At 72.0% G+C, this 85,139-nt stretch carries 86 protein-coding genes, 1 pseudogene and 1 riboswitch; of the genes and pseudogenes, 40 read left to right on the top strand and 47 right to left on the bottom strand.

Features of this window, described 5'->3' with window-relative positions; all coding sequences use genetic code 11:
• The first annotated feature begins 188 nt into the window (after window positions 1-188).
• Window positions 189-734: a TetR/AcrR family transcriptional regulator gene (locus tag IE136_RS19210; RefSeq protein WP_158989734.1), complete on the top strand. Its 546-nt coding sequence runs from the start codon at window positions 189-191 to the stop codon at window positions 732-734.
• 26 nt (window positions 735-760) lie between these two features.
• Here IE136_RS19210 and IE136_RS19205 read toward each other — a convergent pair whose 3' ends face one another.
• Both IE136_RS19205 and IE136_RS19200 read right to left on the bottom strand, forming a co-directional pair.
• Window positions 761-1,696: a DeoR/GlpR family DNA-binding transcription regulator gene (locus IE136_RS19205; protein ID WP_229818961.1), complete on the bottom strand. Its 936-nt coding sequence runs from the start codon at window positions 1,694-1,696 to the stop codon at window positions 761-763.
• 202 nt (window positions 1,697-1,898) lie between these two features.
• Entirely contained in the window at window positions 1,899-3,338 is a 1,440-nt protein-coding gene (locus IE136_RS19200) for an NAD(P)H-quinone dehydrogenase (protein ID WP_158994625.1), read from the bottom strand.
• A gap of 194 nt (window positions 3,339-3,532) precedes the next feature.
• Between IE136_RS19200 and IE136_RS19195 the strand changes: the two genes are divergently transcribed.
• The 4 genes from IE136_RS19195 to IE136_RS19180 all read left to right on the top strand — a co-directional run bounded on the left by IE136_RS19195 (window position 3,533) and on the right by IE136_RS19180 (window position 8,211).
• The gene (locus IE136_RS19195; RefSeq protein WP_158989730.1) at window positions 3,533-3,970 is read left to right on the top strand and encodes a gamma-glutamylcyclotransferase family protein; all 438 of its coding nucleotides are present in this window, start codon (window positions 3,533-3,535) and stop codon (window positions 3,968-3,970) included.
• Window positions 3,971-4,230: 260 nt separating this feature from the next.
• Window positions 4,231-5,034 carry a purine-nucleoside phosphorylase gene (locus IE136_RS19190; RefSeq protein WP_158989729.1) on the top strand — a complete coding sequence of 268 codons (804 nt, stop codon included), beginning with the start codon at window positions 4,231-4,233 and terminating at the stop codon, window positions 5,032-5,034.
• A gap of 119 nt (window positions 5,035-5,153) precedes the next feature.
• Window positions 5,154-6,803 carry a phospho-sugar mutase gene (locus IE136_RS19185; protein ID WP_158989728.1) on the top strand — a complete coding sequence of 550 codons (1,650 nt, stop codon included), beginning with the start codon at window positions 5,154-5,156 and terminating at the stop codon, window positions 6,801-6,803.
• Between the two features lie 193 nt (window positions 6,804-6,996).
• The gene (locus IE136_RS19180) at window positions 6,997-8,211 is read left to right on the top strand and encodes a putative hexosyltransferase (protein WP_189600924.1); all 1,215 of its coding nucleotides are present in this window, start codon (window positions 6,997-6,999) and stop codon (window positions 8,209-8,211) included.
• Between the two features lie 16 nt (window positions 8,212-8,227).
• Here the strand turns inward: IE136_RS19180 and IE136_RS19175 are convergent, their stop codons facing one another.
• On the bottom strand, window positions 8,228-8,860 hold the full coding sequence (locus IE136_RS19175; RefSeq protein ID WP_158989726.1) for a PH domain-containing protein: 633 nt from the start codon (window positions 8,858-8,860) through the stop codon (window positions 8,228-8,230).
• A gap of 291 nt (window positions 8,861-9,151) precedes the next feature.
• Between IE136_RS19175 and deoC the strand changes: the two genes are divergently transcribed.
• The 3 genes from deoC to IE136_RS19160 are packed head-to-tail and all read left to right on the top strand — an operon-like array spanning window position 9,152 to window position 12,436.
• Entirely contained in the window at window positions 9,152-10,111 is a 960-nt protein-coding gene (gene deoC / locus IE136_RS19170; protein WP_158989725.1) for a deoxyribose-phosphate aldolase, read from the top strand.
• Between the two features lie 5 nt (window positions 10,112-10,116).
• Window positions 10,117-11,553, top strand: coding sequence for an aldehyde dehydrogenase family protein (locus IE136_RS19165; protein WP_158989724.1), 1,437 nt, complete (start codon window positions 10,117-10,119; stop codon window positions 11,551-11,553).
• A complete protein-coding gene (locus IE136_RS19160) occupies window positions 11,546-12,436 on the top strand; it encodes an aldehyde dehydrogenase family protein (RefSeq protein WP_158989723.1) in 891 nt (296 codons plus the stop codon). The genes IE136_RS19165 and IE136_RS19160 overlap by 8 nt, the downstream gene beginning before the upstream one ends.
• A 78-nt stretch (window positions 12,437-12,514) precedes the next feature.
• Here the strand turns inward: IE136_RS19160 and IE136_RS19155 are convergent, their stop codons facing one another.
• Complete coding sequence (locus IE136_RS19155; protein WP_158989722.1) at window positions 12,515-12,910, bottom strand: hypothetical protein; 396 nt, start codon at window positions 12,908-12,910, stop codon at window positions 12,515-12,517.
• 120 nt (window positions 12,911-13,030) lie between these two features.
• Here IE136_RS19155 and IE136_RS19150 point away from each other — a divergent pair, with 120 nt between their 5' ends.
• Window positions 13,031-13,660: a uridine kinase family protein gene (locus IE136_RS19150; RefSeq protein WP_158989720.1), complete on the top strand. Its 630-nt coding sequence runs from the start codon at window positions 13,031-13,033 to the stop codon at window positions 13,658-13,660.
• A 142-nt stretch (window positions 13,661-13,802) separates the two neighbouring features.
• Here the strand turns inward: IE136_RS19150 and IE136_RS19145 are convergent, their stop codons facing one another.
• Window positions 13,803-14,525, bottom strand: coding sequence for a SigE family RNA polymerase sigma factor (locus IE136_RS19145; RefSeq protein ID WP_158989718.1), 723 nt, complete (start codon window positions 14,523-14,525; stop codon window positions 13,803-13,805).
• Between the two features lie 160 nt (window positions 14,526-14,685).
• Between IE136_RS19145 and afsQ1 the strand changes: the two genes are divergently transcribed.
• From afsQ1 to IE136_RS19120, 5 genes are all read left to right on the top strand, one after another.
• Window positions 14,686-15,363, top strand: coding sequence for a two-component system response regulator AfsQ1 (gene afsQ1, locus IE136_RS19140; protein WP_189600923.1), 678 nt, complete (start codon window positions 14,686-14,688; stop codon window positions 15,361-15,363).
• Window positions 15,364-15,371: 8 nt separating this feature from the next.
• Window positions 15,372-16,892, top strand: a complete 1,521-nt coding sequence (locus tag IE136_RS19135) for an ATP-binding protein (RefSeq protein WP_229818960.1) — start codon at window positions 15,372-15,374, stop codon at window positions 16,890-16,892.
• 23 nt (window positions 16,893-16,915) lie between these two features.
• Window positions 16,916-17,509, top strand: coding sequence for a hypothetical protein (locus IE136_RS19130; RefSeq protein WP_158994623.1), 594 nt, complete (start codon window positions 16,916-16,918; stop codon window positions 17,507-17,509).
• A gap of 59 nt (window positions 17,510-17,568) precedes the next feature.
• Window positions 17,569-18,150 carry a VanZ family protein gene (locus IE136_RS19125; protein ID WP_189600922.1) on the top strand — a complete coding sequence of 194 codons (582 nt, stop codon included), beginning with the start codon at window positions 17,569-17,571 and terminating at the stop codon, window positions 18,148-18,150.
• 92 nt (window positions 18,151-18,242) lie between these two features.
• Entirely contained in the window at window positions 18,243-18,443 is a 201-nt protein-coding gene (locus IE136_RS19120) for a PspC domain-containing protein (RefSeq protein ID WP_158989711.1), read from the top strand.
• Window positions 18,444-18,528: 85 nt separating this feature from the next.
• On the opposite strand, the gene IE136_RS19115 is transcribed toward IE136_RS19120, so the two are convergent.
• Window positions 18,529-18,882: a hypothetical protein gene (locus IE136_RS19115; RefSeq protein ID WP_158989710.1), complete on the bottom strand. Its 354-nt coding sequence runs from the start codon at window positions 18,880-18,882 to the stop codon at window positions 18,529-18,531.
• A gap of 166 nt (window positions 18,883-19,048) precedes the next feature.
• Complete coding sequence (locus IE136_RS19110) at window positions 19,049-20,203, bottom strand: adenosine deaminase (RefSeq protein WP_189600921.1); 1,155 nt, start codon at window positions 20,201-20,203, stop codon at window positions 19,049-19,051.
• A gap of 115 nt (window positions 20,204-20,318) precedes the next feature.
• Here IE136_RS19110 and IE136_RS19105 point away from each other — a divergent pair, with 115 nt between their 5' ends.
• Window positions 20,319-21,095 carry an alpha/beta hydrolase gene (locus tag IE136_RS19105; RefSeq protein WP_158989708.1) on the top strand — a complete coding sequence of 259 codons (777 nt, stop codon included), beginning with the start codon at window positions 20,319-20,321 and terminating at the stop codon, window positions 21,093-21,095.
• A 100-nt stretch (window positions 21,096-21,195) separates the two neighbouring features.
• Here the strand turns inward: IE136_RS19105 and IE136_RS19100 are convergent, their stop codons facing one another.
• A complete protein-coding gene (locus tag IE136_RS19100) occupies window positions 21,196-22,149 on the bottom strand; it encodes a LysR family transcriptional regulator (protein WP_158989706.1) in 954 nt (317 codons plus the stop codon).
• A 62-nt stretch (window positions 22,150-22,211) separates the two neighbouring features.
• Between IE136_RS19100 and IE136_RS19095 the strand changes: the two genes are divergently transcribed.
• The 3 genes from IE136_RS19095 to IE136_RS19085 all read left to right on the top strand — a co-directional run bounded on the left by IE136_RS19095 (window position 22,212) and on the right by IE136_RS19085 (window position 25,314).
• On the top strand, window positions 22,212-23,486 hold the full coding sequence (locus IE136_RS19095; RefSeq protein WP_189600920.1) for an MFS transporter: 1,275 nt from the start codon (window positions 22,212-22,214) through the stop codon (window positions 23,484-23,486).
• A 127-nt stretch (window positions 23,487-23,613) separates the two neighbouring features.
• Entirely contained in the window at window positions 23,614-24,261 is a 648-nt protein-coding gene (locus IE136_RS19090) for a L,D-transpeptidase family protein (protein ID WP_189600940.1), read from the top strand.
• An 81-nt stretch (window positions 24,262-24,342) separates the two neighbouring features.
• Window positions 24,343-25,314 carry a sigma-70 family RNA polymerase sigma factor gene (locus tag IE136_RS19085; RefSeq protein WP_158989700.1) on the top strand — a complete coding sequence of 324 codons (972 nt, stop codon included), beginning with the start codon at window positions 24,343-24,345 and terminating at the stop codon, window positions 25,312-25,314.
• A gap of 19 nt (window positions 25,315-25,333) precedes the next feature.
• Here IE136_RS19085 and IE136_RS19080 read toward each other — a convergent pair whose 3' ends face one another.
• A complete protein-coding gene (locus tag IE136_RS19080) occupies window positions 25,334-25,603 on the bottom strand; it encodes an STAS domain-containing protein (protein ID WP_158989698.1) in 270 nt (89 codons plus the stop codon).
• Window positions 25,604-25,657: 54 nt separating this feature from the next.
• Between IE136_RS19080 and IE136_RS19075 the strand changes: the two genes are divergently transcribed.
• Complete coding sequence (locus tag IE136_RS19075) at window positions 25,658-26,317, top strand: HAD family hydrolase (protein WP_189600919.1); 660 nt, start codon at window positions 25,658-25,660, stop codon at window positions 26,315-26,317.
• A 204-nt stretch (window positions 26,318-26,521) separates the two neighbouring features.
• Here the strand turns inward: IE136_RS19075 and IE136_RS19070 are convergent, their stop codons facing one another.
• The 11 genes from IE136_RS19070 to IE136_RS19020 form a co-directional block, all read right to left on the bottom strand.
• Window positions 26,522-27,799 (bottom strand): thymidine phosphorylase, encoded by a 1,278-nt coding sequence (locus tag IE136_RS19070; protein ID WP_158989696.1) that lies wholly within the window; start codon window positions 27,797-27,799, stop codon window positions 26,522-26,524.
• Between the two features lie 80 nt (window positions 27,800-27,879).
• Window positions 27,880-28,284, bottom strand: a complete 405-nt coding sequence (locus IE136_RS19065) for a cytidine deaminase (protein ID WP_158989694.1) — start codon at window positions 28,282-28,284, stop codon at window positions 27,880-27,882.
• Window positions 28,281-29,573: an ABC transporter permease gene (locus tag IE136_RS19060; protein ID WP_158989692.1), complete on the bottom strand. Its 1,293-nt coding sequence runs from the start codon at window positions 29,571-29,573 to the stop codon at window positions 28,281-28,283. The genes IE136_RS19065 and IE136_RS19060 overlap by 4 nt, the downstream gene beginning before the upstream one ends.
• Window positions 29,570-30,682, bottom strand: coding sequence for an ABC transporter permease (locus IE136_RS19055; protein WP_158989690.1), 1,113 nt, complete (start codon window positions 30,680-30,682; stop codon window positions 29,570-29,572). Before IE136_RS19055 ends, IE136_RS19060 begins: the two co-directional genes overlap by 4 nt.
• Window positions 30,679-32,286, bottom strand: coding sequence for an ABC transporter ATP-binding protein (locus IE136_RS19050; protein WP_158994617.1), 1,608 nt, complete (start codon window positions 32,284-32,286; stop codon window positions 30,679-30,681). The genes IE136_RS19055 and IE136_RS19050 overlap by 4 nt, the downstream gene beginning before the upstream one ends.
• Window positions 32,287-32,485: 199 nt before the next feature.
• The gene (locus IE136_RS19045) at window positions 32,486-33,526 is read right to left on the bottom strand and encodes a BMP family lipoprotein (protein ID WP_158989688.1); all 1,041 of its coding nucleotides are present in this window, start codon (window positions 33,524-33,526) and stop codon (window positions 32,486-32,488) included.
• Between the two features lie 194 nt (window positions 33,527-33,720).
• Window positions 33,721-34,941 (bottom strand): amidohydrolase, encoded by a 1,221-nt coding sequence (locus IE136_RS19040; RefSeq protein ID WP_158989686.1) that lies wholly within the window; start codon window positions 34,939-34,941, stop codon window positions 33,721-33,723.
• Window positions 34,942-35,057: 116 nt separating this feature from the next.
• Window positions 35,058-36,290: a hypothetical protein gene (locus IE136_RS19035; RefSeq protein WP_189600918.1), complete on the bottom strand. Its 1,233-nt coding sequence runs from the start codon at window positions 36,288-36,290 to the stop codon at window positions 35,058-35,060.
• Window positions 36,287-37,180: an N-acetylneuraminate synthase family protein gene (locus tag IE136_RS19030; RefSeq protein ID WP_158989684.1), complete on the bottom strand. Its 894-nt coding sequence runs from the start codon at window positions 37,178-37,180 to the stop codon at window positions 36,287-36,289. The genes IE136_RS19035 and IE136_RS19030 overlap by 4 nt, the downstream gene beginning before the upstream one ends.
• A 14-nt stretch (window positions 37,181-37,194) precedes the next feature.
• Window positions 37,195-38,418, bottom strand: coding sequence for an acylneuraminate cytidylyltransferase (locus IE136_RS19025; RefSeq protein WP_158989682.1), 1,224 nt, complete (start codon window positions 38,416-38,418; stop codon window positions 37,195-37,197).
• A complete protein-coding gene (locus IE136_RS19020) occupies window positions 38,418-39,713 on the bottom strand; it encodes a DUF6716 putative glycosyltransferase (protein ID WP_158989680.1) in 1,296 nt (431 codons plus the stop codon). The genes IE136_RS19025 and IE136_RS19020 overlap by 1 nt, the downstream gene beginning before the upstream one ends.
• A gap of 187 nt (window positions 39,714-39,900) precedes the next feature.
• Here IE136_RS19020 and IE136_RS19015 point away from each other — a divergent pair, with 187 nt between their 5' ends.
• Together IE136_RS19015 and IE136_RS19010 are read left to right on the top strand one after the other, a co-directional pair.
• The gene (locus tag IE136_RS19015) at window positions 39,901-40,911 is read left to right on the top strand and encodes a glycosyltransferase family 2 protein (RefSeq protein WP_189600917.1); all 1,011 of its coding nucleotides are present in this window, start codon (window positions 39,901-39,903) and stop codon (window positions 40,909-40,911) included.
• Complete coding sequence (locus tag IE136_RS19010) at window positions 40,908-42,236, top strand: alpha-2,8-polysialyltransferase family protein (RefSeq protein WP_158989676.1); 1,329 nt, start codon at window positions 40,908-40,910, stop codon at window positions 42,234-42,236. The genes IE136_RS19015 and IE136_RS19010 overlap by 4 nt, the downstream gene beginning before the upstream one ends.
• 401 nt (window positions 42,237-42,637) lie before the next feature.
• On the opposite strand, the gene IE136_RS19005 is transcribed toward IE136_RS19010, so the two are convergent.
• From IE136_RS19005 to IE136_RS18995, 3 genes are all read right to left on the bottom strand, one after another.
• On the bottom strand, window positions 42,638-43,459 hold the full coding sequence (locus tag IE136_RS19005) for a MerR family transcriptional regulator (protein WP_158989674.1): 822 nt from the start codon (window positions 43,457-43,459) through the stop codon (window positions 42,638-42,640).
• A 51-nt stretch (window positions 43,460-43,510) separates the two neighbouring features.
• The gene (gene leuE, locus IE136_RS19000) at window positions 43,511-44,167 is read right to left on the bottom strand and encodes a leucine efflux protein LeuE (RefSeq protein ID WP_189600916.1); all 657 of its coding nucleotides are present in this window, start codon (window positions 44,165-44,167) and stop codon (window positions 43,511-43,513) included.
• Window positions 44,168-44,240: 73 nt separating this feature from the next.
• Entirely contained in the window at window positions 44,241-45,821 is a 1,581-nt protein-coding gene (locus IE136_RS18995; RefSeq protein ID WP_158989670.1) for an acyl-CoA mutase large subunit family protein, read from the bottom strand.
• A 217-nt stretch (window positions 45,822-46,038) separates the two neighbouring features.
• Between IE136_RS18995 and IE136_RS18990 the strand changes: the two genes are divergently transcribed.
• The gene (locus tag IE136_RS18990) at window positions 46,039-46,902 is read left to right on the top strand and encodes a L,D-transpeptidase family protein (protein ID WP_158989668.1); all 864 of its coding nucleotides are present in this window, start codon (window positions 46,039-46,041) and stop codon (window positions 46,900-46,902) included.
• A gap of 164 nt (window positions 46,903-47,066) precedes the next feature.
• Here the strand turns inward: IE136_RS18990 and IE136_RS18985 are convergent, their stop codons facing one another.
• From IE136_RS18985 to IE136_RS18960, 6 genes are all read right to left on the bottom strand, one after another.
• Window positions 47,067-48,224 (bottom strand): hypothetical protein, encoded by a 1,158-nt coding sequence (locus IE136_RS18985; protein ID WP_189600915.1) that lies wholly within the window; start codon window positions 48,222-48,224, stop codon window positions 47,067-47,069.
• Entirely contained in the window at window positions 48,224-48,889 is a 666-nt protein-coding gene (locus IE136_RS18980) for an RNA polymerase sigma factor (RefSeq protein ID WP_158994615.1), read from the bottom strand. The genes IE136_RS18985 and IE136_RS18980 overlap by 1 nt, the downstream gene beginning before the upstream one ends.
• Window positions 48,890-49,175: 286 nt before the next feature.
• Window positions 49,176-49,412, bottom strand: a complete 237-nt coding sequence (locus IE136_RS18975) for a hypothetical protein (RefSeq protein WP_189600941.1) — start codon at window positions 49,410-49,412, stop codon at window positions 49,176-49,178.
• The gene (locus IE136_RS18970; RefSeq protein ID WP_158989662.1) at window positions 49,409-49,990 is read right to left on the bottom strand and encodes an RNA polymerase sigma factor; all 582 of its coding nucleotides are present in this window, start codon (window positions 49,988-49,990) and stop codon (window positions 49,409-49,411) included. Before IE136_RS18970 ends, IE136_RS18975 begins: the two co-directional genes overlap by 4 nt.
• Before the next feature lie 122 nt (window positions 49,991-50,112).
• Complete coding sequence (locus IE136_RS18965) at window positions 50,113-50,508, bottom strand: hypothetical protein (RefSeq protein ID WP_189600914.1); 396 nt, start codon at window positions 50,506-50,508, stop codon at window positions 50,113-50,115.
• A gap of 104 nt (window positions 50,509-50,612) precedes the next feature.
• The gene (locus tag IE136_RS18960) at window positions 50,613-51,287 is read right to left on the bottom strand and encodes a DinB family protein (protein ID WP_189600913.1); all 675 of its coding nucleotides are present in this window, start codon (window positions 51,285-51,287) and stop codon (window positions 50,613-50,615) included.
• Between the two features lie 76 nt (window positions 51,288-51,363).
• On the opposite strand from IE136_RS18960, the gene IE136_RS18955 reads away from it, so the two are divergent.
• The gene (locus IE136_RS18955; RefSeq protein WP_189600912.1) at window positions 51,364-52,104 is read left to right on the top strand and encodes a Clp protease N-terminal domain-containing protein; all 741 of its coding nucleotides are present in this window, start codon (window positions 51,364-51,366) and stop codon (window positions 52,102-52,104) included.
• A gap of 114 nt (window positions 52,105-52,218) precedes the next feature.
• On the opposite strand, the gene IE136_RS18950 is transcribed toward IE136_RS18955, so the two are convergent.
• From IE136_RS18950 to IE136_RS18940, 3 genes are all read right to left on the bottom strand, one after another.
• Window positions 52,219-52,761 carry a hypothetical protein gene (locus IE136_RS18950; RefSeq protein WP_158989656.1) on the bottom strand — a complete coding sequence of 181 codons (543 nt, stop codon included), beginning with the start codon at window positions 52,759-52,761 and terminating at the stop codon, window positions 52,219-52,221.
• A gap of 62 nt (window positions 52,762-52,823) precedes the next feature.
• Window positions 52,824-53,471: a DUF4328 domain-containing protein gene (locus IE136_RS18945; RefSeq protein ID WP_189600911.1), complete on the bottom strand. Its 648-nt coding sequence runs from the start codon at window positions 53,469-53,471 to the stop codon at window positions 52,824-52,826.
• 94 nt (window positions 53,472-53,565) lie between these two features.
• Complete coding sequence (locus tag IE136_RS18940) at window positions 53,566-55,179, bottom strand: beta-N-acetylhexosaminidase (RefSeq protein WP_189600910.1); 1,614 nt, start codon at window positions 55,177-55,179, stop codon at window positions 53,566-53,568.
• Window positions 55,180-55,468: 289 nt separating this feature from the next.
• Between IE136_RS18940 and IE136_RS18935 the strand changes: the two genes are divergently transcribed.
• From IE136_RS18935 to IE136_RS18910, 6 genes are all read left to right on the top strand, one after another.
• Entirely contained in the window at window positions 55,469-55,918 is a 450-nt protein-coding gene (locus IE136_RS18935; protein WP_158989650.1) for a 2-oxo-4-hydroxy-4-carboxy-5-ureidoimidazoline decarboxylase, read from the top strand.
• A 192-nt stretch (window positions 55,919-56,110) separates the two neighbouring features.
• A complete protein-coding gene (gene sdhC, locus IE136_RS18930; protein WP_158989648.1) occupies window positions 56,111-56,491 on the top strand; it encodes a succinate dehydrogenase, cytochrome b556 subunit in 381 nt (126 codons plus the stop codon).
• Window positions 56,492-56,499: 8 nt separating this feature from the next.
• The gene (locus IE136_RS18925) at window positions 56,500-56,976 is read left to right on the top strand and encodes a succinate dehydrogenase hydrophobic membrane anchor subunit (RefSeq protein ID WP_158989646.1); all 477 of its coding nucleotides are present in this window, start codon (window positions 56,500-56,502) and stop codon (window positions 56,974-56,976) included.
• A gap of 25 nt (window positions 56,977-57,001) precedes the next feature.
• Window positions 57,002-58,756 carry a succinate dehydrogenase flavoprotein subunit gene (gene sdhA / locus IE136_RS18920; RefSeq protein ID WP_158989644.1) on the top strand — a complete coding sequence of 585 codons (1,755 nt, stop codon included), beginning with the start codon at window positions 57,002-57,004 and terminating at the stop codon, window positions 58,754-58,756.
• Window positions 58,756-59,514 (top strand): succinate dehydrogenase iron-sulfur subunit, encoded by a 759-nt coding sequence (locus IE136_RS18915; RefSeq protein WP_158989642.1) that lies wholly within the window; start codon window positions 58,756-58,758, stop codon window positions 59,512-59,514. The genes sdhA and IE136_RS18915 overlap by 1 nt, the downstream gene beginning before the upstream one ends.
• An 81-nt stretch (window positions 59,515-59,595) precedes the next feature.
• Complete coding sequence (locus IE136_RS18910; RefSeq protein ID WP_158989640.1) at window positions 59,596-60,114, top strand: hypothetical protein; 519 nt, start codon at window positions 59,596-59,598, stop codon at window positions 60,112-60,114.
• Window positions 60,115-60,158: 44 nt separating this feature from the next.
• Here the strand turns inward: IE136_RS18910 and IE136_RS18905 are convergent, their stop codons facing one another.
• Entirely contained in the window at window positions 60,159-60,698 is a 540-nt protein-coding gene (locus IE136_RS18905) for a MarR family winged helix-turn-helix transcriptional regulator (RefSeq protein WP_158989638.1), read from the bottom strand.
• A gap of 86 nt (window positions 60,699-60,784) precedes the next feature.
• On the opposite strand from IE136_RS18905, the gene IE136_RS18900 reads away from it, so the two are divergent.
• A complete protein-coding gene (locus IE136_RS18900; RefSeq protein WP_189600909.1) occupies window positions 60,785-62,008 on the top strand; it encodes an MFS transporter in 1,224 nt (407 codons plus the stop codon).
• 7 nt (window positions 62,009-62,015) lie between these two features.
• On the opposite strand, the gene IE136_RS18895 is transcribed toward IE136_RS18900, so the two are convergent.
• On the bottom strand, window positions 62,016-62,801 hold the full coding sequence (locus IE136_RS18895; protein WP_158989636.1) for an alpha/beta fold hydrolase: 786 nt from the start codon (window positions 62,799-62,801) through the stop codon (window positions 62,016-62,018).
• Between the two features lie 122 nt (window positions 62,802-62,923).
• On the opposite strand from IE136_RS18895, the gene IE136_RS18890 reads away from it, so the two are divergent.
• From IE136_RS18890 to IE136_RS18880, 3 genes are read left to right on the top strand one after another with little or no spacing between them, the layout of a single operon-like run.
• Window positions 62,924-63,367 (top strand): hypothetical protein, encoded by a 444-nt coding sequence (locus IE136_RS18890; protein WP_158989634.1) that lies wholly within the window; start codon window positions 62,924-62,926, stop codon window positions 63,365-63,367.
• A 7-nt stretch (window positions 63,368-63,374) separates the two neighbouring features.
• The gene (locus IE136_RS18885) at window positions 63,375-63,806 is read left to right on the top strand and encodes a thiol-disulfide oxidoreductase DCC family protein (RefSeq protein ID WP_158989632.1); all 432 of its coding nucleotides are present in this window, start codon (window positions 63,375-63,377) and stop codon (window positions 63,804-63,806) included.
• Between the two features lie 20 nt (window positions 63,807-63,826).
• On the top strand, window positions 63,827-64,645 hold the full coding sequence (locus tag IE136_RS18880; RefSeq protein ID WP_158994611.1) for a TetR/AcrR family transcriptional regulator: 819 nt from the start codon (window positions 63,827-63,829) through the stop codon (window positions 64,643-64,645).
• Window positions 64,646-64,651: 6 nt separating this feature from the next.
• On the opposite strand, the gene IE136_RS18875 is transcribed toward IE136_RS18880, so the two are convergent.
• From IE136_RS18875 to IE136_RS18865, 3 genes are all read right to left on the bottom strand, one after another.
• Window positions 64,652-66,208 (bottom strand): ABC transporter substrate-binding protein, encoded by a 1,557-nt coding sequence (locus IE136_RS18875; protein WP_189600908.1) that lies wholly within the window; start codon window positions 66,206-66,208, stop codon window positions 64,652-64,654.
• Window positions 66,209-66,369: 161 nt separating this feature from the next.
• The gene (locus tag IE136_RS18870) at window positions 66,370-67,986 is read right to left on the bottom strand and encodes a metallophosphoesterase (RefSeq protein WP_189600939.1); all 1,617 of its coding nucleotides are present in this window, start codon (window positions 67,984-67,986) and stop codon (window positions 66,370-66,372) included.
• A gap of 12 nt (window positions 67,987-67,998) precedes the next feature.
• Window positions 67,999-68,250 carry an SCO4848 family membrane protein gene (locus IE136_RS18865; RefSeq protein WP_158989626.1) on the bottom strand — a complete coding sequence of 84 codons (252 nt, stop codon included), beginning with the start codon at window positions 68,248-68,250 and terminating at the stop codon, window positions 67,999-68,001.
• A gap of 109 nt (window positions 68,251-68,359) precedes the next feature.
• On the opposite strand from IE136_RS18865, the gene IE136_RS18860 reads away from it, so the two are divergent.
• The gene (locus IE136_RS18860; protein WP_229818945.1) at window positions 68,360-69,613 is read left to right on the top strand and encodes a D-alanyl-D-alanine carboxypeptidase family protein; all 1,254 of its coding nucleotides are present in this window, start codon (window positions 68,360-68,362) and stop codon (window positions 69,611-69,613) included.
• Here IE136_RS18860 and IE136_RS18855 read toward each other — a convergent pair.
• From IE136_RS18855 to IE136_RS18845, 3 genes are all read right to left on the bottom strand, one after another.
• On the bottom strand, window positions 69,543-70,466 hold the full coding sequence (locus IE136_RS18855; RefSeq protein ID WP_189600907.1) for a YihY/virulence factor BrkB family protein: 924 nt from the start codon (window positions 70,464-70,466) through the stop codon (window positions 69,543-69,545). The two genes, IE136_RS18860 and IE136_RS18855, sit on opposite strands and share 71 nt — an antisense overlap.
• A 102-nt stretch (window positions 70,467-70,568) precedes the next feature.
• Complete coding sequence (locus IE136_RS18850) at window positions 70,569-71,537, bottom strand: decaprenyl-phosphate phosphoribosyltransferase (protein ID WP_158989620.1); 969 nt, start codon at window positions 71,535-71,537, stop codon at window positions 70,569-70,571.
• Window positions 71,534-72,106 (bottom strand): phosphatase PAP2 family protein, encoded by a 573-nt coding sequence (locus IE136_RS18845; protein WP_158994609.1) that lies wholly within the window; start codon window positions 72,104-72,106, stop codon window positions 71,534-71,536. Before IE136_RS18845 ends, IE136_RS18850 begins: the two co-directional genes overlap by 4 nt.
• A 158-nt stretch (window positions 72,107-72,264) precedes the next feature.
• On the opposite strand from IE136_RS18845, the gene dprE1 reads away from it, so the two are divergent.
• Both dprE1 and dprE2 read left to right on the top strand, forming a co-directional pair.
• A complete protein-coding gene (dprE1, locus tag IE136_RS18840; RefSeq protein ID WP_158989618.1) occupies window positions 72,265-73,644 on the top strand; it encodes a decaprenylphosphoryl-beta-D-ribose oxidase in 1,380 nt (459 codons plus the stop codon).
• A gap of 14 nt (window positions 73,645-73,658) precedes the next feature.
• Window positions 73,659-74,417, top strand: a complete 759-nt coding sequence (gene dprE2 / locus IE136_RS18835) for a decaprenylphospho-beta-D-erythro-pentofuranosid-2-ulose 2-reductase (protein WP_189600906.1) — start codon at window positions 73,659-73,661, stop codon at window positions 74,415-74,417.
• A 33-nt stretch (window positions 74,418-74,450) separates the two neighbouring features.
• Here the strand turns inward: dprE2 and IE136_RS18830 are convergent, their stop codons facing one another.
• Window positions 74,451-75,041 carry a 2'-5' RNA ligase family protein gene (locus IE136_RS18830; RefSeq protein WP_158989614.1) on the bottom strand — a complete coding sequence of 197 codons (591 nt, stop codon included), beginning with the start codon at window positions 75,039-75,041 and terminating at the stop codon, window positions 74,451-74,453.
• A 105-nt stretch (window positions 75,042-75,146) separates the two neighbouring features.
• Window positions 75,147-76,157 (bottom strand): tryptophan--tRNA ligase, encoded by a 1,011-nt coding sequence (gene trpS / locus IE136_RS18825; RefSeq protein ID WP_189600938.1) that lies wholly within the window; start codon window positions 76,155-76,157, stop codon window positions 75,147-75,149.
• A gap of 113 nt (window positions 76,158-76,270) precedes the next feature.
• Here trpS and IE136_RS35800 point away from each other — a divergent pair.
• Window positions 76,271-76,533: pseudogene (locus IE136_RS35800) on the top strand (siderophore-interacting protein); the annotation flags it as partial.
• Between the two features lie 459 nt (window positions 76,534-76,992).
• A complete protein-coding gene (locus IE136_RS18820; protein WP_189600905.1) occupies window positions 76,993-77,145 on the top strand; it encodes a hypothetical protein in 153 nt (50 codons plus the stop codon).
• Window positions 77,146-77,220: 75 nt separating this feature from the next.
• Here the strand turns inward: IE136_RS18820 and glyA are convergent, their stop codons facing one another.
• Window positions 77,221-78,483, bottom strand: coding sequence for a serine hydroxymethyltransferase (gene glyA, locus IE136_RS18815; protein ID WP_189600904.1), 1,263 nt, complete (start codon window positions 78,481-78,483; stop codon window positions 77,221-77,223).
• 77 nt (window positions 78,484-78,560) lie between these two features.
• Window positions 78,561-78,650: riboswitch (ZMP/ZTP riboswitch) on the bottom strand.
• 107 nt (window positions 78,651-78,757) lie between these two features.
• Here glyA and rocD point away from each other — a divergent pair.
• Window positions 78,758-79,963 (top strand): ornithine--oxo-acid transaminase, encoded by a 1,206-nt coding sequence (gene rocD, locus IE136_RS18810; RefSeq protein WP_158989610.1) that lies wholly within the window; start codon window positions 78,758-78,760, stop codon window positions 79,961-79,963.
• 101 nt (window positions 79,964-80,064) lie between these two features.
• Here the strand turns inward: rocD and IE136_RS18805 are convergent, their stop codons facing one another.
• The 3 genes from IE136_RS18805 to pdxR all read right to left on the bottom strand — a co-directional run bounded on the left by IE136_RS18805 (window position 80,065) and on the right by pdxR (window position 83,066).
• Window positions 80,065-81,249, bottom strand: coding sequence for a glutathionylspermidine synthase family protein (locus IE136_RS18805; protein WP_189600903.1), 1,185 nt, complete (start codon window positions 81,247-81,249; stop codon window positions 80,065-80,067).
• 9 nt (window positions 81,250-81,258) lie between these two features.
• Window positions 81,259-81,531 (bottom strand): hypothetical protein, encoded by a 273-nt coding sequence (locus IE136_RS18800; RefSeq protein WP_158989606.1) that lies wholly within the window; start codon window positions 81,529-81,531, stop codon window positions 81,259-81,261.
• A gap of 122 nt (window positions 81,532-81,653) precedes the next feature.
• Entirely contained in the window at window positions 81,654-83,066 is a 1,413-nt protein-coding gene (gene pdxR / locus IE136_RS18795) for a MocR-like pyridoxine biosynthesis transcription factor PdxR (protein ID WP_158989604.1), read from the bottom strand.
• A 47-nt stretch (window positions 83,067-83,113) separates the two neighbouring features.
• Here pdxR and IE136_RS18790 point away from each other — a divergent pair, with 47 nt between their 5' ends.
• The gene (locus tag IE136_RS18790) at window positions 83,114-83,644 is read left to right on the top strand and encodes a carboxymuconolactone decarboxylase family protein (protein WP_189600902.1); all 531 of its coding nucleotides are present in this window, start codon (window positions 83,114-83,116) and stop codon (window positions 83,642-83,644) included.
• Window positions 83,645-83,917: 273 nt separating this feature from the next.
• Here the strand turns inward: IE136_RS18790 and IE136_RS18785 are convergent, their stop codons facing one another.
• Window positions 83,918-84,907: a malate dehydrogenase gene (locus tag IE136_RS18785; RefSeq protein ID WP_158989600.1), complete on the bottom strand. Its 990-nt coding sequence runs from the start codon at window positions 84,905-84,907 to the stop codon at window positions 83,918-83,920.
• Window positions 84,908-85,139: the final 232 nt, after the last annotated feature.

Raw genomic sequence — 85,139 nt, 5'->3', positions numbered from 1 at the left:
ACAACCCCTCAACGCCCACCGCTCCGGCACCATCAAGGGCCTCACCGCCGAAATCGGCGCCTCCATCACCTCCGGCGCCCCCATCTGCGAGATCAAGGACTGATCAACGGTCCGCAGGTACGGTACGAAGGGCCCGCAGGCACACACCGCCTGCGGGCCCTTCGCCGACAGGAACGGGAGTGGGTCCCATGCGCGCCGACGCGCGCCGCAACCATGAGCGGCTGCTGAGCGAGGCACGTGCCGCGTTCGCCGAGCACGGCACGGACACCTCCCTGGAGGACGTCGCCCGTCGTGCGGGAGTCGGCATCGGGACGCTCTATCGGCACTTCCCGAGCCGGGACGCGCTGATGAGCGCGGTCTTCCAGGAGGCGCTGGCCGCCCTCCTCCAGCGCTCCCGTGACCTCGCGGTGGCCCCTGACCCGTGCCGGGCGCTCGTCGAGTGGCTGCGCGCACTGATCAGCCACGCGAGTGAGTACCGCGGCCTCGCGCACGCGCTCATGTCGGCCTCACTGGACGAGAGTTCTGCGATGGCCCGGTGCAGCGTTCCGTTGCGCGCGGCCGGCGAGATCCTGCTGTCCCGGGCCCAGGAAGCCGGAGTGGTCCGTACGGACGTGTCGATCCGGGACCTGATGCAGCTCACCAACGCGATCGCACTGGCCGCCGAACAGTCCCCGCAGGACGCGGACTTGGCGGACCGGCTGCTCTCCCTGACCCTGAAGGGCCTCAGAACGTGAGGTCGTCGGCCCTTCGCGGTTCCCCGTCAGCGTCGCCGCAAGTCGGCGACGCGCGCGGTCCGCTCCGGAGGGAGGACGTCACCGGCCAGAGAGGCCGGGCCTCCCCGGAACTGACCGGCGCCCGGATGCCTGGCCGCCCGCTGCCCCGGGAGCGGGACGTCACGGCGGGCCCTGCCGCCCGGGGGGACCGCGTCACCGCCCGCGCCCGTACCCACGCCCGTCCCGGCCACCGCGATCTGGACACCCTGGTCGGCCAGCGCCTGGAGCTCCGTCGCGGCCCGGTCGTCGTGCGCCGGGGGCTCGTCGGTGACCAGCCGGGTGATCACGTCCGTGGGCACCGTCTGGAACATGGTGTCCGTGCCGAGCTTGGTGTGGTCGGCCAGGACCACGACCTCCGCCGCCGCCTGCACCAGCGCCCGGTCCACGCTCGCCGAGAGCATGTTGGACGTGGACAGACCACGCTCGGCGGTGAGACCGCTGCCCGACAGGAAGGCGCGGGAGACCCGCAACCCCTGGAGGGACTGCTCGGCCCCGCTGCCCACCAGCGCGTAGTTCGAGCCGCGCAGCGTGCCGCCGGTCATGACGACCTCGACCCGGTTGGCGTGGGCGAGCGCCTGGGCGACGAGCAGGGAGTTGGTGACCACGGTGAGGCCGGGCACGCGGGCGAGCCGGCGGGCCAGCTCCTGCGTGGTGGTCCCGGCGCCGACGACGATGGCCTCGCCCTCTTCGACGAGGCCGGCGGCGACGTCGGCGATGGCGGTCTTCTCGGCGGTCGCGAGATGGGATTTCTGCGGAAAGCCGGACTCTCGCGTGAACCCGCCCGGCAGTACCGCACCGCCGTGCCGGCGGTCGAGGAGTCCTTCTGCCTCCAGTGCCCGCACGTCTCGCCGTACGGTCACTTCTGAGGTCTGGACGACGCGGGCGAGCTCACGGAGCGACACGGCCCCGTTGGCGCGCACCATTTCGAGGATCAACTGACGACGTTCTGCAGCGAACACGAAACTGACAGTAACCTGACCGGCCGACGCTTTTCAGCACTCTGACCCGAATTGCAGAAGATGCGCACGGACGGGGCCTCCAAGTGGTATGGGAGGCCCCGCCGTTGTTCGCTCTATGCCCCTGGTTGCCAGGGGTTGTCCGGATCTTCCCAGGCCGGAGGCCGGGTCAGCCCTCGCCCGCGGCCTTTCGGGTGTGCAACTGCCGTGCCACTTCGGCGATCGAGCCCGACAGGGAGGGGTACACGGTGAAAGCGTTTGCGATCTGTTCGACCGTCAGATTGTTGTCGACCGCGATCGAGATCGGGTGAATCAGCTCGCTCGCCTTCGGCGCGACGACACAGCCGCCGACCACGATCCCCGTGCCGGGGCGGCAGAAGATCTTGACGAAGCCGTCCCGGATGCCCTGCATCTTCGCGCGGGGGTTGCGCAGCAGGGGCAGCTTGACCACCCGGGCGTCGATCTTGCCCGCGTCCACGTCGGCCTGGGTGTAGCCGACGGTGGCGATCTCCGGGTCCGTGAAGACGTTCGAGGAGACCGTCTTCAGGTTCAGCGGGGCGACGGCGTCGCCGAGGAAGTGGTACATCGCGATCCGGCCCTGCATCGCCGCCACCGAGGCCAGCGCGAAGACGCCGGTGACGTCACCGGCCGCGTAGACGCCGGGGGCGGAGGTCCGGGAGACCCGGTCGGTCCAGATGTGGCCCGAGTCCTTCAGCCGGACCCCGGCCTCCTCCAGGCCCATGCCGGCGGAGTTCGGGATCGCGCCGACCGCCATCAGGCAGTGGGTGCCGGAGATGACCCGGCCGTCGGCCAGGGTGACCTCGACGCGGTCGCCGACGCGTTTGGCGGACTCGGCACGGGAGCGGGCCATGACGTTCATACCGCGGCGGCGGAAGACGTCCTCCAGGACGGCGGCGGCGTCCGGGTCCTCGCCGGGGAGCACGCGGTCGCGGCTCGACACGAGGGTCACCCGGGAGCCGAGGGCCTGGTAGGCGCCGGCGAACTCGGCGCCGGTGACACCGGAACCGACCACGATGAGCTCCTCGGGGAGCTCCTTGAGGTCGTAGACCTGGGTCCAGTTCAGGATCCGCTCGCCGTCCGGCTGGGCGTCGGGCAGCTCGCGCGGGTGGCCGCCGGTCGCGATCAGCACGGCGTCGGCGGTCAGCGACTCCTCGGATCCGTCGGCGGCGGTGACGATCACCTGGCGGGAACCGTCCACGGCCTGCCGGCCGGACAGCCGGCCGCGGCCGCGCAGGACACGCGCGCCGGCCCGGGTGACGGAGGCGGTGATGTCGTGGGACTGGGCGAGCGCGAGGCGCTTCACCCGTCGGTTGACCTTGCCGAGGTCGACGCCGACGACGCGGGCGGCCTGCTCCACGTGCGGGGTGTCGTCGGCCACGATGATGCCGAGCTCTTCGTACGAGGAGTCGAAGGTGGTCATCACCTCGGCCGTGGCGATCAGGGTCTTCGAGGGAACGCAGTCGGTCAGGACGGACGCGCCGCCGAGGCCGTCGCAGTCGACGACGGTCACCTCCGCGCCGAGTTGGGCGCCCACCAGGGCTGCCTCGTATCCGCCGGGTCCGCCGCCGATGATCACGATCCGGGTCACGTGGGTCACGCCTCGCGCTCTCGTTCTGCCGGGGGGTCCCCCGCTGGGCTGCAGTGCGTACGCCATTGTCCCGCACGCTTCAAGTGCGTACCCCATTGTCCCGTACGCACGGCGCGGACTCTCGTCGGGGCCTCCGTACGGTCCCGGTCACGTACTTCCGCGTCCACCCCGTCCCCTCCCGTACCCTCGGTCCCATGTCGCTCTACGCCGCGTACGCCGGCAACCTCGACGCGCGGCTCATGACCCGCCGCGCCCCGCACTCCCCGCTGCGCGGCACCGGCTGGCTCAACGGCTGGCGGCTCACCTTCGGCGGGGAGCAGATGGGCTGGGAGGGAGCGCTGGCCACGATCGTGGAGGCGCCGCGTTCCCAGGTCTTCGTCGCGCTGTACGACATCGCGCCGGCGGACGAGGACTCGATGGACCGCTGGGAGGGCGTCGGCCTGGACATCTACCGCCGTATGCGGGTGCGGGTCGACACCCTGGAGGGCGAGGAGCCGGTGTGGCTGTACGTCCTGAACGCGTACGAGGGCGGTCTGCCGTCGGCCCGCTATCTGGGCGAGATCGCGGACGCGGCCGAATCGGCCGGCGCCCCCCACGACTACGTGATGGAGCTGCGCAAGCGGCCCTGCTGACACCCCCCGGGCCCCGGCCCGGCCGCCGCACACAGGCGATGGCGCCCCGCGGGTGCCCGGCCCCGGTTCGGGGCGTCACCCGCTCGGGGGAAGCTCTCGCGGCGGCGCCGCTACGCCATTCGTCGGAAACGACAAGACAACGATCCCATGTCCGTCAGCATCGTCATCTACGCGCGTAGGAATTCTCGGGCTACGCTTCTGCGCGTAGGAAATCCGTCCGGGGCTCCCCTCGGACCCCCCTCCCCGAGGCGAGAGAGTCAGTGAACGCAACTGCCACCCCGTACGAGGCCGCCGAGGCCGCTGCCGCCCGTCTTCGCGAGCTGAGCGGAGTCGAGACCCATGACGTCGCCCTGGTCATGGGCTCCGGCTGGGCCCCGGCCGTCGACGCGCTCGGTGCTCCCGAGGCCGAGTTCCCGGTCACCGAGCTGCCCGGCTTCCCGGCCCCGGCCGTCGAGGGCCACGGCGGCAAGGTCCGCTCGTACAAGATCGGCGAGAAGCGCGCGCTCGTCTTCCTGGGCCGCACCCACTTCTACGAGGGCCGGGGCGTCGCCTCCGTCGCCCACGGCGTCCGCACCGCCGTCGCCGCCGGCTGCAAGACCGTCGTCCTGACCAACGGCTGCGGCGGCCTGCGCGAGGGCATGCGCCCCGGCCAGCCGGTCCTGATCAGCGACCACATCAACCTGACCGCCGCCTCCCCGATCGTCGGCGCGAACTTCGTGGACCTGACCGACCTGTACTCGCCGCGCCTGCGCGCGCTGTGCAAGGAGGTCGACGAGACCCTCGAAGAGGGCGTCTACGTGCAGTTCCCCGGCCCGCACTACGAGACCCCGGCCGAGATCAACATGGTCCGGGTCATGGGCGGCGACCTGGTGGGCATGTCCACCGTCCTGGAGGCCATCGCCGCCCGTGAGGCCGGCGCCGAGGTGCTCGGCATCTCCCTGGTCACCAACCTGGCGGCGGGCCTCTCGGGCGAGCCGCTGAACCACGAGGAGGTCCTCCAGGCGGGCCGCGACTCGGCCGCCCGCATGGGCGAGCTGCTCACCCGGGTGCTCGACCGGATCTGACGGGCGCCTTCGGGCGCCGCGCGGGTACGGGTACGTGTGAACCGAAGCGGCGCACGTACCCGTACCCGCGTGTCCGTCCGTACCCGACCTCGTACGACAGCAGCAGAGAGGCACACACCGTGACGCAGGACCTCATCGCCCGGGCCCGGACGTGGCTCGACGAGGACCCCGACAGTGAGACCCGCGAGGAGCTCGCCGCGCTCCTGGAGGCCGGTGACGAGCGCGAGCTCGCGGCCCGGTTCAGCGGCACGCTGCAGTTCGGTACGGCCGGGCTGCGCGGCGAGCTGGGCGCGGGGCCCATGCGGATGAACCGCTCGGTCGTCATCCGCGCGGCCGCCGGACTCGCCGCGTACCTCAAGGCCAAGGGGCAGACCGACGGCCTGGTCGTGATCGGCTACGACGCCCGCTACAAGTCGGCCGACTTCGCGCGCGACACCGCCGCCGTGATGACCGGCGCCGGACTGCGCGCCGCCCTGCTGCCCCGCCCGCTGCCGACGCCCGTCCTCGCGTTCGCCATAAGGCACCTGGGCGCCGTCGCCGGTGTCGAGGTGACCGCGAGCCACAACCCGCCGCGCGACAACGGCTACAAGGTCTACCTCGGGGACGGCTCGCAGATCGTGCCGCCGGCCGACGCCGAGATCGCCGCCGAGATCGACGCGGTGCGCTCGCTGCACGACGTGTCCCGCCCGTCGGGAGGCTGGGAGACCCTGGGCGACGAGGTCCTGGACGCCTACCTGGCCCGCACGGACGCCGTCCTGACCCCTGGCTCCGCGCGCACCGCGCGGACCGTCTACACGGCCATGCACGGCGTCGGCAAGGACGTCCTGACGGCCGCCTTCGCCCGCGCCGGCTTCCCGGCGCCCGCGCTCGTCGTCGAGCAGGCCGAGCCGGACCCGGCGTTCCCCACGGTCGCCTTCCCGAACCCGGAGGAGCCGGGCGCCATGGATCTCGCCTTCGAGGCGGCCCGTGTCGTGGAGCCCGACCTGGTGATCGCCAACGACCCGGACGCCGACCGCTGCGCGGTGGCCGTGCCCGACGGGACGGTCGTCGGGGGCTGGCGGATGCTGCGCGGTGACGAGGTGGGCGCGCTGCTCGCCGAGCACCTGGTCCACAAGGGAGCGCGGGGCGTCTTCGCCGAGTCGATCGTGTCCTCCTCGCTGCTCGGCCGGATCGCCGAGGCGGCCGGGGTCGGCTACGAGGAGACCCTGACCGGCTTCAAGTGGATCGCCCGCGTGGAGGGTCTGCGGTACGGATACGAGGAGGCGCTGGGCTACTGCGTCGACCCCGAGGGCGTCCGCGACAAGGACGGCATCACGGCCGCGCTCCTCGTCACCGAGCTGGCCTCGGAGCTGAAGGAGAAGGACCGTACGCTGACGGACCTCCTCGACGACCTGGCGGTCGCCCACGGGCTGCACGCCACGGACCAGCTGTCGGTGCGGGTCGAGGACCTGAGCGTCATCACGAACGCGATGAGCGCGCTGCGGGAGCGTCCGCCGGTCTCGCTGGCCGGGCTGACGGTCACCACCGCGGAGGACCTGACCAAGGGCACGGACGCGCTGCCCCCGACGGACGGCCTGCGCTACTACCTGGACGGCGAGCACAAGGCCCGGGTCATCGTGCGCCCGAGCGGCACCGAGCCCAAGCTCAAGTGCTACCTGGAGGTCGTGGTCCCGGTCGGCGACGCGAGCGAGCTGGCGGCGGCCCGCGCGAAGGGCGCCGAGATCCTCGCCGCGATCAAGCGCGACCTGTCGGCGGCCGCCGGCCTCTGACCGCCCGGTCCTTCGAGGCCTTCCGGCAGCGGGGCGTGAGGGGCCCGTACGGAATCGTTTCCGTACGGGCCCCTCACCGCTTTCCCGAACGGGTGAATTCCGTACGGCAACGGATGCAACGCGCGTCCCGCGATCAGGTGGTCCACGCCAGGGTGACCCCGGTATCCCGCCGCGCACCCCTGGAGCCGCCCCCGTGCCCCCGGTCCTGACCGCCCGACCGACCGTGCCCGCCTCGCGGCGGCCTCCGTCCCCACGCGGCGAGGGGCTTCCGAAGCGGGTGCGCGGCACGCTGCGGCACGCGGCCCCCGCTCTCCTCGGCTATCTGGCGGTACGGCTCCTGTCGCTCGCCGTCCTGATCCGCTGGACGCACCTCAAGGGCCACGGCGTCTGGCCGCTGCTCGCCACCGGCTGGGACTCCCGCTGGTACCTGGGCATCGCCGACGACGGGTACGGGTTCGAGCCGGAGCTCGATCCCGGGCCCGACTTCGGTCCCGGGGCGTCCGTCGGCCCCAGGAACCTGGCGTTCTTCCCGCTCTATCCGGCCCTCGTCAAGGCGGTCGCGGCCGTCACCCCCGGCTCGCGCGCCTCCGTCGGCCTGGTGCTGGCGGTGCTCTGCTCGCTGCTCGCCGCCTGGGGGATCTTCGCGGTCGGCGACCGGCTGTACGGGCGCCGGGTGGGGACGGTCCTCGCGGTGCTCTGGGGCTCGCTGCCCGTCGCCGCCGTCCAGTGGATGGGCTACACGGAATCGCTCTTCACCGCGCTCGCCGCCTGGGCGCTGTACGCGGCGATGGACCGGCGCTGGGCGTGGGCGGCCGGACTGGCCGTCGCGGCGGGACTGACCCGGCCGACCGGGATCGCGGTCGCGGCGGCGGTCACCGTCGCCGGGCTGCTCGCCGCCCGGCGCGGCAGCCGGCCGGCCCTGGCCGCGGCTCTCGTCGCGCCGCTGGGCTGGCTGGGTTACGTGGGGTGGGTGGGGCTGCACCTCGGCCGCTGGGACGGCTACTTCGCGGTCCAGAAGGCGTGGAGCAACGAGTGGGACGGCGGCTCGGTCACCCTGCGGAAGCTGCGCGTCCATCTGGTCTACGCCGAGGAACCGAAGCTGTTCCTGGTCATGGTCTCGCTGGTGCTGATCGTCTCGGCGGCGCTGTTCGCGCTCTGTCTCGCCGACCGTCAGCCGGTGCTCCTGCTGGTCTTCTCGGGGGTGTTGCTCCTGGTCGTCCTGGGCAGTGGCGGGGTCTACTTCCCGCGTGCCCGCTTCCTGATGCCGGGCTTCCCGCTGCTGCTGCCCCTGGCGCTCGCGATCTGCCGGGCCCGCCGCCACGCGGCCGCCCTGGTGCTCGTCGGGGCGGCCCTGTCCTCGGCCTGGCTGGGCGGCCACATGCTCCTGGTCTGGCACGGCCCGCCGTGAGCCGGGGCCTCTCCCCCTACCGGGTGGCGAGCAGGACGACGAGGAGCACCAGCCCCGCCACCGCCGGGGCGATGATCTCGTAGGCCCAGCGCACGCGCGGCTCGCCCTGGGCGCCCGGCCGGGAGGCCCCGCGCTCGGCGAGGTCGCGGAGGTCGGCCACCGTCCGGTCGGCCGGGGCGAGCCGGTCCTGGTCGCTCACGTCCACGTGGACGGAGGTGCGGCCGTGCGGGTCGTCCTGGGCGGCGCGCGTCTGGCGCCGGGCCGCCCGCTTGCGCTGGCGCAGGGAGACGGGGACGGCCCAGAGCTGGTACTTGGTCCCCTCACGGGTCAGGACCTCGCTGGAGTACCCGGCGCGGACGTCGGCGACCGCCGCCCAGGGCAGGGTGATGTCGCGGAACGGGTTGCGGATCTTGAGGCGGTCGTCGTTCGCGTACACCGCGGGCCGGATCGTGAACGCCACGACGAGCGGCACCACGAACAGCAGCGCCGCCAGGGCCACCCACGGGGTGCGGCCCTCGCCCCGGACCATCGCGTCGCCGCAGAACCAGACGGCGAGGGCGATCAGCAGGACGCCGCCCGCGATCCCGAAGGGCGAACGGAAGACGCGGTCGGCGTACGCCGGCTCGGCGGGCGGCTGGGGGCTCGTCATACCGCCGATTCTGCCTCAGCGCCCGGCGACCGGCTCAGGGGGCTCAGGGGGGCGGTGCGCACCACGACTCCTGTGAATCACGACAGGTGGGTGAGGAAGAGCCGCATGCCGCTGGCCTCTCGTTCGAGTAGGGCCGTCGAGTTCTGGCCGGCTGCGGAAAAACCTGATGATCTTGCATGCGGGAGCCGTCCGTTCCATGGTCACCGCTCTGTGACGGCGCTCACCTCTCGCCCTGAGGAACCGCGGGGCTGTACAGGTCGCTACGCGCGTAGATATGCTCGACTGGTGACCATGCCCACCACTGCATCCGCAGCATCCGCTTTCGCCGACGTGACCACGTCCGAGAGTGCGCTGCGCCGCTTCCTCCACGGGCTGCCCGGCGTCGACGCCGTGGGCCTGGAAGCACGCGCCGCGTCCCTCGGCACCCGCTCGATCAAGACCACGGCCAAGGCGTACGCCATCGACCTGGCCATCTCCATGATCGACCTGACGACGCTCGAAGGCGCGGACACCCCGGGCAAGGTCCGGGCACTCGCCGCCAAGGCCGTCCATCCCGATCCGACCGACCGCACGACCCCGACGACCGCCGCGGTCTGCGTCTACCCCGACATGGTGGCGACCGCCAAGGCCGCCCTCGCGGGCTCCGGCGTCAAGGTCGCCTCCGTCGCCACCGCCTTCCCGGCCGGGCGCGCGGCGCTCCCCGTGAAGCTCGCGGACACCCGTGACGCGATCGCCGCCGGCGCCGACGAGATCGACATGGTCATCGACCGTGGCGCCTTCCTCGCCGGCCGCTACCTGGAGGTCTTCGAGCAGATCTCCGCGGTCAAGGCGGAGTGCGGCGACCGGGCCCGCCTCAAGGTCATCTTCGAGACCGGCGAGCTGTCCACGTACGACAACATCCGCCGCGCCTCCTGGCTCGGCATGATGGCCGGCGCGGACTTCATCAAGACCTCGACCGGCAAGGTCGCGGTCAACGCCACCCCGGCCAACACGCTGCTGATGCTGGAGGCCGTGCGCGACTTCCGCGCCCAGACCGGCGTCCAGATCGGCGTGAAGCCCGCCGGCGGCATCCGCAACACCAAGGACGCCGTCAAGTTCCTGGTCCTGGTGAACGAGACCGTCGGCGAGGACTGGCTGGACAACCACTGGTTCCGCTTCGGCGCCTCCAGCCTGCTCAACGACCTGCTGATGCAGCGTCAGAAGCTGGCGACCGGCCGTTACTCCGGCCCCGATTACGTGACGGTGGACTGATCATCATGGCATCTGTATTCGAGTACGCTCCCGCGCCCGAGTCGCGGTCCGTCGTCGACATCGCCCCGTCGTACGGGCTGTTCATCGACGGCGAGTTCGTCGAGGCGGCCGACGGCAAGGTCTTCAAGACCGTCTCGCCCGCCACCGAGGAGGTCCTCTCCGAGGTCGCCCGGGCGGGCGCCGAGGACGTCGACCGCGCGGTGAAGGCGGCCCGGAAGGCGTTCGAGAAGTGGTCGGCGCTGCCCGGCTCCGAGCGCGCCAAGTACCTCTTCCGGATCGCCCGGATCATCCAGGAGCGCAGTCGCGAGCTGGCGGTCCTGGAGACCCTGGACAACGGAAAGCCGATCAAGGAGACCCGCGACGCGGACCTCCCGCTGGTCGCCGCGCACTTCTTCTACTACGCGGGCTGGGCCGACAAGCTCGACCACGCCGGCTACGGCGCGAACCCACGGCCGCTGGGCGTCGCCGGTCAGGTCATCCCGTGGAACTTCCCGCTGCTGATGCTGGCGTGGAAGATCGCCCCGGCGCTCGCGACCGGCAACACGGTCGTCCTCAAGCCCGCCGAGACGACCCCGCTCTCCGCCCTGTTCTTCGCGGACATCTGCCGCCAGGCCGGGCTGCCCCGCGGTGTGGTCAACATCCTCCCCGGCTACGGGGACGCCGGCGCCGCGCTCGTCGAGCACCCCGACGTCAACAAGGTGGCCTTCACCGGCTCCACCGCCGTCGGCAAGTCCATCGCCCGCTCGGTCGCCGGCACGGACAAGAAGCTCACCCTCGAACTGGGCGGCAAGGGCGCGAACATCGTCTTCGACGACGCCCCCATCGACCAGGCTGTCGAGGGCATCGTCACGGGCATCTTCTTCAACCAGGGCCAGGTCTGCTGCGCGGGCTCGCGCCTGCTGGTCCAGGAGTCGATCCAGGACGAGCTGCTCGACTCCCTCAAGCGGCGCCTGTCGACACTGCGGCTCGGTGACCCGCTGGACAAGAACACCGACATCGGCGCCATCAACTCGGCCGAGCAGCTGTCGCGTATCACCACGCTGGTCGAGAAGGGCGAGGCGGAGGGTGCCGAGCGCTGGTCCCCGGCCTGCGAGCTGCCGTCCGCCGGCTACTGGTTCGCCCCGACGCTCTTCACGAACGTCACCCAGGCGCACACCATCGCCCGCGACGAGATCTTCGGCCCGGTCCTGTCCGTGCTGACCTTCCGTACGCCCGACGAGGCGGTCGCCAAGGCCAACAACAGCCAGTACGGCCTGTCGGCGGGCATCTGGACGGAGAAGGGCTCGCGAATCCTCGCCGTGGCCAACAAGCTCCGGGCCGGGGTCGTCTGGGCCAACACGTTCAACAAGTTCGACCCGACCTCGCCCTTCGGCGGCTACAAGGAGTCGGGCTTCGGCCGCGAGGGCGGCCGCCACGGCCTGGAGGCGTACCTCGATGTCTGATCAGAACCGTCTGAGCGTCTTCAAGACCTACAAGCTGTACGTCGGGGGCAAGTTCCCCCGCAGCGAGAGCGGCCGGGTGTACGAAGTGCAGGACCACAAGGGCAAGTGGCTGGCGAACGCGCCGCTCTCCTCCCGCAAGGACGCCCGTGACGCGGTCGTCGCCGCGCGCAAGGCGTTCGGCGGCTGGTCGGGCGCCACGGCGTACAACCGGGGCCAGATCCTGTACCGCGTCGCGGAGATGCTGGAGGGCCGCAAGAGCCAGTTCGTGCGCGAGGTGGCGCACGCGGAGGGCCTGTCCAAGGCGAAGGCGGCCGAGGTCGTCGAGGCGGCCGTCGACCGCTGGGTCTGGTACGCGGGCTGGACCGACAAGATCGGCCAGGTCGTGGGCGGGGCGAACCCGGTCGCGGGCCCGTTCTTCAATCTCTCCACCCCGGAACCGACGGGTGTGGTCACGGTCGTGGCGCCGCAGGAGTCGTCGTTCCTCGGCCTCGTGTCGGTGATCGCCCCGGTGATCGCGACCGGCAACACGGCCGTGGTGATCGCGAGCGAGAAGGCGCCCCTGCCGGCGCTCTCCCTCGGCGAGGTGCTCGCCACCTCCGACCTGCCGGGAGGTGTGGTCAACATCCTCTCCGGCAAGGCGGCCGAGATGGGCCCGCACCTGGCGGCCCACCAGGACGTCAACGCGATCGACCTGACGGGCGCGGACGCCGATCTCGCGCGCGAGCTGGAGATCGCGGCGGCGGACAACCTCAAGCGGGTCCTGCGCCGCCGCACCGAGGACTTCACGGGCTCCCCGGGCACGGACCGCATGACCGCGTTCCTGGAGACGAAGACGGTCTGGCACCCGACGGGTTCGCTCGGCGCGTCCGGCTCGGCGTACTAGCCAAGCCTGGCCAAGGGCCTCCGGGCGCACGCCCGGGGGCCCTTCGTCGTGCGCTCGACGGCGGTCTCGGCGGCGCCGCTACGTCGGCAGCAGCCCCGCCGCCTCGCCGGCCACCGGCGGGTCCTCCACCGCGCCGCCGTTGGTGACGGGGCCCGTCACCCGCTTCGCGCCCACCGGCTCGAGGTCGGCGGCCCGGGTGTCGAGTCCGTTGTCCAGCGGGGCGACCCCGGTGCCGGCGAGCGGGTCCGACCGGAGGGTGGTCAGCGGGTCCACGGCGTGCGTGGTGGCGCCGAGGACCGCGGCCGCGTCGCTGCCGGCGAGCGTGGTGACCGGCGCGGGCAGCGGCGGCGGCGCCGCCTGGGCCGCGGCGCCCATGCCGAACACCGCCGCTCCGGCCGCCGTCACGGTCAGCCCTGCCTTCGACAGGGCGCCGCGGCGGAAGTTCCCGGAGCCTGTGTGACGGTGACGCGCCATGAGAAATCCTTCGACGTTGGGTGATCGCAGGGCCACCGAGCGTAGTTGAGCTGTGACGCTCGATACCACCGCCTCCCTCGGGGGTCCCCTTCCCGGGGGAATGGTTCACACTGGTGTCCCGTGAGTTCCCAATCGATCCCGACCCGTGTCGTCCTGCTCGCGGGCCCCTCAGGCTCCGGCAAGTCGTCTCTCGCCGCCGTCGCCGGCCTCCCGGTGCTGCGCCTCGACGACTTCTACAAGGAGGGTGACGACCCGACGCTCCCGCTGGTGGCGGGCAGCGCCGACATCGACTGGGACTCCCCGGCCTCCTGGGACGCGGACGTCGCCGTCGCGGCGATCGTGGAGCTGTGCCGTACGGGCCGGACCGACATCCCCGTGTACGACCTGGCCACCAGCGCGCGCGTGGGCCACGAGGTCCTGGACATCGGGCGGACACCGCTGTTCGTGGCGGAGGGCATCTTCGCCGCCGAGATCGTGGAGCGCTGCCAGGAGCTGGACGTGCTCGCCGACGCGCTGTGTCTGCGCGGCCGCCCCTCGACGACGTTCCGCCGCCGGCTCCTGCGGGATTTGAGGGAGGGGCGCAAGTCGGTCCCCTTCCTGCTGCGCCGCGGCTGGCGCCTGATGCGCGCCGAACGTTCCATCGTGGCCCGCCAGGCGTCCCTGGGCGCCCACCCCTGCGCCAAGGACGAGGCCCTGGGCCGGCTGGCCGCAGCCGCGGCCGGCCGCCACCGCGCCCCCGTCGCACGCTGAGGCCGCCGCCGCTGTCGGCGGCGGCACAACAGGAAACGCGGGTCGTACAAGCCCCCCGGCTTGTCCGACCCGCGACTTTTCCCCCGTACCCCCGTACGTCCCCCGTGTTCCCCCCGTTGCCCCCCGTTGCCCCCCGTTGCCTTCAGGCCACCAGCTCGCCGAAGGACTCCTCCTCGTCACGGCCGAAGCTGAGGACGTCGTCCTCGCGCAGCCGGCGCAGGGAGCGCCAGATGCTCGACTTCACCGTGCCGACACTGATGTCCAGGATCTCCGCGATCTCCGGATCCGTACGGCCCTCGTAGTACCGCAGCACCAGCATCGTGCGCTGGAGCTCGGGCAGCCGGGCCAGCGCCTGCCACAGCACGGCCCGCAGCTCGGTCCCGCGCATCGCGTCCGTGTCGCCCGCCGTCTCCGGCAGTTCCTCCGTCGGGTACTCGTTGAGCTTCCGCCGGCGCCACGCGCTGATGTGCAGGTTTGTCATGGTGCGGCGCAGGTAGCCACCCACCGCCGCCTTGTCGCTGATCCGGTCCCAAGCGCGGTACGTCGAGAACAGCGCGCTCTGGAGCAGGTCCTCGGCCTCGAAGCGGTCGCCGGTGAGGTGGTAGGCGGTGGCGTACAGGGAGGCGCGGCGCTCCTGGACGTAGGCGGTGAACTCCGCCTCGGACAGCGACTGCCGCTCCCCCGTGACCTCCCCGTACGCCGCTCCCCCGTCAGCCACGGCCACCATGTACGGCGCCTTGTGCTGACGCCCGACGCTGCGAACGCACCCCCGCCCGTTCACCGCGCCGGACTTCTCGGCGCTCCTTACGACGTCGTGGAGACGCGTGACTACTGCGCTTGAGGTGGTGCTGTGCAGTGCGTTCATCTCGCGCCCCCCGTCGGTTGGAGTCTGCTTCGGTCCGTGTGCCAAAAAGCTTGCCCCGCCCAGTTCATCGCGGTGTCCGCCGACTGTCACAGCCGTGTCACAGGGGCGGGTGGAGCCGCACAGTCGAACTCCGGTGGCCGCATGGGACAGAATGACGTCCGTGCCTTTCCTGTTGCTGATCGAGGACGACGACGCCATCCGCACGGCCCTCGAACTCTCCCTGTCTCGCCAGGGCCACCGAGTGGCCACCGCGGCGACGGGCGAGGACGGCCTGCAGCTGCTCCGCGAGCAGCGCCCCGACCTGGTCGTGCTGGACGTGATGCTGCCCGGGATCGACGGCTTCGAGGTGTGCCGGCGCATCCGGCGCACCGACCAGCTGCCGATCATCCTGCTGACCGCGCGCAGCGACGACATCGACGTGGTCGTCGGCCTGGAGTCGGGGGCGGACGACTACGTGGTCAAGCCGGTCCAGGGCCGGGTCCTCGACGCCCGGATCCGGGCCGTGCTGCGGCGCGGTGAGCGGGAGTCCACCGATTCGGCGACCTTCGGCTCGCTCGTCATCGACCGTTCGGCGATGACCGTGACGAAGAACGGTGAGGATCTGCAGCTCACGCCGACCGAGCTGCGGCTGCTCCTGGAGCTGAGCCGGCGCCCCGGACAGGCGCTGTCCCGTCAGCAGTTGCTGCGCCTGGTGTGGGAGCACGACTACCTGGGTGACTCGCGCCTGGTCGACGCCTGTGTCCAGCGGCTGCGCGCCAAGGTGGAGGACGTCCCGTCCTCGCCGACCCTGATCCGTACCGTGCGCGGAGTCGGCTACCGGCTGGACGTCCCTGCGTGAGTAAAGGGATGTTCGCCGGGCTGCGCTTCACCAGCCTGCGGCTGCGGCTGGTGGTCGTCTTCGCCCTGGTGGCGCTCACCGCCGCCGTCTCCGCCTCCGGGATCGCGTACTGGCTGAACCGCGAGGCGGTCCTCACCCGGACGCAGGACGGGGCGCTCAACGACTTCCGGCAGGAGATGCAGAACCGGGCGGCGACGCTGCCGCTGCGGCCCACCGAGGAGGAGCTGCGGCGCACCGCGGAGCAGATGGCCGGCGGCAGCGCCGGTTACAGCGTGCTGCTGCTCGGGGAACGGGACGCGGGCAAGCCCATCGCCGGGGCCTCGAACCCCGACACCTTCACGCTGGCGGACGTGCCGCGCGCGCTGCGGGAGCAGGTGGAGACCGAGCGGCCGGTGACGGACACCAACGCCTATCCGTACCACCTGTTCTGGCAGCGCACGCAGCGCGGGGGGACGCCGTACCTGGTAGGTGGGACGAAGATCGACGGCGGCGGTCCGACCGGCTACATGTTCAAGTCGCTGGAGGCGGAGCGGGCGGATCTGAACTCGCTCGCCTGGTCCCTGGGCATCGCGACGGCGCTCGCGCTCGTCGGCTCGGCGCTGCTCGCGCAGGCCGCCGCCACGACCGTGCTGCGGCCGGTGCACCGGCTCGGGGAGGCGGCCAGGCAGCTGGGCGAGGGGAAGCTGGACACCCGGCTCCGGGTCTCCGGTACGGACGAACTGGCCGAGCTGTCCCGGACGTTCAACAGCGCCGCCGAGTCCTTGCAGAAGAAGGTCGCGGACATGAGCGCGCGCGAGGAGTCGAGCCGGCGCTTCGTCGCGGACATGTCCCACGAGCTGCGTACCCCGCTGACGGCGCTGACGGCCGTGACGGAGGTCCTGGAGGACGAGCAGGACTCCCTCGATCCGATGATCGCGCCGGCCGTGGCGCTGGTGGTGAGCGAGACGCGGCGCCTGAACGACCTGGTGGAGAACCTGATGGAGGTGACCCGCTTCGACGCCGGCACCGCCCGGCTCGTCCTGGACGACGTCGACGTCGCCGACCAGGTCACCGCCTGCATCGACGCTCGGGCGTGGCTGGACGCGGTGGAGCTGGACGCCGAGCGCGGGATCATGGCGCGGCTCGACCCGCGCCGGCTGGACGTGATCCTGGCGAACCTGATCGGCAACGCGCTCAAGCACGGCGGTTCGCCGGTGCGGGTGGCGATCCGTACGGAGGACGGGGAGCTTGTCATCGAGGTGCGGGACCACGGTCCGGGCATCCCGGAGGAGGTCCTGCCGCACGTCTTCGACCGGTTCTACAAGGCGAGCGCGTCCCGGCCCCGGTCGGACGGCAGTGGTCTCGGTCTGTCGATCGCCATGGAGAACGCGCTGATCCACGGCGGTTCGATCACGGCCGCGAACTCGCCGGACGGCGACGGCGCGGTGTTCGTCCTGCGGCTGCCGCAGGACGCCGACGCGGATGCGGACGCCGACACCGACGTCGATGCGACGGCGGCCGGTGAACGGGGCGAGGTGGAGGAGAGTTGAGCCGACTTCGCCGTACGGCAGTGATGGCGGCGGCCCTTGCGATGGCCGCGCTCGCCACAGGGTGCGGGATCCGGACGACGTCGGTGCCCGTGGACGCGGGCCCGGCCCCTTCACGGGTGCCGTGCGACGTCCCGGGCGAGGAGGCCGCCGCGCAGACGACGGGGATCGCGGTCCGGGTGTTCCTGGTGTGCGGCTCGCAGCTGGACGCGGTGGACCGCCGGTCGCCGCTGCAGGAGGAGAAGGCGGACGGGGACCCGGTGCGGACCGCGGCCGCGCTGCTCGCGCAGTTGCAGAGCGAGCCGTCGCAGAGCGAACGGCAGGCCGGCTTCTCCACGGCTGTCAAGGGCCCGCTGACCGTGACCGGCGGGCGCCAGGGCGATCCGGCGGACACCCTGCGGCTGAGCAGGCAGCCGGAGGACCTCACGGCGACCGCGCTGTCGCAGATCGTCTGTACCTTCGCGGGGAGCCCGGCCGGTGTGGGCGAGGACACGGTGGTGCTGGGCGGTCCCGGCGACTACGCGCCGCGCCGCTACCGGTGCACCGCCGAGGTGAGGCAGCGGCCCGACTCGGCGGTCCCCACGGCGCCGACGCCTCCGCCGAGGCCCTCGGTCTCCTGAACCGCGCTGTCGTGAAAGGCGGCGGAACCGATTCCGGTGCGGTGCGCGTCTTGGGGGGCGTGCAGCGTCAAGGTTCGGGCGGCAGTGCCGCCGTGGTCGTACGCGTGGCGGGGTTCGCCCTCCTCCTCGCGCATCTGCTGCTCGTCGCCTGGGTGACACTCCGCCCACTCGACGTGGCCTGGGTGATGGCACCGAACCTGACACCACTGGCCGGGATCAAGGCGGATCTGGCGCTCGGCCCGGCCGAGGCGGCCCGCCGGATCGGCGAGGGGCTGCTGCTCCTGGCACCGCTCGGCGTCCTGCTGCCGATGGCGGACGGGCGGCTGTACGTGGCGCCGTGGGCGTCCCTGGCCCGTACCGTCGCGGCCGGGGCGCTGATCTCCCTCGCCGTCGAACTGCTGCAGACCGCCGTGCCGGGGCAGGTCGTGGACGTGGACTCGCTCCTCCTGAACACCGCCGGGGTGGCGCTGGCCCATGTGCTCGTGGTGCCGGCCGGGCGGGCGCGGCTGCGCGGCGGGAGGGACGCGCAAAGGCGGCGGTCCTCCTCGCGGACCAGGCCGGGCCGGGGCTCCGCCCTGCTTCAGGACGAGCAGCCTCAGGGGACTACCCCGACGATTCCCAGGGTCGGGATCGCCCCGTAGACCGACGCTTTGTCCCCCGGTCCGGGGCGACCATGGAGTCATCGGGAGCCCGACGAGCGGCTCCCGGGGACAACGCTTCGAAGGAGCCCACCATGGCCGCACTTGTCCGCCCCCGTGACGGCCGCATGATCGGCGGAGTGTGCGCAGCGCTGGCACGGCGCTTCGGCACCTCGGCGACGACCATGCGGGTCATGTTCCTCGTCTCGTGCCTGCTGCCCGGTCCGCAGTTCCTGCTGTACCTGGCGCTGTGGATGCTGCTGCCGGCCGAGAAGCCGGCGACCACGGCCTGGTAGCGGACCCGGACCAGGACGTTCGTACGCCGATGGGGCGCGCACCCGGAGTGGGTGCGCGCCCCATCGGCGCGCGGCGGCGGAGTGCTCAGCCGAGGATCGGCAGGCCGCCGAGGAGGCCGCCGGCCGGGGTGTTGGCCAGGCCGCCCGTGACGCCGCCGAGCGGGAGGCTCTCGGTGGCCTCGCCGGCCACGTTCGGCAGGCCCTTGAAGCCGTTGCCGAGTCCTTGACCGAGCGCTCCCTCGCCGCCGGCGAGGGACGAGGACGCGCCGTCGGGGAGCTCGGTGAGGCCGTCGCCCAGCGGCACGGTCTGGGTGACCAGGCCGAGCGCGTCCGGGGCGGCGGGCACGCTCGGGGCGGCGGAGGCCGTGCCGGCGGCGGCAGCGGCGAAAGCGGCACCGAGAGCGGCGACACCGAGCTTCTTGGCGGCAGAGTGCTTCATCAGAAAATCATCCTTGGGGATTTTGGAGCTTCGGGACAGCAAGGAAATGCTGGGGAAAACGCAGAGCGGCTTTGCAAACTAGCCATCACCTGGCGCTCCCGCAAACACCGAAAAGCGGCCGGGGGCATGTCCCCCGGCCGCCGCCGGCCCTCCCCGAAACGTCCCGTCAGCCCGCAGTGCGGGAAGACTCGCTGGTCGTGGCGGTCTGCTGGAACAGCCATTCGGACTTCAGCTCGGCATATCCGGGCTTGATGACGTCGTTGATCATGGCGAGGCGTTCATCGAAAGGAATGAACGCTGATTTCATCGCATTGACCGTGAACCACGCCATGTCGTCGAGCGTGTAATCGAATGCCTCGGTCAGCAGCTCGAATTCCCGGCTCATGCTGGTGCCGCTCATGAGCCGGTTGTCGGTGTTGACCGTGGTCCGGAAGTGGAGCCTGCGGAGCAGACCGATGGGGTGCTCGGCGATGGAGGACGCCGCACCCGTCTGGAGGTTGGAGGTCGGACACATCTCCAGCGGGATGCGCTTGTCCCGCACGTACGCGGCGAGCCGCCCCAGCTTCACCGAGCCGTCCTGCGCGACCTCGATGTCGTCGATGATGCGGACGCCGTGCCCGAGCCGGTCGGCGCCGCACCACTGCAGCGCCTGCCAGATGGACGGCAGCCCGAAGGCCTCGCCGGCGTGGATGGTGAAGTGGTTGTTCTCCCGCTTGAGGTACTCGAAGGCGTCGAGATGGCGGGTGGGGGGGTAGCCGGCCTCGGCGCCCGCGATGTCGAAGCCGACCACGCCCGAGTCGCGGTAGCGGTTGGCGAGTTCGGCGATCTCCAGGGCGCGGGCGGCGTGCCGCATCGCCGTCAGGAGCGCGCCCACGCGGATGCGCCGGCCCTTCTCCCTGGCCTGGCGCTCGCCCTCGCGGAAGCCTTCGTTGACGGCCTCGACGACCTCTTCGAGGGTGAGCCCGGCCTCCAGGTGCTGCTCGGGGGCGTAGCGCACCTCGGCGTAGACGACACCGTCCTCGGCGAGGTCGACGGCACATTCGGCGGCGACGCGCACGAGCGCCTCGCGCGTCTGCATGACGGCGCAGGTGTGCGCGAAGGTCTCCAGATAGCGCTCCAGCGAACCGGAGTCGGCGGCTTCGCGGAACCAGAGGCCGAGCTTGTGGGGCTCGGTCTCGGGGAGGTCGCCGTAGCCCTGGGCGCGGGCGAGGTCGATGATCGTGCCGGGGCGCAGTCCGCCGTCGAGGTGGTCGTGCAGGAGCACCTTCGGGGCGCGGCGGATCTGGTCCGTGGTGGGGACGTTCAGGATCTGGCTCGTCATTTTCGCACTGTAGCGCCTACGCGCGTAGAGCGCTCCCTCTCCACTCGCCTGTCGATACGTAACAGTGACCGCGCGTACGGATGGCGTACACCTCGGCTTCTGAGACTGTTCTGCCATGGCGCACTCCGCACTCGTAGGGACTGCCGGCAGCCGCACGCCCCGGCTCGGACGGCCCGTCGGCGCATCGCACCCGGTCACAGCGGTGGGCGGGGTGGTTCTGCTCCTCCCCGACGGGGAGGTGACGTCCGCACGGGGCGCCTCGGCCCTGGCCCACGCCGCGATCCTGCCGCTGGGGCGGCGCCTCGCCGCGGCGGGGCGCGGCGACGGCCTGGTCGCGCACGTCGTGCGCTACCGGGGACGCGGCTGGAACGGCGCGGACGCGGGGCTCGCCTCGGACGCGGCCTGGGCGGTGGCGGAGACGGTACGGCGCTACGGCGACGTCCCCGTCTGTCTGGCCGGGTACGGCATGGGCGCGCGGGCCGCGCTGCGGGCGGCCGGCCACGCGGCCGTCGACACGGTGCTCGCGCTGGCACCCTGGCTGCCGGAGAACGACGTGGCGGCGGAACCGGAACCCGTACGGCAGCTCGCCGGGCGCCGGGTGCTGATCGCCCACGGCACGAACGACGCGCGGGTCGACCCGGAGTTGTCGTACCGGCTGGCGGACCGGGCGAAGAAGGCGAACCGCGACACCTGTCGCTTCGAGGTCCACGCGGACGGCCACGCGCTGCGCCAGTACCGCGCCGAAGTCCACGCCCTGGCCGTCGACTTCGTCCTGGGCTCGCTCTTCGCCCGCCCATACGCCCGGCCGGTCGCCGACGCGCTGGCGGCCCCGCCGCCGCTGGGACTGCGGATGCCGCTGGCGGCGGGCTTCGGCCGCTCGTCGCGGTCCTGACCCACGGCCGGCGCTACGGCACACAGCCGGCCCTGACGGCACACAGCCGGCCCTGACGGCTCACGGCCGGTCCTCACGGCACACGGCCGGTCCTGACGGCTCACTCCGGCAGCAGGGTTCCCCGCTTGCTCAGGAGGAACTTCTTGAAGGCCGCCACGGGGGCCGTGTCGGGGTGGCCGTCCAGCCAGGCGACGCCGATCTCGCGGACGGCGCGCGGCGCGGTCACGTTGAGCTCGACGACACCGGGGCGCGGGACGGCCGGCGGGGGCAGCAGGGCGACGCCGAGGCCGGCCGCGACCAGGCCGCGCAAGGTCTCCGCCTCCTCGCCCTCGAAGGCGACGCGGGGCTTGAAACCGGCCTCGGCGCACAGGTCGTCGGTGATGCGGCGCAGCCCGTAGCCGGGTTCCAGGGTCACGAAGGTCTCGTCGGCGGCCTCCGCGAGCCTGACCCGCTTGCGGGAGGCGAGCCGGTGGTCGTCCGGGACGACGAGCCGCAGCCGCTGTTCGTCGATGCGCCGGGCCACCAGGTCGGGGGCGTCGGGGACCGGGGAGGTCAGGCACAGGTCCAGGTCACCCGCCCGCAGGCGCTCGATCATCGCCTCGCCGTAGTTCTGGACCAGCGTGAACCGCACGCGGGGATGGTCGACCCGGAAGGCCCGGATGAGACCGGGCACCGTCTCCGAGCCCATGGTGTGCAGGAAGCCGAAGGCGACCCGTCCCGCCGTCGGGTCCGCGTCGGCCCGTACCGAGTCCGCCGCCCGCTCCACCTCCGCGAGCGCTCGCTCGGCGGAGGCGAGGAAGGTCCGGCCGGCCGGGGTGAGCGACACCGTCCGCCCCCGGCGGGCGAACAGGGCGACGCCCAGATCCTGTTCGAGCCGGACCATCGCCCGTGAGAGCGTCGACTGCGGTACGCCCATCTCGGCCGCCGCCCGGGTCACGTGCTCGTGCCGGGCCACCGCGGCGAAGTACGCCAGCCGTGGCGCGAGCAGCAGTCCCATGTCTTCTTCGTTACTGTTCGGTGACAGCCGACCTTGTGACCTGTACTCATGCACCATGGGAACGATTACAGCAGTTCCGTGCATTGGACGCATGAAAAGGATCGGCCTACGTTCGAAACATGCCTTCCGCCAGTACCAAGGCGGCCGCCACCAGCACGGCCGCCGACACCCGCCTTGCCCCCGGCGCCCCCGGCCACCGCCGTATGAGCTTCGCCCTCTTCGCCGCCGGACTCGCCGCCTTCGCGCTCCTCTACTCCACCCAGGCCCTCCTCCCCGCGATCTCCGCGGAGTTCGGCGCCACCGCGTCCGCCGCCTCCTGGACGGTCTCCGCCGCGACCGGCGCCCTCGCCCTCCTCGTCCTGCCGCTGAGCGCCCTCTCCGAGCGCTTCGGGCGGCGCACGATGATGACCGCCTCGCTCGTGGTCGCGGTCGCCGTCGGACTCCTCGTCCCCTTCGCCCCGGACCTGGAGTGGCTGATCGCCCTCCGGGCGGTCCAGGGCGCGGCGCTGGCGGGCGTGCCGGCCTCGGCGATGGCCTATCTCGCCGAGGAGGTGCGGCCGAAGGCGCTGATCGCCGCGATCGGCCTGTTCGTCGCGGGCAACTCGATCGGCGGCATGAGCGGCCGGATCGTCACCGGCTGGGCGGCCCAGGCGTGGGGCTGGCGCGCGGGGCTGCTCGCGGTCGGCCTGATGGCCGCGGCCGGCGCGGTGGTCTTCCGGCTGCTGATCCCGAAGGCCCGCCACTTCACCCCCGGCTCCCTCAACCCCAAGGCCCTCGCCGGGGCCGTCAGCACCCATCTCGCCGACCCGCTGCTGATGCGCCTCTACGCGATCGGCGCGCTGTTCATGACGGTGTTCGGCGCGGTCTACACCGTCATCGGCTACCGCCTGGCCGAGGCGCCCTTCTCGCTCCCGCAGGGCGTGATCGGCTCCGTCTTCCTGGTCTACCTCGTCGGTACGGTCTCCTCGGCCGCGGCCGGCCGGCTGGTCGGCCGGCTGGGCCGGCGCGGGGCGCTGTACCTCGCCGTCGGTACGACCGCGGCCGGTCTGCTGCTCTCGCTCGCCGACGCGCTCGCCGCCGTCCTGCTCGGTCTGGTCCTGATCACGGCCGGCTTCTTCGCGGGTCACGCGGTCGCCTCCTCCTCGGTGAGCCGTACGGCGAAGACCGGGCGGGCACAGGCCTCGGCGCTGTACCAGTCCGCGTACTACCTGGGCAGCAGCGCGGGCGGCACGCTCGGCGCGGTCGCCTTCCACGCGGGCGGCTGGGCGGGCACCGTCCTGCTCGGCCTGGCCGCGGTCCTCGGCGTCGTGTCGATCACGCTGTACGGCACGCACAGCGCACGCGTGGCGGCGCGCGCCGAGGCGGGCCGGCTCCGGGTCCGCGCGGCCCACTGAATCCCGTACCCGATCCGTTACAACCGGTACGCCCTCCCGGTCGTCTGAAGTCATAGGACTCGACGGGGAGTTGATGATCATGACAGTGATACGGAAGCGGGCGGGGATCGTCCTCGGCATCACCTCGATGGTGGTGCCGTTGACGGTCGCCCTCGGCGCGGCACCGGCGCAGGCGGCATCCTGCAACGTGACGACGGGCCCGTACCAGAAGCAGGTGGAGAAGTTCCTGGGGCGGCCGGTGGACGGGCGGCAGTCGCTCGCCGACTGCCAGGCCATCCAGGCATTCCAGCGCAAGCACGGCATCACCCCGACCCAGGGGTACGCGGGGCCGCTGACCTGGCGGACGATGAACACGATGCTGGCGCAGAAGGCGGCGGGCACCAACCCCAACCGGGCGGGCACGTGCCCGACCAACAAGGGCCGGATCGCCTGCGTCGACCTGACCCGGCAGCTGAGCTGGATCCAGGACGGCGCCCGGCTGAAGTACGGCCCGGTGCCGGTGCGCACGGGCAAGGACGGGACCGAGACCCGTACCGGCGCGAAGAAGATCTACTGGCGCAGCATCAACCACTGGTCGACGATCTACCACGTGTCGATGCCGTACTCGCAGTTCTTCGACGGCGGCCAGGCCTTCCACTCGACCACCAAGTCGATGTGGAACCCGCCGGGGTCGGGCGGCTGCGTCAACATGCGCCCGGCCGACGCGAAGGCGTACTGGAATCTGCTCCGCAACGGCGACGACGTGTTCGTCTACGGGCGCAAGCCGGGAACCTGACCGCCGCTGTCAGTGGGCTGCGGTAACTTCCCCTCATCGGTATCGCGTCGGTGCCGATGAGGGGCGAGTGGGGTGGACCCGATGAGTGACGTCGCGACGACGACGACCGAGGAACTCGGCAAGTACCGTACCGAACTGACCGGTTACTGCTACCGCATGCTCGGTTCGGCCTTCGATGCGGAGGACGCCGTGCAGGACACGATGGTCCGCGCCTGGCGGGCCATCGACTCCTTCGAGGGCCGCTCGTCGCTGCGCTCCTGGCTCTACCGCATCGCCACGAACGTCTGCCTCGACTCGCTCAACGCCGGCAACCGGCGGGCCCGGCCGATGGACCTGACGGCCGCGACGCCGGTCGCTCAGGCGCAGTTGAACGCCCGGCCGGAGATCACCTGGCTGGAGCCGGTGCCGGACGGGCGGGTGCTGCCCTCGGTGGCCGACCCGGCGGACACGGCGGTCGCCCGCGAGACCGTGCGGCTGGCGTTCGTGGCCGCGCTGCAGCATCTGCCGCCCAAGCAGCGGGCGGTACTGATCCTGCGCGAGGTGCTGGCCTGGAAGGCGAGCGAGGTCGCCGAGCTGCTCGGGACGACGGTCGCCTCGGTCAACAGCGCGCTCCAGCGGGCGCGCGCGACCCTCGCCGAGAACGAACCGGCGGCCTCGGATCCGGCGAACCCGCTCGACGAGGAGCAGAAGGAGCTCCTGGAGCGCTATGTCGCGGCCTTCGAGGGGTACGACATGAAGGCGCTGACCGCGCTCCTGCATGAGGACGCGACGATGTCCATGCCGCCGTACGACCTGTGGCTGCGGGGACACGACGACATCGTGGGCTGGATGCTCGGGGTCGGCGAGGTGTGCGCGGGCTCGAAGCTGGTGCCGACGGTGGCCAACGGCTCGCCGGCGTTCGCGCAGTACCACCCGGACCCGGAGGGCGGATACAGCCCGTGGGCGCTGATCGTCCTGGACATCCGCGAGGGCATGGTGGCCGGCATGGACTTCTTCCTGGACACCAAGCGGTGGTTCCCGCTGTTCGACATGCCGGAACGGCTGGAGGCGTAGGCGCGGGCCTGGGGCGTCGTCATGCGAGGCCGGCCAGGCCGACGAGTTCGAGGAGGAGCCGCAGCTCGGCCCGGGCGCCCCGGAAGGTGAGGCGGTGGCCGAGCCGCCCGGCGACGAGCCGCAGCCTGGCGAGGGCGTCGACGGCGGCGAGATCGGCGTGCGCGAGCGCGCCGATCTCGCAGACGACATCGGTGGGCGGCGCTTCCCGGAGCACGGCGCACAGCCGGGCGACCTCGTCCGGTGTGGCCCGGGCGCCCAGGGTCAGAACGAGCGGTTGACTGGTGTCCACACCAAGGAGACCCGCGCCACGGCCGGAACTCATCGGAACCTCTAGGCTGCGCGCATGATTCACGATCCTGTCGAACTGGTGATCTTCGACTGTGACGGCGTTCTGGTGGACAGTGAGCGGATCTACTGCCGGGTCGACCGGGAGGTCTTCGCGGCGCTCGGGGCGGAGTTCACCGAGGCGGAGATCGTCGAGCACTTCGTCGGTTCGTCGAACGAGGTGCTCACGGCGATCCTGGAGGAGCGGCTCGGACGGGCTCTGGAGGCCGACTGGCATCTGCCGTACCGGCCCCTGTACGAGCGGGCGCTGGACGCGGAGCTGACGATGGTCGAAGGCGTCACGGACGCGCTCGACGCGCTGAAGGTGCCGTTCTGCCTGGCGTCGAACGGCAGCCATGCCACGATCCGCCGCAATCTGACGCGTACGGGCCTGCTGGAGCGCTTCGAGGGGCGGATGTTCAGCGCCCGTGACGTGGCCAGGGGCAAGCCGGCGCCGGACCTGTTCCTGCACGCGGCCGAGAGCATGGGGGTGGCACCGGAGCGGTGCGCGGTGGTGGAGGACAGCCCGTACGGCGTGGCGGCGGCCCGGGCGGCCGGGATACGGGCGTTCGGCTACTGCGGGGGGCTGACCCGCGCGGACCGGCTGATGGGTCCGCGGACGCTGGTCTTCGACGACATGCGGGAACTGCCGCGGCTGCTCAGCGAGCCGCTGGGGTGAGCACGAGGGAGCCGGCTGCGTACTGCTGACCGGTTCTAGTCGACGGGGAAGGCGCTGGTGTCGACGGTGAGGTCGAAGGGGGGCGGGGTTGGCGGGGCCGGGTGCCACATGACGATGCCCAGCATGCCGAACGGGACCGGTGGAGGTCCACCGGTCCCGTTCACCCGAATGAGCCACGGGCACATGCCATAGACGATCGAATGATCAGGCGATGCGGTCCAGGACGATCGGGGTCGGGGTGAACTCGGTGCCGGGGGCCGCGATGTCCCAGGCTCCGTCCAGGGACTTCAGGGCGTAGTCGAACTTCTCCGGGGTGTCCGTGTGCAGGGTCAGCAGCGGCTGGCCCGCCGTGACCGTGTCGCCCGGCTTGGCGTGGAGTTCGACGCCCGCGCCGGCCTGCACCGGGTCCTCCTTGCGGGCGCGGCCGGCGCCGAGACGCCAGGCGGCGATGCCGATGTCGTACGCGTCGAGGCGGGTGAGGACGCCCGAGGCCGGGGCCGTGACGACCTGGTGCTCGCGGGCGACCGGGAGGGTCGCGTCCGGGTCGCCGCCCTGGGCCGCGATCATGCGGCGCCAGACGTCCATCGCCGAGCCGTCCGCGAGCGCCTTCGCCGGGTCCGCGTCCTTGACGCCGGCCGCTTCGAGCATCTCGCGGGCCAGCGCGATCGTCAGCTCGACGACGTCCGCCGGGCCGCCGCCGGCCAGGACCTCGACCGACTCGCGGACCTCGAGGGCGTTGCCGGCCGTCAGGCCGAGCGGGGTCGACATGTCGGTGAGAAGGGCGACCGTCTTCACACCGCTGTCCGTGCCGAGGCCGACCATCGTGGAGGCGAGCTCCCGCGCGTCCTCGATCGTCTTCATGAAGGCGCCGGTGCCGACCTTGACGTCCAGGACGAGGGAGCCCGTGCCCTCGGCGATCTTCTTCGACATGATCGAGCTGGCGATCAGCGGGATGGCCTCGACCGTGCCGGTGACGTCCCGCAGGGCGTAGAGCTTCTTGTCCGCGGGCGCCAGCCCGTCACCCGCCGCGCAGATCACCGCGCCGGTCGTGTCCAGGACGTGCAGCATCTCCTCGTTGGAGAGCAGGGCCCGCCAGCCGGGGATGGACTCCAGCTTGTCCAGCGTGCCGCCGGTGTGGCCGAGGCCGCGGCCCGACAGCTGCGGCACGGCCGCGCCGCAGGCGGCGACCAGCGGCGCCAGCGGGAGGGTGATCTTGTCGCCCACGCCGCCGGTGGAGTGCTTGTCGGCGGTGGGACGGGAGAGCGAGGAGAAGTCCATCCGCTCGCCGCTCGCGATCATCGCCGCGGTCCAGCGGGCGATCTCGGCGCGGTTCATGCCGTTGAGCAGGATCGCCATGGCCAGCGCGGACATCTGCTCGTCGGCCACCTCGCCGCGGGTGTAGGCGTCGATGACCCAGTCGATCTGCTCGGGACTCAGCTCGCCCTTGTCCCGCTTGGTGCGGATGACGGAGATGACGTCCATGTGGTGCCTCTTTCTACGCGCATAGAGGGGGAAAGGGAGAGCGGCCCTTCCCATCGTGCCGGAAGGGCCGCTCCGAGGTACTACTTCGCGAGGTGGTCCGGGCCGAACGCCTGCGGAAGCATCTCCGCGAGCGTCAGCAGCCCGGCCGGGGTCTCCAGGACGAGTTCGGGGCCCCCGAACTCGTACAGCAGCTGCCGGCAGCGCCCGCACGGCACCAGGGGCTCGCCCCGGCCGTCCACGCAGATGAAGTGGGTCAGCCGGCCGCCGCCGGTCGCCTGCAACTGGGAGACGAGCCCGCACTCGGCGCACAGGCCGAGGCCGTACGAGGCGTTCTCCACGTTGCAGCCGGCGACCACGCGCCCGTCGTCGACGAGCGCCGCAGCGCCGACCGGGAAGCCGGAGTACGGGGCGTACGCGCGGGACATGGCGTCCCGGGCGGCCGTCCGCAGCGCCTCCCAGTCGGGGCTGCCGGCAGTGGTCGTCACTTGCCTTCGCCCTTGCGGTACCGCATGCCGTCCGCCTTCGGCATCCGCAGGCGCTGCGCGGAGAGCGAGAGCACCAGCAGGGTGACCACGTACGGGGTGGCGCTGACGAACTCGACCGGGACCGTGTCCGTGCCGAGGTACCAGATCAGCACGCCGACGGCGATGACGGCGCTGATCGCGGCCGTGATCCAGCGCTTCTGGTACACCTTCCACGCGGCGATGACGACGAGGATCGCGAAGAGCAGCAGGAGCAGCGCGTGGACGGTCTCACCGCCGCTGCGCAGCTGGAGCGCGTCGGCGAAGCCGAAGAGTCCCGCGCCCATGGCCAGACCGCCCGGCCGCCAGTTGCCGAAGATCATCGCGGCGAGGCCGATGTAGCCGCGGCCACCGGTCTGGCCCTCGTTGTAGATGTGGGAGGTGACCAGCGCCAGGAACGCGCCGCCGAGACCGGCGAGACCGCCGGAGACGACCACCGCGATGTACTTGTACTTGTAGACGTTGACGCCCAGGGACTCGGCGGCGATCGGGTTCTCGCCGCAGGAGCGCAGGCGCAGACCGAACGAAGTCTTCCACAGCACGAAGTACGTGCCGATCACCAGCAGCACGGCGAGGATCGTCACCAGCGAGAGGTTGGTGACGAGGCCGCCGAGGATGCCGGCGAGGTCCGAGACCAGGAACCAGTGGTGCTTCTCGATGTCGGCCAGCCAGTCGGACACCCCCGGAACGGTGATCGCGGTGATGTCCTCGGCCGGCGGGGACTGCTTGGGGCTGCCGCCCTTGGCCGCGGCCTCGCCGGTGTTGAACCACAGCTTGGCGAAGTAGGTGGTGACACCGAGCGCCAGGATGTTGATCGCGATACCGGAGATGATGTGGTCGACACCGAAGGTGACGGTGGCGACCGCGTGCAGCAGACCGCCGAGCATGCCGCCCACGATGCCGGCGAGGACGCCGAGCCAGGGGTCGGTCTGCCAGCCGGCCCAGGCACCGAAGAACGTGCCGAGGATCATCATGCCTTCGAGGCCGATGTTGACCACGCCCGCGCGTTCGGCCCACAGACCGCCGAGACCGGCGAGGCCGATCGGCACGGCGAGGGAGAGCGCGGCGCTGATCTGGCCCGCCGAGGTGAGGTCCTGCGCGCCGGTGATGGCGCGGACGGCGGAGAGGGCGATGAGCCCGCCCGCCACGATCAGCAGGATCACCGGAAGGGAGAGGCGGCGGGTGCGGCCGCCCTTGCCGCCGGCCACCTTGGGGGCCGCGGGCGGCGGGGTGGAAGTCGCCGTGGCGCTCACGCCGACACCTCCGTCTTGTCGTTGGTACGGGCCTGGGCCGCGAGCTTCTCGCCGACCCGGCGCTGCTGACGCTTGAGGCCGAAGCGACGCACGACCTCGTAGGCGATGACGACGCAGAGGACGATGACGCCCTGCATGACGCCGACGATCTCGCGGTCGTATCCCTCGAACTCCAGCTGCTGGGCGCCGCGCTCCAGGAAGGCCCAGAGGATGGCGGAGAGCGCGATGCCGACCGGGTGGTTACGGCCGAGCAGCGCGATGGCGATACCGGTGAAGCCGATGCCCAGCGGGAAGCCGCTGCCGTACGCGTACGACTCGTTGAGCAGCGTCGGCATGCCGATCAGACCGGCCATGGCGCCGGAGAGCAGCATCGAGGTGACGACCATCTTCTTCACGTTGACACCGCTGGCCGCGGCGGCCGTGTCGGACCGGCCGACCGTGCGCAGGTCGAAGCCGAAGCGGGTGCGGGCGAGCGTGAACCAGTACGCGACGCCCGCGATGGCCGCGATCACGACGAACCCGATGATCGGGGTCGGCGTGGTCGGGAACTCGAAGAAGTGCGAGGACTCCGGCAGCGGGGTCGTGGCGACCTCCGTGCCGGCGGCGTCCAGGTGGCCGAGGCGGCCGGGCTGGAGGAGGTAGCCGATGATCGCGGTCGCGATGAAGTTCAGCATGATCGTGGAGACGACCTCGCTGACACCCCGGGTGGTCTTGAGGACACCCGCGATGCCCGCCCACATCGCGCCGACGATCATCGCGGTGATGATGATCAGCGGGATCTGGACGATGCCCGGCAGGGTCAGCGCTCCGCCGACGGCGGCGGCGAAGAAGGCGGCGAGACGGTACTGGCCGTCGACACCGATGTTGAACAGGTTCATGCGGAAGCCGATGGCCACCGCGAGACCCGCCAGGTAGTAGGTCGTCGCCTTGTTGATGATGTAGACCTGGCTGTCCGACTTGACGCCGTAGTCGAACATGATGCCGAAGGCGCTGAACGGTTCCTTGCCGGTGGCGGCCAGGACCAGGGCGGTGATCAGGAAGGCGGCGACGACCGCGAGGAGCGGTGCCGCGATGCCCAGGAGCAGCCGCTCCTTGTCGATCTTCTTCATCGGGCCTCGTCCTCCGGGCCGTCGGTGGCCTCGGGGCGGCTGTCGCCCTCGGGGCTCTCGTGCTCAAGGTGTCCTGTGGCGGCACCGGTCATGGCCGAACCCAGCTCCTCCGGGGTGATGGTGGCCGGGTCGGCGTCGGCGACCAGGCGGCCGCGGTACATCACCCGCAGGGTGTCGGACAGGCCGATCAGCTCGTCCAGGTCGGCGGAGATCAGCAGGACCGCCAGGCCTTCGCGGCGGGCGTCGCGGATCTGGTCCCAGATCTGGGCCTGCGCGCCGACGTCCACGCCCCGGGTGGGGTGCGCGGCGATGAGCAGCTTGGGGGCGTGGCTCATCTCGCGGCCGACGATCAGCTTCTGCTGGTTGCCGCCGGAGAGGGAGGCCGCGGTGACGTCGATGCCGGGGGTACGGACGTCGTACTCACGGACGATCCGCTCGGTGTCCCGGCGGGCGGCCTTCAGGTCGAGGATGGCGCCCTTGGAGTTGGGCTTCTCGGTGACGTGGCCGAGGATGCGGTTCTCCCAGAGGGGGGCCTCCAGGAGCAGGCCGTGCCGGTGGCGGTCCTCGGGGATGCAGCCGATGCCGTCCTCGCGCCGCTTGCGGGTCGGCGCGGTGGAGATGTCGGTGCCGTCCAGCGTGAGCACACCGCGGTCGGGGTGGCGCATGCCCATGATCGTGTCGACGAGCTCGGACTGGCCGTTGCCCTCGACACCGGCGATGCCCAGGACCTCGCCCTTGTGGATCGTGAAGCTGACGCCGTCCAGGACCGCGCGGACCACGCCGTCGGGGTCGACGGCGCTGAGCGACAGGTCCTCGACCGTCAGCATGGGCACGTCCGTCACCGTCGACTCGCGGGTCTCCGGGGAGGGCAGCTCGCTGCCGACCATCAGCTCGGCGAGCTGCTTGGTCGTGGTGTGGGCCGGGTCGGCCGTGCCGACCGTGGTGCCGCGGCGGATGACGGTGATGTCGTCCGCGACGGACAGGACCTCGCCGAGCTTGTGCGAGATGAAGATGACGGTGAGGCCCTCGGCCTTGAGCTCGCGCAGGTTGTCGAAGAGCGCGTCGACCTCCTGCGGGACGAGCACGGCGGTCGGCTCGTCGAGGATCAGGGTGCGGGCGCCGCGGTAGAGGACCTTGAGGATCTCCACGCGCTGACGGTCGGCCACACCGAGGTCCTCGACGAGGACGTCGGTGCGGATGCCGAGCCCGTACGCCTCGGAGATCTCCTTGATCTTGGCGCGGGCCTTGTCGCCGATGCCGTAGAGCTTCTCGGAGCCGAGGACGACGTTCTCGAGGACCGTGAGGTTGTCCGCGAGCATGAAGTGCTGGTGCACCATGCCCACGCCGCGGGCGATGGCGTCACCGGGGTTGTTGAACGTCACCTGCTCGCCGTCGACCGCGATGGTGCCCTCGTCCGGCTTCTGCATGCCGTAGAGGATCTTCATGAGGGTCGACTTGCCCGCGCCGTTCTCGCCCACGAGGGCGTGCACGGTGCCGCGGCGCACGGTGATGTCGATGTCGTGGTTGGCCACGACTCCGGGGAAGCGCTTGGTGATGCCGCGGAGTTCTACGGCGTTCGGACTGCTGGGGCTGGAGGCTTTGATGACGCACTCTCCTAGGCAGGGAGCGTGAGGAGGACGAGGCGGGGACGCAGGCGGTGTCGGTGGCGAAAAATACCCTGTACGCGGGGCGCTACGCGCGTAGCTTCAGGGAAATCGTTCAACTGCCTACGGGCATACGCGTGAAGGGGGCCCGGGAGTGTCGGCCGAAGCCGCTCTCCGGGGCCCCCGTCCCACGTGTGGGTCAGAGGGTCGTGGCGACCTTGATCTGGCCGTCGACGATCTTCTTCTTGGCCTCGTCGATCTTGGCCTGGATGTCCTTGAGGTGGTCACCCGTGGTGGTCAGGGAGACGCCGTTCTCGGCCAGCGAGTAGGCGTGCGTGCCGGACAGCGGCTTGCCGTCCTTGACGGACTTGATGAGCTCGAAGACACCGGTGTCGACGTTCTTGACGACCGAGGTGAGGATCGAGCCGGCGTACTTCGACAGGGCCGGGTCCTTGGCCTGGTCCGAGTCGACGCCGATCGCCCAGGTGCCCGGCTTGGCCGCGACGGCCTCGATCGCGCCGGCGCCGGAACCGCCCGCGGCGGCGAAGATGACGTCGGTGCCCTTGTCGAGCATGCCCTTCGCGGCGGCCCGGCCCTTGTCCGGGGCGCCGAACCCGGAGAGGTCCGTACCGGTGGACAGGTACTGGATCTGCACCTTGGCGTCCGGCTTGGTGTCCTTGACGCCCTGCTGGAAGCCGGCGGCGAACTTCTTGATCAGCGGAAGGTCGACACCACCGATGAAGCCGATGTTGCCGTCCTTCGACTTCAGCGCGGCGGCGACGCCGGCGAGGTAGGAGCCCTGCTCCTCGGTGAAGACGATCGAGTCGACGTTCTTCTTGTCGGAGACCGAGTCGATGAGGCCGAAGGTGGTCTTCGGGTACTTGGCCGCGACCTTGTCGATCGCGTCCTTGTAGGCGAAGCCGACGCCGATGACCGGGTTGAAGCCGCCCTCGGCCAGGGAGGCGAGGCGCTGCTCACGGTCGGCCGGGGTCTCACCGGTCCTCGCGGTGAGCTCCTTGGTCTCGACGCCCAGGTCGGCCTTGGCCTTGTCCAGGCCCCGGGCCGCGGAGTCGTTGAAGGAGTTGTCGCCACGGCCGCCGACGTCGTAGGCCATGCCGACCTTGATGGTGCCGTCGCCGGAGCCGGTGTCCTCGGTGGAGGACTCTCCGCAGGCGGTGGCGGTGAGAGCGAGGGCCGCAGTGACAGCACACGCGGCGGTGATCTTGGATACCCGGCGCACGAGGAGGTCCCTTCAAGACTGACCGAAAGCGCCTCTTGCGGCGCTGGCTTTTCGGCGATCGTAACGCGCGTAGATGTCAGTTAAAGACCCGTTCACGAGTCGTTACCGGATCGACGCCCGCGCGTCTTACCTGACCATGCTGCAAGCCTGTTGGCGGAGGCGCACCTCCGGAGCGGTCCGTTCCGAAAGCCCTGTCAGGGCGTGGGCGCGGCGTCGATCAGGGCCGCCGCGGTGAACAGCTCTACGCCGACCTGGATGGCGTGCTCGTCCACGTCGAAGTCGCCGGCGTGCAGGTCCCGGCGGGTCGTGTCGCCGGGGGCGCGGACGCCGAGGCGGGCCATGGCGCCGGGGACGTGCTCCAGGTACCAGGAGAAGTCCTCGCCGCCGAGGCTCTGCTCGGTGTCCTCGATCGCGTACGGACCGCGGCGGGCGGTCATCGCCTCGGTGAGGAGGTCGGCGACGGCCGGGTCGTTGACGACGGGCGGGACGCCCCGGACGTAGGTGATCGTCGACTTGGCGCGGTGCAGGGTCGCGATCTCGTCGACCGCCGCGTGCACCAGGTCCGGCGCGTCGCGCCAGGTCTCCAGGTCGAGGCAGCGGACGGTCCCGGAGAGCGCGGCGTGCTGCGGGATGACGTTGCAGGCGTGACCGGACTCGATACGGCCCCAGGTGACCGAGAGTCCGGAGCGGGCGTCCACGCGGCGGGCGAGGACGGCCGGGACGTCGACGGCGATACGGGCGGCGGCGGTGACCAGGTCGGTGGTCAGGTGCGGGCGGGCGGTGTGGCCGCCGGGCCCGTCGAGGGTGATTTCCAGCCGGTCGCAGGCGGAGGTGATGGCACCGTGCCGCATCCCGATCCGGCCCGCGTCCACCTTGGGGTCGCAGTGCACGGCGATGATCCGGCCGACCCCGTCGAGGGCACCGGCCTCGACGGCGTCGGCGGCGCCGCCGGGCAGCACCTCCTCGGCGGGCTGGAAGATCAGCCGCACGGCGTTCGGGAGGAGCCCCTGCCGGTCGAGGTCGGCGAGGACGAGACCGGCGCCGAGGACGGTGGTGGTGTGGACGTCGTGGCCGCAGGCGTGGGCGCGGTGGGGCACGGTGGAGCGGTACGCGACGGTCTTGACGTCCGGGATGGGCAGCGCGTCGAGGTCGGCGCGGATCGCCAGCATGGGCCGCTTCCGGTCCCAGGTGCCCACGTCACAGACGAGGCCGGTGCCCGCGGGAAGCACTCTGGGCGCGAGTCCGGCCGCCTCCAGGCGGTCCTTGACGGCCGCTGTGGTGCGGAACTCCTGGTTGCCCAGCTCGGGGTGCATGTGCAAGTCGCGGCGGAAGGCGATCAGTTCGGCACGCAGCGACGCGGACAGCGTTCCGGGCAGAGCGACGGAGCCTGGCTCACGGGACTTCAACTGGTTCACCTTTTGAAGGGTAGGCCCCCAGACGCGTCAACTGCCCGTTGATCACGAAAACTTCAGCCCGATAGGGGAAAGGAAACCGGTTCACGAGGCATGATGCCCCCTCTCTGTGGGTAAGCTCACCCGAATTCGAACCGTTCCACCGCCGGTGTGGCGTGGACGGTGAGCCGGTCGACCTCGTGCGCGGCCGTGCCCGTGACGCCCGCCAGGAATCCCTGCGCCCGTGCGGAGACGTTCTCCCGCAGCCACTCCGGCCGCACGGCGCAGACGGCGACCTTCACCCCGGTGCCCGCCAGGGCGAGCGGCAGGGTGTGCACGACGGTGGAGGGAAAGCTGACGACCGTGCGGCCGATCGGGCCCCGCCGGGCGATCAGCTCCAGCGGCAGATCGGGCCGCACGATCTCCAGGCCGGTCTCCACCGCGATCCGGTGCAGCTTCTCGGTGCTCTCGCGGCGGTGCGCGAAGTAGCGGGTGGCGCCGTGGCCACGGGCGAGGCCGGCGACGGCCTCCGCGTACCGGTCGGGGTCGACCACGCCCGTCTCGACCAGTGAGGTCCCGACCAGGTCCGCGCCCCGGGTGAGGCGGGGCGGGCCGAAGCGGGCGCGGGTCCAGGCGAAGGTGTGCGGGATGACGGTGGTGCCCGGGGGCGCCTCGACGGGGAGCGAGGTGAAGATCTCGACCGTGCGGCGGTGAGTGGGGGCGAGCCGGCGGCGGGCGGCGGCGGAGACCGGGGCGAGCACGAGCTCGCGCGGGCCCCGGCTGCCGCGCCGGTGCCAGCGCACCAGTCGTTCGCCGCGCGCCAGTTGTGCGGCGTACTCCATGGTGGCGGTGCCGTCGTCGACGACCGTGAGGTGCCGGGGGCCGAAGAGGGTGAGCAGCAGCTGGACGTACCGGGAGAACGGGTCCCCGACGATCACCCGCTCCGCCACCCGCAGCAGCGGGGCGAGGTCCCGCAGCGTACGGGCGAGTGAACCGCGGCCGTCCCGGGCCTCCTGCCAGCGGACGGTGACGCCCTCGTCACGGGCCAGCTGGGCCATCCGGCGCAGCTGGCCGCGTGACATGGGGTCGGTCGGCGACAGGACGACGAGCGTGAGGTCGTCGAGCGCGAGACCGGCGCCGGCGCGGGTGCCGACGTTGATGCCGGGGCTGGTGCCGGGGCTGGTGCCGGGGCTGGTGCCGGGGCTGGTGCCGGGGCTGGTGCCGGGGCTGGTGCCGGGGCTGGTGCCGGGGCTGGTGCCGGGGCTGGTGCCGGGGGCCTCGCGGCCCCCGGCGGCGGGGGTGCGGGCGTGGGCCCACTCCAGGACGTTCAGGAGCTGGACCGGGCTCTCGACGAACGCCAGCTGCCCGGTCATGCGGCGACGAGCCCCTGGACCCGGCGGAGCTTCTTCATCGGGCCGAGCTCCGACTCGTAGACCTTCTTGACGCCGTCGCCGAGCGCGGTCTCGATCGTGCGGATGTCGCGGACCAGGCGCTGCAGGCCCTGCGGCTCGACGGAGGCGGCCTGGTCGGAGCCCCACATGGCGCGGTCGAGGGTGATGTGGCGCTCGACGAACGCGGCGCCCAGGGCGACGGCGGCGAGGGTGGTCTGGAGACCGGTCTCGTGGCCGGAGTAGCCGATCGGGACGTTCGGGTACTCCTCCTTGAGGGTGTTGATCACCCGGAGGTTGAGCTCCTCGGCCTTGGCCGGGTAGGTCGAGGTCGCGTGGCAGAGCAGGATGTTGTCGCTGCCGAGGACCTCGACGGCGTGCCGGATCTGCTTCGGGGTGGACATGCCGGTGGAGAGGATCACCGTACGGCCGGTGGCGCGCAGCGCGCGGAGCAGCTCGTCGTCCGTCAGGGAGGCGGAGGCGACCTTGTGGGCGGGGACGTCGAACTTCTCCAGGAAGGCGACGGCCTCGGTGTCCCACGGGGAGGCGAACCAGTCGATGCCGCGCTTCTCGCAGTGCTCGTCGATGGCGCGGTACTCGTCCTCGCCGAACTCGACGCGGTGGCGGTAGTCGATGTACGTCATCCGGCCCCAGGGCGTGTCGCGCTCGACGTCCCACTGGTCGCGCGGGGTGCAGATCTCGGGCGTGCGCTTCTGGAACTTCACGGCGTCGCAGCCGGCGTCGGCGGCGACGTCGATCAGCGCGAGGGCGTTCTCGAGGTCACCGTTGTGGTTGATGCCGATCTCGCCGGTGATGTAGACGGGGTGGCCGGGGCCAGCGGTCTTGGTGCCGAAGGTGCGAAGGCGGGTGCTCATGGCTGGTGCAGTCCTTAGGAGTTGGGGGTGTGGAGCTCGGGCCCGAGGAGCCAGCCCGCGATCTCGCGGACGGCTCCCGCGCCACCGGGGGTGTGGGTGACCGCGCGGGCGGCGGCCCGTACGGAGTCGTGGGCGCTCGCCACCGCGACGGGCCAGCCGACGAGGTGGAAGCACGGGAGGTCGTTGACGTCGTTGCCGGCGTAGAGCACGCGCTGCGGGTCGACGCCCTCTTCCTCGCACCACTGCTTGAGGGCGAGGTCCTTGCGGTCGATGCCGTGCAGGACGGGGATTTTGAGCTTGCGGGCGCGGGCGGCGACGACGGGGTTCTGCTCGGTGGAGAGGATGAGGACGGGGAGCCCGGCACGGCGCAGGGCGGCGATGCCGAGGCCGTCGCCACGGTGGACGGAGACGAACTCCGTGCCGGCGGCGTCGATGTGGACCCGGTCGTCGGTCTGGGTGCCGTCGAAGTCGAGGACCACGGCGTCGACGTCGGCGCGTACCGGCGTGGTGGCCGCGTCGAGCAGCGGCGCGAGCGCGCGGGCGCGAGCGAGGTCGTGCGGGTCGTCGATCTCCAGGACCCGGGCGGGGTCGGTGACGACGAGGCCGGTGGTGCCGAAGAAGCGGTGGCCGTGGGTCCTAAAGCCGTCGGCGGCCATGGCGTAGACGGCGCCGGTCTCCAGGTACTCGGGGTGCCGGTCCTGGCGGCGGGGGCGGTGGGCCTTGTCGTGGTTGACGCCGTGGGCTCCGGACGCGTCGGCCGTCTCCCGCCACAGGAAGCCGTGGCTCGGGGCCACCGTGAGCGCGGTGTCCGCCTCACCGGAGGTGATCTTCTCGACGGCGCCGTTCACCTCGGCGGGGGCGAGGAAGGGGCTGGTGCACTGAACGAGCAGGATCACGTCGACGCGGCGGCCGTGGGTGGCCTCGAAGGCGTCCATCGCGTGCAGGACCGCCGATTCGCTGGTGGCCGTGTCGCCGGCGATAGCGGCCGGGCGGTGGATCGCCTCCGCTCCGGCCGCGCGGGCCGCCGCCGCGATCTCCGCGTCGTCGGTGGAGACGACGACGTCGGTGACCAGGCGGGCGCCGAGACAGGCGCGGACGGCGCGGGAGACGAGCGGGCTGCCCGCCACCGGGGCGAGGTTCTTCGCGGGGACGCCCTTGGAGCCGCCCCGGGCGGGGATCACGGCGAGCACGGTGGCGGTCGTCGTGGCGGCGGTCGTGGTCGGCGTGGTGGCGGTCATCAGAGTTCTCCCAGGCGGCGGATGACGGGGGCGACGCGTTGCACGCCGTGGCGGTACGCGCCCCGCGCCGCCTCCCGGACCACCCGCCGCAGCCCGCTGTCGCGGGGCTCGGGGGCGGTCACGTCGAGGCGGTGGCGGGCGAGGATCCCGGGCAGGTACCCGGGGGCCGTCACCGCGGTGTAGTAGGGGTCGAGCGGGGGCAGCGCGGGGCCGGCGAGCAGCTCCTGGACCCGCGCCCGGGCCGCGTCGAAGGCCGTCCCGTACGAACCCCCGGCGGCGACGCCCTGCCGCGCGAGCCACTCCTCGTCCGGCTCCGGGCGCACGTCCGTGTCGAGCCGGTCGAAAGAGGTGAGCAGCCCCGAGCCGATGAAGTGGTGGTTGCCCAGGACCTCGCGTACGCCGAGGTCGCTGAGGATCGCCGTCGGCACGCGCCGGTGCAGGGCTTCGAGGGCGGCGGTCGAGGAGACCGTGACCAGCAGGTCGGTGCGGTCGAGGACCTCGCCCATGTGCCCGTAGACCAGACGGAAGTTGGGCGGCGGTTCGAGGTCCCGCACGAGCCGCTGGTACGGGAGTTCCTCCAGGTGCGTCGTGTGCTCGCCGGGCTTGGAGCGGAGCTTCAGCAGCACCTCGCGGCGCGGATGCAACCGGGCGTGGTCGACGAGCCTGCGCAGCAGGTACGTCCGCTCGGCGCGGGTCGAAGGCACCGAGGGCTGGGCGGCGAACACGAGGGTGTCCCGGCCCGCCTCGGGAGCGTAGGGCGTGCCACCGAGGAACGGCAGCGCGGCCTCCACCACCGAGGAGGCGTCGGCGCCCACCCCTTCGTAGACCGCGCGGAAACGCGCGGCGTCGTGACGGGAGTTGGCGAGGACGACATCAGCGCCGTGGCGCAGCAGCAGTCCGTCGGCCAGCTTCTCGTAGACGACTCCGACATAGCCGGTGACGAGCACCGGGCGCCGCTCCAGGGCCAGTTCGGCGACGCCATGCAGGACGGCGCGTACCGTGCCGCCGACGAGGGCCAGGACGACGACGTCGAATCCTTCCCCGCGTGCCGCCGCGTCGCGCACCTCGCGCAGGAACTCGGCGCCCGTCACCTCACGCGGAGGCGTCGTGGAGACTCCGGTCTCGGCGAGCTGGCGTGCGGTGGGCGTGGCCCGGCCGCGCAGGAGGAAACCGGTGGGTTCGGCGGCCCGGGCGCCGTCGGTGATTCTGCGCGCGGTGAGCGCGCCCCATTTCCACCGGGTGTCGGAATCGGCGAGTACGGCGACGCGTACCGCCTGCTTTGTACTTGCTGGCACGCCGAGGACGCTAGAGAGCCATTCCGTTTCCCGGCCCAACTGGGCCACAACAAACGGTGAACAGCGCCACTACGCGTTCTGAAAAAGGCCGGGATCCAGGGTGGTTAATCGGCCCGCCGCTTCGTGTTCACCGAACATCCCTCCACCGGCCAGAACGAATGCCGGAGCGGCGCCTAGCGTCGAACGCGTGGTCAAGCTCTCCGTCGTCGTGCCGTTCTTCAACGTGCAGACATATGCCCTGGACACCCTCAGAAGCCTGCGCGCCAACGCCCGCGAGGACTTCGAGTTCCTTCTCGTCGACGACTGCTCGACGGACGGGACCACGGAGCTCCTCGAACGGGCCGGGCGCGAGATCCCGGGGGCCGTCCTGATCCGACACGAACGCAACGAGGGGCTCGCCACCGCGCGCAACACCGGCCTGGACGCCGCCCGCGGCGAGTATCTGGCCTTCCTGGACGGGGACGACTGGCTCGCGCCGGGCTTCTACGACCGCCTGGTCGCCGACATGGACGGACTGGGCTGCGACTTCCTCCGTACCGACCATGTGCGCGCCGCGGGCAGGACCCGGTCGGTGCGCCGGTCGCCGGTCGGGCGGCGCACCGAGGTGCTGCGGCCCCGGGACGCGATCCTGCCGGCCGACCGGACGACGTCCGTGGACTATCCGTACGCCTGGGCCGGGATGTACCACCGGCGGCTGCTCGAACGCGGGCTGCTGCACTTCACGCCGGGGCTGCGGACGGCGGAGGACCGGCCGTGGATCTGGAAACTCCACCGGGAGGCGGACTCCTTCGCGGCGGTGAGCACGCTGGGAATCTTCTACCGGCGCGGGGTCTCCACTTCGCTCACACAGATCGGCGATATCCGTCAGCTGGATTTCATTCGCGCTTTCGATCAGGTGATCGACGAAACGACGAACGACAGGGATGCGGACCGGCTGCTCCCGAAGGCCGTCCGTACCTATTGCGCCCTCATTTCCCACCACATCTCCTCGGTGGAGCGATTCGAACCGGCGGTGGCGAAACAATTGCGTGCGATGAGTGCGGCGGCGCTGCGGCGCATGCCGCAGGACGTGCTGGGCGAGGCGCTGACGTCGATGGACGAGCGGCGGGCGGCCGTCCTGCGCAAGCTGCGCCGCCGCCGTGCCGGCGCGGGCGCGAACTCCGCCGCCCGGAGCACGGGCGTGGAGGCCGCCGCGTGAGGACCACCCAGATCTTCTACGCCTCCACCCTTTACGGCGCGACGACGCTGGCCGCGGCCCTGGACAGCGGCTGCTTCGGCCCGGCGGACCGGCGGCTGCTGCTGGTCGCCAACAACGCGGCGGTGCCGGAGACGACGCCCGCCCTGGACGAGATGCCGGGCTTCGAGAAGCTGCGCGGGCGCTTCGACTCCGTACTGTCCTGGAACGAGGCGATCGCCCCGCTGCACCCGGCCGGCTGGACGCCCCGGGCCGACGACCTTCCGCTCCTGGAGCGCCATCTGCGGCGGCTGTGGGACCTCGGCGACGACCGGATCGAACTGGCCCTGGAGTCCGTGCAGGTGACACCGGCGCTGACGATCGCCCGGCTCTTCCCCGACGCGCGGCTCGACGTGTACGCGGACGGGCTGATGAGCTACGGCCCGACCCGTAACAAGATCGATCCGCTGGTCGGCCAGCGGGTGCGCCGGCTGCTCCACCTCGACCTGGTGCCGGGGCTCGCGCCGCTGCTGCTCGCGGAGTTCGGGGCGGAGGCGGTGGTGGTGCCGACGGAGGCGTTCACGAAGGTGGTCGCGGAGCTGGCGGAGACGGCTGGGCCCATGGAGCCGGGCGGCGGGCCGGCCGGTGAGACAGAAGGGCCGGCGCTGCTGCTCGGCCAGTACCTGGCGGCGCTGTCGATCCTCACGCCGGCCGAGGAGGAGGAGCTGCACGTCCGCATGGTCCGGGGCGCGGTCGCGCGCGGGCACCGGCGGCTCGTCTTCAAGCCGCATCCGACGGCTCCGGACGCCTGGACTCGGAGGCTGGGGCGGGAGGCGGAGGCGCTCGGCGCCGAACTGACCGTCCTCGACCGGCCGGTGCTCGCCGAGGTGGCCTACCGGGAGCTGCGGCCGGCGCTGGTGGTCGGCTGCTTCTCCACCGGCCTCTTCACGGCTCACGCCTTCCACGGCGTCCCGGTGGCCAGGGTCGGCACCCGGACTCTCCTGGACCGGCTGACCCCGTACCAGAACAGCAACCGCGTTCCGGTGACACTCGCCGACGCGCTGATCCCGGACCTGGAGGGCGGCGCCCACGAGGCCCCGGACGCGGAGGGTCTCGCGGGCCTGGTGGCGGCCGTCGGCTTCGCGATGCAGCCCAAGATCCGCCCGGATCTGCGGGAAGCGGCGGTCCGCCACCTCTCGGGCCCCCTCGCCGAGCGCACCCGTCCGTACTTCAAGCGCCGCCGCCTCACCGTCCTGGGCCTCCCGGGCGGCCTCCCGGTCCCCCGCCACCCCCGGATCCGCCGCCTGGCCCGCCGCGCCCTGCGGCTGAAGCGGGCCCTGGCGAAGTGAGCCGAGGCCGGGCCCGTACCCGAAGGTACGGGCCCGGGCGAGGCCCGGCCGGCCTGCCGGGCCCGGCTGTGCCACCACCCGGCGCGCGTCGTCCCGGTCCTGCTCCAGCACGGGCGGGCCCCGCCGCGCCGCCACGACCCCGGCGGCCGGGCGTCCCCGCCCCGCCCCGGGGCCCGGGGAACAGGCCCCGCAGTCAGGCCCCCGGGCGGTAGGAACCCCGGGGCCGGAGCCCGGAACCCCGGGCCGGAACCAGGAGTCCCAGGGCCAGGGCGCACGGGCGGTAGGAATCCCGGGGCCGGAGCCCGGAACCGGGGGCGGCCCGGCCCGGGGGCCCGGCCCGGGGCCCGGGGTGGGCCGCCAACTCCCGTGCCGGGCGCCGAAAGGGCTCTGGCCAGGGGGCGTCAGACGAGGGCGACCGGTTCCTGGAGTTCTGTCACCCACTTCGTGCGGTCCTCCGGGCACTCCAGGTACAGCTCGCGGGCGTAACCCGTCGAGCGGTAGCCGTTCGTGTCGATCCAGGTCGCCAGGGTCTGGGCGGTCGGCAGGATGTCGTCCATCGGACCCCGGTGGACGACCGTCGCCGCCGTCTCCAGGGCCGGCAGGACGACGAGATCGACCCCCTCCGGCGCGGCCCCGGCCGGGATCGTCATGCCGGCGTGCACGACGACCGAGCCGTCACCCCTGCCCGCGTCCTCGTAGTACGCGATCCCCGGCCCGAAGCCGGTGACGCCCGCGGCCTCCAGACGGGCGCAGAGCTCGTCGTACAGCGGCTGGATGACCGGACCGATGTCGCCGGGGCCGAAGCTCGCGGCCACGCCGCTCAGCTCGGCGAGGCGGACCGGGGGAACCTTCTTGATCACGACGTCCTGCGTGGACATGTGTCCCTCGCTCTCGATGGCTCGGAGCCGCGCGCCGACGCGGGCCAGTCGTCCCGCCGCCTCCGCCAGGGCCGTCTCCAGCTCGGCCTGGCGCAGCCGCAGCATCCCGCGCAGTTCCTCCGCGCCCACCTGCTCGTCGAGGATCGCCCCCACCTGGTCGAGGGTGAAGCCGAGTTCCTTGAGCGCGATGACACGGTTGAGGCGTGCGAGCTGGTCCGCCTCGTAGAAGCGGTAGCCGCTGTGCGGGTCGACATGAGCCGGGCGCAGCAGTCCGATGGCGTCGTAATGACGCAGCATGCGGACCGACACCCGCCCGTGCCGGGCGAAGTCTCCGATGGTGAACATGATGCCTCCGACGGAACGGCCTCACACCGTGTCAGGGTCAAGCGGATCCGGTCAGGCGCTGCTGAGCGAGAGCTTCGCGGCGAAGCCGAGGAAGAGCGCGCCCGCCGCGGAGGTCGCCCCCGCCGCGAGCCGCCTGCGGCGCCGGAACGCGGCCGCGAGCCGCGTCCCACCGAATATCAGCATCGTGAGATAGAGGAAGCTGCCGAGCTGGAGCAGGGTGCCGAGCACCAGGAAGGAGAGCGCGGGGTAGGCGTACCCGGGGTCGACGAACTGCACGAAGAACGAGATGAGGAAGAGGATCGCCTTCGGGTTGAAGAGGCTGATGACCAGCGCCCGGCGGTACGGGTTCTCCCCCGCGCCGGTCGGCGCGTCCGTGGACTCCCCGGCCGCAGGCGACTCACCGCGGGTGCGCCACATGGACCAGGCCGCCCGCAGCATGCCGTACGCCATCCAGGCCAGATACCCCGCGCCCGCGTACTTCACGACCATGAAGAGCAGCGGCGTGGTCTGGAGCAGCGAGGCCGCGCCGAGCGCGGCCAGCGTCATCAGGACCGCGTCGCCGGTGAAGACACCGGCGGCGGCCTTGTACCCGGTCCGGGTGCCCTTTCGGGCGGCGACGGACAGCACGTACAGCGAGTTCGGCCCCGGCAGCAGGATGATGAGGACGAGGCCCGCGAGATAGGTCGGCAGATCGGTGACACCCAGCATGAGAGGGAGTGTCGCACGCGAGTACGACACTCCCTCTCGGTGTTCCGTATGCCGGAAGATCAGACGTGCGGGATCAGAAGGCGTCGGTCGGGACGTAGGTGCCCCAGACCTCGCGCAGCGCGTTGCAGACCTCGCCGACCGTGGCCCGCGCCTTGAGCGCGTCCTTCATCGGGTAGAGCACGTTGTCCGTGCCCTCCGCCGCCTTCTTCAGCTCGGCGAGCGCCGCGTCGACCGCCGCCTGGTCACGCTCGGCGCGCAGCTTGGCGAGCCGCTCGGCCTGCTGGGCCTCGATCGCCGGGTCGACGCGGAGCGGCTCGTACGGCTCCTCGACGTCGATCGTGTAGCGGTTGACGCCGACGACGACCCGCTCGCCGCTGTCGGTCTCCTGCGCGATGCGGTAGGCGGACCGCTCGATCTCGTTCTTCTGGAAGCCCCGCTCGATCGCGTTGACCGCGCCGCCGAGGTCCTCGACCTTCTGCATCAGCTCCAGGGCCGCGGCCTCGACGTCGTCGGTCATCTTCTCGACGACGTACGAGCCGGCGAAGGGGTCGACGGTGGCGGTGACGTCCGTCTCGTAGGCGAGGACCTGCTGCGTCCGCAGGGCGAGGCGCGCGCTCTTGTCCGTCGGCAGCGCGATGGCCTCGTCGAAGGAGTTGGTGTGCAGCGACTGCGTACCGCCGAGGACGGCCGCGAGGCCCTGGACGGCGACGCGCACCAGGTTGACCTCGGGCTGCTGGGCGGTGAGCTGCACACCGGCGGTCTGGGTGTGGAAGCGGAGCATCAGCGACTTGGGGTTCTTCGCGCCGAACTCCTCCCTCATCACCCGCGCCCAGATCCGGCGGGCGGCCCGGAACTTCGCGACCTCCTCGAGGATGGTGGTGCGGGCCACGAAGAAGAAGGAGAGCCGGGGGGCGAAGTCGTCCACGTCCATGCCGGCGGCGACGGCGGTACGGACGTACTCGATGCCGTCGGCGAGGGTGAACGCGATCTCCTGCGCGGGCGAGGCACCGGCCTCGGCCATGTGGTAGCCGGAGATCGAGATCGTGTTCCACTTCGGGATCTCGGCCTTGCAGTACTTGAAGATGTCCGCGATCAGCCGCAGCGACGGCTTGGGCGGGAAGATGTACGTGCCGCGCGCGATGTACTCCTTGAGCACATCGTTCTGGATGGTGCCCGTCAGCTTGTCGGCCGGGACGCCCTGCTCCTCGCCCACGAGTTGGTAGAGGAGCAGCAGGAGGGAGGCGGGGGCGTTGATGGTCATCGAGGTCGAGACCTTGTCCAGCGGGATCCCGCCGAACAGGACGCGCATGTCGTCGATCGAGTCGATCGCGACACCGACCTTGCCGACCTCGCCCGAGGAGATCGCCGCGTCGGAGTCGTGCCCCATCTGGGTCGGCAGGTCGAACGCGACGGACAGGCCCATCGTGCCGTTGGCGATCAGCTGCTTGTAGCGGGCGTTGGACTCGACGGCGGTGCCGAAGCCCGCGTACTGCCGCATGGTCCAGGGGCGGCCGGTGTACATCGACGGGTACACACCGCGCGTGAAGGGGTACGAGCCCGGCTCGCCCAGCTTCTCGGCGGGATCCCACCCGTCCAGAGCGTCCGGTCCGTAGACCGGCTCAATGGGCAGCCCCGACTCCGACTCGCGCGCCATCTGTTGTGCCTCCCGATAGACCTACTGAGTGGTACCAACCCTCGCGACGGACTGTAGCGGCGGCCGTGCGGCCGGTGGAGAGCCGCACGCTGGGACCTTCCTCACAGCCCCTCGCACGGACCTTCTTCCCAGCATGCGCCGTACTTGCGGCGGGTGCGCAACCAAGCGGGCGCGGGAAGCATCCCATAGGTACACACACCTGTCTCGGGGGGAACCGATGCGCCGTTCGTCCGTCGTCTTCAGATCGCTCATAGCCGTGGCCGCCGTGGCGCTCGCCACCGGCTGTACGGCCCAGGCCGCGGGAGCGGGAGGCGGTGGCGGCTCGTCCGCTCCGGCGCCCGCCACCTCGTCGGCGTCCTCGCAGCCTTCGGCGTCGGCCTCGCCTTCCGCCACGACGGACGACAAGCCTTCGTCGCCGTCTTCGTCCCCGACCTCCGCGGCCCCGGCCGTCAAGGTCCTGATGAAGGACGGCGACGAGAGCGCGCAGGTGCGCGAGCTGCAGGCGCGACTGCGGCAGATCGGGTACTTCGACCGTGCCCCCACCGGCTTCTACGGCACCATGACGGCGGGGGCGGTCAAGGGCTTCCAGAAGAAGCGGGAGCTGCCGCAGACCGGCTCGGTGGACGAGACGACCTGGCAGCGGCTGCTCGGGATGACCCACGAGCCCACGGCGGACGAGCTGAAGCCGTCCACCACCAACAAGCTGGACGCGCCGGACCCCCGCTGCATGACGGGGCGCGTGCTGTGCATCAGCAAGGAGAGCCGGACGCTGGCGTGGATGATCGACGGCAAGGTCGTCTCGTCGATGGACGTCCGCTTCGGCTCGGAGAACACGCCGACCCGTGAGGGCACGTTCAAGGTCGACTTCAAGAGCCGCGACCACGTCTCGACGCTCTACCACACGCCCATGCCCTACGCGATGTTCTTCAGCGGCGGTCAGGCCGTGCACTACTCGTCGGACTTCGCGGCCCGCGGTTACAACGGGGCCTCGCACGGCTGTGTCAACGTCCGGGACCGGGGGAAGATCGCCACGCTCTTCGGCCAGGTGAAGGTCGGCGACAAGGTCGTCGTCCACTGGTGAGCGGGAGGCGTAGAAGCCGGAAGTGAGGGGCGCGGGTGGGACCGGGGGAACGTGTCCCACCCGCGCCGGGTGCGCGGAGCCGTAGGTACGGGGGGAACCCCGGCTCACCGCGCGGCCGATGACCAGTCGGCTCACTCAGTACTGCGTCGGCGGGCCGAAAAGTGTCACACCTGGTGCGTCACGGTTTCGGCGGGGACGCTCGGGGCGGGCTCGACGGCGGCCGTGGAGGCGCGACCGACCGGGGCGGCAGCGTGCTCGGGGCCCGTGTCCAGGCCGGTGTTCCGGTCGGACCTGCGGTCGCTCCCGCGGTCTCCGCCGCCCTTGCCGCCGGTGGACTTGCCGCCCGTGGACTTGCCGCCGGTGGACTTGCCGCCGGCGCCTCCCGAGGCACCGCCCGCTCGATCACCTTCGCCGGCGGAGTCGTCGTCGCCCTTGCCGTCGCCCTTGCCGCCGGACGAGCCGGCGCCGGACGTGCCTCCGGTGGAGCCGTTGTTCGTGTCGCCCGAGGAGTCGCCCGTGTCCGAGCCGCCGGACAGGACGCGGTCGCAGAAGCGCCGGACGGTCTCGCCGCTCCGCACCTCCTTCACCAGTCTGCGGACACCGCTGTCGTCGAGGCGTCCGGCCCGGTACTCCCTGCAGTCCCTGACGTTGGCGGCGGCGGTGGTCTCGCCGTCCTGCTCCGGGGAGCCCTTGCTCCTGTCCGGCTCAGGGGTCCCGCCGCTCTTTCCGCCCGTACCGTCCGTGCCGCCGGAACCGGCCACGGCCGGGGGCGTCGCGGGTGACGAGGACGCGCCGGGCGACCGGCCCCCGGCGGTGGGAGGCACCGTCGGCACCTCGGTGCCGAGACCGTCGTCCGGGGTTCCGGAGACGCGCGGCTCCGGGGTGTCCACGGCCGACACGGAGCCGGCCGGCGTGGGGGCGGCGTCCCGGTCGAACGGCAGCATGCCCGTACCGGAGGCGACGGCGACGCCGCCGACCGCGACGGCGGCGACCGCGGCCGCCAGGCCGTACCTCAGCGAGCGCCCCCACCGCCGGGCCGGGGACACCGGCGCGAGCCGTACTCCGCCCAGTTCGGCGGAGGGGGCGGCGGCCGCGGCGGCGCGTTCGGCCGTGGCCTTGCGGAAGGCGGCCAGGGCGGCCGCCTCGCCGGGGAGTTCGGCCTCCGCCGCGCGCGGGAAGGGTACGGGCCGGGCCGCCGCCAGGGCGTCGGCGAGGCGCTCGGCCTGCGCGCGGGCGTGATCGTCGACGGGATCGACCGGCTCGCCGCGCAGCAACCGCTCCGCGGCCTCCTGGTCGAGCCACTGGTACCGCTCGTCGGCCATCACAGTTCCTTCTGCGTCCGCGCACGCGATTGCGTCACACCACCGGGGGCCGGGGCCCCCGGCCTGCGACCGCGTTGCGGCGGTACGCCCCCCAGTGCGGCCATGGTGCCGTCGCCGTCGGCGCCGAGGAGTTCGGCGAGCCGCTTGAGACCGCGGTGCGCCGCGGTCCGTACGGCGCCGGGGCGCTTTCCCAGGGTGTCGGCGGCGCTCTTGGCGTCCAGGCCGACCACGACCCGCAGGACCACGGCCTCGGCCTGGTCCTGCGGAAGTTGGGCGATGAGTTTCATGGTGTGGCCGGTGGCCAGTGCTTCCAGGGCCTCGTCCGCGGTGTCGGAGTCGGCGGGTTCGTCGGTGAGTTCGGTCTCGTCGCCGCCCACGGCGGGGCGTCGGCCGCGCATCCGGATGTGGTCGAGCGCCCGGTTGCGGGCGATACGGGCCGCCCAGCCCCGGAACCGGTCCGCGTCACCGCTGAAGCGGTCCAGGTCGCGGGCGATCTGGAGCCAGGACTCGGACGCGACGTCCTCCGCGTCGGCGTCGCCGACGAGTGTGCGTATGTAGCCCAGCAGCCGGGGATGCACGGCGCGATACACAGTACGGAAGGCGTCTTCGTCCCCGTCCTGCGCAGCGAGCACCGCGGCCGTCAGCTCCGCGTCGTCCCCCAGCACTCCCCACAACCTGTTCGTCATCGCGGCTGGTCATCACCGCCACGCCGCCCGGCGCGCACCAGCACGCTACGTCCTCGCCCGGTGCCGCGTCCATGTTCGTCCGGTCTTTGTACAGCCTGCAACCTTCGACAGCCGCAGCGGACCCCCACGGTGTGACAGAAAACGCATGCCCGGCGCTGATAGGAGTACGGGGCCGTGCTGCGGCCCCGGCGGACGGCGACCGGGGCCTCTCCTGTGGGGGGTGGCGGCCCCGGTCGTCCTCCACTTCCGGCCGTTTCGGGCCGTTCTACCTCTCCCCGTCCCGCGTCGGCCGCCGCCCCGCGCGCCCCCGTACCCGGGCAGGGCGCCAGTCGTCCCGTCGCCGGGTCCGCAGCGCGCGGTGTTTTCCGGCGTCCCGCGCGGCCCGGAACGCCGCCCGCGCGAGCGCCTCGCGCGGATCCGCGCAGAGCGCGTCGGCGCGTATGCCGGGGCGTGTGCCGGGGCGCGCGGCGGGATCATCATCCGCGTCCGGTTCCTGTGTCATGCTCCATCCCTCTGCCGTCGTGGCGGCTCCGCGGCGGCGGCCAGCAGGCCGGCCAGTCTCCTCAGGCCCCGGTGGCCCGCCGTGCGGACCGCCCCGGGGCGTTTGCCCAGGACGCGGGCGGTCGCCGGTCCGTCCAGGCCGACCACCACCCGGAGCAGGACGGCCTCGGCCTGGTCCGGCGGCAGGCTGCGGACCAGGGCGAGCGTCTGCTCCGTCGACAGGGTCTCCAGGGCGGCGGCGGCCGTGTCATGACCGCCCGGCAGGTCCAGCAGGTCCTGCTCCAGCAAGGCGGTCCGGGGCCTGCGCCGCTGTCTGCGCAGATGGTCGAGTGCCCGGTGGCGGGCGATCGTCGCGGTCCAGCCCCGGAAACCGGGCCCGTCACCCCGGAACCGTCCCAGGTCCCGGGCGATCTCCAGCCAGGCGTCGGAGGCGACGTCCTCGGCGTCCTCCCCGACCAGGCCGCGGACGTAGCCGAGCAGCCCCGGCTGCACCAGGCGGTAGGCCCGGGCGAAGGCCTCCTCGTCCCCGCCCTGAGCGCGCTCGACAAGACTCCCCAGTTCCGCGTCGTCCGGGCCCACGCTTCCCTCTTCGTGCCGACTCGGCACCGCACACCGTGCCCGTGGCTTCCGGGAGAGCGGGGCGCACACCGCGCGCCGTCCCCCTTCCCTTCAGCGCGCGGCCCGGTGGAAACGTCACAGACTCACAGGCACCGCACAGGAGTTCGCGCCCGCCCGTGAAGCATGAGGTAGAAACGCTGTACGGATTCCTCCGGGCCCGTGTCGAAGCGGTTGACGACCTTTCCGAGCGGGTTCCAGGCGCGCCCGTCCGGCATCCGTATCCCGACGGACTGGCGGAAGAACTCGCGCTGCCCCGCGTCGAAGTCCACCCAGCGCCCGCCGGCCCGCCGCACGATCACCTCACCGGTATACGCGCCGAGGCCCTGGAGGGTGAGGGCGACCCGAGCGCGGTCGGGCCGGTCGCGTCTCAGTCCGTCGACGATCAGGTCGACCAGCCGGAGGCTGGCCACGGAGTAGTCGAGCGGCAGGCGGCTCCGCTCCGTGAGCCGGTCGACGAACTGGGTCACATAGGCACGCATTCCGTCAGCGGACGGCGTGGTCGGCGCGTTGTCTGATTCCCGGTGCATGCCCCACCAAGCGACCCGTGGGGCGGAAGTGTCACAGGTGATGGAAGTGGTCCTGATCACACCGGGCGGTCGAACTCCTCGCCGCGGTCCGGCACTTCGGCGGACCAGCGCCAGGACGTCAGCCGCTCACGGCCGGGCAGTTCGCCGCGGCCGGTGGCCCACAGCAGGGTCCGCCAGCGGTCCGTGTCCGTGGGCGCGTCCGGGAAGAGCCGGGTGAGCACCCGGTCGCACAACCCGGCGGGCGGCGTCCAGGCGACCCCGAGCCCGGTGGCGACGTCATGGGTGTGGACGAGGGTCTCGACGATGCCCATGGCCGCGAAGCCCTCCGCGTCGGAGACGCCGAAGCAGTGGTACGAGCGCCGGTCGGCCGGAACCGTGCGGACGAGGGCGGCGAGCATCGCACCGCAGGCCTCGAGGACCTGGAGCAGTCCGAAGGTGCCGGCGGCGGGATCGGCGTAGGTCACGTTGGCGGGGCCGCCCGCGCGCCGCCGCTCCCAGAGGAAGGGCACCTCCTTGTCGAGCGGCGGCGCTTCGAGGCCTGTCTGGGCGGCGTAGGCGAAGAGGTCGTCGGCAAGGTGCTCGACGGTCTCCCAGCAGCTCCATGCCAGAGCGCCGGCGCGCCGCTCCCAGTCGGCGGGGGTGGTTCCCGCAGCGGCGGCACGGAGGGTGGCGAGGGAGAGGCGGAGGGCGTGCTGGAGGTCGTCGGCGGTGATGCGGGGACCGGTCGTCATGGCGATCATCATGACGACTTTCGAACTGTCAACCACGGGTTGACACCTCTCGGACTGTCAACCTAGGGTTGCCTCCATGACGAACCCAGTCGGCTCGACCCCTCCCATCCGGCTCGACGACCTCATCGAAGCGATCAAGAAGGTTCACACCGACGCGCTCGACCAGCTGTCGGACGCGGTCATCGCGGCGGACCATCTCGGCGACGTGGCCGACCATCTGATCGGTCACTTCGTCGACCAGGCGCGCCGCTCCGGCGCTTCCTGGACCGACATCGGCAGAAGCATGGGGGTGACCCGGCAGGCGGCGCAGAAGCGCTTCGTACCCAAGGAACCCGACGCCGAGAAGATGGACCCGAACGCCGGCTTCAGCCGGTTCACGCCCCGGGCCCGGAGCGTGGTGATGGCGGCCCACAACGAGGCCGCGGCCGCGCGCAACTCCGAGACGGTCCCGGGCCATCTGACCCTCGGCCTGCTCGCCGAACCCGAAGGGCTCGGCGCGCGCTGGATCGCCTCGCAGGAGGTGACCCCGGAGCGGCTGCGCGAGGCTGTCACGGCCGCCCTGCCGCCCGCGGTCGCCGAGGTGCCCTCGCTCATCCCGTACGACGCGGCGGCGAAGAAGGTGCTGGAACTGACGTTCCGCGAGGCCCTCCGGCTCGGCCACAACTACGTCGGCACCGAGCACATCCTGCTGGCGCTGCTGGAGTTCGAGGACGGCCAGGGCGTCCTGTCGGGCCTCGGCCTCGACAAAGTCCGGGCGGAGTCGGAGATCGCGCAGACGGTCGCGTCACTGGTCCAGCAGTCGGACCCGACGGCGTGACCCGGCCGATGTGACCGGCCGGCCGGCCCGGCTGGTGCGACGCCGACGGCCTGACCCCGGCGGCATGACCCCGGCGGCGTGACCCCGGCGGCCGGGCGCCCCTCGGGCGCCAGCTCAGGCCGTACGGGCCCGGCGGGAGACCACCGCCCGGAGCACCCGGCCGCCCTCCGTGGAGAGTTCCCGGGCGCGGCGCAGCCCCGTCGGGCCGTGGGCGACCGATTCGAGGACGGTGTGCTGGCGGCGCAGCTCTCCGGCGAGAAGCGGGCCGGCCCCGGCCGCGTCCCCGGCCCGGCAGCGCGCGATCAGCTCCTCGGTGGCGTCGGCGGCGTCGTACCGCCCGTGCAGGACGAGGGCCGTGACGGAGCACCCGGAGGCCCACTCCCGTAGCGGCCCCTCGGCCCACTCCGCGGGCGCGGCGCCCAGCATCTCCCCTACGAGCGCGGCGGCCTCGCCCTCACCGCCCGCCAGCTCGGACCGGGCCTTGACGATCGCCTCGCCCCACGCCACGCCGTCGCCGCGCGCGACGGCGGCCCAGACCGGACGCAGCAGGTCGGCGGCCTCCGGGGCGAGCAGCGGCAGACACCGGTCCAGGCAGGCGAGCCCGGCGGCGGCCAGGCTCCGTTCATCGGCCCGGTCGATCAGTTCCAGCAGGCTCATCGAGGCCTCCCGTTGCGGACGCAGTACTTCCTCTTACTGCGCCGCCTGGCGCGATTACGTCACTACGCGGCCGGAATCATGCCAGTGGCCTTCGCGTGCTGCATAGAGGTCAGACGTCGCACGAAGAGAATCGCGAGGAGAGCGGCGACGATGTCCAGGACAGCCGCTCCCATGAGGAAGCCGGACCCGACCACGAACTCCTCGACCGTGTCCGCGTCGTCGTAGACGGCGGTCGCGAAGAGGCTCCCGTTGTCCGTCAGAACCCAGAAGACCCACCACCAGTTGAGCACCGCGAGCGACTCGCCCTCGCCCTTGCCGTCGCCGTACGGGTCCCGGCGGCTGGCCCGCCAGACGCCGGCCGCCACGCTGCGCGGCCACCAGAGGTTGGCGATCGGGACGAACCAGGCACCGATCGCCCAGCCCGGCCCGCCCCGGTGCAGATCGGGCGCGAAGACGCCGGCGTTCTTCCGGACCCGGAAGAACCAGATGATGAAGACGACGCTGAGCGCCAGCTGGATCAGCACCTGGAGCACCGCCACGACGTCGACGCCCAGGTGCGCGAAGCCGGCCGGATCGGGGTGGTCGTTCAGGTCGCCGGCCATCAGCAGCCGTACGTCGAGGGCCGCGGCGAAGAGACCGGCATCGGCCGCGACCATCGCCGCGAGCAGGGCGACCACGGCGTACGACAGGCCGACGGGATTGCGGAGCATGAGTGAACGGAACCCCCACGGGTGAACGGCGCCCCTCCCCGAGGCGCCGGGCGGCCGGGCGGCCGCCGCGCACGGGAGCGTACTCCCGACCGCGTCAGCGCACCTTCGCCGCCAGGTCCCGGAACCGCTCCCAGCTCATCGCGGGTTTCCGCTCGTCCCACAGCTTCTGCGCGGTCGCCGTCAGCGGCGTCCGGATGCCGTCCGCCACCTGCGCCTGTGTCTGCGCCTGGGACAGGTCGCACCAGACCGCGAACCGGCCGCCCAGGATCTGCGGGCCGTATCGCGCCGGCACGGGGGTCGTGCCGCGCAGGACGAGGGGGGTCCACTGTTCGTAGATCCGGCGACCGGTGGGGTACGTGAACTGGTTCGGCTCGCCGAGGACGTAGTAGAGGTACTCGTCGTTGAGGTTCACGACCTTGCGGCCGGCGCTCAGATAGGCGGTCGGCGGCCGTGCGCCGAGCTCCTTGCCGGTCCAGTACTCGACCTCGATGTCCTTGTCGGCGCCCACCACCCCGCCGGGGAAGAAGCCGTCGTTCCATGCCTTCAGCGTCCTGCCCGACGGCCGGACGACCGCCGCGCGGTCGTTGAGCCAGCCCGTCGCCAGGTCCTGGACCCGGGCGGAGGGCCCGTACTTCGCGCGGGCCGCACGCGCCAGGCCCGGGTAGGTCGCCTCGGGGTCCTTGGACATCAGCGCCACGTACTCGTCCGCACCCAGGTGCCAGTAGCCGCCGGGGAACAGGCCCATGTACTCGCGCAGCAGCTCGTCGACGATCTTCGCCGAGGCGGGATTCGCGATGTCGACGGCGCCGCGCGGCGCCCTGCCCGAAGCGCTCCGGAGCTGGAGGTCGGGGTGGGCGGCGATGACCGCGCCGAGGTGTCCCGGGGAGTCGATCTCGGGGATGACGGTGATGTGCAGGCTCCGCGCGAGGTCCACGATCCGCCGGACCTCGGCCTTGGTCAGATGCTGGGCGGAGACGATCTCGGGGTGGCTGTCGGACTCGATCCGGAAGCCCTGGTCGTCGGAGAAGTGCAGGCCGAGCTGGTTGAGCTTCAGGTCGGCCATCTCGCGCACCCGGGCCTCGATCCAGCCCGCCGTGAAGTGCTTGCGCGCGATGTCGACCATCAGGCCGCGCTGCGGCTTCGCCGGGGCGTCGGTGACCTTGCCCTCGGGCATCGCCCCGGAGCCCTTCACCGACTGCTTGAGGGTCCGGGTGCCGTAGAAGACCCCCGCCTCGTCGGGGCCGGTGATCCGGACCCGGTTGTCGCGGGTGGTGAGCGTGTACGACTCGGGGGCGCCCTTTCCGCCGAGGGCCAGCTCGACGTCGCCCGCGCGGGCGGCGACGGCGCCCCGGTAGGCGATCTTGAGCTCCCCGGCGAGCAGCCGCCCCTCGTCGGCGAGCTCCTCGCTGCCCGCGGCGACGACGACACCGGCGGCGGGCACCGGCCGCCAGCCGGGACCGCGGGCCGCCTCGTGGGAACGCACCGCGGGGACGGTGAGCGGGGCGGTGGAGAGCGGGTACGTCCGGGTGGGCGTGGGGCTCGGTTCGGGCGTCGCGCTCGTGACGGCGGAGGGCGTGCCGACGCCGGAGGTCGGCCCGCCCGGGCCGGTGGCCGACCCGTCGGAGCAGGCGGTCAGGGTGACCAGCGCCACCGCGGCCGCGAGGAGAGAGGAGCCCGCCTGGGGCCCACGTATGGAGTAGCGCATCATTCGGAATCCTCCCTCACCGAGGGACTGGGGGCCATTCGGGGCACGGGTCCAGCCTCCTTACCTCCGACGAACGTCATGCCCCTGTTCCGAAACTCTCCCTTCCGGGTGAAATTCGCGCATCCGTCGGACAGTGCCACCTACCCGTCGATAACGTTGCGTCACACCCACCCCACCCTTCCCGGAGTCCACGCTGACCAGCGACACCCGCGCCCCGTCCCGGAATCCGGGCTCCCCCGCCACGGCCGCGATACCTGCCCAGCAGGCCGGCCCCCGGCACGCCGTGGGCCTCATGCGTTTCAACGCCGTCGCCGCGGGGGTCGCCGAGGAACTTCTCCTCTCCTGCTGCCGCAGTCGCCGTTGGGCCGAACGGGTGGCCGCGCACCGGCCGTACCCGACCCTCGACGCGCTGCTCGCGGCCGCCGACGAGGCCGGCTACGACCTGGCCGCCGCCGATCTCGACGAGGCGCTGGCCGCGGAGTACTCGGCCGCGCCGCATCCCGACGCCCCGCCCGCCGCGCACACCGCGCTGCGCGCCGCCCACGCCGCGTACGAGAGCAGGTTCGGGCACGCGTTCGTCATCAGCCTCGACGGTGTGCGACCCGCCGAACGGCTCGACCAGGTCCTCGCGGGTATCCGGTCACGACTCGGCAACGAACCCGAGGAGGAGCGGGTGATCGCCGCCGACGAACTGCGCCGCCTCGCCCGCTCCCGGCTCACCGCCGGGATCGCCGCTTCGTGATTCCGTCCGGAATGCGGCGATTCCCGTCCAGGCGATAGCCCGTCCGTGCCTCTTTGATCACACCTACGGACCCCGCGCGAGGGAACCGACATCTCGTCGCTACGATGACCAGGGCCGGTGGACCGTACCCGGCCGGGTCTGACCGACAGAGAAGCCGGCCGACCCTGATCCCCGCTCCCGGAGGGTATTTCCGTGCCGGCTGGAACGCTGTACCGCGGCCGGGAAGGAATGTGGTCCTGGGTGGCTCATCGAGTCACCGGCGTCCTCATCTTCTTCTTCCTGTTCGTACACGTGCTGGACACCGCTCTCGTCCGCGTCTCCCCCGAGGCGTACGACGATGTCGTCGCCACGTACAAGACGCCGATCGTCGCACTCCTCGAGTACGGCCTCGTCGCCGCCATCCTCTTCCACGCGCTCAACGGCCTGCGGGTCATCGCCGTGGACTTCTGGTCCAAGGGCCCGCGCTACCAGAAGCAGATGCTCTGGACCGTCATGGGCATCTGGGTCGTGCTGATGGCGGGCTCCGTGTATCCCGTCCTCGGCCACGCCGCACGTGAACTGTTCGGGAGCTGACGCCAGACATGTCCACTGACACCACTTCCGCGATCGGTCCCGTCGAGGGCGGCGCCCACTACGACGTGGACAACCCGGCCCCGTACATCGAGGCCCCCCGCAAGCGCACCGGCAGGACGCCGAAGGCGACCCGAGGCAACTTCGAGATGGCCGCGTGGCTCTTCATGCGCCTCTCGGGCATCGTCCTCGTCGTGCTGGTCCTCGGCCACCTGCTGATCCAGCTCTTCCTCGACGGCGGCGTCTCCAAGATCGGCTTCGCCTTCGTGGCCGGCCGCTGGGCGTCCCCGTTCTGGCAGGTCTGGGACCTCCTGATGCTCTGGCTCGCCATGCTGCACGGCGCCAACGGCCTCCGCACGGTCATCAACGACTACGCGGAGCGGGCCAACACGCGCCTGTGGCTCAAGGGCCTGCTGTACACCGCCACGGTGTTCACCATCCTTCTGGGCACGCTGGTGATCTTCACCTTCGACCCGAACATCCGCTAGGCACGGGGCTGAGGTAATCCACGACATGAAGATCCACAAGTACGACACCGTCATCGTCGGCGCCGGCGGCGCCGGCATGCGCGCCGCCATCGAGGCGACGAAGCGCAGCCGCACCGCCGTGCTGACGAAGCTCTACCCCACCCGCTCCCACACGGGCGCGGCGCAGGGCGGCATGGCCGCCGCGCTCGCCAACGTGGAGGAGGACAACTGGGAGTGGCACACCTTCGACACGGTCAAGGGTGGTGACTACCTGGTCGACCAGGACGCCGCCGAGATCCTGGCGAAGGAGGCCATCGACGCCGTCCTCGACCTGGAGAAGATGGGCCTGCCGTTCAACCGGACGCCGGACGGCACCATCGACCAGCGCCGCTTCGGCGGTCACTCCCGCAACCACGGCGAGGCCCCGGTCCGCCGGTCCTGCTACGCCGCGGACCGCACCGGTCACATGATCCTCCAGACGCTGTACCAGAACTGCGTCAAGGAGGGCGTGGAGTTCTTCAACGAGTTCTACGTCCTGGACCAGCTGATCACCGAGGTCGACGGCGTCAAGAAGTCGGCCGGTGTGGTCGCCTACGAGCTGGCCACCGGCGAGATCCACATCTTCCAGGCCAAGGCCGTGATCTACGCCTCCGGCGGCACGGGCAAGTTCTTCAAGGTGACCTCCAACGCGCACACCCTCACCGGTGACGGCCAGGCGGCCTGCTACCGGCGCGGTCTGCCGCTGGAGGACATGGAGTTCTTCCAGTTCCACCCGACGGGCATCTGGCGCATGGGCATCCTGCTGACGGAGGGCGCCCGCGGTGAGGGCGGCATCCTCCGCAACAAGGACGGCGAGCGCTTCATGGAGAAGTACGCGCCGGTCATGAAGGACCTCGCGTCCCGTGACGTCGTCTCGCGCTCCATCTACACGGAGATCCGCGAGGGTCGCGGCTGCGGTCCCGAGGGCGACCACGTCTACCTCGACCTGACGCACCTTCCGCCGGAGCAGCTCGACGCCAAGCTCCCGGACATCACCGAGTTCGCCCGTACGTACCTCGGCATCGAGCCCTACACGGACCCGATCCCGATCCAGCCGACCGCGCACTACGCCATGGGCGGCATCCCGACCAACGTCGAGGGTGAGGTCCTCAGCGACAACACCACCGTCGTCCCGGGTCTGTACGCGGCGGGCGAGGTCGCCTGTGTCTCCGTGCACGGCGCCAACCGTCTGGGCACCAACTCGCTCCTGGACATCAACGTCTTCGGCAAGCGGGCCGGTATCGCCGCCGCCGAGTACTCGGCGAAGTCCGACTACGTCGAGCTGCCCGAGAACCCGGCGGCGTTCGTCGCCGAGCAGGTCGAGCGGCTGCGCAACTCCACGGGTACGGAGCGGGTCTCCGTGCTCCGCAAGGAGCTGCAGGAGACGATGGACGCCAACGTGATGGTGTTCCGTACCGAGCAGACCATCAAGACGGCGGTCGAGAAGATCGCCGAGCTGCGCGAGCGCTACCTGAACGTGTCCATCCAGGACAAGGGCAAGCGTTTCAACACGGACCTCCTGGAGGCCATCGAGCTGGGCAACCTGCTCGACCTGGCCGAGGTCATGGCCGTCTCGGCCCTGGCGCGCAAGGAGTCCCGCGGCGGTCACTACCGCGAGGACTACCCCAACCGCGACGACGTCAACTTCATGCGCCACACCATGGCGTACCGCGAGGTCGGCGCCGACGGCTCCGAGACCGTGCGTCTCGACTACAAGCCCGTCGTCCAGACCCGCTACCAGCCGATGGAGCGTAAGTACTGATGGCCACCCCCGTACTGGACAAGGTCGAGGCGGACTCCGCCGCCTCCCCCTACATCACGGTCACCTTCCGGATCCGCCGCTTCAACCCCGAGATCTCGGACGCGGCGGTCTGGGAGGACTTCCAGATCGAGATCGACCCCAAGGAGCGCGTGCTCGACGCCCTCCACAAGATCAAGTGGGACGTCGACGGCTCGCTCACCTTCCGGCGCTCCTGCGCGCACGGCATCTGCGGCTCCGACGCGATGCGGATCAACGGCAAGAACAGGCTCGCCTGCAAGACGCTGATCAAGGACATCAACCCGGAGAAGCCGATCACGGTCGAGGCCATAAAGGGCCTCACGGTCCTCAAGGACCTGGTCGTGGACATGGAGCCGTTCTTCCAGGCGTACCGGGACGTCATGCCGTTCCTGGTCACCAAGGGCAACGAGCCGACGCGCGAGCGTCTGCAGTCGGCCGAGGACCGCGAGCGCTTCGACGACACCACCAAGTGCATCCTGTGCGCCGCGTGCACGTCGTCCTGCCCGGTCTTCTGGAACGACGGCCAGTACTTCGGTCCGGCCGCGATCGTCAACGCGCACCGCTTCATCTTCGACTCGCGTGACGAGGCGGGCGAGCAGCGCCTGGAGATCCTCAACGACAAGGACGGCGTGTGGCGTTGCCGCACGACGTTCAACTGCACGGACGCCTGCCCGCGTGGCATCGAGGTCACGAAGGCGATCCAGGAGGTCAAGCGCGCGCTGATCACGCGTCGCTTCTGACACCTGGTTCGGTGTGGTGGCCCGCTTCTGTACGCTGCGGCGTGCAGGAGCGGGCCTTTTCGTTGTGGAGAGCGGGGAGATATGAGCGAGCCGAACCCTTACAAGGACGGCGCCGAGTACCAGTGGGGGCCTGATCAGCAGGCGGGGGCGCCGGGTTACGGATATCCCCAGCCGGGGGCGGGTCCCGCGTACCAGCCGACGCTGGGCGACGGGGTGCCGGTGCCGCCGCAGTACCCGCCGGTGCCGCAGGGGGGCGGGGCGCCGCTGCTGAGCCTCGGGGACATCACCGTCGTCGGGGACCAGATCATCACGCCGGCCGGTTCGATGCCGCTCAAGGGCGCGGTGTGGAACGCGATGGACATGTCGCGGACCGAGGAGAAGATCCCGACCGTCGCGATCGTGCTGGCCATCGTCTTCGCCCTGCTGTGCCTGATCGGTCTTCTCTTCCTGCTGATGAAGGAGAAGCAGACGACCGGCTTCATCCAGGTCACCGTGACCAGCGGCGGCCGGCACCACACCACCATGATCCCGGCGACCGGTCCCGACACCATCCACCGGGTCATGGGACAGCTCAACTACGCGCGTTCGCTGAGCATGTGAGCCTGTAGGCCGGACGGGCGGGTCGCCGGCGGCCGGGCCGCGGGTCAGCCGTGCCAGGTCTCCGGGACGTCGGGGTGCTCGGCGGCCGTCATGACACGGCGGAGCATGTCGTTGAGCAGCACGCGCTCGTCCTTGTCGAGAACGCCGAGGAGTCGTTCCTCCTCGTGCCCGAGGACGTCCATGGCGCCGAGCCAGGTCTCGCGGCCGGAGGCGGTGAGCTCGACGACGACCCGGCGCCGGTCGGTCGTGGAGGGGGTGCGGCGGACGAAGCCGCGCTTCTCCAGGGCGTCCAGCCGGCCGGTGACCGAGGCGGGGGCGAGGTCGAGGTCCTGGGCGAGGTCGGAGGGGGCGGCGCTGCCGCCGCGACCGGCGAGCTTGTGCAGGGTGTCGAACTCGTGGCGTTCGAGGTCGAAGTCGAGCAGGGACTGTTCGCGGACCCGGCGCAGATGGACGGAGAGCTTCTTCATACGAGTGACCGCGCCCTCGACGACGGGGTCGAGGCCGGGCAGGACGGGCTGCCAGCGCGCCACGTGATCGTCGGTCCAGTCGCGCTGCTGCGGCCCTGCGGGGTCGGTCGGCTCCATGGGTCGATCGTACGACGCCGACGAGGTTCTTTCACTGCCGAATATTTCGTTGACGAATTATTCGGTACCGAAATAATGTCGCTGCCATGCCATTCCCCGTCACGCCGTCGACGCGCGTCCGCCACCCGCTGCGCACCCGCTCCTTCCGGCTGCTCTTCGCCGGCCGGGCGCTCTCCCTCCTGGGTGACGCCGTCATCCCGGCCGCGCTCGCCATCGCCGTCTGGGAGGCCACCGGTTCGACCGCCGCGCTCGCCCTGATCCTGGGCTGCGCGATGGTGCCCAAGCTTCTGCTGCTGCCGGTCGGTGGTGTCGTCGGCGACCGCTTCGACGCCCGTACGGTCGCGATGGCCACCGACCTCGTCCGCTGCGCGGCCCAACTCCTCGTCGGATGGCAATTGCTGAGCGGCGACCCGAGCCTCTGGGTGATCGCGGGCGCGGAGGTCGCCGGTGGCGCGGCCGGGGCGTTCGCGATGCCGACCGGCTCCCCTCTGGTGCGGGGGACGGTCGCGCCCGACGCGCTGCAGCGCGCCAACGCCGCGATGGGGGTGGCCCAGAGCGCCACCCGTATCGGCGGGCCGGCTCTCGCCGGCCTGCTGATCGTGACCGTCGGGGCGGGCTGGGCATTCGTCCTGGACGCGGCCACCTTCGCGATCAGCGCCGCACTGCTGCGCGCCGTCCACGTCAAGCGGGTGCCGGTCCCCCGCCGCTCGCTCCGCGCCGACCTGAGGGAGGGCTGGCAGGAGGTCAGGTCCCGCGACTGGTACTGGACCAGCCTCGTCGCCCACAGCGCCTGGAACGCCGCCGCGGCCGTCCTGATGACCCTCGGCCCGTCGATCGCCTTCACCCGGCTCGGCGGTACGGCCGTCTGGGTGGTGTTCCTCCAGACCGGTGCGGTGGGCTTCCTGCTCGGCGCCCTCCTCGCCGACCGGCTGCGCCCCCGGCGGCCGGTCCTGACGGCGAACCTCGGCCTCGCCGCCTACGCCCTCCCCCTGATCCTTCTGGCCGTCCCCGCCCCCGCGCCACTGACCGTCGCCGCGTACGGGCTCGCCCAGGCCGGCCTCGGCTTCCTCTCGCCCGTCTGGGAGACCGCCGTCCAGCAGGCCGTCCCCGCCCACACCCTGGCCCGCGTCACCTCCTACGACTGGCTGCTCTCCCTGGCCGCCATGCCCCTGGGCTACACCCTGGCACCGGCCGCCGCCTCCGCCTGGGGCCCGGAAGTGCCGCTGATCGCCGCCGCGGTGATCGTGGGCGGCTGCTGTCTCGGGACGGCCCTGGTGCCGGGGGTGCGGCGCTTCGGCGCCGCGCCCTGACCGGGTCTCAGACGGCCGCCCGCGGGGCTCCCGGCCCGGCGGCGAGGTACTCCACGAGCAGCTTGCCCGTCTCCTCCGGGCGCTCCAGGGCCGGGAGATGACCGGCCCAGTCCAGGCGGACGTACTGCGCGTCCGGCAGGAGGGCCGCGAGCCGGGTCGCCATCTCCCGGAAGTCCGGCACGTCGTGCGCCCCTGAGACGACGAGGGCCGGGAGTTCGATCGCGGCGAGTTCCGCGGCTCCGACACCCGGGTCGAGCGGGCGGAACTCCTCGGGCGCTGCGAGCTGCACCTCGAAGGCGCGCCGCTGCATGACCCGTACCCGCTCCCGTGCCTCGGCCCCGGCCTCGGGGCCGAGCCAGGTGTCGACGTTGAGGGCGACCGCTCCGTCGATGTCGCCGGCCTCCAGGAGGGCGTCCTCACGCCCGCCCCAGGCCCGCAGTTCCGCGCTCGGCTCGAAGTCGGGCACGGCCGGACAGAGCAGGGCGAGCGCCGAGACCCGTTCGGGATGACGGGCGGCGATCTCCAGGGCGACGGCGCCGCCGAAGGAGGAGCCGACGACGGCCGCCCGGTCGATCTCGAGCGTGTCCAGGAGAGCGACGACGTCGTCGGAGTGGGTGTGCGGTGCGTCGACAGGGGTCTCGCCGAAGCCGCGGAGGTCGCAGCGGAGCACGCGGTGTCCGGCGGCGGCCAGCGCCGCGAACTGCGCGTCCCACATCCTCCGGTCGCACACACCGGAGTGGAGCAGGACGACAGCGCTGGGGCCTTCACCGGCCAGGTCATGAGAGAGCGTCACCCGCCGACCTTAGACGGCCGCACGGCCGGCCGCCCACCCTTTTCCCCGCACTTGAACATGTTCAAGTAAAGCCCTACAGTCATGACCGTCAGCTTTTGAACGCGTTCAAGGGAGCGTGGGGCATGGACCTCACTGTCGTCGCGTACATCGTCTACCTGCTGATCAGCGTGGGCCTGACCATCTGGGTCGCCCGTACGCTCAGCCGCAACGGAAGGATCTTCCTCGCCGACGTCCTGCACGGGAACGAGAAGCTCGCGGACGCCGTGAACCACCTCCTGGTGGTCGGCTTCTACCTCGTCAACTTCGGCTTCGTCGCCCTCTACCTCAGCCAGGACGACGCCGTCACTGACGCCCGGAACCTCTTCGAGGCGCTCTCGGTCAAGCTCGGCGTGGTGCTGCTCGTCCTCGGCGTGATGCACCTCGGCAACGTCTACGTCCTCAACAAGATCCGGCGCCGTGGCGTGATGGAGCGCGAGCAGGTTCCGCCGGTGCCGCCGCAGGACTGGACCGGTCCCGCCAAGGGCCCCTGGGCGCCGCCCGCCACCGGCGCGGGCGCCGGGGCGTGAGCACCCCATGACGACGCCGACCGGACGACCCGTCACGCCCGTCCACCGCCTGACGGTGCTGTACGACGCCGACTGCTCGCTCTGTGTCCACCTGCGGCACTGGCTCCTGCGGCAGCGCCAGCTCGTCCCGCTCGACCTCGTCCCGGCCGCCTCCCAGGAGGCCCGGCGCCGCTTCCCGGTCCTCGACCACGAGTCCACCCTGCGGGAGATCACCGTGATCGGGGACCGGGGGCAGGTCTACCGCGCCGCCTCCGCCTGGATCGTCTGCCTCTGGGCGCTGGCCGACCACCGGCCCAAGGCCCACTGGCTGGCCACCCCGGCCGGGCAGCCGTTCGCCCGGGCGACCGTGCTCGCCGCCGCCAAGTGGCGCGAGGCGGTGAAGGCCTACGGGCCGGCCTGCGAGGACGGGCTGTGTGAGCCGCCCGGCGCGCCCGGCTAGGCTCGGGCGGTGTGAAGGACGTGAAGGAAGAGAAGCCCGCCGACCCCGATTCCGCCGCGGCTGCGGCTGCCGCCGCGGAGAAGGCCCCGGCCAAGGCCCCGAAGAGCGAACAGACCCGCACCCTCATCCTCGAGACCGCCCTCCGGCTCTTCAAGGAGCGCGGCTACGACAAGACGACGATGCGGGCGATCGCCCAGGAGGCCGGGGTCTCCGTCGGCAACGCGTACTACTACTTCTCCTCCAAGGAACACCTCGTCCAGGGTTTCTACGACCGGATCGCCGAGGAGCACCAGGCGGCCGTCGCGGACATCCTCGACAGCGACGAGAAGGACCTCACGGCCCGCATCCGGGGGGTTCTCCTCGGCTGGCTCGACATCGCCGAGCCGTACCACGAGTTCGCGGCCCAGTTCTTCAAGAACGCCGCCGACCCGGACAGCCCGCTCAGCCCCTTCTCCCCCGAGTCGGAGGGCCCGCGCGAGGCGGCCATCGAGGTGCACCGCCGCGTCATCGCGGGGGCCTCGGTGAAGGTCGACCCGGAACTGGCGGAACCGCTCCCGCAGTTGCTCTGGCTCCAGCAGATGGGACTGGTGCTGTTCTGGGTGTACGACCGCTCCGAGGGCTGTGCCAACAGCCGCCGCCTGGTCGAACGCCTGGCGCCGGTCACCGCCCGGGCGATCTCCCTCTCGCGCTTCCGGCTCCTGCGCCCGCTGGTGAAGGAGACGCACGACCTCCTCGCCGACTTCATGCCGACGGCGGCCGGCATGGCGGCATCGGGCAAGCCGAAGCGCGCGGTTCCGAAGGCGAAGACGGCGGAGAAGAAAGCCGGGAAGAAGGTCTAGAAAGACCTAGATCCAGTTGAGTTCCCACAGGCGCCAGATGCCGGTGCCGTCCGAGAGGTACTGGGATCCGGCGACATCCTCCGTCGCCAGGACGTAGTCCTTCTTCTGCCACAGCGGCACCAGCGGGACGTCGGCGGCGACCTCCGTCTGGATGTCCTCGAAGGCGTTGGCGGCGGCGGCCCGGTCGCTGTACTGCTGTGTCGCGTAGATCAGCGAGTCGATCTTCTTGCTGCCGAAGCCGTTGTGCATGGCGTTGCCGGTACCGACGAGCGGTGCGGTGAAGCTGTCCGAGTCGGGGAAGTCGGGGAGCCATCCGACCGGATACGCGTCGTAGTCGCCCCGTACATAGGCCTTCTGGAACTCCTTCCACTCCGCCTCGACGAGCTTGACCTCGAACAGGCCCGTCTCCTCCAGCTGCCGCTTCAGTTCGGCCGCCTCGGCGGCGTAGGTGGCGTCCTTGCGGTAGCCGAGGGTGAAGCGCACCGGCGTCTCGACGTCGGCGTCCTCCAGCAGGGCCTCGGCCTTCTTCCTGGAGGGCTCCGGGTACCGGTCGTAGAAGGAGGTGCTGTGGCCGTTGAAGCCCTGCGGGATCAGGGAGTACAGCGGCTGGACCGTGTCGTGGTAGGCGCCGGTGACGATGGCCGGGCGGTCGATCACGGCGGCGACGGCCTGCCGGACCGCCTTCTCCGCCATGGGGGAGCCGGACTTGACGTTGAAGTAGAGATTGCGGATCTCGGCCGTCTGCGCCTCGGTGATCCGGGTGGAGCCTCCGCCGGTCCCCAGCGTGGAGAGGAACCGCGGCGGCATCTGCCGGTGCGTGACGTCGACCTCCTGCGCCTTCCACGCGGAGGCCAGCTCCTCGGACTCGGTGAAGTACTTGACGACGACCGGGCCGCCCGCCTTGGCGATCGCGCCCCTGTACGACGGGTTGGGCTCCAGCCGCGCGCTCTCGCCGGGCTTGTACTCCTTCAGGACGTACGGCCCCGAGCCGTCGACGGTGTCGCCCTCGCGCAGCTTCTTCGCCGGGTACTGCGTGCGGTCCACGATGGAACCGGCGCCGGTCGCCAGCTTCAGCGGGAAGGTGGCGTCACGCCCGCTCAGGTGGAAGGTGACCGTGCGACCGTCGGCCACCACCGTCTTGAGAGTCGGGAAGAGCGGCTGCGGACCGACGTCCGACTTGATGCCCAGCATCCGCTCGAAGGAGTACACGACGTCCTCGCCGGTGACCTTGCGGCCGTTGGAGAAGGTGAGGTCGTCCCGGAGTTCGCACCGGTACGTGGTGAGCTTGGTGTCCACGAACTTGCAGCTCTCGGCGGCGTCCGGGACGGGGGTGGTGAACCCGGGCTGGAAGGTCAGCAGCGACTGGAAGACGTTGCTGTACATCGCCCAGGAGCCGGCGTCGTAGGCGCCGGCCGGGTCGAGGGACGTGACCTCGTCCGTCGTGCCGACGGTGATGGCGTCGGTACGGACGTCGTCGGAAGGCAGCAGCTGCCAGCCTCCCACCCCGGCGGCCACCAGAACTCCACATGTGATGAGGATCCGCAGACGGACCGTCGACCGCATCGCCCTGTTTCCCTTTTTTAGAGCCCACCCCTGTCGCGGCGGCGCCCAGCCGTGCCGCGATGGCGCCACCCAATCACACGGATTTCACAAGTGGAAGAGTAAACCTTCACACTGCACGCATATGTCCGGGATAAAGGGACTTCGGGTGACTCCCTCCTCCCTCAGGCCTGCTTCGAGGCCAGTTCGACGAGCGTGATGTCGGAGGGCGCGCCGACCCGGACGGGGGGTCCCCAGGCGCCCGCGCCCCGGGAGACGTAGAGCTGGGTGTCGCCGTAGCGCTCCAGGCCCGCGACGGTCGGATTGGCCAGCTCCGCGAGGTAGTTGCCGGGCCAGAGCTGACCGCCGTGGGTGTGGCCGGAGAGCTGGAGGTCCACGCCGTGGCGGACGGCGTCGTGGACGACGATCGGCTGGTGCGCGAGCAGGACGGCGGCCTTCGCGCGGTCGCGGTCGCCGAGCGCCCGGGCGAAGTCGGGGCCCCGCCCCTCGCTCTCGCCGGCGATGTCGTCGACTCCGGCGAGGTCGAAGCCGGCGCCGATCTCGACGCGTTCGTTGCGCAGCGGGCGCAGGCCGAGTTCGCGGACGTGGTCGACCCAGGCGTCGGCGCCGGAGAAGTACTCGTGGTTGCCGGTCACGAAGAAGGAGCCGTGGCGGGCGCGGAGCCGGGCGAGCGGCTCGGCGGCGGGGCCGAGGTTCTCGACGGTGCCGTCGACGAGGTCGCCGACGACGGCGATCAGATCGGGCTGGGTGGCGTTGATGGCGTCGACGATGCGCTGGGTGTGGGCGCGGCCGAGGATGGGCCCGAGGTGGATGTCGGACACGACGGCGATCCGGTAGCCGTGGGCGGCGCGGGGCACCTTGGCGAGCGGTACGGTGACCCGCTTGACGCGCGGGCCGCGCAGTACGCCGTACGTCCCGTGACCGACCGTCCCCACGGCGGCGGCCGCGGCGGCCCCGCCGACGACCCGGGAGACGAACAACCGCCGCGACATGGCCCCGGCCGCACCGTTGTCCGTGCGGGTGTCCGCGCCGGTCTGCGCGCCCGTGCCGGCGGCGCCGTCGGCCGGCGCCGTGGGGACGGTCGTGCGGCCCGCGTCGGCCTCGGCGCCCGGAAGGCCCGGGTCGGCGCCGGCGGTCGCCCGTTCGGCCGCGTGCGCGGCCGGCGTCGGAGCGGTCGCCGGAACGGTGGACGGCGGCTCGTCGCCCGCCTCGGTCAGCGTGTCGCCGCGCGGCGGGGCACTGCCGGCCCCGGCGGCCGCCTCACGCCCCGCGGACGCGGTTCCGGCGAGCTCCGGCGCGACCGGGCGCGCGGCCTGGACCCCGCCCACGGGCGCGGTTCCGGCGGCCACGGCCGTGGCCTGTCCCCCGGCCGCGGACGGCAGGCCGTCCGGGGCCGGAGGTACGGCGACGGGGTCGCCGCCCCGCGGGGACGCGGTCGGGCCGGCCGGGCCGGGCTTCGTCGCCCGGCGCTCCAGCCACCGGCGCAGCAGGGGCCGGACCGCCTCACCGACGGCCAGCGCCAGCGTCACGTACAGCAGCAGCGCCAGCCAGAGGTAGCCCGGCCAGGCCACGGTCTGCTGGAGCCAGAACGGCGCTCCCGCGCGGGCGGAGACCAGGGCGGCGAGCGACAGCAGCGGCAGCGCGAACGCCGCCACCGTGCCCACTCGGCGCGCCGGCCCACCCGGCGCCGTCACATCGCGCACCAGGCGCCGCCATACGTACCAGTGGACCCCGCCCAGCAGGGCGAGGACCACGAAGAGCCCCAGCAGGAAGACGAACACGAACCCCAACCCCTATCCGCGATCGCGTTCGCGTCTCAATGCGCGTACGCCACGCAACCCGATCGCACCGATCACCGTCCCCAGGACAAAGGACGTGATGGCGAGCAGCATGTGAACCCAGAAGTAGGCCGTCGGGTCGCCCGCGCCGTCGAAGGCGAGACCGCTCGCATCGTTCCAGAGGTTCTTGACGAAGGTGATCCAGATGAACCAGCTCCACACCCCGAAGGCGAGCAGGAACCAGGAGACGGGCCGGCTGAGCTTCATGTCCCCAGTATCACCGCCCGTCCCACGAGCCCCGCGTCTGGGTGGACGGCCGCCGGGGAACCGCCTGGCGGGGTTCGGTTCCCTGATCGGTACCTGTACGTTCTCGACCGTGCCTGCTTCGAACAAGACCGCTTGGGCGGTCACCGCCGCCGTGCTGTTCCCTCTCCTCGCCGCCTCACCGGCGGCCCACGCGGACAGCAAGGAGGACAAACAGCCCAAGCCGCCCGCCGTCATGTCCACCGTCGGAGGCACGCTGCTCGGCCGGCCGGGCACCCAGGTCCAGCTCGGCCCCGGCGCCCCGGTGCTGCCCAAGGAGCTGTCCGCCCGTTCCTGGATCGTCGCGGACGCGGAGAGCGGCGCGGTGCTCGCCGCGCACAACTCCCACTGGCGCCTGGCCCCCGCCTCCACGCTCAAGATGCTCTTCGCGGACACGCTCCTGCCGAAGTTCCCGAGGACGGCGCTCCACACCGTCGCCCCCACGGACCTGACGGGTCTCGGTGCCGGCTCCAGCCTCGTCGGGATCAAGGAGAAGCAGACCTACAGCGTCCACGACCTGTGGCTCGGCGTCTTCCTTCGCTCGGGCAACGACGCCGTGCGCGTCCTGTCCGCGATGAACAACGGCATTCCGCAGACCGTGCGGGACATGAACGAGCACGCCGCCGAACTGCAGGCGCTCGACACCCACGTGGTCTCACCGGACGGCTACGACGCCCCGGGTCAGGTCTCCTCCGCGTACGACCTGACGCTGATCGCCCGCAGCGGCATGCAGAAGGCGGACTTCCGGGAGTACAGCGCCACGGCCCGGGCGAAGTTCCCCGGCGAGCTGAAGCCCGGCAAGAAGCGCGAGACCTTCGAGATCCAGAACACCAACCGGCTGCTGACCGGCGGGTTCGGCATCGCGCCGTACCAGGGGATCGCGGGCGTCAAGAACGGCAACACCACCCACGCCGGCTCCACCTTCACCGGCGTTGCGGAGCGCAACGGCAAAGTGCTCCTGGTGACGGTGATGAACCCCTCCTCGAAGGAGCAGCACGCGGTCTACAAGGAGACCGCCCGGCTCCTCGACTGGGGCTTCGCCGCGTCCGGCAAGGTGAAGCCGGTCGGCGAACTGGTCCCGCCGAAGTCCGTCCGTACGAGCCCGGGCACCGAGAACGGCGCGCCCACCCCCGGCAAGGACGCGGCCGGCACGGTGCTCGAGAGCGCGGTGGCCGAGGAGAGGTCCGGCGGGGCGGGGATCGCCCTCGCCGTGGCCGGCGGGGTCCTGGTGCTGCTCGCGGGCGGGGTCTTCCTGGTCAACCATCGCTGGCCACTGCCGGAGCTGGTGCGTCGCCGTCAGCGCCCCGACGAGGAGTCGGACGACTAGGACCGGCGGACCCGGTCGCGGTCCAGGCCGCGCAGTAGAGCAGCAGCTTGGCGGTGAAATTGATCCACAGGAGCAGCGCGACCGGGACACCGAACGCGCCGTACATCGACTTGGCCGCGACGCCCCGCATGTAACCGCCGAGGAGCAGCTTCAGCAGTTCGAAGCCGATCGCGCCGATCACCGCCGCCACCATCAGACGACGGCGCGGCGGCTCGACGCCGGGCAGCAGCGTCAGGACGTACAGCAGGATCAGGAAGTCGGCGACGGCGGCGACGGCGACCGCCGCGACCTGGAGCAGGATGCCGCCCACTCCCCGGTCCGAGATCCCGGTCTGGCCGGCGGTCCACCCGATGGCGGTGGAGCCGAGCCAGGACGCGGCGAGCGAGCCGAGTCCCACCCCGCCGAGCCCGAGCAGCACGATCGCGTCCTTGCCCTTGCGTACGACGGGATTGCCCTCGTCCTCGTCGTCGATGCCCCAGACCGCGCGCAGGCAGTCGCGCATCGAGCCGACCCATCCGATGCCGGTGAACAGGAGCAGCGCGCCGGCGACGATGCCGACGGTGCCGGCGTTGTCGACCAGCGCGTTGATGCTCAGCTGATCGGAGATCCCCGGGACCTGCTCGGCGGTCTTCGCCTCGATCGTGTCGAGCTGCTCGCGGCTGAGCAGCGCGGCGCCGATCGCCGCGGCGACGGTGATCAGAGGGAAGAGGGCGAGGAAGCTGAGGAAGGTGATGGCGGCTGCTAGCCGGGTCCAGTGGGCCTCGTCGAGGGTCTCGTACGAACGCCAGGCGTGCGTCCGCATGAGCCGGGCGGCCCAGGGGCCGATGACGGGGAGCTTCGTCAGCCAGTCCATGCCGTCCGCCTACCCGTTGATCCACCGCTTGACCGCGCGGGCCTCGCCCCGGACCTCACCTCGGACCCCGTTTCGGGCCCACCGGCCCACCGTCCACCGACCTCACAGGTCCGTGACCGCCATCCCGTACATCGCCGCCCACACCAGGCCGATGACCGCGAGCGGCCGGTCGCGCAGGACGACGTCCTCGGGGGCGCCGGCCGTGCCCCGGTCCGCGAAGACGGCGTAGCGCAGCACGGCGAGGATGAACGCGATCACGGAGAGCTGGCGCCACGGGAGCAGGGCGCCGTGGGCGACGCCGCCGCTCTCCAGCGCCCACAGGCAGTAGCCGAGGACGGCGACACCGGCCGCCAGCTGCCAGACGAAACGCAGATATCCGGTCGTGTACCGGGTGAGCAGCGCGCGGGTCGCGCCGTGCGCGGCCTCCATCTCGACGGCTTCGGAGTACCGCTTGGCGGCGACCATGAAGAGCGCGCCGAAGCCGGCGGTGATGAGGAACCAGCGGGAGAGCGGGATCGCGAGCGCGACCCCGCCGATCATCGCCCGCATCAGGAAGCCGGTGGTGACGACGGCGAGGTCGACGACGAGGACGTGCTTGAGCCGTACGCAGTACGCGAACTGCATGGCGAGGTACGCGATGAGGAGCGCGGCGGTCATGGGGTTGCACAGCACCGCGCTCGCCACGGCGGCTCCGAGACCGAGCAGCGTTCCGGTGGCGTAGGCAAGCGGTACGGGGACGAGCCCGGCGGCCACGGGGCGGTGGCGTTTGACCGGGTGGGCGCGGTCGGCGGCGGCGTCGCGGGCGTCGTTGAAGAGGTAGACGGCGGAGGCGGCGGCCGTGAACAGGGCGAAGACCAGGGCGAGCCGGGACGCCGTGTGCCAGGAGACCAGCTGGCCGGCGGCGGCGGGCGCGGCGACGACGAGCACGTTCTTGACCCATTGCCGGGGCCGCGCGGTCAGCAGCAGCCCGAGCGGCACGGCGAACATCCGTCGCGCGCCGACCGGTTCCCGCCCCTGAACGACCACGGGCGAGTCGAGCACGGCGGCCGCTCCGGTGGTGCGTTCGGTCATGACGTCCGCCGTCGCTCGCCGCCCACCCCGTCGTGTGCCGCACCCTCACGGGCCGCCCCCAGCCAGCGGCGGCCGAGGGCCGCCGTCGCCGCGCCGAGGAGGGCTCCGGCGGCCACGTCCGTCGGGTAGTGGACGCCGACGACCAGGCGGGAGGCGCACATCGCGGCGGCCACCGGGGCGGCGAGGCGGCGGCCCGCCGGGTGCAGGGCGCCGAAGGCGACGACCGCCGCCGCCGCGGAGGTCGCGTGGGAGCTGGGGAAGGAGTGCCGGCCCGCCGTGCGGACCAGGGGTTCGTACTCCGCCGCCCCGGGCCGGGGCCGGCGCACCACCCGCTTGACGCCCATGCTCGCCAGATGTGCCCCGGCGATCAGGGCCGTACCGCGCAGCCAGCCGGTCCGGCGTCTCCGGTCCACCGCCGCGCCGGTGAGCCCGGCGGCGAGCCACAGGGCGCCGTGTTCCCCGCCGAAGGAGAGCGCGCGGGCCGCCGTCGCCACCGGCGTCCGCCGTCCACAGCCGCGCAGGACGGCCAGGAGCCTCCGCTCGGCACCGGCCCAGTCCGCGTATCGCATCGGCTCCGCCTCCCGGTTCTCGGTCAACCAGGGGCGACTCTGGCCCGCCGGGCCGCCGACCGCACGGCAATCTTTCCTGACACTCCTTTAATCACCCATTCGGCGAACCGAAGGGCAAACCACGCATAAGTGACAGGAGGGGCGATACGGTCGCCTCCATGGCTGCCGAGACCACCACCGACACCGAGGCCCCGGACATGTCCGAACCCCTCACCGGCTGGGGCCGCACCGCGCCCACCCTCGCGCGCGTGCTCCGCCCCCGGAGCTACGAGGAGGCGTCCGACGCCGTCCGCGCCTGCGGCGCCCGCGGCTCCATCGCCCGCGGCCTCGGTCGCGCCTACGGCGACGCCGCGCAGAACGCCGGCGGCTCCGTCCTCGACATGACCGGCCTCGACCGCGTCCGTACCATCGACGCCACCGCCGGCCTCGTCGTCTGCGACGCCGGGGTGAGCCTGCACCGCCTGATGGAGGTGCTGCTCCCGCTCGGCTGGTTCGTCCCCGTCTCCCCCGGCACCCGGTACGTCACCGTCGGCGGCGCGATCGGCGCCGACATCCACGGCAAGAACCACCACGTCTCCGGCTCCTTCGCCCGGCACGTGACCTCCCTCGAACTCCTCACCGCCGACGGGGAGATCCGTACGGTCGTCCCCGGGACGGACCTCTTCGACGCCACCGCGGGCGGCATGGGCCTCACCGGCGTGATCCTCTCCGCCACCCTCCGGCTCCTCCCCGTCGAGACCTCCCTGATGACCGTCGACACCGAACGCGCCGGCGACCTCGACGACCTGATGGCCCGGCTCACCGCCACCGACCACCGCTACCGCTACTCCGTCGCCTGGATCGACCTGCTCGCCCGCGGCGCCGCCACCGGCCGCTCGGTCCTCACCCGCGGCGACCACGCTCCGTACGACGCCCTCCCCCGCCGCGCCCGCCGCGCACCGCTCGCCTTCCGCCCCGGACGGCTGCCCGCCGCCCCCGCCCTCGTCCCCGAGGGGCTGCTCGGCCGCACCACCGTCGGTCTGTTCAACGACGTCTGGTACCGCAGGGCCCCACGCCGCCGCACCGGCGAACTCCAGCGCCTGTCCGCCTTCTTCCACCCCCTCGACGGCGTACCGCACTGGAACCGGATCTACGGCCGCGGTGGCTTCGTGCAGTACCAGTTCGTCGTCGGACACGGCCACGAGGAGACCCTGCGCCGGATCGTGCAGCGCATCGCGCGCCGCGGCTGCCCCTCCTTCCTCGCCGTGCTGAAGCGCTTCGGCGAGGGAGACCCCGGCTGGCTGTCCTTCCCCATGCCCGGCTGGACGCTCGCGCTGGACATCCCGGCCCGCCTCTCCGGGCTCGGCGCCTTCCTCGACGAGCTCGACGAGGAGGTGGTGGACGCCGGCGGCCGGGTCTACCTCGCCAAGGACTCGCGACTGCGCCCCGACCTGCTCGACGCGATGTACCCGAGGCTCGCCGACTTCCGGGCGCTGCGCGCCGCGCTCGACCCGCGCTCCGTCTTCACCTCGGACCTCTCCCGTCGTCTCGCCCTCTGAGGAGTTTGATCGTCATGAAGGACGCCTTCGGCACCCCGCAGTCCCTGCTCCTGCTCGGCGGCACCTCCGAGATCGGTCTCGCCACCGCCCGCCGGCTGATCGCCCGCCGCACGCGTACGGTATGGCTGGCCGGGCGCCCCTCGCCCGCCCTGACGGCCGCCGCCGACTCACTGCGCGCGCTGGGCGCCGACGTCCGCACCGTCCCGTTCGACGCGCTCGACACGGAATCGCACGAGGAGCGGCTGGGGAAGATCTTCACCCAGGGCGACATCGACCTCGTCCTCCTCGCCTTCGGAATCCTCGGCGACCAGGCGCGCGACGAGGCCGATCCGCTCGCCGCCGTCCGGGTCGCCCAGACCAACTACACGGGGGCCGTCTCGGCGGGCCTGGTCTGCGCGCGGGCCCTGCAGTCGCAGGGACACGGCTCCCTGGTGGTGCTGTCCTCGGTGGCCGGCGAGCGGGCTCGCCGCGCCAATTTCATCTACGGCTCGTCCAAGGCCGGTCTCGACGCGTTCGCCCAGGGACTCGGGGACGCGCTGCACGGGACCGGGGTGCACGTGATGGTCGTACGGCCGGGATTCGTACGGTCGAAGATGACGGCGGGGCTGGCGGAGGCTCCGCTGGCGACCACGCCCGAGACGGTCGCCCGGGCGATCGAGCTGGGGCTGCGACGGCGCTCGGAGACGGTGTGGGTGCCGGGGGCGCTGCGGGTGGTGATGTCGGCGCTGCGGCACGTGCCGAGGCCGGTCTTCCGCCGCCTGCCGGTGCGCTAGCGCAGCGGGGGGCCTGAGGGAGCGGCGGGGAGGTCAGCCGGTGGCGGGGGTGGGGGTGTCGAGGGGGCTGCCCTGGGCGGGCACGGAGGGGGCGGAGAGGCCCCCGCCGAACGCGTACGATCGCAGCTTGCGCCACACCCCGTCCGGGCCCTGCTCGTAGAGCCCGAAGGACGAGCAGGTCCACGCCGCCTCGAACTCGGCCAACTCCTCGTACGCCCGGTCCATCGCCTCCTCGGAGATGCCGTGCGCCACTGTCACGTGCGGGTGGTACGGGAACTGCAGTTCGCGCACCAGCGGCCCCGAGGTGTCGCGCACCCGCTGCTGGAGCCAGGTGCAGGCCGACACGCCCTCCGCGAGCTGGACGTAGACCACCGGCGACAGCGGCCGGAAGGTTCCCGTCCCGCTGAGCCGCATCGGGAAGGGGCGGACACCGGCCGCGACCCCGGCGAGATGCGTCTCGATCTCGGGCAGCCGGGAGTCGTCCACCTCGGTGGGCGGCAGCAGGGTGACGTGCGTGGGGATGCCGTGCGCGGCGGGATCCCCGAAGCCCGCGCGCCGCTCCTGGAGCAGGCTGCCGTAGGGCTCCGGGACCGCGATCGAAACGCCGAGCGTTACGGTCCCCACGTCTTCACTCCTCATCTCATCGATCGGTCCGCGCGTGTGGTCCGCGCGTGGTGGTGCAGCGCCAGTGTGCGGCCTGCACCACCTCTGTGGCCAGGGTCCTTGGACTCAGTGCTTCGCGGGCAGGAAGCCCACCCGCTCGTACGTCTGCGCCAGCGTCTCGGCGGCGACGGCGCGGGCCTTCTCCGCGCCCTTGGCCAGGATCGAGTCCAGCGTCTCCGGGTCGTCCAGGTATTCCTGCGTACGGGTCCGGAACGGCGTGACGAAGTCCACCATGACCTCCGCGAGGTCGGTCTTCAGCGCGCCGTACATCTTGCCCTCGTACTCCTGTACCAGCGCGTCGACGGACGTGCCGGTGAGCGTGGAGAGGATCGTGAGCAGGTTCGAGACGCCGGCCTTGTCCACCGGGTCGAAGCGGATGACCGTGTCGGTGTCGGTGACCGCGCTCCTGACCTTCTTCGCCGTCGTCTTCGGGTCGTCCAGCAGGTTGATCAGACCCTTGGGCGTGGACGCCGACTTGCTCATCTTGATCGTCGGGTCCTGCAGGTCGTAGATCTTCGCCGTCTCCTTGAGGATGTACGGCGCCGGGATCGTGAAGGTGTCGCCGAAGCGGCCGTTGAACCGCTCCGCGAGGTCACGGGTCAGCTCGATGTGCTGGCGCTGGTCCTCGCCGACCGGGACCTGGTGGGCCTGGTACAGCAGGATGTCGGCGACCTGCAGGACCGGGTACGTGAAGAGACCGACGGTGGCCCGGTCGGCGCCCTGCTTCGCGGACTTGTCCTTGAACTGGGTCATGCGGGAGGCCTCGCCGAAGCCGGTGAGGCAGTTCATCACCCAGCCGAGCTGCGCGTGCTCGGGGACGTGGCTCTGGACGAAGAGCGTGCAGCGCTCCGGGTCGAGACCCGCGGCGAGCAGCTGGGCGGCGGCGAGCCGGGTGTTGGCCCGCAGCTCCGCGGGGTCCTGCGGGACCGTGATCGCGTGCAGGTCCACCACCATGTAGAAGGCGTCGTGGGTCTCCTGCAGGGCGACCCACTGGCGGACGGCGCCGAGGTAGTTGCCGAGATGGAACGAGCCTGCGGTGGGCTGGATTCCGGAGAGCACGCGCGGACGATGCGGCATGGCGAAGCCACTCCCCTGAGGGTGGTGGTGGGCGACGGGCGGGCGTTCAGAGGCCATGCCCCACATTCTCTCAGGTGTGGGAACCGATCCCCGACTGCCGGTGTACCAAAGGTGTGAGGACGCGGGAGGGGGGCCCGACCGTCGAGGAGGCCGCGGTGACCGCTCGCGTACGCGCCGGGGAGGCGGAGGCGGAGGCGACGCTGGTCCGCGCCCCTACGGCGGTCGCGCCGCGGGCCGCCGTGGCGTGCGGGGCGGGGTCGATGAGACCAGGAACACAGTGCGCTCCGTGGGGCGGCAGCGTGCCGTCGCGGGCCGGGAGGCGGATCTGCTCGGCACCGAGCCGCGGAGACCGGAGTCGGCGGACCCGGCGGTGGCGGGCCCGGCGGTGGCGGGCCCTGTTCGCGGCCCTCTCCGGGCTTCCGGTGGTCCTGGTGCTCACGCCTCCGATGCGGGCGGCGGTCGCGGACCGGCGCCCGCATCGGTGGGTCGAGGTGCGGTACGACCCGGGAGCGCGGCCGTCGCCGGGCGCCGCGGTCCCCGGGTGTCCGGATCCGGTGCCGCTGGGCGAGGCCGGGCGGTGGGCCGGCTTCGAGCCCCTGACACCCAAGGCGCTCGGCGCCCCGGACGCGGTGGCGGTCACGGGGTCGGCCGAGCGCGGGCGGGCGGTGATCAGCCTCTGCCGGCGGGAGGGGAAGGGGATCGTCCGGCCCGGCCGGTCCCCGGCGACGCTGGACGGCGCCTTCGGCGCTGGCCAGGAACCCGTCCGGAGTGGGTCGCCCTGCCGGACGGCGCGCCGGGCCACTGGTTCGCGGCCCCGCCCCTGCTCAGCTTCCCGATGACGGACCCGTCCGGCGCGGTGTGGAGGCACAAGGTCCGCACGGCGGGCCCCACGCTCCTGTGGACGAGGAACGGGGGCGCGCTCACCCTCCGCCTGGAGGGCATACCGGACCGCGAGCGGGCGCGCCGCACGGCGGAGTCGACCGGCTGACGGGCGGATTCGCCCGGCCGGCCCGGCCGCCGGAGGTCCGGGACCGGGCCGGGGGCGCCGGGGCGGTGGCGCCGGTCAGACCGGGAGGCCGGGGGCCGGGAAGGCCGCCATCAGCTCCGCGACCTCCGCGCGGACGGTGAGGAGCGCGTCCTCGTCGCCGGCGCCCGCCGCGGCCACACCGCGGTCGATCCAGGCGGCGACCTGGGCCATGTGCTCCGTGCCGAGGCCCCGGGAGGTGAGGGAGGGGGTGCCGATGCGGATGCCGGAGGGGTCGAAGGGCTTCCGGGGGTCGTAGGGGACGGTGTTGTAGTTGACGACGATCCCGGCCCGGTCGAGGGCCTTCGCCGCGATCTTGCCCGGGACCTCCTTGGGGGTGAGGTCCATCAGGATCAGGTGGTTGTCCGTGCCGCCGGAGACCAGGTCGAAGCCGCGGGCGAGGAGCGCCTCGGCGAGAGCCTTGGCGTTGGCGACGACGGCGTGGGCGTAGTGGCGGAAGGAGGGCTGGGCGGCCTCGTGCAGGGCGACGGCCACGGCGGCGGTGGTCTGGTTGTGCGGGCCGCCCTGGAGGCCGGGGAAGACGGCCTTGTCGAGAGCCTTGGCGTGCTCCTCGCGGGACATGAGCATGGCGCCGCGCGGGCCGCGCAGGGTCTTGTGGGTGGTGGTCGAGACGACGTCGACGTGCGGGACCGGGGAGGGGTGGGCGCCGCCCGCGATCAGGCCGGCGATGTGGGCGACGTCGGCGACGAGTACGGCGCCCGCCTCGCGGGCGATCTCGCCGAAGGCGGCGAAGTCGATCGTGCGCGGCAGGGCGGTGCTGCCGCAGAAGATCACCTTCGGCCGTTCCTTGAGCGCGAGTTCACGGACCTGGTCGAAGTCGATGAGCCCGGTGTCCTGGCGTACGCCGTACTGCACGCCGTGGAACCAGGTGCCGGTGGCCGAGACGCCCCAGCCGTGGGTGAGGTGGCCGCCCATCGGCAGGGCCATGCCCATCACGGTGTCGCCGGGCCGGGCGAAGGCGAGGTAGACGGCGAGGTTGGCCGGGGAGCCGGAGTACGGCTGGACGTTGGCGTGGTCGACGCCGAAGAGCGCCTTGGCGCGTTCGACGGCGAGGGTCTCGATCCGGTCGATGTTCTGCTGGCCCTCGTAGTAGCGGCGGCCGGGGTAACCCTCGCTGTACTTGTTCTGCAGGACGGTGCCGGACGCTTCGAGCACGGCTTGGGAGACGTAGTTCTCGCTGGGGATCAGCCGCAGGGTCTCGGCCTGCAGCCGCTCCTCGGCGCCGACGAGGGCGGCGAGTTCGGGATCGGTGGCGGCGAGTGCGGGGTGCGGGGCGGTCATGGCGTTCCTCCGGGGCGTTCGGCTGTTCCCGGGGCACCACGGCGAGTCGCGGTCGCGGCACCACACGGGAAAGGGTCCCGCGGCGCCCAGGCGAGCGGCGCCTCGTATGTCTGCCGCGCACGGCTTCCCCGGGGTCGCTTCCCCGTACGCCAGTCGCCGTGCGTGCTCGCAGCCTAGCGGGCGCGTCGTCACCGAGGTTTCCCCGTCCGGCATCCGAGCGACGATAAGAAAGGGGCCACACCCACCCCCGGGCCGCAGGACGAACGGAGATCCCGTGTCGAGGACGCAAGACGCGATCGCTTCCGCGGAGGCGCACAGCGCACACAACTACCACCCCCTGCCCGTCGTGGTCGCCTCGGCGGACGGGGCGTGGATGACCGATGTCGAGGGGCGCCGCTACCTCGACATGCTCGCCGGGTACTCGGCGCTCAACTTCGGGCACGGCAACCGCCGGCTGATCGAGGCGGCGCGGGCGCAGCTGGAGCGGGTGACGCTCACGTCGAGGGCGTTCCACCACGACCGGTTCGCGGAGTTCTGTACGCGCCTCGCGGAGCTGTGCGGCAAGGAGATGGTGCTGCCGATGAACACGGGCGCGGAGGCGGTCGAGACGGCCGTGAAGACCGCGCGGAAGTGGGGGTACGAGGTCAAGGGCGTGCCGGACGGGCACGCGAAGATCGTGGTCGCGGGGAACAACTTCCACGGCCGGACGACCACGATCGTGAGCTTCTCCACGGATCACGAGGCGCGGGATCACTACGGCCCGTACACCCCGGGCTTCGAGATCGTTCCGTACGGCGACCTGACGGCGATGGAGCGGGCGGTCACGGAGAACACGGTCGCGGTCCTCCTGGAGCCGATCCAGGGCGAGGCGGGTGTCCTGGTGCCGCCGGCCGGATACCTGCGCGGGGTGCGGGAGTTGACCCGGGCGCGGAACGTGCTGTTCATGGCGGACGAGATCCAGTCCGGCCTCGGCCGGACCGGGAAGACCTTCGCGTGCGAGCACGAGGGCGTGGTGCCGGACGTGTACGTCCTGGGCAAGGCGCTGGGCGGCGGGGTCGTGCCCGTCTCCGCCGTGGTGGCGGACCGTGACGTCCTCGGGGTGTTCCGGCCGGGTGAGCACGGGTCGACGTTCGGCGGCAATCCGCTGGCCTGCGCGGTGGCCCTGGAGGTCATCGCGATGTTGCGGACCGGCGAGTACCAGCAGCGGGCGACCGAGCTGGGTGAGCATCTCCACGCCGAGCTGGGACTGCTCGTGGGCGGCGGAGCGGTGGAGAAGGTCCGCGGCCGGGGGCTGTGGGCGGGTGTGGACATCGTCCCGTCCCGGGGCACGGGACGGGAGATCTCGGAGAGGCTGATGGACCGGGGGGTGCTGGTGAAGGACACCCACGGTTCGACGATCCGGATCGCTCCCCCGCTGGTGATCGCCAAGGAGGACCTGGACTGGGGCCTGGAGCAGCTGCGGGCGGTGCTGTCGGACTGACTCCGCCCGCCCCGGCGGACCGGCCGCCCGCTCGCTCGTTCGCCCGATCGGCCGGCCGGCACGACGGCGGCCGGCGGAGCCGGGTCCCCGGGGAAACGACGTCAGAGAATGACGTGCGGCAGGAAGCGGGCGTACTCGTCCGTGACCAGGCCCGCCGACTCCCGGATGCCGAGTCCCGCCGCCTCGTCCTCGACGACCCACGCGCCGAGCACCACCCGGTTGCCGTCGAAGTCCGGCAGCGGGGCCAGCTCCTGGTAGCAGCAGGGCTCCTCCCGTACGACGGCCGGGGCGCCGGGCTCGTGGATCGTCACGCCCGCGCCCTCCCGGCCGAGGAGCGGCTTGGCGACGTACCCGCCGTGCGCGGCCAGCTCGCGCGGGCCGTTCAGGTAGGCGGGGAGCAGGTTCGGGTGCCCCGGGTAGAGCTCCCACAACACGGCCAGCAGAGCCTTGTTGGAGAGGAGCATCTTCCAGGCGGGCTCGATCCAGCAGGTCGTCCCCGTACCGCCGCCGTTGTCGAGGGTGTCCAGGACGTGCGGGCCGAAGCGGTCGGTGGTCAGCCACTCCCACGGGTAGAGCTTGAAGCAGCTGCGGATGAAGCGCAGCCGGTCGTCCACGAACCGCCCCGACAGCCGGTCCCACCCGATCCGTTCGACCGAGAGCGCCTCCGTGTCGAGCCCCGCCTGCTGGGCCGTCTCGCGCAGGTACGCCACGGTCATCAGGTCCTCGCCGAGCTCGTCCCCGTCGGAGTGGACGAAATGGACCGGGCTGCCCGGCGGCAGCAGCTTCGCCTGGCGCCGCCACGCGTCGACGAGCCGCTCGTGGAGCGAGTTCCACTGGTCGGCGCCGGGGAAGCGGTCCTCCATCCAGAACCACTGCGGGCTGGCGGCCTCGACCAGGGAGGTGGGGGTGTCGGCGTTGTACTCCAGCATCTTGGCCGGACCGGTGCCGTCGTAGCGGAGGTCGAAACGGCCGTAGAGGGAGGGGAGTTCGGCACGGCGGCGCCAGGACTCGGCGACGAGGGAGGCGAGCCGGGGGTCGGTGAGACCCAGGTCGGCGAAACGGTCCTGCTCGACGATGTGCGCGGCCGCCGCCAGGCACATGGCGTGCAGCTCCTCGACGACCTCCTCGAGCGCCTCGACCTCGGGCAGGCTGAAGGAGTAGTACGCGCTCTCGTCCCAGTACGGGAGCAGGGAGCCGTCGGGGTACCGGGTGAGGGGGTAGACGAGCCCCTGCTCCTCCACGGTCCGCTGCCAGTCGGGCCTCGGTTCGATGGTGTGCCGTTCCATGGTGGCGGGTCAGCCGCCGCCCGAGCCGGAGCAGCCGAAGCCGCCGGTGTCCACGGCGGACTTGTCGAAGCTGCCGCCGCTGACCGTGCCGTTCGCGACCCGGCCGCCGTAGTAGTACGAGCCGCGCGTGGAACTGCCGCTCTCGCACTCGTAGCTCGGCAGTTTCTCGCGCGTCACCGGGTCGACGCACCGCCTGTCGGGCTCGGACCCGCACGCGGTGATCGTCGCCGCGAGCACCCCCATACCGCCGAGCACCACCGTGCTCGACCTCAGCCTGCGCATGTCCGTCCTCCCCGTCGCCTGGTCGCGACCGCACAGTTTAGGCCGGTGTCCGAGCACCCTCGCACGAGCGTCGTTTTGTCCCGACTACGGCACCACGGCAGCGGTGGCACCGTCGGCGCCGGTCACGGCAGCACCCGGCAGAGGGCCCGGAGCGCGCCCGCCCAGCCGCTGTCCGGCGGGGTGCCGTAGCCGACGACGAGGCCGTCGAGGGTCCTGGGCACGTCGGGATGGCGGAAGCGGTCGAGACCGAGGAGCGCCAGGCCCTGCCACGCGGCGGACCGGAGGACCTCGGGCTCGGAGCCGGGCGGGAGTTCCAGGACCGCGTGGAGGCCGGCCGCGATACCGCTCACCCGGGTCCGCGAGGAGTGCTCGGCCACCGCCTCCACCAACTCGTCGCGGCGGCGCCGGTAGCGCAGCCGCATCGCCCGCACGTGCCGGTCGTACGCCCCCGAGCCGAGGAACTCCGCGAACGTCAGCTGCTCCAGGGAGCTGGACATCCAGTCCACCGTTCCCTTCGCCGCGACCACCTCGTCCACCAGGCCCTCCGGCAGCACCATCCAGGCCAGCCGGAGGCCGGGCGCCAGGGACTTGCTGGCCGTGCCCAGGTAGACCACCCGCTCGGGGTCCAGGCCCTGGAGCGCGCCGACCGGCTGACGGTCGTAGCGGAACTCCCCGTCGTAGTCGTCCTCCAGGACCAGGCCCCCCGAGGCCCGCGCCCAGTCGATCACCGCCGCCCGCCGGTCCGGGTGGAGCGCGCCGCCGAGCGGGAACTGGTGGGCGGCCGTCATCAGCACCGCCCCCACCCCCTTCATGCCGCTCAGCTCACCGGTGCGGGTGCCGAGTTCGTCGAAGGGCAGGGCGGGCAGCCGCATTCCGGCCCGGGTCAGCAGGTCCCCGTGCACGCCGAGGCCGTACGACTCGACCGCCACCTCCCGTACCCGGCGGGCCCGGAGCACCTGCCCGATCAGCATCAGTCCGTGGACGAAGCCGGAGCAGAGCACGATCCGCTCCGGCCGCGCGTGGACGCCCCGCGCCCGGGCGAGGTACTCGGCGAGGACGGTGCGCAGTTCGATCCGGCCGCGGGGATCGCCGTACCCGAACGCCTCGTTCGGGGCGGCCGTCAGCGCGCGCCGGGACGCCTTGAGCCATTCGGCGCGCGGGAAGGAGGCGAGGTCGGGCACGCCGGGCTTGAGGTTGTACGTCGGCCGCGCGGTGTCGGGCCTGACCGCCGCCGCGGGGCGCGCACCCGCCCCGATCGCCGGGCGCGGGGCGGCGCGCGAGGCGACCCGGGTGCCGGAGCCCTGCCGGGCCGTCAGCCACCCCTCGGCGACCAGCTCGGCGTACGCGTCGGCGACGGTGTTGCGGGCCACGCCCAGGTCGGCGGCGAGCGAGCGCGAGGAGGGAAGCCGTACCCCCGCCTCCAGACGCCCGCTGCGAACGGCCTCGCGCAGGGCGTCCATCAGCCCCGTCCGCAGCTTCGGCCCGCGCAGTTCCAGATGGAGGTCGACCCCCAAAGTGGCCCAGTCGTTCGCCATGCGAATGGACCATACTCCTGCGCCATCGCACCCCTACGGTGAGAACCATGACGACCACGACGAGCACGACGAACCCCGCGAACGGCGCCACGAGGACGGAGTACGCCCACGAGCACGGCCCCCGTCTCGCCCTCGCCGAGCGGCTCCCCGGCTTCTACCGCGCGATGGTCCGCCTGGAGACCGAGGCGGCGAAGGGCGTCGACCCGACGCTCTACCACCTGATCAAGATCCGGGCATCACAGATCAACCACTGCGCCTTCTGCATCGACATGCACTCCAAGGACGCGCTGGCGGAGGGCGAGTCGGTCGAGCGGATCGTCCAGCTCTCCGCCTGGGAGGAGTCGCGCCACTTCTACACCGAGCGCGAGCTCGCGGCGCTCGCGCTGACGGAGGCCGTCACCGTCCTCACGGACGGCTTCGTGCCCGACGAGGTGTACGCGAAGGCCGCGGCCCACTTCGACGAGGACGAGCTGGCCCGGGTCATCGCCGGGATCACGGTCATCAACGCCTGGAACCGTATCGGCGTCACCACCCGTATGACGCCCGGTCACTACACGCCCGGGCAGTACAAGAAGTGAGCCTCGGGGCTCGCGCGCAGGCGCCGCGCGCCCTGCGCTCCGGACGGTCGGCGGCGATCCCTGGTCGTGCCGGGCCTGGGGGACGCGGCCTCGGCCCGGTTCTTCGAGGCGGCCGGCTTCCCGGGCCGCTCCGGACGCTGCGGGGGCGGGGCCGAACCGGCGAACCGGCGAACCGACTCACGGAGTAGCCGCGCGGTGTCCGACACAAGAACGGCGCCCCCGGCCGTGCAGGCCGGGGGCGCCGTGCGTCGCGCGTCGTCCAGTCGCTCAGGCTCAGATGAGGCCGAGCTCGCGGACCGCGTCGCGCTCCTCCGCCAGCTCCCGCACCGAGGCGTCGATGCGGGCGCGGGAGAACTCGTTGACGTCCAGGCCCTGGACGATCTCGTACTTGCCGTCCTTGCAGGTGACGGGGAAGGAGGAGATCAGGCCCTCCGGGACGCCGTAGGAGCCGTCCGACGGGATGCCCATGGACGTCCAGTCGCCCTCGGCGGTGCCGTTGACCCAGGTGTGGACGTGGTCGATGGCGGCGTTGGCGGCGGAGGCGGCCGAGGAGGCGCCACGGGCCTCGATGATCGCGGCGCCGCGCTTGGCGACGGTCGGGATGAACGTGTCGGCCAGCCACTGCTCGTCGCCCACGACCTCGGCGGCGTTCTTGCCGGCGATCTCCGCGTGGAAGATGTCCGGGTACTGGGTGGCGGAGTGGTTGCCCCAGATGGTCAGGCGCTTGATGTCGGTGACGGGGGCACCAGTCTTCTTCGCCAGCTGCGAGATCGCGCGGTTGTGGTCCAGGCGGGTCATCGCGGTGAAGCGCTCGGCCGGAACGTCCGGGGCCGCGGCCTGGGCGATCAGGGCGTTGGTGTTGGCCGGGTTGCCGACGACGAGGACCTTGATGTCGTCCGCGGCGTTGTCGTTGATGGCCTTGCCCTGAGGCTTGAAGATGCCGCCGTTGGCGGAGAGCAGGTCACCGCGCTCCATGCCCTTGGTGCGCGGGCGGGCGCCGACGAGGAGGGCGACGTTGGCGCCCTCGAAGCCCTTGTTCGGGTCGTCGAAGATGTCGATGCCGCGCAGCAGCGGGAAGGCGCAGTCGTCGAGCTCCATGGCGGTGCCCTCGGCGGCCTTGAGGCCCTGCGGGATTTCGAGGAGGCGCAGCTTGACCGGCACGTCCGCGCCGAGCAGGTGGCCGGAGGCGATGCGGAAGAGCAGCGCGTAGCCGATCTGGCCGGCCGCGCCGGTCACGGTGACATTCACGGGAGTGCGGGTCATGGCGATCTCCGTAAGACAGCTGGCGGTGGGGGTCCCTGCCCCTGAGGCTGGATACCCCTCTTGATCGATCGGTGTCTCGACGTGAAGAGATATCCAGCGGTCAGGCTATCCGACCCGGGCCCTGCCCAACCCCCACCCCCTTGTGGTCCGGCTCACTGCCACCCGACTGCGCGCTCGCGGGCTCCGCGACGACGTACCGGAATGGTCACCTCCGTGCCACAGGGCGCTGACG

It is taken from the genome of Streptomyces lateritius, assembly GCF_014649715.1.
GTDB classification, from domain to species: Bacteria; Actinomycetota; Actinomycetes; order Streptomycetales; family Streptomycetaceae; genus Streptomyces; species Streptomyces lateritius.
Note: the sequence above shows the minus strand (reverse complement) of the source record. Positions and strands in the feature narration are given on the sequence as shown.

What these genes read in the sequence shown, in the direction of transcription:
- IE136_RS18875 (WP_189600908.1), bottom strand. Translation starts at nt 66,208, where the DNA reads ATGCGGTCGACGGTCCGTCTGCGGATCCTCATCACATGTGGAGTTCTG.
- IE136_RS18805 (WP_189600903.1), bottom strand. Translation starts at nt 81,249, where the DNA reads ATGGAACGGCACACCATCGAACCGAGGCCCGACTGGCAGCGGACCGTG.
- IE136_RS18975 (WP_189600941.1), bottom strand. Translation starts at nt 49,412, where the DNA reads ATGACACAGGAACCGGACGCGGATGATGATCCCGCCGCGCGCCCCGGC.
- IE136_RS19095 (WP_189600920.1), top strand. Translation starts at nt 22,212, where the DNA reads ATGCCTTCCGCCAGTACCAAGGCGGCCGCCACCAGCACGGCCGCCGAC.
- sdhA (WP_158989644.1), top strand. Translation starts at nt 57,002, where the DNA reads ATGAAGATCCACAAGTACGACACCGTCATCGTCGGCGCCGGCGGCGCC.
- IE136_RS18935 (WP_158989650.1), top strand. Translation starts at nt 55,469, where the DNA reads ATGCGTTTCAACGCCGTCGCCGCGGGGGTCGCCGAGGAACTTCTCCTC.
- IE136_RS19130 (WP_158994623.1), top strand. Translation starts at nt 16,916, where the DNA reads ATGGCGGCGGCCCTTGCGATGGCCGCGCTCGCCACAGGGTGCGGGATC.
- IE136_RS19035 (WP_189600918.1), bottom strand. Translation starts at nt 36,290, where the DNA reads ATGACCGGGCAGCTGGCGTTCGTCGAGAGCCCGGTCCAGCTCCTGAAC.
- trpS (WP_189600938.1), bottom strand. Translation starts at nt 76,157, where the DNA reads ATGCCGCATCGTCCGCGCGTGCTCTCCGGAATCCAGCCCACCGCAGGC.
- IE136_RS18900 (WP_189600909.1), top strand. Translation starts at nt 60,785, where the DNA reads ATGCCATTCCCCGTCACGCCGTCGACGCGCGTCCGCCACCCGCTGCGC.
- IE136_RS19085 (WP_158989700.1), top strand. Translation starts at nt 24,343, where the DNA reads ATGAGTGACGTCGCGACGACGACGACCGAGGAACTCGGCAAGTACCGT.
- IE136_RS19055 (WP_158989690.1), bottom strand. Translation starts at nt 30,682, where the DNA reads ATGAAGAAGATCGACAAGGAGCGGCTGCTCCTGGGCATCGCGGCACCG.
- IE136_RS19025 (WP_158989682.1), bottom strand. Translation starts at nt 38,418, where the DNA reads ATGACCGCCACCACGCCGACCACGACCGCCGCCACGACGACCGCCACC.
- IE136_RS18845 (WP_158994609.1), bottom strand. Translation starts at nt 72,106, where the DNA reads ATGCGATACGCGGACTGGGCCGGTGCCGAGCGGAGGCTCCTGGCCGTC.
- IE136_RS19100 (WP_158989706.1), bottom strand. Translation starts at nt 22,149, where the DNA reads ATGGTGCATGAGTACAGGTCACAAGGTCGGCTGTCACCGAACAGTAAC.
- IE136_RS18945 (WP_189600911.1), bottom strand. Translation starts at nt 53,471, where the DNA reads ATGCTCCGCAATCCCGTCGGCCTGTCGTACGCCGTGGTCGCCCTGCTC.
- pdxR (WP_158989604.1), bottom strand. Translation starts at nt 83,066, where the DNA reads ATGGCGAACGACTGGGCCACTTTGGGGGTCGACCTCCATCTGGAACTG.
- IE136_RS19115 (WP_158989710.1), bottom strand. Translation starts at nt 18,882, where the DNA reads ATGAAGCACTCTGCCGCCAAGAAGCTCGGTGTCGCCGCTCTCGGTGCC.
- IE136_RS18990 (WP_158989668.1), top strand. Translation starts at nt 46,039, where the DNA reads ATGCGCCGTTCGTCCGTCGTCTTCAGATCGCTCATAGCCGTGGCCGCC.
- IE136_RS18995 (WP_158989670.1), bottom strand. Translation starts at nt 45,821, where the DNA reads ATGGCGCGCGAGTCGGAGTCGGGGCTGCCCATTGAGCCGGTCTACGGA.
- IE136_RS18965 (WP_189600914.1), bottom strand. Translation starts at nt 50,508, where the DNA reads ATGCGTGCCTATGTGACCCAGTTCGTCGACCGGCTCACGGAGCGGAGC.
- IE136_RS18890 (WP_158989634.1), top strand. Translation starts at nt 62,924, where the DNA reads ATGGACCTCACTGTCGTCGCGTACATCGTCTACCTGCTGATCAGCGTG.
- IE136_RS18855 (WP_189600907.1), bottom strand. Translation starts at nt 70,466, where the DNA reads ATGGACTGGCTGACGAAGCTCCCCGTCATCGGCCCCTGGGCCGCCCGG.
- IE136_RS18985 (WP_189600915.1), bottom strand. Translation starts at nt 48,224, where the DNA reads ATGGCCGACGAGCGGTACCAGTGGCTCGACCAGGAGGCCGCGGAGCGG.
- IE136_RS19175 (WP_158989726.1), bottom strand. Translation starts at nt 8,860, where the DNA reads ATGACGAGCCCCCAGCCGCCCGCCGAGCCGGCGTACGCCGACCGCGTC.
- IE136_RS18910 (WP_158989640.1), top strand. Translation starts at nt 59,596, where the DNA reads ATGAGCGAGCCGAACCCTTACAAGGACGGCGCCGAGTACCAGTGGGGG.
- IE136_RS18865 (WP_158989626.1), bottom strand. Translation starts at nt 68,250, where the DNA reads ATGAAGCTCAGCCGGCCCGTCTCCTGGTTCCTGCTCGCCTTCGGGGTG.
- IE136_RS18940 (WP_189600910.1), bottom strand. Translation starts at nt 55,179, where the DNA reads ATGATGCGCTACTCCATACGTGGGCCCCAGGCGGGCTCCTCTCTCCTC.
- IE136_RS18800 (WP_158989606.1), bottom strand. Translation starts at nt 81,531, where the DNA reads ATGCGCAGGCTGAGGTCGAGCACGGTGGTGCTCGGCGGTATGGGGGTG.
- IE136_RS19165 (WP_158989724.1), top strand. Translation starts at nt 10,117, where the DNA reads ATGGCATCTGTATTCGAGTACGCTCCCGCGCCCGAGTCGCGGTCCGTC.
- IE136_RS19120 (WP_158989711.1), top strand. Translation starts at nt 18,243, where the DNA reads ATGGCCGCACTTGTCCGCCCCCGTGACGGCCGCATGATCGGCGGAGTG.
- IE136_RS19205 (WP_229818961.1), bottom strand. Translation starts at nt 1,696, where the DNA reads ATGGTGCGCGCCAACGGGGCCGTGTCGCTCCGTGAGCTCGCCCGCGTC.
- IE136_RS19160 (WP_158989723.1), top strand. Translation starts at nt 11,546, where the DNA reads ATGTCTGATCAGAACCGTCTGAGCGTCTTCAAGACCTACAAGCTGTAC.
- IE136_RS19075 (WP_189600919.1), top strand. Translation starts at nt 25,658, where the DNA reads ATGATTCACGATCCTGTCGAACTGGTGATCTTCGACTGTGACGGCGTT.
- IE136_RS19210 (WP_158989734.1), top strand. Translation starts at nt 189, where the DNA reads ATGCGCGCCGACGCGCGCCGCAACCATGAGCGGCTGCTGAGCGAGGCA.
- IE136_RS18790 (WP_189600902.1), top strand. Translation starts at nt 83,114, where the DNA reads ATGACGACCACGACGAGCACGACGAACCCCGCGAACGGCGCCACGAGG.
- IE136_RS18915 (WP_158989642.1), top strand. Translation starts at nt 58,756, where the DNA reads ATGGCCACCCCCGTACTGGACAAGGTCGAGGCGGACTCCGCCGCCTCC.
- IE136_RS19195 (WP_158989730.1), top strand. Translation starts at nt 3,533, where the DNA reads ATGTCGCTCTACGCCGCGTACGCCGGCAACCTCGACGCGCGGCTCATG.
- IE136_RS19110 (WP_189600921.1), bottom strand. Translation starts at nt 20,203, where the DNA reads ATGACGAGCCAGATCCTGAACGTCCCCACCACGGACCAGATCCGCCGC.
- IE136_RS19145 (WP_158989718.1), bottom strand. Translation starts at nt 14,525, where the DNA reads ATGAACGCACTGCACAGCACCACCTCAAGCGCAGTAGTCACGCGTCTC.
- IE136_RS18850 (WP_158989620.1), bottom strand. Translation starts at nt 71,537, where the DNA reads ATGACCGAACGCACCACCGGAGCGGCCGCCGTGCTCGACTCGCCCGTG.
- dprE1 (WP_158989618.1), top strand. Translation starts at nt 72,265, where the DNA reads ATGGCTGCCGAGACCACCACCGACACCGAGGCCCCGGACATGTCCGAA.
- IE136_RS19005 (WP_158989674.1), bottom strand. Translation starts at nt 43,459, where the DNA reads ATGTTCACCATCGGAGACTTCGCCCGGCACGGGCGGGTGTCGGTCCGC.
- IE136_RS19070 (WP_158989696.1), bottom strand. Translation starts at nt 27,799, where the DNA reads ATGGACGTCATCTCCGTCATCCGCACCAAGCGGGACAAGGGCGAGCTG.
- IE136_RS19135 (WP_229818960.1), top strand. Translation starts at nt 15,372, where the DNA reads ATGTTCGCCGGGCTGCGCTTCACCAGCCTGCGGCTGCGGCTGGTGGTC.
- dprE2 (WP_189600906.1), top strand. Translation starts at nt 73,659, where the DNA reads ATGAAGGACGCCTTCGGCACCCCGCAGTCCCTGCTCCTGCTCGGCGGC.
- IE136_RS18905 (WP_158989638.1), bottom strand. Translation starts at nt 60,698, where the DNA reads ATGGAGCCGACCGACCCCGCAGGGCCGCAGCAGCGCGACTGGACCGAC.
- deoC (WP_158989725.1), top strand. Translation starts at nt 9,152, where the DNA reads ATGCCCACCACTGCATCCGCAGCATCCGCTTTCGCCGACGTGACCACG.
- IE136_RS19090 (WP_189600940.1), top strand. Translation starts at nt 23,614, where the DNA reads ATGGTGGTGCCGTTGACGGTCGCCCTCGGCGCGGCACCGGCGCAGGCG.
- glyA (WP_189600904.1), bottom strand. Translation starts at nt 78,483, where the DNA reads ATGACCGCCCCGCACCCCGCACTCGCCGCCACCGATCCCGAACTCGCC.
- IE136_RS18960 (WP_189600913.1), bottom strand. Translation starts at nt 51,287, where the DNA reads ATGACGACCGGTCCCCGCATCACCGCCGACGACCTCCAGCACGCCCTC.
- IE136_RS19030 (WP_158989684.1), bottom strand. Translation starts at nt 37,180, where the DNA reads ATGAGCACCCGCCTTCGCACCTTCGGCACCAAGACCGCTGGCCCCGGC.
- IE136_RS19155 (WP_158989722.1), bottom strand. Translation starts at nt 12,910, where the DNA reads ATGGCGCGTCACCGTCACACAGGCTCCGGGAACTTCCGCCGCGGCGCC.
- IE136_RS18785 (WP_158989600.1), bottom strand. Translation starts at nt 84,907, where the DNA reads ATGACCCGCACTCCCGTGAATGTCACCGTGACCGGCGCGGCCGGCCAG.
- IE136_RS18885 (WP_158989632.1), top strand. Translation starts at nt 63,375, where the DNA reads ATGACGACGCCGACCGGACGACCCGTCACGCCCGTCCACCGCCTGACG.
- IE136_RS19105 (WP_158989708.1), top strand. Translation starts at nt 20,319, where the DNA reads ATGGCGCACTCCGCACTCGTAGGGACTGCCGGCAGCCGCACGCCCCGG.
- IE136_RS18950 (WP_158989656.1), bottom strand. Translation starts at nt 52,761, where the DNA reads ATGAGCCTGCTGGAACTGATCGACCGGGCCGATGAACGGAGCCTGGCC.
- leuE (WP_189600916.1), bottom strand. Translation starts at nt 44,167, where the DNA reads ATGCTGGGTGTCACCGATCTGCCGACCTATCTCGCGGGCCTCGTCCTC.
- IE136_RS18955 (WP_189600912.1), top strand. Translation starts at nt 51,364, where the DNA reads ATGACGAACCCAGTCGGCTCGACCCCTCCCATCCGGCTCGACGACCTC.
- IE136_RS18820 (WP_189600905.1), top strand. Translation starts at nt 76,993, where the DNA reads ATGACGGACCCGTCCGGCGCGGTGTGGAGGCACAAGGTCCGCACGGCG.
- IE136_RS18925 (WP_158989646.1), top strand. Translation starts at nt 56,500, where the DNA reads ATGTCCACTGACACCACTTCCGCGATCGGTCCCGTCGAGGGCGGCGCC.